General features: G+C 58.3%; 103 protein-coding genes (2 of these 103 only partly in view). 51 read left to right on the forward strand and 52 right to left on the reverse strand.

The annotated features are described in order from the left end of the window. From leuC to leuL, 4 genes are all read right to left on the reverse strand, one after another. Positions 1-939, reverse strand: the 5' portion of a protein-coding gene (gene leuC / locus N438_RS16950; protein ID WP_008807445.1) for a 3-isopropylmalate dehydratase large subunit. It extends 462 nt beyond the left edge of the window; 939 of the gene's 1,401 nt are visible here — the first part of the coding sequence; the start codon lies at positions 937-939; its stop codon lies off the left edge, out of view. A gap of 2 nt (positions 940-941) precedes the next feature. Further along, the gene (leuB, locus tag N438_RS16955) at positions 942-2,033 is read right to left on the reverse strand and encodes a 3-isopropylmalate dehydrogenase (RefSeq protein ID WP_008807444.1); all 1,092 of its coding nucleotides are present in this window, start codon (positions 2,031-2,033) and stop codon (positions 942-944) included. Beyond that, the gene (leuA, locus tag N438_RS16960; protein ID WP_008807443.1) at positions 2,033-3,604 is read right to left on the reverse strand and encodes a 2-isopropylmalate synthase; all 1,572 of its coding nucleotides are present in this window, start codon (positions 3,602-3,604) and stop codon (positions 2,033-2,035) included. The genes leuB and leuA overlap by 1 nt, the downstream gene beginning before the upstream one ends. Positions 3,605-3,699: 95 nt before the next feature. Further along, positions 3,700-3,786 (reverse strand): leu operon leader peptide, encoded by an 87-nt coding sequence (gene leuL, locus N438_RS16965; protein WP_004222662.1) that lies wholly within the window; start codon positions 3,784-3,786, stop codon positions 3,700-3,702. 612 nt (positions 3,787-4,398) lie between these two features. Here leuL and leuO point away from each other — a divergent pair. From leuO to mutT, 23 genes are all read left to right on the forward strand, one after another. Then, positions 4,399-5,367, forward strand: coding sequence for a transcriptional regulator LeuO (leuO, locus tag N438_RS16975; protein ID WP_072121929.1), 969 nt, complete (start codon positions 4,399-4,401; stop codon positions 5,365-5,367). 394 nt (positions 5,368-5,761) lie between these two features. Next, the gene (gene ilvI / locus N438_RS16985; RefSeq protein WP_023297065.1) at positions 5,762-7,486 is read left to right on the forward strand and encodes an acetolactate synthase 3 large subunit; all 1,725 of its coding nucleotides are present in this window, start codon (positions 5,762-5,764) and stop codon (positions 7,484-7,486) included. Positions 7,487-7,488: 2 nt separating this feature from the next. Further along, the gene (gene ilvN / locus N438_RS16990) at positions 7,489-7,980 is read left to right on the forward strand and encodes an acetolactate synthase small subunit (RefSeq protein WP_002888536.1); all 492 of its coding nucleotides are present in this window, start codon (positions 7,489-7,491) and stop codon (positions 7,978-7,980) included. Between the two features lie 180 nt (positions 7,981-8,160). Continuing rightward, positions 8,161-9,165, forward strand: a complete 1,005-nt coding sequence (gene cra, locus N438_RS16995; protein WP_004145952.1) for a catabolite repressor/activator — start codon at positions 8,161-8,163, stop codon at positions 9,163-9,165. Positions 9,166-9,805: 640 nt separating this feature from the next. Continuing rightward, positions 9,806-10,264 (forward strand): division/cell wall cluster transcriptional repressor MraZ, encoded by a 459-nt coding sequence (gene mraZ / locus N438_RS17005; RefSeq protein ID WP_012542858.1) that lies wholly within the window; start codon positions 9,806-9,808, stop codon positions 10,262-10,264. Positions 10,265-10,266: 2 nt separating this feature from the next. Continuing rightward, positions 10,267-11,208, forward strand: coding sequence for a 16S rRNA (cytosine(1402)-N(4))-methyltransferase RsmH (gene rsmH, locus N438_RS17010; RefSeq protein WP_008807438.1), 942 nt, complete (start codon positions 10,267-10,269; stop codon positions 11,206-11,208). Further along, complete coding sequence (gene ftsL, locus N438_RS17015) at positions 11,205-11,570, forward strand: cell division protein FtsL (RefSeq protein ID WP_002888550.1); 366 nt, start codon at positions 11,205-11,207, stop codon at positions 11,568-11,570. The genes rsmH and ftsL overlap by 4 nt, the downstream gene beginning before the upstream one ends. Before the next feature lie 15 nt (positions 11,571-11,585). Beyond that, entirely contained in the window at positions 11,586-13,352 is a 1,767-nt protein-coding gene (locus tag N438_RS17020; RefSeq protein WP_116696382.1) for a peptidoglycan glycosyltransferase FtsI, read from the forward strand. Then, positions 13,339-14,826, forward strand: coding sequence for a UDP-N-acetylmuramoyl-L-alanyl-D-glutamate--2,6-diaminopimelate ligase (gene murE, locus N438_RS17025; RefSeq protein ID WP_008807436.1), 1,488 nt, complete (start codon positions 13,339-13,341; stop codon positions 14,824-14,826). Before N438_RS17020 ends, murE begins: the two co-directional genes overlap by 14 nt. Beyond that, a complete protein-coding gene (murF, locus tag N438_RS17030) occupies positions 14,823-16,181 on the forward strand; it encodes a UDP-N-acetylmuramoyl-tripeptide--D-alanyl-D-alanine ligase (protein WP_012968939.1) in 1,359 nt (452 codons plus the stop codon). The genes murE and murF overlap by 4 nt, the downstream gene beginning before the upstream one ends. Next, complete coding sequence (gene mraY / locus N438_RS17035) at positions 16,175-17,257, forward strand: phospho-N-acetylmuramoyl-pentapeptide-transferase (protein ID WP_008807434.1); 1,083 nt, start codon at positions 16,175-16,177, stop codon at positions 17,255-17,257. The genes murF and mraY overlap by 7 nt, the downstream gene beginning before the upstream one ends. 2 nt (positions 17,258-17,259) lie before the next feature. Then, positions 17,260-18,576 (forward strand): UDP-N-acetylmuramoyl-L-alanine--D-glutamate ligase, encoded by a 1,317-nt coding sequence (murD, locus tag N438_RS17040; RefSeq protein ID WP_032756214.1) that lies wholly within the window; start codon positions 17,260-17,262, stop codon positions 18,574-18,576. Continuing rightward, on the forward strand, positions 18,576-19,850 hold the full coding sequence (gene ftsW, locus N438_RS17045) for a cell division protein FtsW (protein WP_004204337.1): 1,275 nt from the start codon (positions 18,576-18,578) through the stop codon (positions 19,848-19,850). The genes murD and ftsW overlap by 1 nt, the downstream gene beginning before the upstream one ends. After that, a complete protein-coding gene (gene murG / locus N438_RS17050; RefSeq protein WP_008807432.1) occupies positions 19,847-20,917 on the forward strand; it encodes an undecaprenyldiphospho-muramoylpentapeptide beta-N-acetylglucosaminyltransferase in 1,071 nt (356 codons plus the stop codon). Before ftsW ends, murG begins: the two co-directional genes overlap by 4 nt. 48 nt (positions 20,918-20,965) lie before the next feature. Further along, positions 20,966-22,441 (forward strand): UDP-N-acetylmuramate--L-alanine ligase, encoded by a 1,476-nt coding sequence (gene murC / locus N438_RS17055; protein WP_008807431.1) that lies wholly within the window; start codon positions 20,966-20,968, stop codon positions 22,439-22,441. Next, positions 22,434-23,354 (forward strand): D-alanine--D-alanine ligase, encoded by a 921-nt coding sequence (locus tag N438_RS17060; protein WP_048267453.1) that lies wholly within the window; start codon positions 22,434-22,436, stop codon positions 23,352-23,354. Before murC ends, N438_RS17060 begins: the two co-directional genes overlap by 8 nt. A gap of 1 nt (position 23,355) precedes the next feature. Further along, on the forward strand, positions 23,356-24,186 hold the full coding sequence (ftsQ, locus tag N438_RS17065; protein WP_008807429.1) for a cell division protein FtsQ: 831 nt from the start codon (positions 23,356-23,358) through the stop codon (positions 24,184-24,186). Beyond that, positions 24,183-25,445 carry a cell division protein FtsA gene (gene ftsA, locus N438_RS17070; protein WP_004204343.1) on the forward strand — a complete coding sequence of 421 codons (1,263 nt, stop codon included), beginning with the start codon at positions 24,183-24,185 and terminating at the stop codon, positions 25,443-25,445. Before ftsQ ends, ftsA begins: the two co-directional genes overlap by 4 nt. A gap of 62 nt (positions 25,446-25,507) precedes the next feature. Beyond that, a complete protein-coding gene (ftsZ, locus tag N438_RS17075) occupies positions 25,508-26,659 on the forward strand; it encodes a cell division protein FtsZ (protein WP_002888628.1) in 1,152 nt (383 codons plus the stop codon). Between the two features lie 100 nt (positions 26,660-26,759). Further along, a complete protein-coding gene (lpxC, locus tag N438_RS17080) occupies positions 26,760-27,677 on the forward strand; it encodes a UDP-3-O-acyl-N-acetylglucosamine deacetylase (RefSeq protein WP_002888632.1) in 918 nt (305 codons plus the stop codon). A gap of 323 nt (positions 27,678-28,000) precedes the next feature. Then, the gene (gene secM / locus N438_RS17085; RefSeq protein WP_049245540.1) at positions 28,001-28,498 is read left to right on the forward strand and encodes a secA translation cis-regulator SecM; all 498 of its coding nucleotides are present in this window, start codon (positions 28,001-28,003) and stop codon (positions 28,496-28,498) included. Between the two features lie 62 nt (positions 28,499-28,560). Then, positions 28,561-31,266: a preprotein translocase subunit SecA gene (gene secA / locus N438_RS17090; RefSeq protein ID WP_008807427.1), complete on the forward strand. Its 2,706-nt coding sequence runs from the start codon at positions 28,561-28,563 to the stop codon at positions 31,264-31,266. A 57-nt stretch (positions 31,267-31,323) separates the two neighbouring features. Next, complete coding sequence (gene mutT / locus N438_RS17095; RefSeq protein WP_012542850.1) at positions 31,324-31,716, forward strand: 8-oxo-dGTP diphosphatase MutT; 393 nt, start codon at positions 31,324-31,326, stop codon at positions 31,714-31,716. A gap of 52 nt (positions 31,717-31,768) precedes the next feature. Here mutT and yacG read toward each other — a convergent pair whose 3' ends face one another. From yacG to coaE, 3 genes are read right to left on the reverse strand one after another with little or no spacing between them, the layout of a single operon-like run. After that, complete coding sequence (gene yacG / locus N438_RS17100) at positions 31,769-31,963, reverse strand: DNA gyrase inhibitor YacG (protein WP_008807425.1); 195 nt, start codon at positions 31,961-31,963, stop codon at positions 31,769-31,771. A 9-nt stretch (positions 31,964-31,972) separates the two neighbouring features. Further along, on the reverse strand, positions 31,973-32,716 hold the full coding sequence (gene zapD, locus N438_RS17105; protein WP_008807424.1) for a cell division protein ZapD: 744 nt from the start codon (positions 32,714-32,716) through the stop codon (positions 31,973-31,975). After that, positions 32,716-33,336: a dephospho-CoA kinase gene (gene coaE / locus N438_RS17110; protein ID WP_116696383.1), complete on the reverse strand. Its 621-nt coding sequence runs from the start codon at positions 33,334-33,336 to the stop codon at positions 32,716-32,718. Before coaE ends, zapD begins: the two co-directional genes overlap by 1 nt. A 343-nt stretch (positions 33,337-33,679) precedes the next feature. On the opposite strand from coaE, the gene N438_RS17115 reads away from it, so the two are divergent. Further along, positions 33,680-34,723, forward strand: coding sequence for a GMP reductase (locus tag N438_RS17115; protein ID WP_023297067.1), 1,044 nt, complete (start codon positions 33,680-33,682; stop codon positions 34,721-34,723). A gap of 36 nt (positions 34,724-34,759) precedes the next feature. On the opposite strand, the gene hofC is transcribed toward N438_RS17115, so the two are convergent. The 4 genes from hofC to nadC all read right to left on the reverse strand — a co-directional run bounded on the left by hofC (position 34,760) and on the right by nadC (position 38,857). Next, positions 34,760-35,965 carry a protein transport protein HofC gene (hofC, locus tag N438_RS17120; protein ID WP_016160297.1) on the reverse strand — a complete coding sequence of 402 codons (1,206 nt, stop codon included), beginning with the start codon at positions 35,963-35,965 and terminating at the stop codon, positions 34,760-34,762. Further along, positions 35,955-37,340, reverse strand: a complete 1,386-nt coding sequence (gene gspE / locus N438_RS17125) for a type II secretion system protein GspE (protein ID WP_008807419.1) — start codon at positions 37,338-37,340, stop codon at positions 35,955-35,957. Before gspE (N438_RS17125) ends, hofC begins: the two co-directional genes overlap by 11 nt. A gap of 10 nt (positions 37,341-37,350) precedes the next feature. Next, positions 37,351-37,782: a prepilin peptidase-dependent pilin gene (gene ppdD / locus N438_RS17130; protein ID WP_008807418.1), complete on the reverse strand. Its 432-nt coding sequence runs from the start codon at positions 37,780-37,782 to the stop codon at positions 37,351-37,353. A gap of 181 nt (positions 37,783-37,963) precedes the next feature. Further along, on the reverse strand, positions 37,964-38,857 hold the full coding sequence (nadC, locus tag N438_RS17135) for a carboxylating nicotinate-nucleotide diphosphorylase (protein ID WP_116696384.1): 894 nt from the start codon (positions 38,855-38,857) through the stop codon (positions 37,964-37,966). 133 nt (positions 38,858-38,990) lie between these two features. Between nadC and ampD the strand changes: the two genes are divergently transcribed. Together ampD and ampE are read left to right on the forward strand one after the other, a co-directional pair. After that, positions 38,991-39,554, forward strand: coding sequence for a 1,6-anhydro-N-acetylmuramyl-L-alanine amidase AmpD (gene ampD, locus N438_RS17140; RefSeq protein WP_016160299.1), 564 nt, complete (start codon positions 38,991-38,993; stop codon positions 39,552-39,554). Continuing rightward, a complete protein-coding gene (gene ampE / locus N438_RS17145; protein ID WP_012542846.1) occupies positions 39,551-40,405 on the forward strand; it encodes a beta-lactamase regulator AmpE in 855 nt (284 codons plus the stop codon). Before ampD ends, ampE begins: the two co-directional genes overlap by 4 nt. A 120-nt stretch (positions 40,406-40,525) precedes the next feature. Here the strand turns inward: ampE and N438_RS17150 are convergent, their stop codons facing one another. From N438_RS17150 to aroP, 3 genes are all read right to left on the reverse strand, one after another. Then, a complete protein-coding gene (locus tag N438_RS17150; RefSeq protein WP_012968931.1) occupies positions 40,526-41,476 on the reverse strand; it encodes a family 43 glycosylhydrolase in 951 nt (316 codons plus the stop codon). After that, positions 41,476-42,882 (reverse strand): MFS transporter, encoded by a 1,407-nt coding sequence (locus tag N438_RS17155; protein WP_080782894.1) that lies wholly within the window; start codon positions 42,880-42,882, stop codon positions 41,476-41,478. The genes N438_RS17150 and N438_RS17155 overlap by 1 nt, the downstream gene beginning before the upstream one ends. A 184-nt stretch (positions 42,883-43,066) precedes the next feature. Continuing rightward, on the reverse strand, positions 43,067-44,437 hold the full coding sequence (gene aroP, locus N438_RS17160) for an aromatic amino acid transporter AroP (protein ID WP_110235830.1): 1,371 nt from the start codon (positions 44,435-44,437) through the stop codon (positions 43,067-43,069). A 644-nt stretch (positions 44,438-45,081) separates the two neighbouring features. On the opposite strand from aroP, the gene pdhR reads away from it, so the two are divergent. The 5 genes from pdhR (at position 45,082) to N438_RS17185 (ending at position 52,655) form a co-directional block, all read left to right on the forward strand. Next, complete coding sequence (gene pdhR / locus N438_RS17165) at positions 45,082-45,861, forward strand: pyruvate dehydrogenase complex transcriptional repressor PdhR (protein ID WP_002888699.1); 780 nt, start codon at positions 45,082-45,084, stop codon at positions 45,859-45,861. 137 nt (positions 45,862-45,998) lie between these two features. Continuing rightward, the gene (aceE, locus tag N438_RS17170; protein WP_008807412.1) at positions 45,999-48,662 is read left to right on the forward strand and encodes a pyruvate dehydrogenase (acetyl-transferring), homodimeric type; all 2,664 of its coding nucleotides are present in this window, start codon (positions 45,999-46,001) and stop codon (positions 48,660-48,662) included. Between the two features lie 14 nt (positions 48,663-48,676). Further along, positions 48,677-50,575 carry a pyruvate dehydrogenase complex dihydrolipoyllysine-residue acetyltransferase gene (gene aceF / locus N438_RS17175; RefSeq protein ID WP_032731619.1) on the forward strand — a complete coding sequence of 633 codons (1,899 nt, stop codon included), beginning with the start codon at positions 48,677-48,679 and terminating at the stop codon, positions 50,573-50,575. 206 nt (positions 50,576-50,781) lie between these two features. Further along, positions 50,782-52,206 (forward strand): dihydrolipoyl dehydrogenase, encoded by a 1,425-nt coding sequence (gene lpdA, locus N438_RS17180; RefSeq protein ID WP_002888731.1) that lies wholly within the window; start codon positions 50,782-50,784, stop codon positions 52,204-52,206. A 164-nt stretch (positions 52,207-52,370) separates the two neighbouring features. Further along, positions 52,371-52,655 (forward strand): hypothetical protein, encoded by a 285-nt coding sequence (locus N438_RS17185; protein WP_008807410.1) that lies wholly within the window; start codon positions 52,371-52,373, stop codon positions 52,653-52,655. Positions 52,656-52,699: 44 nt separating this feature from the next. Here the strand turns inward: N438_RS17185 and N438_RS17190 are convergent, their stop codons facing one another. Then, positions 52,700-53,506 (reverse strand): DUF2950 family protein, encoded by an 807-nt coding sequence (locus N438_RS17190; protein ID WP_012542842.1) that lies wholly within the window; start codon positions 53,504-53,506, stop codon positions 52,700-52,702. An 11-nt stretch (positions 53,507-53,517) separates the two neighbouring features. Next, positions 53,518-55,125 carry a DUF3300 domain-containing protein gene (locus tag N438_RS17195; protein ID WP_039102849.1) on the reverse strand — a complete coding sequence of 536 codons (1,608 nt, stop codon included), beginning with the start codon at positions 55,123-55,125 and terminating at the stop codon, positions 53,518-53,520. Positions 55,126-55,556: 431 nt separating this feature from the next. Between N438_RS17195 and acnB the strand changes: the two genes are divergently transcribed. Both acnB and yacL read left to right on the forward strand, forming a co-directional pair. After that, positions 55,557-58,154 (forward strand): bifunctional aconitate hydratase 2/2-methylisocitrate dehydratase, encoded by a 2,598-nt coding sequence (gene acnB / locus N438_RS17205; RefSeq protein ID WP_008807407.1) that lies wholly within the window; start codon positions 55,557-55,559, stop codon positions 58,152-58,154. A gap of 187 nt (positions 58,155-58,341) precedes the next feature. Beyond that, entirely contained in the window at positions 58,342-58,704 is a 363-nt protein-coding gene (yacL, locus tag N438_RS17210; RefSeq protein WP_004204373.1) for a protein YacL, read from the forward strand. A 157-nt stretch (positions 58,705-58,861) separates the two neighbouring features. Here the strand turns inward: yacL and speD are convergent, their stop codons facing one another. From speD to N438_RS17235, 5 genes are all read right to left on the reverse strand, one after another. Continuing rightward, positions 58,862-59,656, reverse strand: a complete 795-nt coding sequence (gene speD, locus N438_RS17215; RefSeq protein ID WP_008807406.1) for an adenosylmethionine decarboxylase — start codon at positions 59,654-59,656, stop codon at positions 58,862-58,864. Positions 59,657-59,680: 24 nt separating this feature from the next. Further along, a complete protein-coding gene (gene speE / locus N438_RS17220; protein WP_008807405.1) occupies positions 59,681-60,541 on the reverse strand; it encodes a polyamine aminopropyltransferase in 861 nt (286 codons plus the stop codon). 146 nt (positions 60,542-60,687) lie between these two features. Continuing rightward, positions 60,688-61,950 (reverse strand): FKBP-type peptidyl-prolyl cis-trans isomerase, encoded by a 1,263-nt coding sequence (locus N438_RS28260; protein WP_164729025.1) that lies wholly within the window; start codon positions 61,948-61,950, stop codon positions 60,688-60,690. A gap of 680 nt (positions 61,951-62,630) precedes the next feature. Beyond that, positions 62,631-63,041, reverse strand: coding sequence for a hypothetical protein (locus N438_RS17230; protein ID WP_008807403.1), 411 nt, complete (start codon positions 63,039-63,041; stop codon positions 62,631-62,633). 253 nt (positions 63,042-63,294) lie between these two features. Then, positions 63,295-63,642 carry a YacC family pilotin-like protein gene (locus N438_RS17235; protein ID WP_002888808.1) on the reverse strand — a complete coding sequence of 116 codons (348 nt, stop codon included), beginning with the start codon at positions 63,640-63,642 and terminating at the stop codon, positions 63,295-63,297. Positions 63,643-63,788: 146 nt separating this feature from the next. On the opposite strand from N438_RS17235, the gene cueO reads away from it, so the two are divergent. Beyond that, positions 63,789-65,375, forward strand: coding sequence for a multicopper oxidase CueO (gene cueO / locus N438_RS17240; RefSeq protein ID WP_047667443.1), 1,587 nt, complete (start codon positions 63,789-63,791; stop codon positions 65,373-65,375). A gap of 82 nt (positions 65,376-65,457) precedes the next feature. On the opposite strand, the gene N438_RS17245 is transcribed toward cueO, so the two are convergent. Further along, on the reverse strand, positions 65,458-67,848 hold the full coding sequence (locus N438_RS17245) for a glucose/quinate/shikimate family membrane-bound PQQ-dependent dehydrogenase (RefSeq protein ID WP_116696386.1): 2,391 nt from the start codon (positions 67,846-67,848) through the stop codon (positions 65,458-65,460). A 79-nt stretch (positions 67,849-67,927) separates the two neighbouring features. Here N438_RS17245 and N438_RS28265 point away from each other — a divergent pair, with 79 nt between their 5' ends. Next, on the forward strand, positions 67,928-68,047 hold the full coding sequence (locus N438_RS28265) for a hypothetical protein (RefSeq protein WP_012542835.1): 120 nt from the start codon (positions 67,928-67,930) through the stop codon (positions 68,045-68,047). A 4-nt stretch (positions 68,048-68,051) separates the two neighbouring features. Continuing rightward, the gene (hpt, locus tag N438_RS17250; protein ID WP_004204384.1) at positions 68,052-68,588 is read left to right on the forward strand and encodes a hypoxanthine phosphoribosyltransferase; all 537 of its coding nucleotides are present in this window, start codon (positions 68,052-68,054) and stop codon (positions 68,586-68,588) included. A gap of 57 nt (positions 68,589-68,645) precedes the next feature. Here hpt and can read toward each other — a convergent pair whose 3' ends face one another. Further along, a complete protein-coding gene (gene can / locus N438_RS17255) occupies positions 68,646-69,308 on the reverse strand; it encodes a carbonate dehydratase (RefSeq protein WP_004204385.1) in 663 nt (220 codons plus the stop codon). A 184-nt stretch (positions 69,309-69,492) separates the two neighbouring features. Here can and N438_RS17260 point away from each other — a divergent pair, with 184 nt between their 5' ends. From N438_RS17260 to N438_RS17275, 4 genes are all read left to right on the forward strand, one after another. Then, a complete protein-coding gene (locus N438_RS17260) occupies positions 69,493-70,419 on the forward strand; it encodes an ABC transporter ATP-binding protein (protein WP_008807399.1) in 927 nt (308 codons plus the stop codon). Further along, complete coding sequence (locus N438_RS17265) at positions 70,416-71,186, forward strand: ABC transporter permease (protein WP_008807398.1); 771 nt, start codon at positions 70,416-70,418, stop codon at positions 71,184-71,186. The genes N438_RS17260 and N438_RS17265 overlap by 4 nt, the downstream gene beginning before the upstream one ends. 122 nt (positions 71,187-71,308) lie before the next feature. Next, complete coding sequence (locus tag N438_RS17270; protein WP_008807397.1) at positions 71,309-71,749, forward strand: PTS sugar transporter subunit IIA; 441 nt, start codon at positions 71,309-71,311, stop codon at positions 71,747-71,749. A 58-nt stretch (positions 71,750-71,807) separates the two neighbouring features. Further along, positions 71,808-73,061, forward strand: coding sequence for a polysaccharide deacetylase family protein (locus N438_RS17275; RefSeq protein WP_008807396.1), 1,254 nt, complete (start codon positions 71,808-71,810; stop codon positions 73,059-73,061). 35 nt (positions 73,062-73,096) lie between these two features. On the opposite strand, the gene panD is transcribed toward N438_RS17275, so the two are convergent. The 9 genes from panD to thpR all read right to left on the reverse strand — a co-directional run bounded on the left by panD (position 73,097) and on the right by thpR (position 80,092). Beyond that, positions 73,097-73,477, reverse strand: a complete 381-nt coding sequence (panD, locus tag N438_RS17280; RefSeq protein ID WP_008807395.1) for an aspartate 1-decarboxylase — start codon at positions 73,475-73,477, stop codon at positions 73,097-73,099. 93 nt (positions 73,478-73,570) lie between these two features. Then, positions 73,571-74,425 carry a pantoate--beta-alanine ligase gene (gene panC, locus N438_RS17285; RefSeq protein WP_008807394.1) on the reverse strand — a complete coding sequence of 285 codons (855 nt, stop codon included), beginning with the start codon at positions 74,423-74,425 and terminating at the stop codon, positions 73,571-73,573. 11 nt (positions 74,426-74,436) lie between these two features. Then, entirely contained in the window at positions 74,437-75,228 is a 792-nt protein-coding gene (gene panB / locus N438_RS17290; RefSeq protein ID WP_012542832.1) for a 3-methyl-2-oxobutanoate hydroxymethyltransferase, read from the reverse strand. A 119-nt stretch (positions 75,229-75,347) separates the two neighbouring features. Next, positions 75,348-75,827 (reverse strand): 2-amino-4-hydroxy-6-hydroxymethyldihydropteridine diphosphokinase, encoded by a 480-nt coding sequence (folK, locus tag N438_RS17295; protein WP_012542831.1) that lies wholly within the window; start codon positions 75,825-75,827, stop codon positions 75,348-75,350. Further along, complete coding sequence (gene pcnB, locus N438_RS17300; RefSeq protein WP_071582539.1) at positions 75,824-77,218, reverse strand: polynucleotide adenylyltransferase PcnB; 1,395 nt, start codon at positions 77,216-77,218, stop codon at positions 75,824-75,826. Before pcnB ends, folK begins: the two co-directional genes overlap by 4 nt. A gap of 62 nt (positions 77,219-77,280) precedes the next feature. Then, positions 77,281-78,162, reverse strand: coding sequence for a tRNA glutamyl-Q(34) synthetase GluQRS (gluQRS, locus tag N438_RS17305; RefSeq protein WP_023322074.1), 882 nt, complete (start codon positions 78,160-78,162; stop codon positions 77,281-77,283). A 59-nt stretch (positions 78,163-78,221) separates the two neighbouring features. Further along, positions 78,222-78,677 carry an RNA polymerase-binding protein DksA gene (gene dksA / locus N438_RS17310; protein ID WP_007749299.1) on the reverse strand — a complete coding sequence of 152 codons (456 nt, stop codon included), beginning with the start codon at positions 78,675-78,677 and terminating at the stop codon, positions 78,222-78,224. Between the two features lie 162 nt (positions 78,678-78,839). Then, positions 78,840-79,556 (reverse strand): DNA/RNA nuclease SfsA, encoded by a 717-nt coding sequence (gene sfsA, locus N438_RS17315; RefSeq protein WP_008807388.1) that lies wholly within the window; start codon positions 79,554-79,556, stop codon positions 78,840-78,842. Beyond that, a complete protein-coding gene (gene thpR, locus N438_RS17320; RefSeq protein ID WP_008807387.1) occupies positions 79,556-80,092 on the reverse strand; it encodes an RNA 2',3'-cyclic phosphodiesterase in 537 nt (178 codons plus the stop codon). Before thpR ends, sfsA begins: the two co-directional genes overlap by 1 nt. Before the next feature lie 72 nt (positions 80,093-80,164). Here thpR and hrpB point away from each other — a divergent pair, with 72 nt between their 5' ends. Further along, a complete protein-coding gene (gene hrpB, locus N438_RS17325) occupies positions 80,165-82,594 on the forward strand; it encodes an ATP-dependent helicase HrpB (protein ID WP_116696387.1) in 2,430 nt (809 codons plus the stop codon). Between the two features lie 46 nt (positions 82,595-82,640). On the opposite strand, the gene N438_RS17330 is transcribed toward hrpB, so the two are convergent. From N438_RS17330 to N438_RS28270, 14 genes are read right to left on the reverse strand one after another with little or no spacing between them, the layout of a single operon-like run. Beyond that, the gene (locus tag N438_RS17330) at positions 82,641-83,441 is read right to left on the reverse strand and encodes an A24 family peptidase (protein WP_008807384.1); all 801 of its coding nucleotides are present in this window, start codon (positions 83,439-83,441) and stop codon (positions 82,641-82,643) included. Next, entirely contained in the window at positions 83,438-84,184 is a 747-nt protein-coding gene (locus tag N438_RS17335) for a type II secretion system protein N (RefSeq protein WP_110233515.1), read from the reverse strand. Before N438_RS17335 ends, N438_RS17330 begins: the two co-directional genes overlap by 4 nt. Next, positions 84,174-84,659, reverse strand: a complete 486-nt coding sequence (locus N438_RS17340; RefSeq protein ID WP_012968921.1) for a type II secretion system protein M — start codon at positions 84,657-84,659, stop codon at positions 84,174-84,176. The genes N438_RS17335 and N438_RS17340 overlap by 11 nt, the downstream gene beginning before the upstream one ends. Next, a complete protein-coding gene (gene gspL / locus N438_RS17345; RefSeq protein WP_087731211.1) occupies positions 84,652-85,848 on the reverse strand; it encodes a type II secretion system protein GspL in 1,197 nt (398 codons plus the stop codon). Before gspL ends, N438_RS17340 begins: the two co-directional genes overlap by 8 nt. Further along, positions 85,841-86,821, reverse strand: coding sequence for a type II secretion system minor pseudopilin GspK (gene gspK / locus N438_RS17350; RefSeq protein WP_077257732.1), 981 nt, complete (start codon positions 86,819-86,821; stop codon positions 85,841-85,843). The genes gspL and gspK overlap by 8 nt, the downstream gene beginning before the upstream one ends. Then, complete coding sequence (gspJ, locus tag N438_RS17355; protein ID WP_039102857.1) at positions 86,818-87,414, reverse strand: type II secretion system minor pseudopilin GspJ; 597 nt, start codon at positions 87,412-87,414, stop codon at positions 86,818-86,820. Before gspJ ends, gspK begins: the two co-directional genes overlap by 4 nt. After that, a complete protein-coding gene (gene gspI / locus N438_RS17360; RefSeq protein WP_004894160.1) occupies positions 87,411-87,776 on the reverse strand; it encodes a type II secretion system minor pseudopilin GspI in 366 nt (121 codons plus the stop codon). The genes gspJ and gspI overlap by 4 nt, the downstream gene beginning before the upstream one ends. Beyond that, positions 87,773-88,288: a type II secretion system minor pseudopilin GspH gene (gene gspH, locus N438_RS17365; protein WP_008807378.1), complete on the reverse strand. Its 516-nt coding sequence runs from the start codon at positions 88,286-88,288 to the stop codon at positions 87,773-87,775. The genes gspI and gspH overlap by 4 nt, the downstream gene beginning before the upstream one ends. Next, positions 88,288-88,710, reverse strand: a complete 423-nt coding sequence (gene gspG / locus N438_RS17370; protein WP_002889054.1) for a type II secretion system major pseudopilin GspG — start codon at positions 88,708-88,710, stop codon at positions 88,288-88,290. The genes gspH and gspG overlap by 1 nt, the downstream gene beginning before the upstream one ends. 20 nt (positions 88,711-88,730) lie before the next feature. Continuing rightward, the gene (gspF, locus tag N438_RS17375) at positions 88,731-89,945 is read right to left on the reverse strand and encodes a type II secretion system inner membrane protein GspF (RefSeq protein WP_116696388.1); all 1,215 of its coding nucleotides are present in this window, start codon (positions 89,943-89,945) and stop codon (positions 88,731-88,733) included. Position 89,946: 1 nt separating this feature from the next. Then, a complete protein-coding gene (gene gspE / locus N438_RS17380) occupies positions 89,947-91,440 on the reverse strand; it encodes a type II secretion system ATPase GspE (protein ID WP_110233517.1) in 1,494 nt (497 codons plus the stop codon). Next, positions 91,437-93,410 (reverse strand): GspD family T2SS secretin variant PulD, encoded by a 1,974-nt coding sequence (pulD, locus tag N438_RS17385; RefSeq protein WP_162493344.1) that lies wholly within the window; start codon positions 93,408-93,410, stop codon positions 91,437-91,439. Before pulD ends, gspE (N438_RS17380) begins: the two co-directional genes overlap by 4 nt. A 9-nt stretch (positions 93,411-93,419) precedes the next feature. Next, positions 93,420-94,262, reverse strand: a complete 843-nt coding sequence (gspC, locus tag N438_RS17390; protein ID WP_048267464.1) for a type II secretion system protein GspC — start codon at positions 94,260-94,262, stop codon at positions 93,420-93,422. Then, on the reverse strand, positions 94,247-94,384 hold the full coding sequence (locus N438_RS28270) for a hypothetical protein (protein ID WP_004219434.1): 138 nt from the start codon (positions 94,382-94,384) through the stop codon (positions 94,247-94,249). The genes gspC and N438_RS28270 overlap by 16 nt, the downstream gene beginning before the upstream one ends. Positions 94,385-94,568: 184 nt before the next feature. Here N438_RS28270 and pulA point away from each other — a divergent pair, with 184 nt between their 5' ends. Further along, on the forward strand, positions 94,569-97,877 hold the full coding sequence (pulA, locus tag N438_RS17395; RefSeq protein ID WP_016160315.1) for a pullulanase-type alpha-1,6-glucosidase: 3,309 nt from the start codon (positions 94,569-94,571) through the stop codon (positions 97,875-97,877). Positions 97,878-98,133: 256 nt separating this feature from the next. After that, positions 98,134-98,691: a type II secretion system assembly factor GspB gene (gspB, locus tag N438_RS17400; RefSeq protein ID WP_023339602.1), complete on the forward strand. Its 558-nt coding sequence runs from the start codon at positions 98,134-98,136 to the stop codon at positions 98,689-98,691. 39 nt (positions 98,692-98,730) lie between these two features. On the opposite strand, the gene gspS is transcribed toward gspB, so the two are convergent. Next, positions 98,731-99,105, reverse strand: coding sequence for a type II secretion system pilot lipoprotein GspS (gene gspS, locus N438_RS17405; protein ID WP_012968915.1), 375 nt, complete (start codon positions 99,103-99,105; stop codon positions 98,731-98,733). Between the two features lie 62 nt (positions 99,106-99,167). Then, the gene (locus N438_RS28275) at positions 99,168-99,314 is read right to left on the reverse strand and encodes a hypothetical protein (protein WP_046620880.1); all 147 of its coding nucleotides are present in this window, start codon (positions 99,312-99,314) and stop codon (positions 99,168-99,170) included. A 378-nt stretch (positions 99,315-99,692) separates the two neighbouring features. Here N438_RS28275 and mrcB point away from each other — a divergent pair, with 378 nt between their 5' ends. From mrcB to fhuB, 5 genes are all read left to right on the forward strand, one after another. Then, entirely contained in the window at positions 99,693-102,254 is a 2,562-nt protein-coding gene (gene mrcB, locus N438_RS17415; protein ID WP_116696389.1) for a bifunctional glycosyl transferase/transpeptidase, read from the forward strand. A 234-nt stretch (positions 102,255-102,488) separates the two neighbouring features. Continuing rightward, entirely contained in the window at positions 102,489-104,696 is a 2,208-nt protein-coding gene (gene fhuA, locus N438_RS17420) for a ferrichrome porin FhuA (protein ID WP_012542816.1), read from the forward strand. 45 nt (positions 104,697-104,741) lie between these two features. Then, positions 104,742-105,539, forward strand: a complete 798-nt coding sequence (gene fhuC, locus N438_RS17425; protein WP_012542815.1) for a Fe3+-hydroxamate ABC transporter ATP-binding protein FhuC — start codon at positions 104,742-104,744, stop codon at positions 105,537-105,539. After that, positions 105,539-106,432, forward strand: coding sequence for a Fe(3+)-hydroxamate ABC transporter substrate-binding protein FhuD (fhuD, locus tag N438_RS17430; protein ID WP_012968911.1), 894 nt, complete (start codon positions 105,539-105,541; stop codon positions 106,430-106,432). The genes fhuC and fhuD overlap by 1 nt, the downstream gene beginning before the upstream one ends. Then, positions 106,429-108,411, forward strand: coding sequence for a Fe(3+)-hydroxamate ABC transporter permease FhuB (gene fhuB, locus N438_RS17435; RefSeq protein ID WP_012542814.1), 1,983 nt, complete (start codon positions 106,429-106,431; stop codon positions 108,409-108,411). The genes fhuD and fhuB overlap by 4 nt, the downstream gene beginning before the upstream one ends. A gap of 222 nt (positions 108,412-108,633) precedes the next feature. Here fhuB and hemL read toward each other — a convergent pair whose 3' ends face one another. Beyond that, positions 108,634-109,914: a glutamate-1-semialdehyde 2,1-aminomutase gene (hemL, locus tag N438_RS17440; RefSeq protein ID WP_012542813.1), complete on the reverse strand. Its 1,281-nt coding sequence runs from the start codon at positions 109,912-109,914 to the stop codon at positions 108,634-108,636. A 180-nt stretch (positions 109,915-110,094) separates the two neighbouring features. On the opposite strand from hemL, the gene clcA reads away from it, so the two are divergent. Together clcA and erpA are read left to right on the forward strand one after the other, a co-directional pair. Continuing rightward, the gene (gene clcA / locus N438_RS17445; protein WP_008807364.1) at positions 110,095-111,513 is read left to right on the forward strand and encodes a H(+)/Cl(-) exchange transporter ClcA; all 1,419 of its coding nucleotides are present in this window, start codon (positions 110,095-110,097) and stop codon (positions 111,511-111,513) included. A gap of 81 nt (positions 111,514-111,594) precedes the next feature. After that, positions 111,595-111,939 (forward strand): iron-sulfur cluster insertion protein ErpA, encoded by a 345-nt coding sequence (erpA, locus tag N438_RS17450; RefSeq protein ID WP_008807363.1) that lies wholly within the window; start codon positions 111,595-111,597, stop codon positions 111,937-111,939. Between the two features lie 85 nt (positions 111,940-112,024). Here the strand turns inward: erpA and N438_RS17455 are convergent, their stop codons facing one another. The 3 genes from N438_RS17455 to mtnN are packed head-to-tail and all read right to left on the reverse strand — an operon-like array spanning position 112,025 to position 114,176. Beyond that, positions 112,025-112,648 carry a TRIC cation channel family protein gene (locus N438_RS17455; protein WP_002889277.1) on the reverse strand — a complete coding sequence of 208 codons (624 nt, stop codon included), beginning with the start codon at positions 112,646-112,648 and terminating at the stop codon, positions 112,025-112,027. Between the two features lie 36 nt (positions 112,649-112,684). Further along, positions 112,685-113,485: a vitamin B12 ABC transporter substrate-binding protein BtuF gene (btuF, locus tag N438_RS17460; protein WP_012542811.1), complete on the reverse strand. Its 801-nt coding sequence runs from the start codon at positions 113,483-113,485 to the stop codon at positions 112,685-112,687. Beyond that, positions 113,478-114,176, reverse strand: coding sequence for a 5'-methylthioadenosine/S-adenosylhomocysteine nucleosidase (gene mtnN / locus N438_RS17465; protein WP_008807361.1), 699 nt, complete (start codon positions 114,174-114,176; stop codon positions 113,478-113,480). Before mtnN ends, btuF begins: the two co-directional genes overlap by 8 nt. 83 nt (positions 114,177-114,259) lie before the next feature. On the opposite strand from mtnN, the gene dgt reads away from it, so the two are divergent. After that, positions 114,260-115,343, forward strand: the 5' portion of a protein-coding gene (gene dgt / locus N438_RS17470; protein ID WP_116696390.1) for a dGTPase. It continues 431 nt past the right edge of the window; only the first 1,084 of its 1,515 coding nucleotides appear in the window; its start codon is at positions 114,260-114,262; its stop codon lies beyond the right edge, outside the window.

A 115,343-nucleotide genomic window follows, 5' to 3' on the forward strand; every position in this document is an offset into this window, starting at 1 on the left:
TGGATCGCTGAATGACGCCGGATCGGGGATATTATCCGTCACTGAGATCACCTGGCCCGGGTTGGTGCCCCAGGTCACCTGCGGGGCAATCTCCGCCGCCTGCAGCGTCACCACGGTATCAAACGTCGCGCCATCGTCGGTTTTCAGGGTTTTCCAGTACGCGACGGCATCGTCAAAATCTTTGCCTTTCGGCGCATGCAGACGGCCGCGTACGTAATTGAAGGTGGTTTCGTCCGGCGCGACCAGGCCCGCTTTGGCGCCCATCTCGATCGCCATGTTGCACAGGGTCATACGCCCTTCCATGCTCAGATCGCGGATCGCTTCGCCGCAGAACTCAACCACATGGCCGGTGCCGCCGGCGCTACCGGTTTTACCAATGATGGCCAGCACGATATCTTTAGCGGTAATACCCGGCGCCGCTTTGCCTTGCACGTCGATTTTCATGGTCTTCGCGCGGCCCTGTTTCAGGGTCTGGGTCGCCAGCACATGCTCCACTTCGGAGGTGCCGATACCGAACGCCAGCGCCCCGAACGCGCCGTGGGTGGCGGTATGGGAGTCACCGCAAACAATGGTCATCCCCGGCAGGGTGACGCCCTGCTCCGGGCCCATGACGTGGACGATACCCTGGTATGGGTGATTTAAGTCATACAGCTCAACGCCAAACTCTTTACAGTTCTTAATCAGCTCCTGCATCTGGATACGGGCCATCTCGCCGGACGCGTTGATATCTTTGGTCTGCGTCGAGACGTTGTGATCCATGGTCGCGAAGGTTTTACCCGGCTGGCGCACCTGGCGGCCATGCGCGCGCAGGCCGTCAAACGCCTGCGGGGAGGTCACTTCGTGCACCAGATGGCGGTCGATGTACAGCAGCGGGGTTTCGTTCTGCGCCTCATACACTACGTGCGCATCAAATAATTTTTCGTATAACGTCTTCGCCATGATTACACCCCTTCTGCGACATAGCGGGCAATGATATCGCCCATTTCATCAGTACTGACCGCCGCCGTTCCGCGCGCCAGGTCGCCGGTACGAACCCCTTCCTCTAAAGCACGGTTGATGGCGCTTTCAATGGCGGTCGCCGCTTCGTCAGCGTCGAGGCTGTAGCGCAGCAGCAGGGCCAGAGAGAGGATCTGCGCGATCGGGTTAGCGATATTTTTGCCCGCGATGTCCGGCGCCGAGCCGCCCGCTGGTTCATACAGGCCAAAACCTTGCTCGTTGAGGCTGGCGGACGGCAACATGCCCATAGAGCCGGTGATCATCGCGCACTCGTCGGAGAGGATGTCGCCAAACAGGTTGGAGCACAGCAGCACGTCGAACTGGGACGGATCTTTAATCAGTTGCATGGTGGCGTTATCGATATACATATGCGCCAGCTCAACGTCCGGATACTCCTTGCCGATCTCGGTGACGATTTCGCGCCACAGAATGGACGACTGCAGGACGTTGGCCTTATCGATGGAGGTCACTTTGTGACGACGCTTACGAGCGGATTCAAAAGCGATGCGCGCGATACGTTCGATTTCAAAGCGGTGATACACCTCGGTATCAAAGGCTTTCTCATGCTGACCGCTGCCTTCGCGGCCTTTTGGCTGGCCGAAGTAGATGCCGCCGGTCAGTTCGCGAACGCAGAGAATGTCGAAGCCGTTGGCAGCGATGTCGGCGCGCAGCGGGCAGAACTCCTCCAGCCCCTGGTACAGTTTGGCCGGACGCAGATTGCTGAACAGTTTGAAGTGCTTACGCAGCGGCAGCAGCGCACCGCGCTCTGGCTGCTCGGCGGGCGGCAGGTGTTCCCATTTCGGACCACCGACGGAGCCGAACAGGATCGCATCCGCCTGTTCGCATCCGGCGACGGTCGCCTGCGGCAGGGGAGTCCCCTGACGGTCAATAGCCGCCCCACCGACGTCATACTGGCTGGTGGTAATGTGCATGGCAAAACGTTGGCGCACGGCTTCCAGTACTTTCATCGCCTGGTTCATCACTTCCGGGCCAATGCCATCACCCGGCAAAACGGCAATATGGTAATTCTTCGACATTACACGGTTTCCTTATTGTTCTCTTTATTCTGAGCTTTGCGTTGCAATTCTTTTTCGACTTCGGCGGCGCGCCAGATGTTGTTCAGCACGTGAACCATGGCTTTTGCTGACGACTCAACGATATCTGTGGCCAGGCCAACCCCGTGGAAACGGCGGCCGTTGTAGTCAACGACGATATCCACCTGGCCCAGGGCGTCTTTGCCGTGGCCTTTCGCACTTAAGCCATACTTCACTAAATCAATGTTGTAGTTTGTCACGCGGTTAATAGCCTGGTAGATGGCGTCGACCGGACCGTTGCCATTAGCGGCTTCGGTTTTGATTTCATCCCCGCAGACCAGCTTGATTGAAGCGGTGGCGATATCGCTGGAGCCAGACTGGACGCTGAAGTAGTCCAGGCGGAAATGCTCCGGCTCTTCCTGCTGCTTGTTGATAAACGCCAGCGCTTCCAGATCGTAATCGAAGACCTGGCCTTTTTTGTCCGCCAGCTTCAGGAACGCGTCGTACAGATGATCCAGGTTGTAATCGCTCTCCTGGTAACCCATCTCTTCCATCCGGTGTTTCACCGCCGCGCGACCGGAGCGGGAAGTCAGGTTCAGCTGTACCTGGTTCAGGCCGATGGATTCCGGAGTCATGATTTCGTAGTTTTCGCGGTTCTTCAGTACGCCGTCCTGGTGGATGCCGGAGGAGTGGGCGAAGGCGCCGGTGCCGACGATGGCTTTGTTGGCCGGGATCGGCATATTGCAGATCTGGCTGACGGTCTGGCTGGTGCGCCAGATTTCATGATGATTAATGTTGGTGTGCACGTTCATGATGTCTTTGCGTACTTTGATCGCCATGATCACTTCTTCCAGCGCACAGTTGCCAGCGCGTTCGCCGATACCGTTCATCGCGCCTTCTACCTGGCGCGCACCGGCGTGGACCGCGGCGAGGGCGTTACCGACGGCGATGCCCAGGTCATCATGGGTGTGGACGGAAATAATCGCTTTGTCGATATTCGGCACGCGATCATACAGGCCGCTGATAATGTTGGCGTATTCGAACGGCATGGTGTAGCCGACGGTGTCCGGGATATTAATGGTGGTGGCGCCAGCGTTGATCGCCGCTTCCACGACGCGAGCCAGATCGGCAATCGGCGTGCGGCCGGCGTCTTCACAGGAGAATTCGACATCGTCAGTGTAGTTGCGCGCCCGCTTCACCATATAGATCGCGCGCTCAATCACTTCATCCAGCGTGCTGCGCAGTTTGGTGGCGATATGCATCGGCGAGGTCGCAATAAAGGTATGGATGCGGAAAGCTTCAGCCACCTTTAAGGATTCTGCTGCCACATCGATATCTTTCTCAACGCAGCGCGCCAGAGCGCAAACACGGCTGTTTTTGATGGTGCGTGCGATGCTTTGCACCGATTCAAAATCGCCCGGGGAAGAGACCGGGAAACCGACTTCCATTACGTCGACCCCCATACGCTCAAGGGCCAGAGCGATCTGCAGCTTCTCTTTGACACTCAGGCTTGCCTGTAACGCTTGTTCGCCATCACGTAAGGTCGTATCGAAAATAATGACTTGCTGGCTCATGGTTTGGATCCTTAGTCTGTGTCCTGGCGCCTTGTTGACGAGCATAAAAAAACCCGCGCCAAGGCGCGGGTTTTATAGTCTTGCTGGAAGATGACTTAACGCTGAACGTCGCCCAACAGCCTACCGCGCAAATGGCATGCGTTTAGTAGTAGTAGGCTGGTGATACGAGCGGTGCGAATCATTGCGTCAAACTCCAGATGAAATCGTTATGCTTTTAGAGTTACTGGATAGCCGTTTTAAAGTCAACCCCTGGCACGGAAAAAGCGTTATTGGCTCACGATGTGAATTAGCAAATTGTGCTGATGTAAGCCCTGTTTTGCCGAAGATCCTATTTTGGACAAAGGGAGGCGCGTCCTCATTTGTTTCATTTGAAAAAGTGCTTTGCATTCAACGCATCGCTCACGATGAACCGTGAACGAGGCGGCAAAAAAAGCTATCTGAATGAAAATATTATATTTATTTTCCTTATGAATGTATTTGCTCATTAGCGGATTATTTTTCAATGATAAGCAGTTGTTAATTTTATGAGGTTAAAAATAAAATACTTTATTATTGCTTAAGTTACAGTTAACTAGTGGTGTTGTTTTTATTTTTACGGATTATGGGTACACTCATCATCATTAAGTAACCGGTATGGTTTGAGCGGTTCATTTTCCTGGTAGTCCCGCTTTTTCACTGCCACTCATAGCCTTGATATATTCCTAAAAATCTCCTTTGCTATTTTGCAAATGTCATTTGCATGATAAATGATATTTTCGACGCTAATTATAGCGGTTTAGTAAAGGGAATTCATCGTGACGGCGGAATTAGATATGTTAATTGACACTCCAGAATATAAATCAGCCCCCGGACAGGAAGTCGTTAAACCTCAACTACGGATGGTTGATCTCAATCTGCTCACCGTTTTTGATGCGGTTATGCAAGAGCAGAATATCACCCGTGCCGCCCATACGCTCGGCATGTCTCAACCCGCGGTGAGTAACGCGGTTTCACGTCTGAAAGTGATGTTTAATGATGAGCTGTTTGTGCGCTATGGCCGCGGTATTCAGCCGACGGCGCGGGCCTATCAGCTTTTTGGTTCTGTGCGCCAGGCGCTGCAGCTGGTCCAAAACGAATTGCCGGGCTCCGGTTTTGAACCGCTAAGCAGTGAGCGCGTTTTCCATCTGTGCGTCTGCAGCCCGCTGGATAACATCCTGACGTCGGTTATTTTTAATAAAGTTGCGGAGATCGCACCCAATATTCATTTGGTCTTTAAATCCGCGCTGAATCAAAATACGGAACATCAGTTACGTTATCAGGAAACGGAATTTGTGATCGGTTATGAAGAGTTCCGTCGCCCTGAGTTTGCCTGCGTCCCGTTATTCAAAGACGAAATGGTTTTGGTGGCCAGTCGCAACCATCCCCGTATTTCCGGGCCGGTGATGGAGGCGGATATTTATCGTGAGGAGCATGCTACGGTGGCTCTCGATCGGTATGCCTCATTCAGTTTACCGTGGTATGACACGGCCGATAAACAGGCGCGTATCGCCTATCAGGGTAATGCGATGGTCAGCGTATTAAACGTGGTATCGCAAACTCAGATGGTGGCGATTGCCCCGCGCTGGCTGGCCAATGAGTTTGCCGATAAATTAGCCCTGCAAATATTACCTTTGCCGTTGAAGGTTAACAGCCGGACCTGCTATCTCTCGTGGCATGAAGCGGCTGGCCGCGATAAAGGCCATCAGTGGATGGAAGAGCTGCTGGTGGATATTTGCAAGCGCTGAGCCGATGGCAACGAGGGTAAAAGGAGCTTCGGCTCCTTTTTTTATATGATGTAAATTCGATAATGCAGAATTTTGTTCTGTTTGACCTGTTCGAGGCATTCGTTGGGTTCGTGAAAAATGGATCAATTCCTGCTATCACGCCTTTTCTCCGAGTATTTACCATTCCCTTTTCTTATCTCTGAAGCAATCCACCATATTTTCACTTCTCCGCTTTCTTTTCTTCTTATTACGGGGATAACACATTCCCTGCGGCGAATTGCCTGCCTGCTGGCGAGCAGTTATGGTAGTGGCATGCAGTCCATTCACCTCAGTGCGGAGGGTCTCTCCTCCGCATCGTGCGAGCGCGCGGAAATTGAGTTCCGCTGTCGTAAAACAATAAGCCTGGAGGCAAACCATGGAGATGTTGTCAGGAGCCGAGATGGTCGTCCAATCGCTTGTCGATCAGGGCGTCAAGCAAGTATTCGGCTATCCCGGAGGCGCAGTCCTCGATATCTATGATGCGTTACATACCCTTGGCGGTATCGATCATGTGCTGGTTCGCCACGAGCAGGCGGCAGTGCATATGGCGGATGGCCTGGCGCGGGCGACCGGCGAGGTTGGCGTCGTGCTGGTCACCTCTGGACCAGGGGCGACGAACGCCATCACCGGTATCGCGACGGCCTATATGGATTCCATTCCGCTGGTGATCCTCTCCGGGCAGGTGGCGACATCGCTGATCGGCTACGATGCCTTCCAGGAGTGCGACATGGTGGGGATTTCCCGTCCGGTGGTGAAGCACAGTTTCCTGGTGAAGCAGACCGAAGATATTCCCGGTGTCCTGAAGAAAGCCTTCTGGCTGGCGGCCAGCGGTCGCCCCGGACCGGTGGTGGTCGATCTACCGAAAGATATTCTCAATCCGGCGAAAAAGCTGCCGTACGCCTGGCCGGAGGCGGTGAGTATGCGTTCGTATAACCCGACCACCAGCGGTCATAAGGGACAGATTAAACGCGCCCTGCAGACCCTGGTGGCGGCGAGTAAGCCGGTCGTTTACGTCGGCGGCGGGGCGATCAATGCGCATTGCGAACCCCAGCTGCGTGAACTGGTGGAAAAGCTGAAGCTGCCGGTTGCTTCCTCCCTGATGGGGCTTGGCGCTTTCCCGGCGACGCACCCGCAGGCGCTGGGGATGCTGGGTATGCACGGCACCTATGAAGCCAACATGACCATGCACCATTCGGACGTCATTTTCGCCGTCGGCGTCCGCTTTGACGATCGGACCACCAACAATCTGGCCAAGTACTGTCCGAACGCGACGGTGCTGCATATTGATATCGATCCGACCTCGATCTCGAAAACCGTGCCGGCGGATGTGCCGATCGTCGGCGATGCCCGGCTGGTACTGGAGCAGATGCTGGAGCTACTGGACCAGGAAGAGACGCAGCAGCCGCTGGACGACATTCGCGACTGGTGGCAACAGATCGAGCAGTGGCGTGCCCGCCATTGTCTGCGCTACGACGACCGGAGCGATAAAATCAAACCGCAGGCGGTGATTGAAACTATCTGGCGGTTGACCCAGGGCGATGCCTACGTCACTTCCGATGTGGGCCAGCACCAGATGTTCGCCGCCCTGTATTACCCCTTCGACAAACCACGGCGCTGGATTAACTCCGGTGGTCTCGGCACCATGGGCTTTGGCCTACCGGCTGCGCTGGGGGTCAAAATGGCTCTGCCGGACGAAATGGTGGTCTGCGTGACCGGTGACGGCAGTATCCAGATGAACATTCAGGAACTCTCTACTGCGCTGCAGTATGAGTTACCGGTTCTGGTGCTTAACCTCAACAACCGCTATCTCGGGATGGTGAAGCAGTGGCAGGATATGCTCTATTCCGGGCGCCACTCCCAGTCCTATATGGAATCGCTGCCGGACTTTGTGCGTCTGGCGGAAGCCTATGGTCACGTCGGGATCCGCATCAGCGAGCCGCAGGAGCTGGAGTCAAAGCTTGCTGAAGCGCTGGAGCAGGTGCGTCAGCGCCGGCTGGTGTTTGTCGATGTCACCGTCGACGGCAGTGAGCATGTGTACCCCATGCAGATCCGCGGCGGCGGCATGGATGAGATGTGGTTGAGCAAAACGGAGAGGACCTGATTATGCGCCGGATATTATCGGTATTACTGGAAAACGAATCGGGCGCATTGTCCCGCGTTATCGGCCTCTTTTCCCAGCGCGGCTATAATATAGAAAGCCTGACTGTGGCGCCGACGGACGACCCTACGCTCTCCAGAATGACCATCCAGACCGTGGGCGATGAAAAAGCGATCGAGCAGATTGAAAAGCAGCTGCACAAGCTGGTGGATGTGCTGCGAGTCAGCGAATTGGGGCAGGGGGCCCATGTCGAACGCGAAATCATGCTGGTGAAGGTTCAGGCCAGCGGCTATGGCCGTGAAGAAGTGAAACGCAACACCGAAATCTTTCGCGGACAGATTATCGATGTGACGCCTTCTATCTATACCGTTCAGCTCGCCGGAACCAGTGATAAGCTTGATGCTTTCCTGGCTTCGCTGCGCGATGTCGCTCGGATCGTAGAAGTGGCTCGCTCCGGTGTGGTCGGCCTGTCTCGCGGTGATAAAATCATGCGCTGAGGATCGGGAACTGATGCAAAAATAGCCCGGCAGCGACTGTCGGGCTTTTTTTTTGCGAAATCAGTAGGAACTGTAAGCGAAAGCGGTTGCTGCGCTAACTATTCTGCGCTTAGATGTTATAAAAAGGGTTCCATACCTGAATAATGGTTATGTTTGGCACTTCTTACCCAAGGGGCAATTGTGAAACTGGATGAAATCGCCCGGCTGGCCGGTGTTTCAAGAACCACCGCGAGCTATGTGATTAATGGCAAAGCGAAGCAGTACCGCGTAAGCGATAAAACGGTCGAAAAGGTGATGGCTGTGGTGCGAGAGCATAACTATCATCCGAATGCGGTCGCCGCTGGCCTGCGTGCAGGACGCACACGATCTATCGGTCTGGTGATCCCGGATCTCGAAAATACCAGCTATACCCGCATTGCAAATTATCTCGAACGTCAGGCGCGTCAGCGCGGCTATCAGCTGCTGATTGCCTGTTCGGAGGATCAACCCGATAACGAGATGCGCTGCATTGAGCATCTGCTGCAGCGCCAGGTGGACGCTATCATTGTCTCTACCTCGCTGCCGCCGGAGCACCCTTTCTATCAACGCTGGGCTAACGATCCGTTTCCGATTGTCGCGCTTGACCGCGCTCTTGACCGCGAGCATTTCACCAGTGTGGTCGGCGCTGATCAGGATGACGCTGAAATGCTCGCTGCCGAGCTGCGGACCTTCCCTGGCGAAACGGTACTTTATCTCGGCGCGCTGCCGGAACTGTCGGTGAGCTTCCTGCGCGAGCAGGGCTTCCGCAAAGCCTGGCAGGACGATCCGCGCGAGGTGCATTATCTCTATGCCAACAGCTATGAGCGCGAAGCGGCGGCTCAGCTGTTTGAGAAATGGCTTGAAACCCATCCGATGCCTCAGGCGCTGTTTACTACCTCTTTCCCGTTGCTGCAGGGCGTGATGGATGTGACGCTGCGCCGTGAGGGCAAACTGCCCTCCGAACTGGCGATCGCCACCTTCGGCGATAATGAGCTGCTCGATTTTCTGCAGTGCCCGGTGCTGGCGGTGGCTCAGCGCCATCGCGATGTCGCTGAGCGGGTGCTGGAGATCGTCCTCGCCAGCCTCGATGAACCGCGCAAGCCAAAGCCGGGCCTGAGCCGTATTCGCCGTAATCTCTATCGTCGCGGTAGCCTGAATCGCCGCTAAGCGCGCACTATCGCCAGAGCCCAGGAATATTCCTGGCGGGCCTGCCGGAAAGCAGGCCTTTGGCGATTAATCAGGCAATTGACGTCCAAAATGCAAAACTGAATATATTTCAGACAAATCCTTAAACTTCTTTACGTGTTATTTTGTTTAATTCGCTGGCAATCGTTTTGTTACTCAAAACGGGACACAAAAAATGATTGCGCAGGCTTTAATTGTATTATTTTGTTACATTCACCAGGTTAATTGCTGAATTAACACTCATTTTGTACGCCCCAGCCTTTCTCTTCTGCCCTATCCCGCGTCTGGTCCGCCCCTCAGCCAGCAACAGGTACTGTTAACGACCGGCATAATGGCCTAAAATGCCGCTCGCGTCGCAAACTGACACTTTATATTTTCCCGCCGAAGATATTTTGTTGTTTATAACTGTTACGAGTTTGTTGGTTATTTTCTTACACGTATTCATAACGTTAATTTGCCTCGCCTGTTGATGATTTTTTCATCAGGGCTAATGTCGGCTGTAAATAATGGGTTTTTGAGCTCTGTTGGCATCCGTGCTGGCTTGACAAGCTTTTCCTCCGCTCCGTAAACTCCTTCTGGTGGGAATTTGTGGGATAAAGTGGCGAAAAGGGGTGAGGCTGGCATGTTCCGTGGAGCAACGTTGGTCAATCTCGACAGCAAAGGCCGCCTGGCCGTGCCAACGCGCTATCGCGATGGGCTGATCGAGGACGCTGCCGGTCAATTGGTATGCACCATTGACATTCATCACCCGTGCCTGCTGCTTTATCCATTGCCTGAATGGGAAATCATCGAGCAGAAATTGTCGCGTTTATCGAGCATGAATCCCGTTGAGCGGCGCGTACAGCGTTTGCTTCTGGGTCATGCCAGCGAATGTCAGATGGATAATGCCGGACGATTGCTCATCGCGCCGGTGTTACGGCAGCATGCCGGGCTGACAAAAGAAGTGATGCTGGTCGGGCAGTTTAATAAGTTTGAACTGTGGGATGAAACGACCTGGTATCAACGGGTCAAGGAAGATATCGACGCTGAGCAGTCCGCGACCGGTGAACTGTCGGAGCGCCTGCAGGATTTGTCCTTATAAAAATGATGGAAAATTATAAACATACTACGGTACTTCTGGATGAAGCCGTCAACGGCCTCAATATTCGTCCAGACGGTATCTATATTGATGGTACTTTTGGCCGCGGTGGTCACTCGCGCCTGATCCTCTCCCGGCTGGGAGCGGAAGGACGCTTGCTGGCAATCGATCGCGATCCACAGGCGATTGCCGTCGCGAAAACCATCGATGATCCCCGCTTTTCCATCGTACATGGTCCTTTTTCACAGCTCGCTGACTACGTCGACGAGCGTAATCTTACCGGTAAGATCGACGGTATTCTGCTCGATCTCGGCGTCTCTTCCCCGCAGCTTGACGATGCGGAACGCGGCTTTTCCTTTATGCGCGACGGGCCGCTGGACATGCGCATGGATCCGACGCGCGGTCAGTCCGCGGCCGAGTGGCTGCAGACGGCAGAAGAAGCCGATATCGCCTGGGTGATTAAAACCTTCGGCGAAGAGCGTTTCGGTAAACGTATCGCCCGCGCGATCGTCGAACGTAACCGTATTGAACCGATGACCCGCACCAAAGAGCTGGCGGAGGTCATTGCTGCGGCGATGCCGGTAAAAGATAAGCATAAACATCCCGCGACCCGTACCTTCCAGGCGGTGCGCATATGGGTAAACAGTGAACTGGAGGAGATAGAGCAGGCGCTAAAAAGCTCGCTCAGCGTGCTGGCCCCGGGTGGGCGGCTATCGATCATTAGTTTTCATTCGCTGGAAGATCGCATTGTGAAGCGCTTTATGCGTGAACAAAGCCGCGGTCCGCAGGTTCCGGCGGGAATACCGATGACCGAAGCGCAGCTCAAAAAACTGGGCGGCCGTGAGTTACGAGCACTAGGCAAGTTGATGCCGGGCGAAGAAGAGGTGGCAGAGAATCCACGTGCCCGTAGTTCAGTGCTGCGTATTGCAGAGAGGACGAACGCATGATCGGCAGAGTGACAGAGGCCTTAAGCAAGGTTAAAGGGTCGATTGGAAGCAACGAGCGCCATGCTTTGCCTGGCGTGATCGGGGACGACCTTCTGCGGTTTGGGAAACTGCCACTCTGCCTGTTCATTTGCATCATTATTACGGCGATTACCGTGGTCACCACCGCGCACCATACGCGCCTGCTGACCGCGCAGCGTGAACAACTGGTTCTGGAACGCGACGCCCTGGATATCGAGTGGCGCAACCTGATCCTCGAAGAGAACGCGCTCGGCGATCACAGTCGGGTTGAGCGGATCGCGACCGAGAAGTTGCAGATGCAACACGTCGATCCATCACAAGAAAATATCGTTGTACAGAAATAAGGATTATTGCGACGGATGAAAGCAGCGCCAAAAACGCCAAAAGCAAAGCGTCAGGAAGAACAGGCCAACTTTATCAGTTGGCGTTTTGCGTTGCTGTGCGGCTGTATTCTGCTGGCGCTGACTTTCCTGCTGGGTCGTGTCGCCTGGCTCCAGGTGGTCAGCCCCGACATGCTGGTGCGTCAGGGCGATATGCGCTCGCTGCGCGTCCAGGAAGTGTCTACCGCGCGCGGGATGATTACCGACCGCTCCGGGCGGCCGCTGGCGGTCAGCGTACCGGTGAAGGCTATCTGGGCCGATCCGAAGGAGCTGCATGATGCTGGCGGGATCACCCTGGATACGCGCTGGAAGGCGCTGGCGGACGCCCTCAATATGCCGCTGGATCAGCTGGCAACGCGCATCAATACCAATCCGCGGATGCGTTTTATCTATCTGGCGCGTCAGGTAAACCCTGACATGGCCGACTACATCAAAAAGCTAAAGCTGCCGGGCATTCATCTGCGTGAAGAGTCCCGTCGTTATTACCCTTCCGGAGAAGTGACTGCTCACCTCATTGGCTTTACCAACGTCGACAGCCAGGGGATTGAAGGGGTCGAAAAAAGCTTTGATAAATGGCTTACCGGCCAGCCGGGCGAGCGTATCGTGCGTAAAGACCGCTATGGCCGGGTCATTGAAGATATCTCTTCTACCGACAGCCAGGCGGCGCACAACCTGGCGCTGAGCATCGACGAACGTCTGCAGGCGCTGGTCTATCGCGAGCTGAACAACGCCGTGGCCTTTAACAAAGCCGAGTCGGGCAGCGCCGTGTTAGTGGACGTTAACACCGGGGAAGTGCTGGCGATGGCCAACAGCCCCTCCTATAACCCGAACAACTTCGCCGGTACGGCGAAAGACACCATGCGTAACCGCGCTATCACCGACGTATTCGAACCGGGTTCGACGGTGAAACCGATGGTGGTGATGACGGCGCTGCAGCGCGGCATCGTCAACGAAAATACCGTGCTGAATACCATTCCCTATCGAATTAACGGCCACGAAATCAAAGACGTGGCGCGTTATAGCGAATTGACCCTGACCGGGGTGCTACAGAAGTCGAGTAACGTCGGTGTTTCTAAGCTGGCGTTAGCGATGCCGTCCTCAGCGTTAGTAGATACTTACTCACGTTTTGGGCTTGGAAAGGCGACCAATTTGGGGTTGGTCGGAGAACGCAGTGGCTTATATCCTCAAAAACAACGGTGGTCTGACATAGAGAGGGCCACCTTTTCTTTCGGCTACGGGCTAATGGTAACCCCGTTACAGTTAGCGCGAGTCTACGCAACGATTGGCAGCTATGGCATCTATCGCCCGCTGTCAATTACCAAGGTTGATCCACCGGTTCCGGGCGAGCGCGTCTTCCCGGAATCACTCGTTCGTACCGTCGTTCATATGATGGAAAGCGTGGCGCTGCCCGGCGGCGGCGGCGTGAAAGCGGCGATCAAAGGCTATCGCATCGCGATTAAAACCGGTACGGCGAAAAAAGTGGGGCCGGATGGCCGCTATATCAACAAATATATTGCTTACACCGCAGGCGTTGCGCCCGCCAGCCATCCGCGCTTCGCGCTGGTGGTGGTGATCAACGACCCGCAGGCAGGTAAATACTACGGTGGCGCCGTTTCCGCGCCGGTCTTCGGTGCCATCATGGGCGGCGTATTGCGCACCATGAACATTGAGCCGGATGCGCTGGCAACGGGCGAAAAAAGTGAATTTGTAATTAATCAAGGCGAGGGAACAGGTGGCAGATCGTAATTTGCGCGACCTACTCGCTCCGTGGGTGCCAAACGCACCGGAGCGCATTCTGCGAGAGATGACGCTGGACAGCCGGGTGGCTGCTTCCGGCGATCTCTTTATCGCGGTACAGGGTCATCAGGCGGACGGGCGTCGTTATATCCCGCAGGCGATAGCGCAAGGTGTGGCTGCCATTATTGCTGAAGCGCAGGGCGAGGCTGAAGACGGTGAGATCCGTGAAATGCACGGCGTGCCGGTTATTTACCTGAGCCAGCTTAACGAACGCTTATCGGCGCTGGCCGGGCGTTTTTATCATCAGCCGTCGCAGCAGCTGCGTCTGGTGGGCGTCACCGGTACTAACGGTAAAACGACCACCACTCAACTGCTGGCGCAGTGGGCGAAGCTGCTCGGCGAAACCAGCGCAGTGATGGGGACCGTTGGCAACGGCCTGCTGGATAAAGTCGTGCCGACCGAAAATACCACCGGTTCTGCGGTAGACGTTCAGCATGTGCTCTCCAGTCTGGTCGGGCAGGGGGCAACCTTCGGCGCGATGGAAGTCTCTTCCCACGGTCTGGTGCAACACCGCGTGGCGGCGCTGCAGTTTGCCGCCTCGGTGTTTACCAATCTGAGCCGCGACCACCTCGACTACCATGGCGACATGGAGCACTACGAAGCGGCGAAATGGCTGCTGTACTCGACCCACCATTGCGGCCAGGCCATCGTCAACGCTGACGATGAAGTGGGGCGTCGCTGGCTGGCGAAGCTGCCGGATGCGGTGGCGGTGTCGATGGAAGATCATATCAATCCGAACTGCCACGGCCGCTGGCTGAAGGCCACCGCGGTCAACTATCACGACAGCGGCGCGACCATTCAGTTTGACTCCAGCTGGGGCAACGGTGAAATCGAAAGCCGCCTGATGGGCGCCTTTAACGTCAGCAACCTGCTGCTGGCGCTGGCGACGCTGCTGGCGCTGGGCTATCCGCTGGCCGATCTGCTGAAAACCGCAGCGCGTTTACAGCCGGTATGCGGCCGTATGGAAGTGTTCAGCGCGCCCGGTAAACCGGCCGTGGTGGTGGATTACGCCCATACGCCTGACGCGCTGGAAAAAGCGCTGCAGGCCGCGCGCCTGCACTGCAGCGGCAAGCTGTGGTGCGTTTTCGGCTGCGGCGGCGACCGTGACAAAGGCAAGCGTCCGCTGATGGGCGCTATCGCTGAAGAATTTGCCGACATCGTGGTGGTCACTGATGACAACCCGCGCACCGAAGAGCCGCGGGCGATTATCAACGATATTCTGGCCGGCATGCTCGATGCGGGTCATGCGAAGGTGATGGAAGGCCGCGCGGAAGCGGTCACCAACGCCGTGATGCAGGCGAAAGAGAACGACGTGGTGCTGGTGGCGGGTAAAGGCCATGAAGATTACCAGATCGTCGGCAATCGCCGTCTGGATTATTCCGACCGCGTCACCGTCGCGCGTCTGCTGGGAGCGGTAGCATGATTCGCTTTACGTTAAGCCAGCTCGCCGCGATCGCCCATGGCGAACGGCAGGGTAGCGACATCGCTATCGACGAGGTGACCTCCGATACCCGTAAAGTGACGGCGGGCTGCCTGTTTGTGGCGCTGAAAGGCGAGCGTTTCGACGCTCATGATTTTGCCGAACAGGCGAAAGCAGCTGGCGCCGGCGCGCTGCTGGTGAGCCGTCCGCTGGCCTGCGATCTCCCGCAGGTGATCGTGAAAGATACCCGCCAGGCTTTCGGCGAGTTAGCCGCCTGGGTGCGTCAGCAGGTACCGACCCGCGTCGTCGCCTTGACCGGCTCGTCCGGTAAAACCTCGGTCAAAGAGATGACCGCGGCGATCCTTAGCCAGTGCGGCAACACACTGTATACCGCTGGCAACCTGAACAACGATATCGGTGTACCGATGACGCTGCTGCGCCTGACTAAAGAGCATCAGTACGCGGTGATCGAACTCGGCGCCAACCACCAGGGCGAAATCGCCTGGACCGTCAGCCTGACGCGTCCGGAAGCCGCGCTGGTCAACAACCTTGCTGCGGCGCACCTCGAAGGTTTCGGCTCGCTGGCGGGCGTGGCGAAGGCGAAGGGCGAAATCTATACCGGTCTGCCGGAAAACGGCATCGCCATTCTCAATGCTGATAACAACGACTGGCTGAACTGGCAGGCGGTGATTGGCGATCGCAAAGTGTGGCGCTTCTCACCGAATGCGGCCAACAGCGACTTCACGGCGACCAACGTGCAGATCACCAGCCACGGTACCGAATTTACGCTGCAGACCCCAACCGGCAACGTTGACGTCCTGCTGCCGCTGCCGGGACGCCATAACATCGCTAACGCGCTGGCGGCGACCTCGCTGGCGATGGCGGTAGGCGCCGATCTGGCGGCGGTAAAAGCCGGTCTGGCGCAGCTGAAGGCCGTTCCGGGGCGTCTGTTCCCGATCCGGCTGACGGAGAGCCAGCTGCTGCTGGATGACTCCTACAACGCCAACGTTGGTTCGATGACCGCGGCGGTGCAGGTACTGTCAGAGATGCCCGGCTTCCGGGCGATGGTGGTCGGCGATATGGCGGAGCTTGGCGCGGAAAGCGCGGCCTGCCATCGCGAAGTCGGCGAGGCAGCGAAAGCGGCGGGGCTGGATTGCGTCCTCAGCGTCGGCACCTTGAGCGCGGATATCAGCCGCGCCAGCGGCGTGGGCGAACATTTTAATGATAAAGCCGCAGTAGTGGCTCGCCTGCGCGAGCTGCTGGCGGAGCACAAGATAATGACCATTTTAGTGAAGGGTTCACGTAGTGCCGCCATGGAAGAGGTAGTACGCGCATTACAGGAGACTGGGACATGTTAGTATGGCTGGCCGAACATTTGGTCAAATATTATTCCGGCTTTAACGTCTTTTCTTATCTGACGTTTCGCGCCATCGTCAGCCTGCTGACCGCGCTGTTCATCTCGTTGTGGATGGGCCCGCGCATGATCGCCCGTCTGCAAAAACTCTCCTTCGGCCAGGTCGTACGTAACGACGGTCCGGAGTCCCACTTCAGCAAACGCGGCACGCCGACCATGGGGGGGATCATGATCCTCACTGCGATCACCGTCTCCGTTCTGCTGTGGGCTTACCCCTCCAACCCGTACGTCTGGTGCGTACTGACGGTATTAATCGGCTACGGGATCATCGGCTTTGTTGATGATTACCGTAAAGTCGTGCGCAAAGATACCAAAGGCCTGATCGCCCGCTGGAAGTATTTCTGGATGTCGGTGATCGCGCTGGGCGTGGCGTTCGCGCTCTATCTGGCCGGGAAAGACACCCCGGCGACCGAGCTGGTGGTGCCATTCTTTAAAGACGTGATGCCGCAGCTGGGCCTGCTCTATATCCTGCTGGCTTACTTCGTTATCGTCGGTACCGGCAATGCGGTCAACCTGACCGATGGCCTCGACGGCCTGGCGATTATGCCGACCGTCTTCGTCGCTGCCGGCTTTGCGCTGGTGGCATGGGCCACCGGCAACATGAACTTCGCCAACTACCTGCACATTCCCTATCTGCGCCATGCTGGCGAGCTGGTGATCGTCTGTACGGCGATTGTCGGCGCGGGTCTGGGCTTCCTGTGGTTTAACACCTATCCGGCGCAGGTCTTTATGGGCGACGTCGGTTCGCTGGCGCTCGGCGGCGCGCTGGGCATTATCGCCGTGCTGCTGCGTCAGGAATTCCTGCTGGTGATTATGGGCGGTGTTTTCGTCGTGGAGACTCTGTCGGTGATCCTGCAGGTTGGCTCCTTTAAGCTGCGCGGTCAGCGCATCTTCCGTATGGCGCCGATTCACCATCACTATGAACTGAAGGGCTGGCCGGAGCCGCGCGTTATCGTGCGCTTCTGGATTATTTCGCTGATGCTGGTGCTGATTGGCCTGGCGACGCTGAAGGTACGTTAATCATGGCAGATTATCAGGGTAAAAAAGTCGTCATTATTGGGCTGGGTATGACCGGCCTGTCATGCGTGGACTTTTTCATGGCGCGCGGCGTGACGCCGCGTGTAATGGACACCCGCGTCGCGCCTCCGGGGCTGGATAAATTACCCGAATCGGTCGAATGCCATGTCGGCGGACTCAATGATACCTGGCTGCTGGCGGCGGATCTGATTGTCGCCAGTCCCGGCATCGCGCTGGCCCATCCTTCACTGAGCGCGGCAGCCGATGCAGGCGTAGAGATCGTTGGTGATATCGAGCTGTTCTGCCGCGAGGCGCAGGCGCCGATTATCGCCATTACCGGCTCTAACGGCAAAAGCACTGTCACTACTCTGGTGGGCGAGATGGCGAAAGCGGCCGGGGTTAACGTCGGCGTGGGCGGTAATATCGGCCTGCCGGCGCTGATGCTGCTGGACACCGATCGTGAGCTATATGTGCTGGAGCTCTCCAGCTTCCAGCTGGAAACGACCTCCAGTCTGCAGGCTGTGGCGGCAACCATCCTCAACGTGACTGAGGACCATATGGACCGCTACCCGCTGGGGCTGCAGCAGTATCGCGCGGCGAAGCTGCGGATTTACGAGAATGCAAAAACCTGCGTGGTGAACGCGGACGATGCGCTCACGATGCCGGTACGCGGGGCGGACGATCGCTGCATCAGCTTTGGTGTCGATGTCGGTGACTACCACCTTAACCGTCAGCAGGGCGAAACCTGGCTGCGCGTTAAAGGTGAGAAAGTCCTCAATGTGAAAGAGATGCCTCTCACCGGTCAGCATAACTACAGCAACGCCCTGGCGGCACTGGCGCTGGCCGATGCCGCGGGCCTGCCGCGGGCCAGTAGCCTCAAGGCATTAACCACCTTCACTGGTCTGGCCCATCGCTTTCAGCTGGTGCTGGATCACAACGGCGTACGCTGGATTAACGACTCGAAGGCAACCAACGTCGGCAGCACCGAGGCGGCGCTGAACGGCCTGCAGCTGGATGGCACGCTGTATCTGCTGCTGGGCGGCGACGGCAAGTCCGCTGATTTTACCCCGCTGAAGCGCTACCTCGGCGGCGATCGTATTCGCTTGTACTGTTTTGGTCGCGATGGCGCCGAGCTCGCTGAGCTGCGTCCTGACGTGGCGGTACAAACTGAGACCATGGAACAGGCGATGCGTCAAATTGCATCTCTGGTGAAAGCGGGCGACATGGTGCTCCTGTCGCCGGCGTGCGCCAGCCTGGATCAGTTTAAGAATTTTGAACAACGGGGCGATATGTTTGCCCGTCTGGCGAAGGAGTTAGGTTGATGCGTTTCTCTCTCCCACGCCTGAGAATGCCGCAGCTGAGCTTGCCTCGGTTGAGACTGCCGCGACTGCCGGGGATGTTTATCTTCGCCTGGCTGTTCGCCGCGCTAAAAGGCTGGGTGATGGGCTCGCGCCCGAAAGATAACGACAGTCTGGTGATGTATGACCGGATGCTGCTATGGCTGACCTTCGGCCTGGCGGCGATCGGCTTTATCATGGTGACCTCGGCGTCGATGCCGGTGGGGCAGCGCCTGGCGAACGATCCTTTCCTCTTTGCCAAGCGTGACGGCCTGTACATTGTGCTGGCCTTTGTCCTCGCGCTGGTGACGCTGCGCCTGCCGATGGATTTCTGGCAGCGCCACAGTACCGCGATGCTGATCGCTTCGATCGTTATGCTGCTGATCGTGCTGGTGGTGGGCAGCTCGGTAAACGGGGCATCGCGCTGGATCGCCCTTGGCCCGCTGCGTATTCAGCCGGCGGAGTTCACCAAGCTGTCGCTGTTCTGCTATATCGCCAATTATCTTGTGCGTAAAGCGGATGAAGTGCGTAACAACCTGCGCGGGTTCTTAAAACCGATGGGCGTGATTTTCGTGCTGGCGATCCTGCTGCTGGCGCAGCCTGACCTCGGTACCGTGGTAGTGCTGTTCGTCACCACGCTGGCGATGCTCTTCCTTGCTGGCGCGAAACTGTGGCAGTTCATCGCCATTATCGGCATGGGTATCTCGGCGGTGGTCCTGCTGATCCTCGCCGAACCGTACCGTATTCGCCGCGTGACCTCCTTCTGGAACCCATGGGAAGACCCGTTCGGCAGTGGTTACCAGCTGACCCAGTCGCTTATGGCCTTTGGCCGCGGCGAGATGTGGGGGCAGGGCCTCGGCAACTCAGTGCAAAAACTGGAGTATTTGCCGGAAGCGCACACTGACTTTATCTTCGCCATTATCGGCGAAGAACTCGGTTATATCGGTGTGGTACTGGCGCTTTTAATGGTATTCTTCGTCGCTTTCCGCGCCATGTCGATTGGCCGTAAAGCGCTGGAGATCGATCATCGCTTCTCCGGCTTCCTCGCCTGTGCGATTGGTATCTGGTTTAGCTTCCAGGCGTTAGTTAACGTCGGGGCGGCGGCGGGGATGCTGCCGACGAAAGGTCTGACGCTGCCGCTGATCAGTTATGGTGGTTCCAGTCTGCTGATTATGTCGACGGCCATCATGTTGTTGTTGCGAATAGATTATGAAACGCGTCTGGAAAAAGCCCAGGCGTTTACACGGGGTGTTCGATGAGCGGTCAGGAAAAGCGGTTGATGGTGATGGCGGGCGGTACCGGCGGGCATGTGTTCCCGGGGCTGGCGGTCGCGCACCATTTAATGGACCAGGGCTGGCAGGTTCGCTGGCTGGGTACCGCCGATCGTATGGAAGCGGATTTAGTGCCGAAAAACGGCATCGAGATTGATTTTATCCGTATCTCCGGCCTGCGTGGCAAAGGGATAAAAGCGCAACTGTTAGCGCCGGTGCGTATCTTCAACGCCTGGCGTCAGGCGCGAGCGATCATGAAGCGTTTCCAGCCGGATGTGGTGCTGGGCATGGGCGGCTATGTCTCCGGGCCTGGCGGTCTGGCGGCGTGGTCGTTGGGGATCCCGGTGGTCCTCCACGAACAAAACGGTATTGCCGGTCTGACCAACAAATGGCTGGCAAAGATTGCGAAGAAAGTGATGCAGGCGTTTCCCGGCGCGTTCCCGCATGCGGACGTGGTCGGAAACCCGGTGCGTACCGATGTACTGGCGCTGCCGCTGCCGGGTCAGAGACTGGTGGGGCGTCATGGACCGATTCGCGTGCTGGTGGTCGGTGGCTCTCAGGGCGCGCGCGTCCTGAACCAGACTATGCCGCAGGTGGCGGCGAAGCTCGGTGATGCGGTGACCATCTGGCATCAGAGCGGCAAAGGCGGTCAGCAAACCGTGCAACAGGCCTATGCCGCTGCGGGGCAGCCGCAGCATAAAGTGACGGAATTTATTGATGACATGGCCGCGGCCTATGCCTGGGCTGATGTCGTGGTTTGCCGTTCCGGCGCGCTGACGGTCAGCGAAATCGCGGCTGCAGGTTTACCGGCGCTGTTTGTACCCTTCCAGCACAAAGATCGTCAGCAGTACTGGAATGCGCTGCCGCTGGAGAAAGCCGGCGCGGCGAAAATTCTTGAACAGCCTGAGTTCACGGTAGAGGCGGTTGCCTCTACCCTGGCGAGCTGGGATCGGGAAACGTTGCTGGATATGGCGGAACGAGCGCGTGGCGCTTCGATTCCGGACGCTACTGAGCGAGTAGCAGAAGAGGTCAGCGCCGTAGCTTTGGCGCGCTAATTGCGGTGATTTTCACCGCCCGAATGACAGAAGTTGATGGCGTAAAGAATGAATACACAAGATTTGGCAAAACTGCGTTCCATAGTGCCCGAGATGCGTCGCGTCCGGCACATTCACTTTGTCGGCATCGGCGGTGCCGGTATGGGCGGTATTGCCGAAGTGTTGGCTAATGAAGGTTACCAGATCAGCGGCTCCGACCTGGCGCCGAATCCGGTGACCCAGCAGCTGTCGCAGCTTGGCGCCACTATTTATTTCAACCATCGCCCGGAAAACGTGCGCGATGCCAGCGTTGTGGTCGTTTCCAGCGCGATTTCCGCAGATAACCCGGAAATCGTTGCCGCACACGAAGCGCGCATTCCGGTGATCCGCCGTGCGGAAATGCTGGCGGAGCTGATGCGCTTCCGCCACGGGATTGCGATTGCCGGAACTCACGGCAAAACCACTACCACCGCGATGGTGTCCAGTATTTACGCCGAAGCCGGGCTCGACCCGACCTTCGTCAACGGCGGGCTGGTGAAAGCGGCGGGCGTGCATGCCCGTCTCGGCCATAGCCGTTATCTGATTGCGGAAGCGGATGAGAGCGATGCGTCGTTCCTGCATCTGCAGCCGATGGTCGCGATTGTGACCAACATCGAAGCCGACCATATGGATACCTACCATGGCGACTTCGAAAATCTGAAGCAGACCTTTATTAACTTCCTGCACAACCTGCCGTTCTACGGACGCGCGGTGATGTGCGTGGACGATCCGGTTATTCGTGAACTGCTGCCGCGCGTAGGCCGGCAGATCACCACCTACGGTTTTAGCGACGACGCCGACGTTCGCGTCGAGGACTACCGTCAGCTTGGGGCTCAAGGCCATTTTCGCCTGGTGCGTCAGGATAAAGAGATCCTGCAGGTCACGCTCAATGCCCCGGGTCGCCATAACGCGCTGAACGCGGCGGCGGCGGTGGCCGTGGCGACGGAAGAGGGAATTGACGACCAGGCGATCCTGCGCGCGCTGGAAAGTTTCCAGGGAACCGGACGCCGCTTTGATTTTCTTGGCGAGTTTCCGCTGGCGGAAGTCAACGGCAAGCCGGGCAGCGCGATGCTGATCGATGACTACGGCCACCACCCGACGGAAGTGGACGCCACCATCAAAGCCGCGCGCGCTGGCTGGCCGGATAAAAATCTGGTGATGCTGTTCCAGCCGCACCGTTATACCCGTACCCGCGATCTGTATGACGATTTCGCCAACGTGCTGACCCAGGTCGATGCGCTGCTGATGCTGGATGTCTATCCGGCGGGCGAAGCGCCGATCCCGGGCGCCGATAGCCGCTCACTGTGCCGTACGATCCGCGGTCGCGGTAAAGTTGACCCAATCCTGGTCTCTGACCCGGCCCAGGCCGCGGAGATGCTGGCGTCGGTGCTGACCGGTAACGATTTAGTGCTGGTGCAGGGCGCGGGCAATATCGGAAAAATTGCCCGTCACCTGGCTGAAATCAAACTGGCTCCGCAAAAAACGGAGGAAGAGCGCCATGGCTGATAAAATCGCGGTGCTTTTCGGTGGAACCTCCGCTGAACGTGAAGTGTCGCTGAATTCAGGCGCCGCGGTGCTGGCCGGGCTGCGTGAAGGCGGGGTGGATGCCCATCCGGTCGACCCGCGCGACGTCGATGTTACCCAGTTAAAAAATCTGGGCTTTAAGAAAGCGTTTATTGCCCTTCATGGCCGCGGTGGGGAAGATGGCACGCTGCAGGGGCTGCTGGATCTGATCCAGGTGCCTTATACCGGCAGCGGGGTGATGGCCTCCGCGCTGTCGATGGATAAACTGCGCAGCAAATGGCTGTGGCAGGGGGCGGGATTGCCGGTCGCGCCGTGGGTCGCGCTGACCCGCGCCCAGTTTACTGCAGGACTTTCTGCTGCCGTTGAACAACAGATTGCGGCGCTGGGCCTGCCGGTCATCATCAAGCCGAGCCGTGAAGGCTCCAGCGTTGGGATGTCGAAAGTCAGCGAAAGCTGTGATTTACCGAGTGCATTGGCGCTGGCTTTTCAGCATGATGATGAAGTTTTGGTCGAAAAATGGCTTAGTGGGCCGGAATTTACCGTCGCCATCGTCGGTGAAGAAATTTTACCGTCAATACGTATCCAGGCCGCGGGAACCTTCTATGATTATGAGGCGAAGTATCTGTCTGATGAGACGCAATATTTCTGCCCTGGATTTGAAGATCCCGCGCGTGAGTCAGACATCCAGAGCCTGGTGCTTAAAGCCTGGAATGTTCTGGGTTGTAAAGGCTGGGGCCGTATTGACGTGATGCTGGACAGCGATGGCCAGTTTTATCTGCTGGAAGCAAATACTTCCCCGGGCATGACCAGCCATAGCCTTGTACCGATGGCGGCGCGTCAGGCAGGAATGAGCTTCTCCCAGCTTGTTGTACGAATTCTGGACCTGGCGGGGTGATATGTCGCAGGCTGCGCTGAATACGCGGAACCATGAAGAGGACGTTTCTTCTTCGCGTCGGAGTAATGGAACGCGGCTGGCAGGGATCGTTTTCCTGCTGGCGGTGCTGTTTACCGTGCTGGTCAGCGGGTGGATGGTTCTTGGCTGGATGGAAGATGCGCAGCGCTTGCCGCTGTCGAAGATGGTGGTGACCGGCGAGCGTCACTATACGCGCAATGATGACATCCGCCAGGCGATTCTGGCGTTGGGTTCACCGGGTACTTTCATGACTCAGGATGTGAACATTATTCAGAGTCAAATTGAACGCTTGCCGTGGATTAAGCAGGCGAGCGTCCGTAAGCAGTGGCCCGATGAATTGAAGATTCATCTGGTTGAATATGTGCCGATTGCGCGCTGGAATGATCAACATATGGTGGATGCAGAAGGAAATGCCTTCAGCGTACCGGCGGATCGCACCAGCAAACAGAATTTACCGATGTTATACGGCCCGGAAGGCAGCGAGAACGAAGTGCTGCAAGGGTATCGTGACATGGGGCAGGTGCTGGCAAAGGATAAATTCACGTTGAAAGTGGCGGCGATGACCGCCCGTCGCTCCTGGCAGTTGACGCTTAATAATGACATTAAGCTCAACCTTGGCCGTGGCGATACCATGAAACGGCTTCAGCGCTTTATGGAACTCTACCCGGTTCTCCAGCAGCAGGCGCAGACCGACGGCAAACGGATTAGCTACGTTGATTTGCGTTATGACTCGGGTGCGGCAGTGGGCTGGGTACCTGCTCCCGTAGAGGAAACTAATCAACAACAGAATCAGGCACAGGCAGAACAACAATGATCAAGGCGACGGACAGAAAACTGGTAGTTGGACTGGAGATTGGCACCGCTAAGGTGGCCGCTTTAGTAGGGGAAGTTCTGCCCGACGGCATGATTAATATCATCGGCGTGGGCAGTTGCCCATCACGTGGTATGGATAAAGGCGGTGTGAACGACCTCGAGTCGGTGGTGAAATGCGTACAGCGCGCCATCGACCAGGCCGAACTGATGGCGGATTGCCAGATTTCATCAGTTTATTTGGCACTTTCGGGTAAACATATAAGCTGTCAGAATGAAATCGGGATGGTACCGATTTCGGAAGAAGAAGTGACGCTGGATGACGTTGAGAACGTGGTCCACACCGCGAAGTCGGTTCGCGTCCGCGATGAACATCGCGTCCTGCACGTGATTCCGCAGGAATATGCCATCGACTACCAGGAAGGGATTAAAAATCCGGTAGGGCTGTCTGGTGTGCGTATGCAGGCGAAGGTGCATCTGATTACCTGCCATAACGATATGGCGAAAAACATTGTTAAAGCGGTGGAACGTTGCGGTCTGAAAGTTGACCAACTTATTTTCGCCGGGTTAGCGGCCAGTTATTCGGTATTAACAGAAGACGAACGTGAGCTGGGCGTCTGCGTCGTGGACATCGGCGGTGGTACAATGGATATCGCCGTCTACACCGGCGGCGCATTGCGTCACACCAAAGTGATCCCGTACGCCGGGAACGTGGTGACCAGCGATATCGCCTATGCCTTTGGTACGCCGCCGAGCGATGCCGAAGCGATTAAGGTTCGTCACGGTTGCGCATTAGGTTCCATCGTCGGTAAAGACGAAAACGTCGAAGTCCCGAGCGTAGGCGGACGTCCGCCGCGCAGCCTGCAGCGTCAGACGCTGGCAGAGGTGATTGAACCGCGCTATACCGAGCTGCTTAATCTGGTCAACGAAGAGATCCTGCAGCTGCAGGAACAGCTTCGCCAGCAGGGTGTCAAACATCATCTGGCGGCAGGGATTGTGTTAACCGGCGGCGCGGCGCAAATTGAAGGCCTGGCGGCCTGCGCGCAGCGGGTATTCCATACCCAGGTGCGTATTGGCGCGCCGCTGAACATTACTGGTTTAACGGATTACGCCCAGGAGCCGTATTATTCGACGGCGGTTGGGCTGCTGCACTACGGCAAAGAGTCACATTTGAGTGGTGAAGCGGAAGTCGAAAAACGCGTGACGGCGTCAGTGGGCTCGTGGATTAAACGACTCAACAGCTGGCTGCGAAAAGAGTTTTAATTTTTTAAGAGAACGCAGACAATTAGCGTTCTCAGGCGACAGGCACAAGACGGAGAGAAACTATGTTTGAACCTATGGAACTGACCAACGACGCGGTGATTAAAGTCATCGGCGTCGGTGGCGGCGGCGGTAACGCCGTTGAACACATGGTGCGCGAGCGCATTGAGGGTGTTGAATTCTTCGCGGTGAACACCGATGCGCAGGCGCTGCGTAAAACGGCTGTTGGCCAGACTATCCAGATCGGTAGCGGTATTACCAAAGGTCTGGGTGCGGGCGCGAACCCGGAAGTCGGCCGCAATGCGGCGGACGAAGACCGTGAAGCGCTGCGTGCGGCCCTTGATGGCGCAGACATGGTGTTCATCGCGGCAGGTATGGGCGGCGGTACCGGTACCGGTGCGGCGCCAGTGGTTGCGGAAGTGGCGAAGGATCTGGGTATCCTCACCGTTGCGGTGGTCACGAAGCCGTTTAATTTCGAAGGCAAGAAGCGCATGGCGTTTGCTGAGCAGGGGATCACCGAGCTGTCCAAGCACGTTGACTCACTGATCACCATCCCGAACGACAAGCTGCTGAAAGTACTCGGCCGTGGTATTTCTCTGCTCGACGCGTTCGGCGCGGCAAACGATGTACTGAAAGGCGCGGTGCAGGGTATCGCCGAACTGATTACGCGTCCGGGCCTGATGAACGTCGACTTCGCGGACGTCCGTACCGTGATGTCAGAAATGGGCTACGCGATGATGGGCTCCGGCGTGGCGAGTGGTGAAGACCGTGCGGAAGAAGCGGCTGAAATGGCTATCTCTTCTCCGCTGCTGGAAGATATCGACCTGTCCGGCGCGCGCGGCGTACTGGTTAACATTACTGCGGGCTTCGACCTGCGTCTGGATGAGTTCGAAACCGTGGGTAACACCATCCGTGCCTTTGCGTCGGATAACGCGACCGTGGTTATCGGTACTTCTCTGGACCCGGATATGAACGACGAGCTGCGCGTGACCGTGGTGGCGACTGGTATCGGCATGGACAAGCGTCCGGAAATTACCCTGGTGACCAACAAACAGGTTCAGCAGCCGGTGATGGATCGCTACCAGCAGCACGGTATGTCGCCGCTGACGCAAGAGCAGAAGCCGGCAGCAAAAGTGGTGAACGACAATACGCCGCAAACCGCGAAAGAGCCGGATTATCTGGATATCCCAGCCTTCCTGCGTAAGCAAGCCGATTAAGAATCGACTGGAAGTTGGGCATCTGCGCTCTTTGTGCTAAACTGGCCTCCCGATAGTGGTGTACACTTCGGTTGGATAGGTAAATTGGCGAGATTATACGATGATCAAACAAAGGACTCTTAAACGTATCGTTCAGGCGACTGGTGTCGGTTTGCATACCGGCAAGAAAGTCACACTGACGTTACGCCCTGCGCCGGCAAATACCGGGGTCATCTATCGTCGCACCGACTTGAATCCACCGGTAGATTTTCCGGCTGATGCCAAATCTGTGCGTGATACCATGCTCTGTACTTGCCTGGTTAATGAGCATGACGTGCGGATTTCTACGGTTGAACACCTGAACGCCGCATTGGCTGGCCTGGGTATCGACAACATTATTGTTGAAGTCGATGCGCCGGAAATCCCGATTATGGACGGCAGTGCGGCTCCGTTCGTTTATCTGTTGCTGGACGCCGGCATCGATGAACTGAACTGCGCCAAGAAATTTGTTCGTATCAAAGAGACGGTTCGCGTCGAAGATGGCGACAAATGGGCTGAATTCAAACCGTACAATGGTTTTTCGCTGGATTTCACCATCGATTTTAACCATCCGGCGATTGATGCCAGCACCCAGCGCTATACGCTGAACTTCTCGGCCGATGCGTTCATGCGTCAGATTAGCCGTGCGCGTACCTTCGGTTTTATGCGCGATATCGAATATCTGCAGTCCCGCGGCCTGTGCCTGGGCGGCAGCTTCGATTGTGCCATCGTTGTTGACGATTATCGCGTACTGAACGAAGACGGTCTGCGCTTTGAAGACGAATTTGTTCGCCACAAAATGCTGGATGCGATCGGTGACCTGTTTATGTGTGGTCACAACATTATCGGCGCATTCACGGCGTACAAATCGGGTCACGCGTTGAATAACAAACTGCTGCAGGCGGTCCTGGCAAAACAGGAAGCCTGGGAGTATGTGACCTTCGAAGACGACGCAAAACTGCCTATGGCGTTCCGCGCACCGTCGATGGTTCTGGCGTAAGCCTGACCATTCAGTAAATTCGACTGGTAACCTGGTACTCTCTCCGACCAGGGAACCAGTCGTTTTTCTTTTATAACCCCTTCCAGTTATTTTTCGCAGTGATTGTCGGGCAATAATTAGCGCGCGTTCGCTGTTTTATTAAGCGTTTTCCCCGGGCAATCGCCTTCATTCATGCTGCCTCAGCGCGGTAATAATGTTAGTATTTGAGCGCAAAATTATTTCTCCGGGTTGCTTTACCCCGTGGATGTCAGGGTGTCCTGCAAAAAACGCTAATTAAGAGGCGGCCTGAACGACGACGGGTATACCAACGAAAGGTAATGAAAGTGAGTGGATTGCTGACGCGCTGGCGACAGTTTGGCAGACGGTATTTTTGGCCGCATCTCCTGTTGGGGATGGTCGCGGCCAGCTTCGGCCTGCCCGCGCTTAGCAACAGCCACGAAACTGCGACGCCGGCGAAGGCAACGTCCAGCAACCACAATCCGAGCAAAGTTAATTTCTCTCAGCTGGCGCTGCTGGAGAGTAATCGTCGGCCGAACTTTACCGTCGACTACTGGCATCAGCACGCCATTCGCACCGTTATTCGTCATCTCTCCTTCGCGATGGCGCCACAGGCATTGCCGGTGGCGGAAGAAACTTCCCCGCTGCAGGCCCAACATCTGGCGCTGCTTGATACGCTCAGCGCGCTGCTGACCCAGGACAGCACGCCGCCGGTGGTGATCCGCCAGGTGGCTTACATCTCTTCCTCATATTCTGCCTTCCGCGTGAGCGCCTGGATTAGCCAGGTGGCGGGGATCCGCGCAGGACCTCAACGTCTCAGCTGAAAATAACCCCGGACCATCCTATTTTTTGTGACTCCGCACCGCGGGGCGTTTGAGATTTTATTATGCTTATTAAAATGTTAACTAAGGTTTTCGGCAGCCGTAATGACCGTACGCTGCGTCGTATGCGCAAAGTTGTCAATATCATCAACGGTATGGAACCGGCGATGGAAAAACTCTCTGATGACGAGCTGAAAGCGAAAACTGCTGAATTCCGCGCGCGCCTGGAAAAAGGCGAAGTGCTGGAAAACCTGATCCCGGAAGCCTTTGCCGTCGTTCGCGAAGCCAGTAAGCGTGTGTTCGGCATGCGCCACTTCGACGTCCAGCTGCTGGGCGGTATGGTGCTTAACGATCGCTGCATCGCCGAGATGCGTACTGGTGAAGGTAAAACGCTGACCGCGACCCTGCCGGCGTACCTCAACGCACTGACCGGTAAAGGCGTCCACGTGGTGACCGTCAACGACTATCTGGCGCAGCGTGACGCCGAAAACAACCGTCCGCTGTTCGAATTCCTTGGTATGAGCGTGGGCATCAATATGTCCGGTCTGCCGGCGCCGGCGAAGCGTGAAGCCTACGCTGCCGATATTACCTACGGTACCAACAACGAATACGGCTTCGACTATCTGCGCGACAACATGGCCTTCAGCCCGGAAGAGCGCGTTCAACGTAAACTGCACTATGCGCTGGTGGATGAGGTGGACTCCATCCTGATCGACGAAGCGCGTACCCCGCTGATCATTTCCGGTCCGGCGGAAGACAGCTCTGAAATGTACCGTAAGGTAAACAAAATCATCCCGCATCTGATCCGTCAGGAAAAAGAGGATTCGGATACCTTTACCGGTGAAGGCCACTTCTCTGTTGATGAGAAAGCCCGCCAGGTTAACCTGACCGAACGCGGTCTGGTGCTCATCGAAGAGCTGCTGGTGCAGGAAGGCATTATGGAAGAAGGTGAGTCGCTGTACTCCCCGACCAACATCATGCTGATGCACCACGTGACCGCCGCGCTGCGCGCCCATGCGTTGTTCACCCGCGACGTTGACTACATCGTTAAAGATGGCGAAGTTATCATCGTCGATGAGCACACTGGCCGTACGATGCAAGGCCGCCGTTGGTCCGATGGTCTGCACCAGGCGGTGGAAGCCAAAGAAGGCGTGGAGATCCAGAACGAGAACCAGACTCTGGCCTCTATCACCTTCCAGAACTACTTCCGCCTGTACGAGAAACTGGCGGGGATGACCGGTACAGCGGATACCGAAGCCTTCGAATTCAGCTCTATCTATAAGCTGGATACCGTTGTCGTGCCGACCAACCGTCCGATGATCCGTAAGGACATGGCGGATCTGGTCTATATGACCGAAGCGGAAAAAATTCAGGCGATTATCGAAGATATTAAAACCCGCACCGCTGCCGGCCAGCCGGTGCTGGTGGGGACTATCTCGATCGAAAAATCCGAAGTAGTTTCGCGCGAGCTGACCAAAGCCGGCATCAAGCACAACGTACTGAACGCCAAGTTCCACGCCAGCGAAGCGGATATCGTCGCCCAGGCGGGTTATCCGGCAGCGGTGACCATTGCCACCAACATGGCGGGTCGTGGTACCGATATTATGCTCGGCGGTAGCTGGCAGGCGGAAGTCGCCGCGCTGGAAAATCCGACGCCGGAACAGATTGAAAAAATCAAAGCGGACTGGCAGGTGCGCCATGATGCGGTTCTGGCCGCAGGCGGTCTACACATTATCGGTACTGAGCGTCATGAATCACGCCGTATCGATAACCAGCTGCGTGGCCGTGCGGGTCGTCAGGGTGATGCCGGTTCGTCTCGCTTCTACCTGTCGATGGAAGATGCTCTGATGCGTATCTTCGCCTCCGATCGTGTGTCCGGCATGATGCGCAAACTGGGGATGAAGCCGGGTGAAGCCATCGAGCACCCGTGGGTAACTAAGGCTATCGCCAACGCTCAGCGTAAAGTGGAAAGCCGTAACTTCGATATTCGTAAGCAGCTGCTGGAATATGATGATGTGGCTAACGACCAGCGCCGCGCGATCTACACTCAGCGTAACGAACTGCTGGACGTGTCTGATGTCAGCGAAACCATCAACAGCATCCGCGAAGACGTCTTTAAAGCGACTATCGATGCGCATATTCCGCCGCAGTCGCTGGAAGAGATGTGGGATATTGAAGGCCTGCAGGAGCGTCTGAAAAACGACTTCGACCTCGAGCTGCCGATCAAAGAGTGGCTGGATAAAGAGCCGGAGCTGCATGAAGAGACCCTGCGTGAACGTATTCTGCAGAGCGCGGTAGAAACTTACCAGCGTAAAGAAGAAGTGGTCGGTGCCGAGATGATGCGTCACTTTGAGAAAGGTGTGATGCTGCAGACCCTGGACTCCCTGTGGAAAGAGCACCTGGCAGCGATGGACTATCTGCGTCAGGGTATCCATCTGCGTGGCTATGCGCAGAAAGATCCAAAGCAGGAGTACAAGCGCGAATCGTTCTCTATGTTTGCTGCGATGCTGGAGTCACTGAAGTATGAAGTGATTAGCACCCTGAGCAAAGTCCAGGTGCGTATGCCGGAAGAAGTCGAAGCGATGGAGCAACAGCGTCGTGAAGAAGCCGAGCGCCTGGCGCAGATGCAGCAGCTCAGCCATCAGAGCGATGATGAGGCCGCTGCCGAGGATCTGGCGGCACAAACCGGCGAGCGTAAAGTGGGGCGTAACGATCCCTGTCCGTGCGGTTCCGGTAAAAAATATAAACAGTGCCACGGCCGTCTGAGCTAAGGCCTGATAAAAAAACAAAGGCGCAGAGTTCTGCGCCTTTTTTATGGAGCTGATCCAATGAAAAAACTGCAAATCGCCGTCGGGATAATTCGCAATCCACAAGGCGAAATCTTTATTACCCAGCGCGCCGCTGATGCCCATATGGCGAATAAGCTGGAGTTCCCGGGCGGGAAGATTGAATCTGATGAGACGCCGGAGCAGGCGCTAATTCGCGAGCTGCAGGAAGAGGTTGGAATTACGGTAAGGTCTGCAACGCTATTTGATAAGCTGGAGTATCAGTTCCCTGACCGCCATATAACGCTGTGGTTTTTCCTTGTGGAAAATTGGCAAGGCGAGCCATGGGGTAAAGAAGGGCAACCGGGACGGTGGATGGCGGGTCAGACACTGGATCCAGAGGCGTTCCCCCCGGCGAATGAACCGGTTATCAACAAACTTATCGGCCTGTGCTGAGCCTCAGGCTACAACGCTAACCCGATAATTATCGGGTTAGCGTGCCGGTAAATCAGGGCTGCTGCTCGCTCCAGTCATCGCTGTCGGAGAGATCGCCCGCACTGGGGATGCGTTTCTCTTCTGCGGCCCATTCTCCCAGATCGATCAGCTGACAGCGCTTGCTGCAGAATGGACGAAAGGGACTCTGCTCACCCCACACCACGTTTTTGCCGCAGGTCGGGCAGTTGACGATGGTCTCTTCAGACATGTTATCTCCTTAGCAGCAGGCCAGTTCAAAATCAAAGCGCTCCGGCACGATCCCATACTCACTGTCCAGCGGCAGGAAACGGATAGCGAAACGGCTCTTATGGCCGGAGATCTGCGGATACAGCTGGTGAGCCAGATCGAGACGCAGACGTAGCAGATCGGCATCTTCGCCATTATCCTGGTAAAAGCCGTTGAGGCTGGTCTGTTTGCGAAACAGCGCAGAGTTACGGATCAGGTCGAGGATCAGGTTCAGGGACTGGATCAGCGGATCGAGGCTGGCGAGCCAGCTGGCCACCTGCTCGTCCCGATGCGCCTGTGGCATATGGAGCCAGATATGCAGGGTCGGTAAATCGAAGCTGCAGCAGCCGCCAGGAATACTCAGGCGCTGACGCACCAGCGCAATCAGGCGATCTTCACGCAGAAACTGGCCAATACGCGGCGCGGCCATCAGGGTGCTGGAGGATTGCTTCAGCTGCTGGCGCAGTTCGTTAATGCGCTCCTGATCGACGCCCGGTACTTCAGCCCAGGACTGGAGCTTGCGCTGCTGGCGCTCCAGTTCTTTAACCAGGTCGGTACGCACCTCGCCACGCTCCAGCACATCCAACAGATCGCCGGCGTTACGGAAAAAATGGAGCGCATCGGCATGAGTGGCAATCATCGGATGGAAAGCCATTTGCTGGATCAGAAATTCGATGCGCAGCCAGGTACGCATTTTCTCATTAAGAGGATGTTCAAACAGAACGGGGGTATGCATTACGAGTTTTCCTGTGAGGCGGCCTGCGATGCCAGCATTAAATACTTTTCGTGCAGGCGGGCAACATCCGATGCCACTGCATCCGGCGTGCCAGTGTTTTCAATAACATCGTCCGCGGCGGCCAAGCGCTGCTCGCGCGTGGCCTGAGCGGCAAGAATATGTTCAGCATGTTCGCGGCTGACCTTGTCACGCAGCATGGTGCGTTCGATCTGCGTTTCTTTTGGCACATCGACGACCAGTACGCGATCGGCCTGACCGGACAGGCGGTTTTCGACCAGCAAAGGTACGACCCAGAGGAGATAAGGGGAGGTAGCAGCCTGCATCTGGCGGCGCGTTTCCTGCTGGATCAGCGGATGCAACAGCGCGTTAAGCCAGGCTTTATCCTCCACGTGAGCAAAAATTTTTTCCCGCAGCAGGCGGCGGTTCAGCGTGCCGTCGGGGGCAATCATCTGCGACCCAAAGTGGTCGGCGATGGCCTGGAGCGCTGGGGTGCCAGGTTCGACCACCTGGCGGGCGATAACATCGGCATCAACAACGTTAACCCCGAGCTGCGCGAAGGCGTCGGCGACCGTGCTTTTACCGCTGCCGATCCCACCTGTTAACGCGACTGTGTACCCCATATCTTCTGACCCTGAAACGGATTGCTCGTATTTTTTGCATTCAGACAGCGATGACTGGCCGCACGTCGGAGAGGTGATAGTGATCATGTCGTGATAGTCACGTGCCAACCGGGATCGCCGCCCGCTATTCTGTTTCTTTTAATCAAGCAAATCAAATGGTTAAAAATAATACGCTGGCGAGGAAAGGCATAAGCGCTTTTTTCTCCATTCACCAGGTAAATTTATACGATTGTAGCGTAAAAAAAGTGAAAATCGCAGTCTTGCGCAGGCCTGATTCGTGCGTATGATAACGTCACTGGAGTTGTGCTCTCACAATAATGCAATTAACCCCAGGAATTCGCACATGCGTATTGAAGAAGATCTGAAGCTTGGTTTCAAAGACGTTCTTATCCGCCCGAAACGCTCTACTCTCAAAAGCCGTTCTGATGTTGAGCTGGAACGTGAATTCACTTTCAAACATTCAGGCCAGACCTGGTCCGGTGTGCCAATTATTGCGGCCAACATGGATACCGTCGGCACCTTCAGTATGGCGCAAGCGCTGGCCACTTTTGGTATTCTGACCGCGGTACACAAGCACTACACCGTTGAGGAATGGCAGGCGTTTGTACAGGGCGCGTCCGCAGACGTCCTCAAGCATGTGATGGTTTCCACCGGCACTTCCGATGCGGATTTCGAAAAGACGCAACAGATCCTCTCTCAGAATCCGCAACTGAACTTTGTGTGCATCGACGTGGCTAACGGCTACTCTGAGCACTTCGTGCAGTTTGTGGCGAAAGCCCGTGAAGCCTGGCCGCAGAAAACCATTATCGCCGGAAACGTGGTCACTGGTGAAATGTGCGAAGAGCTGATCCTCTCCGGCGCCGATATTGTGAAAGTCGGGATTGGCCCGGGTTCCGTCTGCACTACCCGCGTCAAAACGGGCGTCGGCTATCCGCAGCTCTCCGCCGTGATCGAGTGCGCTGATGCGGCGCACGGCCTGGGCGGCCAGATCATCAGCGACGGGGGATGCACCATGCCGGGTGATGTGGCGAAAGCTTTCGGCGGCGGCGCCGATTTCGTGATGCTCGGCGGCATGCTGGCGGGCCATGAAGAGAGCGGCGGAACCATCGTTGAAGAGAACGGGGAAAAATTCATGCTGTTCTATGGCATGAGCTCCGAGTCGGCGATGACGCGCCATGTGGGCGGTGTCGCGAAATACCGCGCGGCGGAAGGTAAAACCGTTAAGCTACCGCTGCGTGGCCCGGTGGATAATACTGCTCGCGATATCCTTGGCGGCCTGCGTTCAGCCTGCACCTATGTTGGCGCGTCGCGTCTGAAAGAGCTGACCAAACGGACGACCTTTATCCGCGTTCAGGAACAAGAGAACCGGATATTTAATAGCCTGTAAGTGGCTTCGCTGGCGCCTGTGCTGCGCCAGCGTTTCTCATCCTCCCGCCCCGCCAATGGCATCGCCCAGATGAAAAACGGGCAAATACATCGCCACCACCAGAATGCCGACCAGTGAACCGGTTATCACCAGCATGATGGGTTCGAGATGCGCAGCCAGACTGTCGGCTCGCTGATGCGTTTGCTCCCGATGATGGTGCGCCAGATTTTCCAGCATTTGATCCAGCGCCCCCGCGCTTTCACCCGTACGGATGAGCTGCAGGCACAGCGGAGTAAAACCGCCGCACCGGCTTAACGCCTGCCAAATCGGTTCCCCCTGGGCTATCAGCGTACGGGCTTGCGCCAGGCGCTGGCGCCAGAGTGGGCACGACAGAGTTGCTTCAACACTTTGCAAACCCTGCAGAAAGCTAATACCGGCGCTTTGGGTTAACGCCAGGATGGTAAAGATCAGGCTCAGCTGTTGGCCGCCGATCAGGGGGCCGATGAGAGGGAGCGCGTTCAGCAATCGCTGGCGACGCAGCAACCAGTCGCTACGCCGCCGGACCAGCTGGTTGAGCAGCAGCGGGCTCAGGAAAAGGGCCAGCAGTAGAGGCCAGCCGCGACTTAGCATGTCGCCTGCCGCAACGACCATCCGCGTCAACAGCGGCAGCGGCGTACTGAACGTCTGGTAGATGGCGGTGAACTCGGGCAGGACAAAATAGAGCATCCCCAGCACCACCAGCAGCGCCAGGGCGAGCACAATCAGCGGGTAACGCAGCGCTTTTTTGACCTTGCCGGCGAGCCGCTGCTGCTCCTGCTGTTGGTTGGCCAGCTGCAGGCAGCAGATATCAAGCTTGCCTGTCAGTTCGCCGGTGCTAATCATCGCCAGATAAAGCGGCGGAAAGGCTTGCGGCCACTGCGCCAGCGCGGTAGAGAAAGCTACGCCCTGAGCCAGCTCGCGGCCCAGGGACTCAAGCAGCGCTTGCCATTGCGGGTGTGGTTGCTGCTGCGCCAGCAGAGATAAACCGTCCGCCAGCGGCAGGCCGGCCTGCAGCAGGGTGGCGAGCTGACGGATCGTTTCGCTACTGTAGCGTGGGTGCCAGAGATTCAGCTTCACTGCACAGCGGCGCACGGCCAGCGGCATGACGCGCTGCTGCTGAAGGTCGTGCAGCACCTCCAGACGACTGGCTTGCCATAGCATCCCCTGGCAAGGGGCGCCGTGCGCATCGATACCGCGCCAGCGCCAGAGACGCTTAGTCGCCATGGGGGATCCCCAGCACCCGCACCACCTCTTCAAGGCTGGTCAGCCCCTGTTCGATAGCCTGACAACCGCTTTCAAAAAGCGTCATCATCCCCGCGGCTCGCGCCAGAGATTCAATCTCAATGGCATTCAGCCCCTGGACTATTCCCTGGCGTAACCCGGGGGTGACAGGCATGACCTCAAACAGCGCCAGCCTGCCGTGATAACCGTGATAACAGTGATCGCAGCCAGCCGCCTGCCAGCGCGGCAGCGGGCGTGGCCACAGGCTGTGCGGCAGGTCGGCGGCGCTACCGACATTGCGCCGACAGTGGGGGCACAGCTTGCGGACCAGGCGCTGGGCGATAACCAGCGAGAGCGCTGAAGATATCATCCAGCGGGCGATGCCCATCTGCTGCAGGCGGGTGAGGGTTTCGCTGGTGGAGTTGGTGTGCAGGGTGGAAAGCACCAGATGGCCGGTCTGGGCGGCTTTCAGGGCTATTTCAGCGGTCTCGGCGTCACGAATCTCGCCTACCATGACAATATCCGGATCCTGGCGTAACAGGGCGCGGAGTACGCTGTGAAAGGTGAGCCCGGAACGCGGATTAATTTGCGTCTGATTCATCCCGGCGATGGGGATCTCCAGCGGATCCTCGACGCTACAGATGTTCACTTGCTCCCGGTTTCTGGCCTGCAGGGCGCTGTAGAGGGTCACCGTTTTACCGCTTCCGGTCGGGCCGGTGACCAGCAGTAGACCCTGCGGCTGATTAAGCGCCTGGCGAAAAGCCGCCAGCTGGGAAGAGGAGAGTCCGAGGGCCTCCAGATCCAGGGCCTGGTCAACCTGATGCAGAAGACGCAGGACAATTTTTTCGCCATAGCGGCAGGGTAGAGTGGCGATGCGAAAGGAGAGCGGTCGTCCGCCGAGGTTCAGCGCGAACTGACCATCCTGTGGTAAACGATGCTCGGCGATATCGAGACTGGCCATGACCTTGAGTCGCGCGATAATCGGTGCCGCCAGCTCGGGGGCCAGCAACGGCAGGGCATGGAGGACGCCATCGACCCGCAGGCGGATGCGTAAATGCGTTTCCGTGGGTTCGATATGAATATCGGACGCCCGCTGACGCAGAGCCTGTTCGAGGATCTGGTTGACCCGTTCGGCGATATTTTCCGGCCCCGCGTTTTGCGCCAGTTGCGCCTGCTTTTCCTGGGCCTGCAGACGCTTGTCCATCTGTTCCTGGCTCCAGCATTCAATATCGATTCGCTTTTGCGTCGCGAAGCGCAGCGCCTCCATCAGCTCTGTTGGTGGGGTATCGACCACCGCAATGGATATCGTCTGCTCGTCGCTATGCAGCAACATGGCGTGATAGCGGCGACAGAGAGGGATCAGCTGTTCTGTTTTCATGTGTTTGCCCTTACTTCACCCGGAAGACGTCTTCGCAGGCCTGCTGAAGGGCGCTGTTGCCGGTGATAGTGCAGACGCGCTGCCAGCCAGTGACGCCCTCGGCGTTATCCCAGGTCGGCGTCAGGGTGACGCCCAGTCCGTTCAGGCTTTCCTGGCCGGTGAGGGTGACGACCCCTTTGGCCACGCTCATGGCGGAGAGATAGCGAGTGGTTGTCGGCGAGGGAATGCCGTTGCTGCCGCCGTCGCATACCGTCAGGCCGCCATGATCGAGCGCGCAAAGTTCGATGGCCGTCCGATAGGGGACAAAGGTCTGCAGCAGGTCGGTGAGGGCGGCTTTACGCAGGTAGTTCTGGTAGGCCGGGATGCCGATGGCGCTGAGAATAGCGATGATCCCAATGACCACCATCAGTTCAATCAGGGTGAAACCACGTTGTTTATCCATAAGTCGCTCCTTGTTGTGACTGGAGCACTGTGACGGGATTTGGGATACCAGGCGAGGAGGCGAAAACGATCCGGGAAACCAGATTCCAGGGTTTTTACTTTGCTTACATGGTGGGCATGAACGGCTGCGAGTCGGCTCGCAAATTCAGGCCCTCACGCCTGGAAGCGTGAAGGCCAATTGCTTAGCGAAAACGCATCGACAGGTCGAGCGCCTGCACATGTTTGGTCAGGGCGCCGACGGAGATATAGTCGACGCCGGTGTCGGCAAATTCGCGGATGGTGTCGAAGGTGACGTTACCGGAGACCTCCAGAGCCGCCTGGCCTGCGGTGATTTTCACCGCCTCGCGCATCAGGTCGGTGGTGAAGTTATCGAGCATAATGATGTCCGCCCCGGCTTTTAACGCCTGCTCCAGCTCATCCAGGGTTTCCACTTCCACTTCCACCGGCACATCAGGATGTAGCCAGAACGCCTTTTCCACCGCCTGACGGATCGAGCCGGAGGCGATGATATGGTTTTCTTTAATCAGGAAAGCGTCGAACAGGCCCAGGCGGTGGTTGGCGCCGCCGCCGCAGAGTACCGCGTATTTCAGCGCGGTACGCAGCCCTGGTAGCGTTTTACGGGTATCCAGGAGTTGGGTTTTGGTGCCGGCCAGCAGGTCGACGTAGCGACGGACGACGCTGGCGACGCCGGAGAGAGTTTGCACAAAGTTCAGCGCCGTGCGTTCGCCGGTGAGCAGAATACGCGACGGGCCTTCCAGCTCGAACAGCGGCTGGTCGGCTTTGACCGCATCGCCGTCGGCCACGTGCCAGGTGATATTCACGTCGTCACCGGCGAGCTGAATAAAGACCTCTTCCACCCAGCGTTTGCCACAGAAGACGCCATCTTCGCGGGTAATGACCACCGCATGGGAGCGTGCATCCTGCGGCAATAATTGCGCGCTAATATCGTTGTTGGCGTCGACTTCGCCGCCCAAATCTTCCCGCAGGGAGTGTGCGACAACATCGGTAATATCGAGGTTAATACGTTCCAGCAGCACGTCACGGCGGCGGTCGGGGTTGTAACGACGAGGCGACATGATAAAGCTCCAGATAGATAAGATTCAGAAGTGGGAAACATGCTAACCTGAACGACGTTTCAGTACCATACACACTTCATCCTTTGGGCCGGCGTGTGGCCCGGAAGCATGAGTTCGCGAAAGGAGATCCCGCATGCAGTTGAACGAGGGATGGCTGGTCGGCGCGCGTCGGGTTCCCTCGCCGCACCATGACTGCCGTCCGGATGAAGAAGCCCCTTCCTTACTGGTGGTGCATAACATTAGCCTGCCACCGGGTGAATTTGGTGGTCCGTGGATTGATGCGCTGTTCACTGGCACCCTGGATCCCCATGCGCATCCTTTCTTTGCCGAGATTGCTCATCTGCGCGTTTCGGCACATTGTCTGATTCGCCGTGATGGCGAAATCGTGCAGTATGTGCCTTTCGATAAGCGTGCGTGGCATGCGGGGGTCTCCTGCTATCAGGGGCGAGAACGCTGCAATGACTTTTCCATTGGCATTGAGCTGGAAGGCACGGATACCCTGACGTATACCGATGCGCAGTACCAGCAGCTGGCGGCGGTGACGGAACTACTGATCACGATTTACCCGGCTATCGCCGAAAACATCGCGGGCCACAGCGATATCGCGCCCGTGCGGAAAACCGATCCAGGACCGGCCTTTGACTGGATAAAATTCCGGGCGCTACTCAGTGCGCCGTCAGATAAGGAGACATCATGACGCTGTTTACGACGCTGCTGGTGCTTATCGCCGAACGGCTGTTTAAGCTGGGCGAACACTGGCAGCTTGATCATCGGCTGGAGGTGGTGTTCCGCCGGATAAAACATTTTTCGCTGCTGGGCACGCTGCTGATGACGGTGGTGGCTGTCGCGGTGGTGTATCTCATTCAGCGCCTGCTGCAGGGGCAGCTATTTAACGTACCTCTGCTGGTGTTCTGGATCTTGCTGGGCCTGTTGTGCATCGGGGCAGGCAAGGTTCGGCTGCATTATCATGCCTATCTGAAAGCGGCGTCGCGCAATGACAGTCGCGCCTGCGATGCCATGGCCAGCGAGCTGACGCTGATCCACGGCGTACCGCCGGGCTGCGATGAGCGTGAATATCTGAGTGAGCTGCAAAATGCGCTGCTGTGGATTAACTATCGATATTACCTGGCGCCGCTTTTCTGGTTTGTGGTGGGGGGCGCGTGGGGGCCGCTGACGCTTATCGCTTATAGCGTCCTGCGTGCCTGGCAGACGTGGCTGGCGCGCTACCAGACGCCGCATCATCGTTTGCAGTCTGGAATCGATGGTCTCTTGCATATCGTGGACTGGCTGCCGGTGCGTCTGGTGGGGGTTGTCTATGCTCTGGTGGGGCATGGAGAGAAAGCGCTCCCGGCGTGGTTTGCATCGTTAGGCGACCGCCATTCATCGCAGTATCAGGTATTGACCCGCCTGGCGCAGTATTCCCTGGCTCGTGAACCGCACGTGGATAAAGTGGCGACCCCGAAGGCCGCGGTGTCGATGGCCAAGAAAACCTCGCTGGTGGTGGTGGTGATCATGGCGCTGCTGACGATTTACGGCACTCTGGTTTAACGGCCTGAGCCCGCGCTCAGCCTGCCACGATACATGCACCTGCGGGACTCTTGTTGCCGGGTGGCGGCTTCGCCTGACCCGGCCTGCAGAACCCGCGTCAGCGGGCTTCATTCCGAACCGCTACAGCGTATCCGCCGGCGGGATGCCGAAGTCGGGCATCCCGTCCTCCCTCCAGCTGACGAGTTTTAACCGCGTATGGCGATTGGGGTCATACAGTGGATCGCCTTCTATCTCGGTGTAATTCCGCGCGTGATACACCAGCACATCTTCCCCTGCCGGCGTTTGGGTAAAACTATTATGGCCCGGGCCATACTGGCGGTTTTCATAGCTGGTACGAAAGACCGGCTGCGGGGCTTTATGCCAGTTCGTCGGCTGCAGCGGATCGGCCTGCCGGTCGATCCATAACAACCCCATGCAGTAGTTTTCATCGGTGGCGCTGGCGGAATAGCTGATGAACAGCTTATCGCCATGCACCAGCACCGCAGGACCTTCGTTGACCTTAAATCCCCGGCACTCCCAGTCGAACTCCGGCTTGCTCAGCATGACCGGCTCGCCTTTTAGCGTCCACGGGTTGGCCATTTCAGCAAGATATAAGTTTGAGTTGCCTTCGATATGCGGGGATTTTTGCGCCCACAGATACCAGCGTTTGCCCTGATGGATAAAAGTAGTGGCATCGAGGGCGAAGGTATCGAAAGGCGTGACCACCTGGCCTTTTTCCTGCCAGCGACCGGTCAGCGGATCGTTGTCGGCGCACTCGAGAACGAACATGCGATGCTGGAACATCCCCAGCGCATCCAGATCGTGAGTATGGGTGGCGGCAAAATAGATATACCACTTACCGTCTATTTCATGCAGCTCCGGCGCCCAAATCAGCTGGCTCATCGGCCCGCTTTGCGGCGCGCGCCAGACCACTACCGGCTCAGCATCGCGCAATCCTTCAAGGGTGGCCGCGCGCCGGATCTCCAGCCGGTCATATTCCGGTACCGAGGCAATAAAGTAGTAGTGATTAAGGTGGCGCAGAATAAAGGGGTCTGCGCGCTGTTCAATAAAGGGGTTTGGCCAGTTGTTCATCAGGCTTTCCTTACGTGTTCACTGGTTTTCAGTTCCTGGTATTCGTTCAGCTCGCTGTAGTTGCTGCGGCGCTTCTCTAAATCGCTTTGAATCTGGCGCATCAGGGTGCGGTCAACCTTCAGCAGGCGCACCACGCCGGCGGTGATCAGATAGCCGACGCCGGGGATGACCGAGAATAGGAGCACGATGCCGTTGAGGGCGGAGGCGCTTTGCGCTTTCGCGCCGGCGTCGTAGCCGTACCATGACAGCAGGAAACCTACCATTGCTCCGGCGACCGCCAGGCCGACCTTGAGGAAGAACAGATTGCCGGAGAAGCTAATGCCGGTGATGCGCTTACCGGTTTTCCACTCGCCATAGTCGTCAACGTCGGACATCAGCGACCAGTGCAGCGGAGAGGGGATCTGATGCAGGATGTTGAGCAGGAAGTAGAGCACCATAATCAGCGTGGTGGCGTGCGGATTAAAGAAATAGAAGGCGCAGGAGAAAATCGCCAGCACGATGTTGGTCCAGAAGAAAACCTGCAGTTTGCACCAGCGGTCGGTGAGGACTTTCGCCAGCATGCTGCCAATCATCATCCCGACCACGCCGAGGCTGATAAACAGGGTGGCAAAATGGGTGCTTTGTCCCATCACCCAGGTGACGTAATACATGGTGGCGGCCATGCGAATAAAGCCCGGGCAGACGTTGCACAGCGTGAGCAGCAGGATGCGCACCCACTGGTCATTTTTCCACACGTCTTTGAGGTCTTTTTTCAGTTCATCATTCGTCTGCACCGCCGGGTGTATGCGTTCACGCACGGTAGCGAAGCAGAACAGGAACATACACATGCCGATAAAGGCCAGCACGGTCATCGCCATCTGGTAGCCCTTCGCTTTATCGGCGCCGCCGAACCAGTCGGCCATTGGCAGCAGCGTCAATGACAGCAGCAGCGTGGCGATACCCACCATCACAAAACGATAGGACTGGCAGGCAACGCGTTCTTTCGGATCAGCGGTCATCACCGTTCCCAGCGAGCAGTAGGGGATGTTAATCGCGGTATAGGTCACCGACAGCAGAAAGTAGGTCACGAACGCATAGATAACTTTGCTGTTATAGCTCCACTCAGGAGTAGTGAACATCAGCACGCTGAACAGGGCGTAGGGGAAGGCAATCCACAGTAGCCATGGACGAAAGCGGCCATATTTACTGCGGGTACGGTCGGCAAGGGCGCCCATAATCGGATCGGTCACCGCATCGATGACGCGCACCGACAACAGCAGTACGCCGACCAGCGCCGGCGCCAGGCCGAAGATATCGGTATAAAAATAGTTAACAAACAGCATGATGGCGCCAAATATGATATTGCATCCGGCATCACCCATCCCGTAACCAATCTTTTCCTTTATTGATAGTCTATTGTCTGCCATGTGCGGTCTCTCCGTTGCAGTATGGAGAGAATTATTGGCTGCTATCGAGGGAAATACGTTGCAGGAACTCGTTAACGATATGGATATATCAGCTATGGAGGGGAAAGTGTGAAGCAGATAACAATGCTCTGCGCCCGTTATTCAGGGAGGGGCGCAGAGCAAAGAGAAATATTTATGAGATGTATTATTGTGCTTTTATGGTGGCGGCGGCTTTCTGTTTAAACAGATAGCCCACGCCCAGCACCGCAATCCATACCGGGATCAGCCAAACGGAAATCGCCATCCCCGGGGTCATCAGCATAATCACCAGCACTGCCGCCATAAACAGCAGGCACACCCAGTTACCCAGCGGGTAGAAGAGGGCAGGGAAGCGAGTGGTGACCCCCTGCTGCTGTTTGGCGCGACGGAATTTCATATGCGCCAGGCTGATCATCGCCCAGTTGATAACCAGGGCCGAGACCACCAGCGCCATCAACAGGCCGAAGGCGGATTCCGGCGCCAGGTAGTTGATCAGTACGCACAGCGCGGTCACCAGGGCCGAGACGAGGATGGTATTCACCGGCACGCCGCGTTTGTCGACGCTGAGCAGCGCTTTCGGCGCGTTACCCTGCTGGGCAAGGCCGAACAGCATACGGCTGTTGCAGTAGACGCAGCTGTTATAAACCGACAGAGCCGCCGTCAGCACCACGACGTTAAGGGCATTTGCCACCAGCGTATCGCCAAGCTCATGGAAAATCAGGACGAATGGGCTGGTGTCCGCGGTCACGCGGGTCCACGGCAGCAGGGAGAGCAGCACCGCCAGCGAGCCAACATAGAAGATCAGGATACGGTAGATAACCTGGTTGGTGGCTTTCGGAATGCTTTGCTCCGGATTATCCGCTTCCGCCGCGGTGATCCCCACCAGCTCCAGACCGCCGAAGGAGAACATGATGATCGCCATCATCATTACCAGTCCGGTAAAGCCGTGCGGCAGGAAGCCACCCTGATCCCACAGGTTACTTACCGTCGCCTGCGGGCCGCCGTTGCCGCTGAACAGCAGCCAGCCGCCGAACAGAATCATCGCCACCACGGCGACCACTTTGATAATCGCGAACCAGAACTCCATTTCCCCGAACACTTTCACGTTGGTCAGGTTAATGGCGTTGATAGCGATGAAGAAGACCGCCGCCGAGGCCCAGGTCGGGATTTCCGGCCACCAGAACTGGATATATTTGCCGACGGCGGTGAGTTCCGCCATGGCCACCAGGACATACAACACCCAGTAGTTCCAGCCGGAAGCGAAGCCGGCAAAGCCGCCCCAGTATTTATATGCGAAGTGGCTAAACGAACCTGCTACCGGCTCTTCCACCACCATCTCACCCAACTGACGCATGATCAGAAAGGCGATAAAGCCGGCAATCGCGTAACCAAGAATGATACCCGGGCCGGCGGACTGAATGACGGACGCGCTTCCCAGAAACAGGCCGGTGCCGATAGCCCCGCCCAGCGCGATAAGCTGAATGTGGCGGTTTTTCAGGCCGCGCTTCAGCCGATCGCCGTGCTGTTGACCTTCCATATGAAACCTCGTGTGTGGTTATTTTTTGTGTACGTCATCCGTCAGGTTGCTGCTGCTCTGCTGTCCCTGCCAGAAAGCATAGCCAGCGAAAATTTGGGCGAAGTGGCCCACTTTTTACCTGAGTGATGGCGCGCACATATTGTTGTGTTTGTGTATTTAGCGACTTCCGTTTCTGTATTGTTTTGTTTACGGAAGGCGGTGTGGTAATTCAAAAAAAGGCCTTTCGTCTGAGGGAGAATAGTGTTAAGCGCGACCGAATGCACCTGCTTTATGAAGGGATGATGACGATGTGTCTAAAAAGACATCAATAGACACATTCAGTATTATTCCATCGCATTACCCATGAGTGGTTATTTATTCTGTTAATTTGATTTTTTATTCATCTATGGCGCAGTTGAATCGGTTCAGATAGCGTAATTTTTCGTTTCCATAAAGTTAACGCTACCCCTTTGTGAGTAAACGTAACATTTGTGCAAGGTTACATTTCTGAAATGTTATTTCTGTAAGGTTGTTAAAATGTCCGCGGTTTACTGATTTCAATCAAAACCTGTATGGACAGAAGGTGAATACTTTGTTACTTTAGCGCTACGAACTTTAAATTGGTAAGACCAATTGACTCCGGGCTAATGGCAGAGACAGGGAATATGGCCTACAGCAAAATCCGCCAACCAAAATTATCCGATGTGATAGAGCAGCAGCTGGAGTTTCTGATCCTTGAGGGGACCTTGCGCCCCGGTGAAAAACTTCCGCCCGAACGCGAACTGGCTAAGCAGTTCGACGTTTCCCGCCCCTCGCTGCGTGAGGCGATTCAACGCCTCGAAGCCAAGGGCTTGTTGCTTCGTCGTCAGGGAGGTGGAACGTTTGTTCAGAGCCGCCTGTGGCAGAGCTTCAGCGATCCGCTGGTCGAGCTGCTGTCCGATCACCCTGAATCCCAATTCGATCTGCTTGAGACCCGTCACGCGCTGGAAGGCATCGCGGCTTATTACGCGGCGCTGCGCAGCAATGATGAAGATCGCGATCGTATCCGCGAGCTGCATCAGGCCATTGAACGGGCGCAGCAGTCGGGCGATCTGGACGCTGAGTCCGGCGCCGTCGTCCAGTATCAAATCGCCGTCACCGAGGCGGCACACAATGTGGTTTTGCTCCATCTGCTAAGGTGTATGGAGCCGATGCTGGCACAAAACGTTCGTCAGAACTTTGAATTGCTGTATGCCCGCCGGGAAATGCTCCCGTTGGTCAGCAACCATCGTACTCGCATTTTCGAGGCGATAATGGCCGGGGAGCCGGAGCAGGCGCGTGAGGCGTCGCACCGTCACCTGGCGTTCATTGAGGAAATTTTGCTGGACCGTAGCCGTGAGCAGAGTCGTAGAGAGCGCTCACTGCGTCGTTTACAGCAACGAAAGGACGAGAACTCCGGTTCTTAAGCGCCATTTTTAGAGCGCGGCAACTAAACGCAGAACCTGTCTTATTGAATTTTTGGTTGTTCAAAGGTGAAGAACGAAGAGTTCAATGGGACAGGTTCCAGATTAATCAACGATTAGATAGATAAGGAATACCCCCCATGTCAGAACGTTTACCAAATGACGTGGATCCGATCGAAACTCGCGACTGGCTACAGGCGATCGAATCGGTCATCCGTGAAGAAGGTGTTGAGCGTGCTCAGTATCTTATTGACCAACTCCTTTCTGAAGCCCGCAAAGGCGGGGTGAAAGTGGCTGCTGGCGCATCGACCGGCGGTTACGTCAACACTATTGCCGTTGAAGATGAACCGGAATACCCGGGTAATCTGGATCTGGAACGTCGTATCCGTTCTGCGATCCGCTGGAACGCGATCATGACCGTTCTGCGCGCATCGAAAAAAGATCTCGAACTGGGCGGCCACATGGCTTCCTTCCAGTCTTCCGCAACCTTCTACGAAGTGTGCTTCAACCACTTCTTCCGCGCACGCAACGAGCAGGATGGCGGCGATCTGGTGTACTTCCAGGGCCACATCTCTCCGGGCGTGTATGCGCGTGCTTTCCTGGAAGGTCGTCTGACTGAAGAGCAGATGAACAATTTCCGTCAGGAAGTTCACGGTAAAGGTCTGTCCTCTTATCCGCACCCGAAACTGATGCCGGAATTCTGGCAGTTCCCGACCGTTTCTATGGGTCTGGGCCCAATCGGGGCAATTTATCAGGCTAAATTCCTGAAATATCTGGAACACCGTGGTCTGAAAGACACCTCCAAACAAACCGTTTATGCTTTCCTGGGCGACGGTGAGATGGACGAGCCGGAATCTAAAGGTGCGATCACCATCGCCACCCGCGAGAAGCTGGACAACCTGGTCTTCGTTATCAACTGTAACCTGCAGCGTCTTGATGGCCCGGTAACGGGTAACGGCAAAATCATCAACGAACTGGAAGGCATCTTCGCGGGCGCAGGCTGGAACGTTATCAAGGTTATCTGGGGCGGTCGTTGGGATGAGCTGCTGCGTAAAGACACCAGCGGTAAGCTGATCCAGCTGATGGAAGAAACCGTTGACGGCGATTACCAGACCTTCAAATCCAAAGACGGCGCATATGTGCGCGAGCACTTCTTCGGTAAATATCCGGAGACTGCGGCGCTGGTTGCCGACTGGACTGACGAGCAGATTTGGGCCCTGAACCGCGGCGGCCACGATCCGAAGAAAGTTTACGCTGCACTGAAAAAAGCGCAGGAAACCAAAGGCAAAGCGACCGTAATCCTCGCCCATACCATTAAAGGTTACGGCATGGGTGACACCGCTGAAGGTAAGAACATCGCCCACCAGGTTAAGAAAATGAACATGGACGGCGTTCGTTACGTCCGCGATCGTTTCAACGTGCCGGTTGCCGATGCCGATCTCGAAAAACTGCCGTACGTCACCTTCCCGGAAGGTTCCGAAGAGCACACCTATCTGCACGCTCAGCGCCAGAAACTGCACGGCTATCTGCCGAGCCGTCAGCCGAACTTCTCTGAGAAGCTGGAGCTGCCGACGCTGGAAGATTTCGCTCCGCTGCTGGAAGAGCAGAATAAAGAGATCTCTACCACTATCGCATTCGTTCGTGCCCTGAACGTGATGCTGAAGAACAAATCCATCAAAGACCGCCTCGTGCCGATTATCGCCGACGAAGCGCGTACTTTCGGTATGGAAGGTCTGTTCCGTCAGATCGGTATTTACAGCCCGAACGGCCAGCAGTACACCCCGCAGGACCGTGAGCAGGTTGCCTACTACAAAGAAGACGAGAAAGGCCAGATCCTGCAGGAAGGGATCAACGAGCTGGGCGCAGGCGCATCCTGGCTGGCTGCGGCGACCTCTTACAGCACCAACAACCTGCCGATGATCCCGTTCTACATCTACTACTCGATGTTCGGGTTCCAGCGTATCGGCGACCTGTGCTGGCAGGCAGGCGACCAGCAGGCTCGCGGCTTCCTGATCGGTGGTACTTCCGGTCGTACAACGCTGAACGGCGAAGGTCTGCAGCACGAAGATGGCCACAGCCATATTCAGTCGCTGACTATCCCGAACTGTATCTCTTACGATCCGTCCTATGCATACGAAGTGGCGGTCATCATGCATGATGGCCTGGAGCGTATGTACGGTGAGAAACAAGAGAACGTTTACTACTACATCACTACGCTGAACGAAAACTACCACATGCCGGCCATGCCGGAAGGCGCCGAGGAAGGTATCCGTAAAGGTATCTACAAACTCGAAACCATCGAAGGTAGCAAAGGTAAAGTTCAGCTGCTGGGCTCCGGTTCTATCCTGCGTCACGTTCGTGAAGCAGCGCAGATCCTGGCGAAAGACTACGGCGTGGGCTCTGACGTGTATAGCGTCACCTCCTTCACCGAACTGGCGCGTGATGGCCAGGATTGCGAACGCTGGAACATGCTGCACCCGCTGGAAACCCCGCGCGTGCCGTATATCGCTCAGGTAATGAACGACGCTCCGGCCGTGGCATCCACTGACTATATGAAACTGTTCGCTGAGCAGGTTCGTACTTACGTACCGGCTGATGATTACCGCGTACTGGGTACCGATGGCTTCGGTCGTTCCGACAGCCGTGAAAACCTGCGTCACCACTTCGAAGTCGATGCTTCCTATGTGGTCGTTGCAGCGCTGGGCGAACTGGCTAAACGTGGTGAAATCGATAAGAAAGTGGTGGCTGATGCTATCGCGAAATTCGACATCGATGCAGAAAAAGTTAACCCGCGTCTGGCGTAAGAGGTAAAAGAATAATGGCTATCGAAATCAAAGTACCGGACATCGGGGCTGATGAAGTTGAAATCACCGAGATCCTGGTCAAAGTGGGCGACAAAGTAGAAGCTGAACAGTCGCTGATCACCGTAGAAGGCGATAAAGCCTCTATGGAAGTCCCGTCTCCGCAGGCTGGCGTCGTGAAAGAGATTAAAGTCTCCGTCGGCGACAAAACCGAGACTGGCAAACTGATTATGATTTTCGATTCCGCCGAGGGTGCAGCAGCCGCTGCACCTGCGCAGGAAGAGAAGAAAGAAGCCGCGCCGGCTGCGGCTGCGCCAGCAGCTGCAGCGGCAGCGAAAGAAGTTCACGTCCCGGATATCGGCGGCGATGAAGTTGAAGTCACCGAGATCATGGTTAAAGTGGGCGACACCATCGCCGCTGAGCAATCCCTGATCACCGTAGAAGGCGATAAAGCCTCTATGGAAGTGCCGGCGCCGTTCGCGGGTACCGTGAAAGAGATCAAAATCAACACCGGTGACAAAGTGTCCACCGGCTCCCTGATCATGATCTTCGAAGTGGCGGGCGCTGCGCCTGCCGCCGCACCTGCTCAGGCTGCTGCTCCGGCGGCGGCTGCTCCAGCTGCGGCTGGCGGTGCGAAAGACGTTAACGTACCGGACATCGGCGGCGACGAAGTTGAAGTCACCGAAGTGATGGTCAAAGTCGGCGATAAAGTGGCTGCTGAGCAGTCCCTGATCACCGTCGAAGGCGACAAAGCGTCTATGGAAGTGCCGGCGCCATTCGCAGGTACCGTCAAAGAGATCAAAATCAGCACCGGCGATAAAGTCAAAACCGGTTCCCTGATCATGGTCTTCGAAGTGGAAGGCGCTGCGCCTGCCGCCGCGCCGGCTCAGGCTGCTGCTCCGGCACCGGCTGCTGCACCGGCTCAGGCCGCTAAGCCTGCCGCTGCACCGGCTGCGAAAGCAGAAGGCAAAACTGAATTCGCTGAAAACGATGCTTACGTTCACGCGACGCCGCTGATTCGCCGCCTGGCGCGCGAGTTCGGCGTTAACCTGGCAAAAGTGAAAGGCACCGGCCGTAAAGGTCGTATCCTGCGCGAAGACGTTCAGGCTTATGTGAAAGACGCGGTTAAACGCGCTGAATCCGCACCGGCGGCTGCCGCTGGCGGCGGTATCCCGGGCATGCTGCCATGGCCGAAGGTTGACTTCAGCAAGTTTGGTGAAATCGAAGAAGTGGAACTGGGTCGTATCCAGAAAATCTCTGGGGCTAACCTGAGCCGTAACTGGGTGATGATCCCGCACGTTACCCACTTCGACAAAACCGATATCACCGATCTGGAAGCGTTCCGTAAGCAGCAGAACGCCGAAGCTGAGAAGCGTAAACTGGACGTGAAATTCACCCCAGTGGTCTTCATCATGAAAGCCGTTGCCGCTGCGCTTGAGCAGATGCCGCGCTTCAACAGCTCGCTGTCCGAAGATGGTCAGCGCCTGACGCTGAAGAAATACATCAACATCGGTGTGGCGGTTGATACCCCGAACGGTCTGGTGGTTCCGGTCTTCAAAGACGTGAATAAGAAGAGCATCACCGAGCTGTCTCGTGAACTGACCACCATCTCGAAGAAAGCGCGCGATGGCAAGCTGACGGCTGGCGAAATGCAGGGCGGTTGCTTCACCATCTCCAGCATCGGCGGCCTGGGCACTACCCACTTCGCGCCGATTGTTAACGCGCCGGAAGTGGCCATCCTGGGCGTGTCTAAGTCCGCGATGGAGCCGGTATGGAATGGTAAAGAGTTCGTTCCGCGTCTGATGATGCCGATCTCTCTGTCCTTCGACCACCGCGTCATCGACGGTGCTGATGGTGCCCGCTTCATTACCATCATTAACAACACCTTGAGCGACATTCGCCGTCTGGTGATGTAATCGAAAAAGCCGGCCTGACGGCCGGCTTTTTTCTGATAACCTCAGGCTGTTGGGGATTATCAGCAACAAAGGACAAAATCGTTTGCCGTTTGTTGTTTAAAAATTGTTAACAATTTTGTAAAATACACGCGGATAGAACGTCCCGGTGGACTTGGGCGTAAGAATAATAGCGTCAGACCCGCCGGATATAAATTACAGAGGTCATGATGAGTACTGAAATCAAAACTCAGGTCGTGGTACTTGGGGCAGGCCCCGCAGGTTACTCTGCAGCCTTCCGTTGCGCTGATTTAGGTCTGGAAACCGTCATCGTAGAACGTTACAGCACCCTCGGTGGCGTTTGCCTGAACGTGGGTTGTATCCCGTCTAAAGCGCTGCTGCACGTGGCAAAAGTTATCGAAGAAGCGAAAGCGCTGGCCGAACACGGCATCGTTTTCGGCGAACCGAAAACCGACATTGACAAGATCCGCACCTGGAAAGAAAAAGTTATCACTCAGCTGACCGGCGGCCTGGCTGGCATGGCTAAAGGCCGTAAAGTGAAAGTGGTTAACGGTCTGGGTAAATTTACCGGCGCCAACACCCTGGAAGTGGAAGGCGAAAACGGTAAAACCGTGATCAACTTCGACAACGCCATCATCGCGGCGGGCTCCCGTCCGATTCAGCTGCCGTTTATCCCGCATGAAGATCCGCGCGTATGGGACTCCACCGACGCCCTGGAACTGAAATCCGTACCGAAACGTATGCTGGTCATGGGTGGCGGTATCATCGGTCTGGAAATGGGTACCGTATACCATGCGCTGGGTTCAGAGATTGACGTGGTTGAAATGTTCGACCAGGTTATCCCGGCGGCCGATAAAGACGTGGTGAAAGTCTTCACTAAACGCATCAGCAAGAAATTCAACCTGATGCTGGAAACCAAAGTGACTGCCGTTGAAGCGAAAGAAGACGGTATTTACGTTTCCATGGAAGGCAAAAAAGCGCCGGCTGAAGCGCAGCGTTACGACGCCGTGCTGGTCGCTATCGGTCGCGTACCGAACGGCAAAAACCTCGACGCAGGTAAAGCGGGCGTGGAAGTGGACGATCGTGGCTTCATCCGCGTTGACAAACAAATGCGCACCAACGTGCCGCACATCTTTGCTATCGGCGATATCGTCGGTCAGCCGATGCTGGCGCACAAAGGCGTACACGAAGGTCACGTTGCCGCAGAAGTTATCTCCGGCCTGAAACACTACTTCGATCCGAAAGTGATCCCGTCCATCGCCTACACTGAGCCAGAAGTGGCATGGGTTGGTCTGACTGAGAAAGAAGCGAAAGAGAAAGGCATCAGCTACGAAACCGCCACCTTCCCGTGGGCTGCTTCCGGCCGTGCTATCGCTTCCGACTGCGCAGACGGTATGACCAAACTGATCTTCGACAAAGAGACCCACCGTGTTATCGGCGGCGCGATTGTCGGCACCAACGGCGGCGAGCTGCTGGGTGAGATCGGCCTGGCTATCGAAATGGGCTGCGACGCTGAAGACATCGCGCTGACCATCCATGCTCACCCGACTCTGCACGAGTCTGTTGGCCTGGCGGCAGAAGTCTTCGAAGGCAGCATCACCGATCTGCCAAACGCCAAAGCGAAGAAAAAGTAACTTTTTCTTTCAGGCTAAAAGCATAAGCGGCTCCCGGAGCCGCTTTTTTTATGCCTGATGTTTAGAACTATGTCTCCGTTCATAAACCGCTACACCTCATACATACTTTGAAAATAATCACGCCATAAACTTATAGGCAGTTAACGATATAGTTGAGGTGTGAGATGAAACGCTTTTTAACCGCAGCGCTGGTCGCTGCAACGTGCCTATCCGGTGTGGCCTGCGCGGCTGACGCCACCATCCCCTGGGCGGACAACAGCGGTGGCACGGAAACGACCCATATCGCGGCGATGGGGCAGGATCTGAATGCCCAGCATCAGCAGGTGACGAAGACGAATGAAGGGGTATGGGCGGCGAACTCCGGAAGCATCAGCGCTGATGAAGCGGCATTATCCAGCACAAAGCCGACTTTTGCTGGCGATCCGTCTCTGATGCCCCATCAGGGCTAAGCGAATAGAAACGCCAGGTTGCTTGAGGGCAACCTGGCGTTTTTTTATGGTTTGACAACCTGCCAGCCGGCGTCAGCATCGGGGGCAAAGCGCGTGATGGCCTGCGCTTTTGCGGCGCTCTCTTCGCCGAGATTAGCCTGATAAACGGTATCGTGCAGATCGATCATAAAGCTCATCACTCCGGTTTCACCCCATTCCACAGGCCAGGCGAGCAAGGCCGCATCCTGGTCATCGCGGCCTGCGATAATGCGGAAACGATAGCCATGATAACCGGCGCCGGGCTCCGTCGGGCTGAATGCCGGCCCCAGCGGGCTGGGCGTCTCACCCGGCGACGTCGGCCAGTACAACCCATCTTTTTTGCCTTCACTGCTGATGATTTTCTGCGCCCAGCGGTGATTAAGCTGGTAGTAATCCTGCTGGGCGTCAACGTAAGCGTGCATGGCGGCTATCGCTGACAGTTCATTGCGACCGATGGCGCGGGTGAGGATCTCCTCTTCGCCTGCGGCCATATCAAAGCGCCAGCCCTGAGACGTTTTTACGATAGGCACCGGCAACCGCCATGCCTCGCTGCCGACGTCGAGCCAGGCGTTATCACCCTGCTGCACGATGACATGTTTTACCTGCCAGTCGCGCTGAAAACGGTCGACGGCGCTGGGGTCGATCCCATCGGTAGGTAAAAATTGCTGCCAGTTATCGCCGAGCACCTTGCTCAGCGCCGCTTCATTTTGCTGGCTGAGCGCCTCAGCCAGCGCGCTCGCGGCCTGTTCCGGGGTAGAAAACTGCTGCTGGGCGAAGGCGGCTAACGGTGACAGTATCAATGTGAACAGGGCAATAGGTAATAGGTTTCTCATTCTGCTCATCCTCAGCGGCGGCGCAGTTCATGGTGTTCGGAAAGACGTTCTCTGGCGCCGCCACGCTCCTCGCGGTTTACAGCGGAAAACTGCCGACTTTGCAGTCCCCGTTCCTGCTGCGCTTGCCAGGAGGGGGCGCGGCTTTCGTTGCCGCTAAGAGCGCTGGCGCGTAAATGACTAACCTGCTGCTGACGCTGCGCGGGCGTGGCGGACTGGATCTGCTGCCGATGCTGTTGCTGCTGAGGTGTCAGGTTCTGCTCGCGGCTCTTAACGGTTTCCCGACGCTGCTGTTGTTGCGGCGTGGGATTTTTCAACTGCGTTTTCGCCGCCTCGCGACGCTGCTGCTGGGTCGAGGTTGGTGTGCTGTCGTAACCGCGATAGTTGCTGCGCTGGGTGGCTTGTTTCAATTGCGCCGAAGCTGCCTGACGCTGGGCATCGCGTGAGGCGTTGTTTGCCGCCAGGTTGCCCGCTGTCGCCGCCGGTACGTTATGCTGCAGCTGGGTCATCGCTGCCTGGCGCTGCGCTTCGCGATCGACTGGCGCATGTTGGGTAGCGCTCAGCCCGCCAGCAACGTTGGTCTGATGGAAGCGTTGAGCAACCGTATTATCGGGATACGGTGTGTGACCGCGATAGGCAGGATTATGCTGCCAGTTAACGTGGTTGCCCGGCAGGTTTTCTCCCGTTATATGATTGAAATTATTTATATTAATATTGATGTTATCGCCATTATGCGAGTAATCGCCGTGGTGATAGTCGTCATCGTGATGGTGGTGGTCATCATCATCATCCCAGTCGATACTGCTAAACAGCGCCCAGGTAGTGGCCACGCCCAGGCTGTAACCGAAGCCTTTGACGAAGCTATCGGTAAACTGCTCCCCGGGAGGCGGCGGCAGGTAGACCGGCGGATAGGCGCTGTTTGGCCAGGTACCATAGACGGTAGAGGGGTTATAGCTGGGAACATAGACCACCTGCGGATTGGTCGGTTCTATTTTAATGACCTGCGTGGGTGCAGGCGCCGCCGAGTGGGTGGTGGACGTTGCTGCCGTGCTGCTGGCGGAAACCGGTGCGGCAGGGGTGACAATCACTTTCTGCTGTGGCGTGGATTTCAGGGTCCCGGTCTGCTGGGCAATAGTGCGCAGGCGCTGCACTGAATCCATCACATCATGCGGCTGGGCCAAAAACGCATTGCCGAGGTTCTCCACCCAGGGCGGATTTTCGCCCATCATCGCCAGCAGGGCAGGGAAAGCGACAAGGGATTTGACGCTGGGATCCCACGGCTGACTGGCAACCGCCTGAACCGCCGCATCCCCTTTCATCGCGGGGTTATCCTGGGACCACTGTACCGCCTGCATGACGTTGTCGGGATAAGTGGAGGCCATCAACACCTGCGACAGCAGACTGTCCGGGTAGAGCGCGATGGGCGCGACCCACTGATCAATTTGCGCCTGGGTGTAGGTGGTGGTCACCGGCTGTGTCGTAGACGCTGCGGGCGCTGGCTGGGCTGGCGGTTCAGCGATCGTCGTCGGGGTTCGGCTTTGTACATAGAGTGTTCCCGCCGCCGCGAGTAAGCCAGCGCTACAGAGCAGGGCGATGATATGGGGTTTGAACGGCAGTGACATAGAAGCTCCTGACCCAAAAAGTAACCCATCTCGCTAAAGTATCGGCGAAAACGGCGCGTTTGCTGAGTATAAGTAAGCGGTATGGCTTTTTATTGATTATTGTTGGGATCGGCCCGGGGAGTTGTACGCGGAAAGGAATTTTTGTCGCGGGATTTGAACAGAAAGCCTGCAATATCCTGCCCTTAACGATTCAGCTAAATTTTAATGTTGCTTTTTTGTAAACAGATTAACACCTTTCAAAAATCCTGCTATGCTGCCGACGCGGTATCGGGCATTTACCCTACAAACTGCTGTCTCACAGGAGCGTGAAGAAAATCGCCCAGCCACTAAATCCTTCAAGATGCGTCAAGGCGGCAAACTGCCAATACCGAAGCAGATTGATTGAAGACGTGTAGGCCGCATTATGACAATGAGAAGCGAGGAGAACCGTCGTGCTAGAAGAATACCGTAAGCACGTAGCTGAGCGTGCCGCCATGGGGATTGTTGCCAAACCCTTAGATGCAACCCAAATGGCCGCGCTGGTAGAACTGCTGAAAAACCCGCCTGCGGGCGAAGAAGAATTCCTGTTAGACCTGCTGATTAACCGTGTACCGCCGGGCGTCGACGAAGCCGCCTATGTTAAAGCTGGATTCCTTGCCGCGATCGCCAAAGGCGAAGCGACCTCCCCTCTTGTAACCCCTGAAAAAGCCGTTGAACTGCTGGGCACCATGCAGGGTGGTTACAACATTCATCCGCTGATCGATGCGCTGGACGACGCGAAACTGGCGCCGATTGCCGCGAAAGCGCTGTCTCATACTCTGCTGATGTTCGATAACTTCTACGACGTAGAAGAGAAAGCGAAAGCAGGTAACGAGCACGCTAAACGGGTCATGCAATCCTGGGCTGACGCTGAGTGGTTCCTGAACCGCCCGCAGCTGGCAGAGAAAATCACCGTTACCGTCTTCAAGGTCACCGGCGAAACCAATACCGATGACCTGTCTCCGGCGCCGGATGCCTGGTCGCGCCCGGATATCCCACTGCATGCGCTGGCGATGCTGAAAAACGCCCGCGAAGGTATTGATCCGGACCAGCCGGGCGTCGTCGGCCCGATTAAACAAATCGAAGCCCTGCAGCAGAAAGGCTATCCGCTGGCCTACGTCGGCGACGTGGTCGGTACGGGTTCCTCGCGTAAATCCGCGACCAACTCGGTGCTGTGGTTTATGGGCGACGATATCCCGAACGTGCCGAACAAGCGCGGCGGCGGTCTGTGCCTGGGCGGCAAAATCGCGCCAATCTTCTTCAACACCATGGAAGATGCGGGTGCGCTGCCTATCGAAGTTGATGTGTCAAACCTGAACATGGGCGACGTGATTGACGTTTACCCGTTCAAAGGCGAAGTGCGTAATCACGAAACCAACGAACTGCTGGCCAGCTTCGAGCTGAAAACCGATGTGCTGATCGACGAAGTGCGCGCCGGTGGCCGTATTCCGCTGATCATCGGCCGCGGCTTGACCACCAAAGCGCGCGAAGCGCTGGGGCTGCCGCACAGCGACGTCTTCCGTCAGGCGAAAGACGTGGCGGAAAGCACCCGCGGCTTCTCTCTGGCGCAGAAAATGGTTGGCCGCGCCTGCGGCGTTGCCGGTATCCGTCCGGGCGCCTACTGCGAGCCGAAAATGACCTCTGTCGGTTCTCAGGACACCACCGGTCCAATGACCCGTGATGAACTGAAAGACCTGGCGTGCCTGGGCTTCTCCGCTGACCTGGTGATGCAGTCCTTCTGCCACACCGCAGCCTATCCGAAGCCGGTTGACGTGACCACGCACCATACCCTGCCGGACTTCATCATGAACCGCGGCGGTGTTTCTCTACGTCCGGGCGATGGCGTTATCCACTCCTGGCTGAACCGCATGCTGCTGCCGGATACCGTGGGTACCGGCGGCGACTCCCATACCCGTTTCCCAATCGGTATTTCCTTCCCGGCGGGCTCTGGTCTGGTGGCCTTCGCCGCTGCGACCGGCGTGATGCCGTTGGATATGCCGGAATCGGTGCTGGTGCGCTTCAAAGGGAAAATGCAGCCGGGTATCACCCTGCGCGACCTGGTTCATGCCATCCCACTGTATGCCATCAAGCAGGGCCTGCTGACCGTTGAGAAGAAAGGTAAGAAAAACATCTTCTCTGGTCGCATCCTCGAGATCGAAGGTCTGCCGGATCTGAAAGTCGAGCAGGCATTTGAACTGACCGATGCGTCCGCTGAGCGTTCTGCTGCCGGTTGCACCATCAAGCTGAACAAAGAGCCGATCGTTGAGTACCTGAACTCCAACATCGTCCTGCTGAAGTGGATGATCGCCGAAGGCTACGGCGACCGCCGTACGCTGGAACGCCGTATCCAGGGCATGGAAAAATGGCTGGCGGATCCGCAGCTGCTGGAAGCCGACGCTGACGCGGAATACGCGGCAGTGATCGACATCGATCTGGCGGATATCAAAGAGCCAATCCTGTGCGCGCCGAACGATCCGGACGATGCCCGTCTGCTGTCTGACGTGCAGGGCGAGAAGATCGACGAAGTGTTCATCGGTTCCTGCATGACCAACATCGGCCACTTCCGTGCCGCCGGTAAGCTGCTGGACAGCCACAAAGGCCAGCTGCCGACTCGCCTGTGGGTGGCGCCGCCAACCCGTATGGACGCCGCGCAGCTGACCGAAGAAGGCTACTACAGCGTGTTTGGTAAGAGCGGGGCGCGTATCGAAATCCCTGGCTGTTCCCTGTGTATGGGTAACCAGGCTCGCGTGGCCGACGGTGCGACGGTGGTCTCCACCTCCACCCGTAACTTCCCGAACCGTTTAGGTACCGGCGCTAACGTCTATCTGGCCTCTGCCGAGCTGGCAGCGGTGGCTTCTCTGCTCGGCAAATTGCCGACGCCGGAAGAGTACCAGACCTTCGTGGCGCAGGTGGATAAGACAGCGGAAGATACCTACCGTTATCTGAACTTTAACCAGCTGGATCAGTACACTGAAAAAGCTGACGGCGTGATCTTCCAGACCGCGGTGTAAAACCATTCGGTCAGCCCGGCTGACCGTTTGGCGATAAACTCCCCAATGCCCGGTGAACATTGCATCACCGGGCATTTTTATTTCCAAACCTCCTGCCCGTTACGCTTTTTTTCTTTCTGTCTGCTGCGATAATTACTGCATGGGTACAGTGCAGCGGTGACGCATTGCCCTTGCAGAGGAAAAGACTATGGACTACGAATTTCTGCGCGATATTACCGGAGTGGTAAAGGTGCGAATGTCGATGGATCACGAGGCGATTGGCCACTGGTTCAACGAAGAGGTGAAAGACAATCTTGCCCTGCTTGATGAAGTGGAGCAGGCTGCACGCACCGTGAAGGGCAGTGAACGTTCCTGGCAGCGGGCTGGCCATGAATATACGTTGTGGCTGGATGGCGAAGAGGTGATGATCCGCGCCAATCAGCTGGAGTTTTCCGGCGACGAAATCGAGGAGGGGATGAGCTACTACGACGAAGAAAGTCTCTCTCTCTGCGGCGTGGAGGATTTCCTGCAGGTCGTTGCCGCTTATCGTGAATTTATGCAGCAGCGTTAATGACGCCTTTTATGTCGGGTAGCGCAAGAGCGTAGCCCTGCTAAGCGTAGCGTGAGCAGGGGAAATCCCCGGGTAGCGGCTGGTGCCTTACCCGGGCGACCAGGCGGCGCAGAATCCCAGGCCCGGCAAGCGCAAGCGCCGCCGGGCATTTCCAATATTACACGGCAGGAATATTGCGGCCGTAGTAAATCTCGCGCATCTCTTTCCACAGCAGGTCGGTAATGACCTTGCGCTCTTCGGCGGTCAATTCTTCCGGTCGGGTATGGAACATGTAGTGCTTAAGGTCGAACTCCTTGAGCAACATTTTGGTATGGAAGATATTTTCCTGATAAACGTTCACATCGACCATGTCATACAACGACTTAATGTCATCGGACATAAAGTTCTGAATCGAATTGATTTCATGATCGATAAAATGCTTCATCCCATTGATATCGCGGGTAAAGCCGCGCACGCGGTAGTCAATGGTCACAATGTCCGATTCCAGCTGGTGGATCAGATAGTTCAGCGCTTTAAGCGGAGAAATGACCCCGCAGGTAGAGACTTCGATATCGGCGCGGAAGGTGCACAGTCCACCTTCCGGATGGCTCTCCGGGTAGGTATGCACGCAGATATGGCTCTTATCGAGATGGGCGACCACGGTTTCCGGTAACGGACCTGGATGTTCGGTCTGGTCGATAAGCTTGGGATCGACAGGCTCTTCGCTGACCAGAATGGTCACGCTGGCGCCCTGGGGTTCATAATCCTGGCGGGCGATATTCAGGATATTGGCGCCAATAATAGAACAGGTTTCTGTCAGGATCTCCGTCAGGCGATTGGCATTATAGAGTTCGTCGATATAAGCGATGTAGCCGTCACGCTCCTCTGCCGTTTTGGCGTAACAGATATCGTAGATACAAAAACTCAGGCTTTTGGTCAGGTTGTTAAAGCCATGCAGCTTCAATTTTTTCAATTTAGTTCACCCCCTTACTTCGCGTCACGGTGCGGACAGAGCATCATGCAGATATTGTGGTAAGGCGAAGGCCGCCGTATGGATTGCCGGATTGTAGTAACGGCAGGTCAGGTTGGCTTTGTGAAAGCGCGCCTGAATGATTTCGCTGGAGAGATGGCGCAACGCCTCGTTGTCGCTCGCCCAGGCAAAAGTCATGATCCCGCCGTAATAGGTTGGGATGGCCGCCTGGTAGAAGCTGACGTCGCGAAAATAGTGGCTCAGTTTGCGGTGGCTACCGACCGCTTCGTCCTGCTGCAGGAAACAAACGCCGTTTTGCGCAACGAACACGCCCCCCGGGTTCAGGCAGCGTTTGCAGCCTTCATAAAAAGCCGAGGTGAACAGGCTTTCGCCCGGACCGATAGGGTCGGTACAGTCCGAAATGATCACGTCAAACGTTTGCGTCGTCTGGTTAACAAAATTGACGCCATCATCAATCACCAGCGTGAAGCGCGGATCGTCGTAGGCCCCGGCGCTATGGTTGGGCAGGTACTGACGGCAGAATGAGACCACCCCGGCATCGATTTCCACCATGGTGATGGTTTCGATGCTACGGTGACGAGAGACTTCGCGCAGCATCGCGCCGTCGCCGCCGCCGATGATCAGGACATGCTTCGCGTTGCCGTGGGCCAGCAGCGGCACGTGGGTCATCATTTCGTGATAGATAAACTCATCGCGTTCGGTGGTTTGCACGACGCCATCCAGCGCCATCACCCGGCCAAAGGCGCGGTTGTCGAAGATGATCAAATCCTGATGATCGGTTTTTTCGTGGTACAGCACGTTATCAACGCTAAAGTACTGACCAAAATGGTCATGCAGCGTTTCATGCCACAGTGGATTATCGGCCACGGTGAGGCTCCTCCTTCGTTAACATCTGTTACACCCGTAAAACGAGTGCAACATCATAGACAACTATAGATGAGGATGCACGGCGGTTATTGCAGCAATGCGGCAGGAATAACCGCCACCGCCCGGGGAGAGCGGTGGGGGGAGGGTTATTTCGCCGGTGCGGGTTGGCTATCTACTATCCGCACGGAATAAACCATGGTGGCGCCTGGCGGGATTTTCGGCGGTAATCCTTTACTGCCATAGGCTTTTTCGGGCGGGACGACCAGCGTCAAGGAGCCATGGTTCTGCAGGCGTTGCAGCGGGCCGCGAAACACCGGGGGATAGGCATCCAGCTTCTGGGTGAGCGCCTGATCTTTCGCTTCCATATCGTTGATCACTGTCCCGTCCGTCAGCATCTCTTTGATTACTACGGTGACCAGATCGTTACCGCTTATTGTTCCTTTGCCCGGATAATCGACGCGACTGTAGACGCCATCTTTGAAGACAACATCTTTTTTGCGCGCAAACGCCTGCTGATATTTCTTACCGGCACTGATGTTTTTCTGCTCGATTTTATTCAGGTTCTGGAAAACCTGCTGCGAGACGTCAAACAGCGCCTTGTTACGCTCCTGTTCTCCGAGACGAAGCTGGCCGCTAAAAGCATCTTCGATACCCCGCAGCACCAGCCCGGCGTCGACGGTAATTCCCTGAGTGCGACGGGTGGTGAGAACGTTAAGGGCTTCTGCTCCCATCGAGGCGCCGATCGCATAAGCCTGCTGTTCTCCCGATGCGCTGAGTTTGGCGGCGGCGCTCTCGCCGCTGCGCGTTTTGGACTGTACAGAAAGCTGTGTTCTTAGCAGTTGGATTTCATCTTCTTTCATCCGTAGCTGGGCGTTGTCTTTATCCGCCTGCAGGCGGTAGGCTGCAACAACCGCCGCCATTTCCGGCGGCTCATTTTTTGGCGCTGCAGCGGTGTCAGGGCGGGTTGTTGGCGCTTTTTCCGCGGCGGCCAACCGGGCGGTTAACGACTGCTTGTCGGCGTTTAGCGCCTTGACCTGGTCGAGAGCGGCCTGCTGTGTTTTCTCCGCGGCGTCGAGCCGGATAGTCAGCGACTGCTTATCGGTGGTCAGCGCTTTGACCTGGTCGAGGGCGGACAGCTTCTCTTTTTCCGCCGCGGCCAGTCGGCTGGCCAGCGGCTGTTTATCAGCGTTCAGTGTTTTGGCCTGGTCGAGGGCGGCCTGCTGTGCCTTCTCCGCAGCGGCGAGCCGGATAGTCAGCGACTGCTTATCGGTGGTCAGCGCTTTAACCTGCTCGAGGGCAGCCAGCTTCTCTTTTTCCACCACGGCCAGTCGGGTGGCCAGCGGCTGTTTGTCGGCGTTAAGGGCTTTGGCCTGGTCGAGGGCGGCCTGTTTCTCTTTTTCCGCAGCCATCAGCCGGGCGGTGAGTGTCTGCTTGTCTGTGTCGAGGGCGGTGAGCTGGCCGAGTGCGGTCTGTTGTGCTTTTTCCGCGGCGGCCAGCCGGGAGGTCAGCGTTTGTTTATCTGTATTCAGCGTGGTGAGGCTGGTGCTGAGCCGTTTATTTTCCGCTTCGACGCTCTGAAGCTGCGACGTTAATTGTTGGATCTGCTTAAGTGCGGCAGCCTGGCTCTGTTGCAGAGTATTATTCCGGGCAACGACTTCCTTTTTAATTAACGTCTCATTTTCCGCCGTGGCGGCGGTTAAAGCGAGCTGTAATTGCTTTATTTTATTATTTAACGCCGCTTGCTCATTCGCAATGGATGTTTCCGTGGCTGGTGTGGCGGTAAGCTGTTTTTTTAATTGTTGGATAATTTTATCTTTTTGCGCAATCGTTGCCTGTTGGCTGGCGATTCTTTTTTGCAACTGTGCGTTATTGGCCGTCGTTTTTTTATTGTCCGCGTTCTGGCGAGCGTCTGACGCTTGCTTTGCTGTGGCCGCAGAGCTTTTCTCTTCTTGCGCTTGAGCTTGCTGAGTTTGCTGCTGGGCGTAATCGAGAAAAGCCGGCGTAGCACCGGCGTAGAATGAGGTTGAAAGCGCCAGCGCCGCGACGAGCATCAGCAGTGGTGCTTTAGGGGTCAGCGTGGCGGGTTTGTTCATGGCAGTTTGTTTTCACCACGCTGTACCAGGGTATCGATCAGCGTTTTCTGGATATCGGAACACAGTTTGATGGATTTAAACTGATACATGGAGTCAATGCCCAGTCGGGTGGGATCGGCCACTTTATCGCGCACATTGTTGTATTGCGATGCCGAACGCACCAGGGCATTGAACTCATTGCTGAGTTTAGTTGCCTGCTGTGGGTTCACCTCTTTAAGTGAATCCAGCGCCTTTCGGCAGGACTCAATACGCTCCTGTTCGCTGGCCGCTCGCTCCTGCTCAGCCTGCTGCTGTGATGTGAGCGGCGTGGTGATCGGTTTTACCTGCTGGCGAGAAGAGGTATTGCTACAGCCCACTAATAAAAGTGCGGCGAGCGGGATAATACGGAGAGTCGGCGAGATATTCACAATTTCAGTCCATGAAGTAGGGATATTTTCACCGGATTCTAGAAGGGTGCTTTTTATTTTGCAATATATGACTAATGATATTTTATTAGTTTTTTAGTCATTCATCATTATTAGGGGTTTAATTTATTTGGCGAATTGATAGGTTTGCAATTAAATAATGTTTGTTTATATACAATAATAAATATAGATATAAATATTTAAATGTGACAAATGAAACGGCAAAGGCGCGGAGCGTGACCGTCCGCGCCGGTCATTATTTGACGTAAGCCAACAGGCTGAGCGAATCGCGGGCCAGCGCTTTGCATTTTTTCGCCGTCGGGATGTTAATACCGCTGAGATCGCGGTAGCTATCCTCGCCAAGCGCTTTCATGTTGTAGCTGTCGTAGTTGCTCAGGTCCCACTGGTTCTGTTGGGCAAAGAACACCAGCGCGCGTCGGATCTGTGTATTGGGCAGGTTCTGGTAGCCACAGTCGTTTTTCAGAAACACAAAAACCGCGGTTAAATCAGCCATATCTTCTGCTTCTGATTCGCTGAGCGCGTAGCTGTTGGCGGAGAGAGCAAGCAGGCTGCCGAGTACCATTGTTCTGAAAAGCGTCTTCATTTTTTCTACCATTAGATCACCGACGCTTCAAATTAGCATACTTCTTTACACAGCGCCGATCTTTATTCTTACTCTTCTGCTTGACCTTCCCGTTACGGTAGGGTTTAAGCTCAAATATTCGCCCGCAGAATAAAAAGGATGTGAATATGCAACGTCGAGACTTCCTCAAACTGACCGCCGCGGTTAGCGTGGCCAGCGCATTACCGCTGTGGAGCCGTGCGGTTTTTGCGGCCAGTCGCCCGGCTCTGCCGATACCGACGCTGTTAACGGCCGATGCGCGCAACCGTATCGCCCTGACGATCCAGGCGGGCAAAACACAGTTTGGCGCTCTGCACGCCACCACCTGGGGCTATAACGGTTCACTGCTGGGTCCTGCGCTACAGTTGACGCAGGGGAAGACCATTACGGTTGACATTACCAACCAGCTGGCGGAAGAGACCACGCTGCACTGGCATGGCCTGGAGGTCCCGGGCGAGGTCGACGGCGGACCGCAGGGGGTTATCGCCCCGGGCGCCACCCGTACGGTGAGCTTCACGCCGACGCAGCGGGCGGCCACCTGCTGGTTTCATCCGCATCAACATGGGACCACCGGCCGGCAGGTGGCGATGGGGCTGGCCGGCCTGGTGCTGATCGAGGATGAAGAGAGCGGACGCCTGCTGCTGCCTAAGCAATGGGGAATCGATGATGTGCCGGTGATTGTCCAGGACAAGAAGTTCACCGCCGCCGGCGAGATCGACTACCAGCTGGATGTGATGAGCGCCGCTGTCGGCTGGTTTGGCGATACGCTGCTGACCAATGGCGCTCTCTATCCCGAACATGCCGCCCCGCGCGGCTGGCTCCGTCTGCGCTTGCTAAACGGCTGTAATGCCCGTTCCCTCAATTTTGCCACCAGCGATAAGCGTCCGCTGTACGTGGTGGCCAGTGACGGCGGTCTGTTGGCCGAGCCGGTGAAGGTCGATGAATTGCCGGTGTTGATGGGGGAACGCTTTGAGGTGCTGGTGGACACCAGCGACGGTAAACCTTTCGATCTGGTGACCCTGCCGGTGAGCCAGATGGGCATGGCCATTGCGCCTTTTGATAAACCACAGCCGGTGCTGCGCGTTCAGCCGCTGGTCATTCCCGCCTCCGGCAAACTGCTGGATACGCTGGCCACGCTGCCGGCGCTACCGTCCCTGACGGGGCTGACGCAGCGTCAGCTCCAGCTGTCGATGGATCCGATGCTCGACAGGATGGGCATGCAGGCGCTGATGGAGAAGTATGGCGACCAGGCGATGGCGGGAATGGACCACGGCATGATGGGGCATGGCGACATGAGCAATATGAGCAATATGAGCAATATGAACCACGAGGCTGGTCGGGATCATGGCATGTCGTCAGGCAAGGGGTTTGATTTCCATAACGCCAACCGCATCAACGGCAAAGCCTTCGACATGAATGTGCCGATGTTTGCTGCGGCCAGAGGCCAGTATGAGCGCTGGGTGATATCGGGTAAGGGCGACATGATGCTGCATCCGTTCCATATCCACGGCACCCAGTTCCGTATCCTCAGCGAGAACGGCAAGCCGCCAGCCGCGCACCGCAGCGGCTGGAAAGATACCGTCCGCGTGGAAGGTGACGTCAGTGAAGTGTTGGTGAAGTTTGATCATCCGGCGCCGAAGGAGTTTGCCTATATGGCCCACTGCCACCTGCTGGAGCATGAAGACACCGGGATGATGTTGGGATTCACGGTTTAGGGCTCTGCGGCCTGCTGCCATCTTCCATGGGGAGAAGGGATAAACACAAAAAAAACGGCAACTTTCGTTGCCGTTTTGCGTTTTATTTGGCGTCATCCGGGAGCGCATAGGCGACGATGTAATCGCCCATTTTGGTACCGAACGAGCCGTGACCGCCGGCAGAGATGACAACATACTGTTTGCCATTCACTTCGTAGGTCATTGGGGTGGCCTGACCGCCGGCTGGCAGACGGGCTTCCCACAGCTTCTCGCCGTTGCTCATATTGTACGCGCGCAGGTAGTTATCTGCGGTCGCGCCGATGAACAGGACGTTACCGGCCGTGGAGATCGGGCCGCCAAGCATCGGCATCCCCATGGTGAACGGCAGCTTAACCGGCATCGGGAACGGCAGGCTGTCCTGCGGAGTACCGATACGTTTTTTCCATACCACTTCGTTGGTTTTCAGATCCAGCGCGGAGATATAGCCCCAGGCCGGTTGTTTGCACGGCAGACCGAACGGCGACAGGAACGGATTCAGGGTGACGCCGTACGGGACACCGTACTGTGGCTGCACGCCGGACTCGGTGCCAGAGCCTTTCGCATCTTTCGGCGGCTCCATCGGGTTGCCCGGGCCGCGTGGGATCAGTTTAGAGACGAACGGCAGCGCCATCGGGTTGGCAATAGCCACCTGACGGTTCGGATCGACGGAGATACCGCCCCATTCAAACATCCCCAGGTTACCCGGGAAGACGAGAGTGCCCTGCTCAGATGGCGGGGTGAAGATACCTTCATAGCGCATCTGGTGGAAGATCACGCGACACACCAGCTGGTCGAACATAGTGGCGCCCCACATGTCCGCCCCGGTCAGATCTTTCTTCGGACGGAAGCTCAGATCGGAGAACGGCTGGGTTTTGGCGACGTAATCCCCTTTGGCAGCGCCCTGCGGAACCGGTTTTTCCGGGGCCGGGACCACCAGCTCGCCATTACGGCGATCCAGTACGAAGATGTTGCCGGTTTTCGCCGGGGCATAGACGACCGGTACGGTTTTACCATTAACCTCAATGTCAGCCAGCGTCGGCTGGGAGGGCATATCCATATCCCACAGATCGTGGTGGACGGTCTGGTAGCTCCAGGCCAGCTTACCGGTGGTGGCGTTCAGCGCCACAATCGAGCTGGCGTAACGCTCTTGCTCCGGCGTGCGGTTGCCGCCCCAGATATCCGGGGTGGTCACGCCCATCGGCAGATAGACCAGATCCAGCTTAGCGTCGTAGGCGGCAGGCGCCCAGGAGTTCGGTGAGTTGAGCGTGAAGTGATGTTCATCGCTCGGGATGGCGTTCGGATCTTTCGCACCCGGATCGAAGGCCCACAAGAGTTTACCGGTATTCACATCAAAGCCGCGGATGACGCCAGACGGCTCGCGGGTTGAGAAGTTATCGGTGACCGCGCCGGCAATCACGATGGTTTTATCGGTGATAATCGGCGGAGAAGTGGGTTCATACATACCCGGCGTGGTGACCGGCATGTTGGTCTGCAGGTTGAGAATACCTTTATTGGCAAAGGTTTCGCACAGCTTACCGTTGTCGGCGTTCACCGCGAACAGGCGGCCATCGTTCACCGGCAGGATAATACGGCGCGGACAGTCGGCGACGACGTCGGCAGGCGCGTTATCCGCTTTGGCTTCGTGATAAGAGACGCCGCGGCAGGTGACGTGCTGGAACGACGGATCGGCGTTCAGCTGCGGGTCAAAATGCCACTTCTCTTTACCGGTGGCCGCGTCCAGCGCGAACAGACGCTGGTGGGCGGTACACAGGAAGAGCGTGTCGCCGACTTTAATCGGCGTCACTTCGTTGGTGATTTCACCCGGGTCGTTCGGTTGCTTCAGGTCGCCGGTGCGGAATACCCAGGCTTCCTTCAGGTTCTTCACGTTGTCGGCGTTAATCTGCTTCAGCGGAGAGAAGCGCTGGCCTTCCTGGTTGCGGCCATAGGCCGGCCAGTCGCCGTCGGCAACGTTGGAGATCGGCGCGGCCGGGGTGGCGTCGGCGCTCAGGGTGCCGTTGACTTCCTGCGGGTCGTTAAAACCAGCCCAGGTCAGCATGCCGCCGCTGATCAGCAGGGCGACGACCAGCGCGCCTACGGCGCCAGCGGAAGGCACGGACAGACGACGCCAGACAAAGGGCAGGATCAGCCAGATACCAAAGAAGACGAGGATGTCGCTACGCGGCGTCAGCGCCCAGAAGTCGAAGCCGACTTCCCAGACGCCCCAGATCATCGTCGCCAGCAGCAGCGCAGCGTACAGCCACAGCGCAGCGCGTTTGCCGCGCAGCAGCATCACGGTCACGCCCAGCATCACCAGACCGGCGATAGCGTAGTACCAGGAGCCGCCAAGCACGACCAGCCATGCTCCGCCGATTAAAAGATAGAGGCCGCAGAACGCTGCAAATAGCGCAGTCAGCGTCACCAGGAGCCTTGATTGTTGAGACTTTGTTTCAGCCATAGAAAGTTACTCATGTGTTTGTTAATTTTTTAACTGCAATTAATTATAGGTTTTAACAAGTGTGATCGGAATCACAAATATGGCTTTATTAATCCCTGCACCGAAGATTTCTTTTTGCTGGTATACTGGATGGCTTGCCGGTCATCGTCGGGGCGAAAGCAGCGGCTTTGATGATTTATATTTAGAATCAAATGGTTAGTCTTATGAAACATACTGTAGAAGTGATGATCCCGGAATCCGAGATCAAAGCGCGCATCGCGGAACTGGGTCGTCAAATCAACGAACATTATCAGGACAGCGGCAGCGAAATGGTGCTGGTGGGGCTGCTTCGCGGCTCATTTATGTTCATGGCCGACCTGTGCCGTGAAGTGCAGGTGCCGCATGAAGTCGATTTTATGACCGCCTCCAGCTACGGCAGCGGCATGTCCACCACCCGTGATGTGAAAATACTCAAAGATCTGGATGAAGACATCCGTGGTAAAGATGTACTGATCGTGGAAGACATCATCGATTCCGGCAATACCCTGTCTAAAGTGCGTGAGATCCTCAGCCTGCGCGAGCCGAAATCGCTGGCCATTTGTACGCTGCTGGATAAACCAAGCCGTCGTGAAGTGAATGTCCCGGTTGAGTTCGTCGGTTTCGCCATTCCGGACGAGTTCGTGGTGGGCTACGGTATCGACTACGCCCAGCGCTACCGTCATCTGCCGTATATTGGCAAAGTTACCCTGCTGGACGAGTAAGAGATATCCCCCCAGGACAGCGCGCGCCGCGCTCTCCAGGGGGGCTAAGCCTGAAGGCTATTTGTGGTTGATGTGCTTGATCTTGAGGTTGGAGATGCCGTGGCGATAGCGCTGTTCGAGGGTTTCCCGGCTCACGGCGGTGACATCCAGATCGCGCAGCAGCCCGTCGTGAATGCCATATGCCCAGCCGTGGATGGTGACCTTCTGTCCGCGCTTCCACGCCGATTGCATAATCGTCGAATGTCCCAGGTTGTACACCTGCTCCATCACGTTGAGTTCGCAAAGGGTATCCAGACGGCGCTCCTCCGGCATTTCACCTAGCAGTGAGCTGTGCTTGAACCAAATATCGCGGATATGCAGGAGCCAGTTGTCGATAAGCCCCAGCTCCGGGTTTTCCACCGCCGCCTGCACGCCGCCGCAGCCGTAGTGGCCGCAAATAATAATGTGCTCGACTTCGAGGACATCGACGGCATACTGCACCACCGACAGGCAGTTCAGGTCGGTGTGGATCACCAGGTTAGCGACGTTACGATGGACAAACAGTTCGCCAGGTTCCAGGCCGGTAAGTCGCTCAGCGGGAACGCGGCTGTCAGAGCAGCCAATCCAAAGGAAGCGCGGTTTCTGCGTCTGCGACAGTTTCTCAAAAAAGCCGGGGTCCTCTTCCACCAGCATTTTTGACCATAGTGCATTATTGCTGATGAGTGTATCTATATCATTCATGGACGTTATCGGCCTGTAACCAAGTAAGTGCGTTGCGCTAATATAGGGTAAGCTCACCTTTTTTAAAACCATCTTAACCCGTGATACGTCAGGCTACCGATGCGTTGGCGGCGCCAGCGCCAGTAGAACGCAAACGTGAGTCAGGCGGGTTAATGACGTGTCACGACACGAGAAGAGATATTTAATGACCATTGCTCTGGAATTAAAACAGCTCAAAAAAACCTACCCCGGCGGGGTTCAGGCGCTGCGGGGAATCGACCTGCAGGTCGAGGCGGGGGATTTCTATGCCCTGCTGGGGCCGAACGGGGCCGGAAAATCCACGACTATCGGCATCATCAGTTCGCTGGTGAATAAAACCTCCGGTCAGGTCAATGTCTTTGGCTACGATCTGGAAAAAGACGTCGTCAATGCCAAGCGTCAGCTTGGCCTGGTGCCGCAGGAATTTAACTTCAACCCGTTCGAGACCGTGCAGCAGATTGTCGTTAACCAGGCGGGCTACTACGGCGTGGAACGCAAAGAAGCTGTCGCCCGCAGCGAAAAATACCTAAAACAGCTCGATCTGTGGGAAAAACGCAACGAACGCGCGCGGATGCTCTCCGGCGGGATGAAGCGTCGCCTGATGATCGCCCGCGCGCTAATGCATGAGCCGAAGCTGCTGATCCTCGACGAACCGACCGCTGGCGTCGATATTGAACTGCGTCGCTCAATGTGGGGCTTTCTTAAGGATCTGAACGATCGCGGAACCACCATTATCCTGACCACCCACTATCTCGAAGAGGCCGAAATGCTATGCCGCAACATCGGCATCATCCAGCACGGCGCGCTGGTGGAAAACACCTCGATGAAAGCATTGCTGTCGAAGCTGAAGTCAGAGACCTTTATTCTCGACCTCGCGCCAAAAAGCCCGGTACCGAAGCTCGAAGGCTACCAGTATCAACTGGTCGATACCTCGACGCTGGAAGTCGAGGTTCTGCGCGAGCAGGGGATTAACAGCGTCTTTGCCCAACTGAGCGCCCAGGGGGTGCAGGTATTGAGTATGCGTAACAAAGCTAACCGTCTGGAAGAGCTGTTTGTCACGCTGGTGCATGAGCGAAAAGGAGAGTCAGCATGATGCAGCTTTATTGGGTCGCGCTGAAAAGCATCTGGACCAAAGAGATCCACCGTTTTATGCGCATCTGGATCCAGACGCTGGTGCCGCCGGTGATCACCATGACCCTGTACTTCGTGATTTTCGGCAACCTGATCGGGTCGCGCATCGGCGAGATGCACGGCTTTACCTATATGCAGTTTATCGTGCCGGGCCTGATCATGATGGCGGTGATCACCAACGCTTATGCCAATGTCGCCTCGTCGTTCTTCAGCGCCAAGTTTCAGCGCAATATTGAAGAGCTGCTGGTGGCGCCGGTGCCGACGCATGTGATCATCGCTGGCTACGTTGGCGGCGGCGTGGCGCGCGGACTGTGCGTGGGGATCCTGGTGACGGCGGTGTCGCTGTTCTTTGTGCCGTTCCAGGTTCACTCCTGGCTGTTTGTCGCCCTGACGCTGATCCTCACCGCGGTGCTGTTCTCGCTGGCGGGTCTGTTGAACGCGGTGTTTGCCAAGACCTTTGACGACATTAGCCTGATCCCGACCTTTGTGCTGACGCCGCTGACCTACCTCGGCGGGGTGTTCTACTCGTTGACCTTGCTGCCGCCGTTCTGGCAGGGGCTGTCGCATCTGAATCCCATCGTCTACATGATCAGCGGTTTCCGCTTCGGCTTCCTGGGTATCAACGATGTGCCGCTGGTGACCACCTTTGCGGTGCTGGTGGTCTTCATCGTCGCCTTCTATCTGCTTTGCTGGTCGTTAATCCAGCGCGGCCGCGGCCTGCGCAGCTGATGCTCATCACGGTTAGCGCTTCCTGATGCCAATACGCGAAGCGCTAACCGCTTATCTTTGACCGCCATCACCGATACGCCATCCTCCCCTTGCTACATTGTTGGCTGGCTAAGGAGGGAAGCATGCTTGGTTGGGTCATTACCTGCCACGATGAGCTGGCGCAGGAGATGCTGGATCGTCTTGAACGAAAATTTGGTCCGCTGGCCCAGTGCCGGGCGGTCAATTACTGGCGCAATCTCAGCAGTAATATGTTGAGCCGGATGATGTGCGATGCGCTGCATGCCACCGACTCCGGGGACGGAGTCATTTTCCTGACCGACAGAACCGGCGCGGCGCCTTATCGGGCCGCGGCGTTGATGAGCCACAAACATACCCACTGCGAAGTGATCTCCGGCGTCAGCTATTCATTACTTGAGCGAATGTATCTGCTGCGGAACACGTTAAGCAGCGAGGCGTTTCGCCAGGCCATCGTCAGCGCGGGCGGGCCGATGGTGAGCAGCCTGTGGCATCAGCAGCAGAAGAATCCCCCGTTCCGCTTGCGCCATGATACCTTCGGAAATTAAACAGCGTGACAGATGCTGCTTTTGTTACAATAACTGCCGTTGATGGTTTACCGGTTCGATGCGCATGCTTGCCCGATTTTTTACGCTGCTTCTTTTACTGACCTCGCTCAGCGCTTCCGCCAGTCTGCTTAGCCAGCAGGGCAAGCCTGTACACTATATGCAGACCACCGAAGATGCGGTCATCTGGGCGCAGGTGGGGAATCATGTGGTCAGCGTCGGCAATGTGCGTGCCGGGCAGATCCTCGCGGTCGTCCCGACGGCGGCTGACTATTATGAATTTCGCTTCGGCTTCGGCACCGGGTTTATTGATAAAGGCCACCTCGAGCCGGTACAGGGTAAGCAGCGAGTGGAGGACCGACTGGGGGATCTCAATAAACCGTTGAGTAACCAGAATTTGCTCACCTGGAAAGATACGCCGCTCTACAACACACCCGCCGTGAGCAGCGTGCCGTTTGGTACGCTGGCCACTAACCTGCGCTATCCGATCCTCAGCAAGCTAAAAGACCGGCTCAATCAGACCTGGTTTCAGATCCGCATTGGCGACCGGCTGGCGTGGGTCAGCAGTCTGGATGCACAGGAAGATAATGGTATTCCCGTACTGACCTATCATCACATTCTGCGCGACGAAGAGAACACCCGTTTCCGCCATACCTCGACCACGACCTCGGTACGCGCCTTCAACAACCAGATGACCTGGCTGCGCGATCAGGGCTATACCACGCTGACCCTGTATCAGCTGGAAGGCTATGTGCGTAATAAAATCAACCTTCCGGCGCGGGCAGTGGTCATCACCTTCGATGACGGCCTGAAATCGGTAAACCGTTACGCCTATCCGGTACTAAAGCAGTACGGTTTTCATGCCACCGCGTTTATTATCTCCTCGCGTATTAAGCGCCATCCGCAGAAATGGGATCCGAAATCGCTGCAGTTCATGAGTATTTCTGAGCTCCGGCAGATCCAGGATGTTTTTGATATTCAGTCGCATACCCACTTCCTGCATCGGGTTGACGCCGGCCGCCGGCCGATTTTATTCAGCCGCAATTACCATAATATTCTGTTTGATTTCGCCCGCTCGCGCCGGGCGCTCAGCCAGTTTAATCCACATGTTCTCTACCTTTCCTATCCCTTCGGCGGCTATAACGCCACGGCGGTGCAGGCGGCGAATGACGCCGGGTTTCATATGGCGGTGACAACGGTGCGTGGGAAGGTGAAGCCGGGTGACAATCCGTTTCTGTTAAAGCGGTTATATATCTTACGCACGGATTCGCTGGAGACGATGTCGCGGCTGATCAGTAACCAGCCGCAGGGGTAATACCGGCGCTGCGCCTGAGCGCAGCGCCGCGGTCATCAGGCGACCTGCACCGGAATGGCTTTCGCCTGGCGCTTCATTTCATTGTCGCCTTCGAAGTAGGCGATGTTGGGCTGCCAGGTGCGCGCCTCTTCGTCCGACATGGTGACGAAGCTGGCGATGATCAGGATATCGCCGACGCTGGCGCAGTGCGCGGCGGCGCCGTTGACGGAGATGATTCTGGAACCCCGTTCGGCGGCAATCGCATAGGTGGAGAAACGATTGCCGTTGGTGACGTTCCAGAGGTGAATGGTTTCATTCTCCAGAATACCGGCCGCATCCAGGAAATCCTGGTCAATGGCGCATGAACCTTCATAGTGCAGGTCAGCCTGCGTGACTTTTACGCGGTGGAGCTTGCCCTGCAGCATATTACGCATCATAACTTCTACCCTTCAACCTTAATGTAGCAGAGCGGACAGGTCGTCCGCCCTGAGAAAAGCCCGGGCAAGTATTGCCCGATTTTTACCCGCTGTCTACTGACCGAGCGTGACGATCTGGTTGTCGATCAGGCGGGCCTGACCCAGCCAGGCGGCCATCAGGATCACCGCGCGCTGGCTGGCATCCGTCAGCTCAAGCAGGGTGTCGGCATCGCGGATCTGAATGTCGTCGGCGCGGAAGCCTTTTTCATTTAGCTCCTGTTCAGCGATAGCGATGATCTCATCGAGCTGGCGATCGCCGGCGGCCAGTTTTTCCGCCACCGCGCTCAGCACTTTGTAGAGGCCGGGAGCGATTTTGCGCTGGTCGGCGGTCAGGTAGCCGTTACGCGAGCTCAGCGCCAGGCCATCTTTCGCGCGGACGATCGGCACGCCGATAATCTCGATATCGTAGCCCATGTCGGCGACCATCTTGCGGATCAGCGCCAGCTGCTGAAAGTCTTTCTCGCCGAAGCAGGCGACGTCCGGCTGAACCAGATTGAACAGCTTACTGACGATGGTCGACACGCCGCGGAAGTGGCCCGGGCGGCTGGCGCCTTCCAGCATAGTGGACAGGCCGGGGACGTCGACGTAGGTCTGGCCTTCGGTGCCCTGGGGATAAACTTCCGCCGGCGTCGGCGCGAAGACAAAGTCGACATGGCGCTTGTTCAGCTTTTCGCAATCATCCTGCAGGGTACGCGGATAGCGCGCCAGGTCGTCGGCGCGGTCAAACTGCATCGGATTGACGAAAATACTGACCACCACCACGTCCGCGCTGGCTTTAGCCTCATCAACCAGCTTCATATGACCATCATGCAGGTTGCCCATCGTCGGAACCAGCGCGATACGCTTACCTTCCTGACGCAGACGGCGGATATGCTGACGCAGCAGCAGCACGGATTCAATAATCAGCACAACAAGACTCCTTAATGGAAACTGTGTTCTTCGCCCGGATAGACCCCGGATTCAACTTCGGCAATATACTGCCGTACCGCGGCGCGGATGTCGCCCGCTTCGGCAAGGAAATTCTTGGCGAATTTAGGGATGTGGCCGCCGGTGATCCCGAATGCGTCATGCATCACCAGGATCTGCCCGTCGGTGACGTTGCCCGCGCCGATGCCGATCACTGGAATGGTCAGGGCGTCGGTAATGCGTTTCGCCAGTTCTACCGGGACGCACTCCAGCACCAGCAGCTGCGCGCCAGCCGCTTCCAGCGCTAATGCGTCGTCAAACAGGGTCTGCGCTGCATCGCCGCGCCCCTGCACTTTATACCCGCCGAATACGTTTACCGACTGCGGCGTGAGGCCGAGGTGGCCGCAAACCGGCACCGCGCGTTCCGCCAGCATCTTCACGGTATCGGCCAGCCAGGCGCCGCCTTCGAGTTTGACCATATTGGCGCCAGCGCGCATCACGATGGCCGCATTTTCGAAGGTCTGTTCGGGGGTGGCGTAGGCCATGAACGGCAGGTCGGCAAGCAGCAGGCTGTTCGGCGCACCGCGGCGGACGGCGCGGGTGTGATAGGCGATATCTTCCACGGTGACCGGCAGGGTGGAGTCGTGACCCTGTACCGTCATTCCCAGGGAATCGCCCACCAGCAGCACATTAATGCCTTCATCGGCGAACAGCTTCGCGAAGCTATGGTCGTAGGCGGTAATGGTGGCAAAGCGCTTCTTTTCCTGTTTGCATTTCTGCAGCAGGGCAATGGTGGTCGGTTTCATAACATTTCCTGATGATGAAAGTCATATTAACCGGCATTCTAACAGCAGCATTCAGAGGGGCAATGATTTTGGGCAACCGATTACGACGATCGCCGCAAATGCTAAAAAAGGAGAGGGGATTACCAGCTCGCGGGTTTTTCCGCGCCCAGATCATCCAGCACGGCGCGCAGCGCAGGGCCGTCAGGAAAATGGAGATCCGGAGCGATCTCGAACAGCGGCCAGAGCATAAAGCCGCGGTTTTTCATATCATAGTGCGGAACGGTCAGGCGCGGGCTATTGATGACCTCATCGCCAAACAGCATGATGTCGAGGTCGAGCGTGCGCGGTCCCCAGCGTTCAGCTTTGCGCACCCGACCCTGCTGCAGCTCGATGCGCTGAGTGTGATCGAGCAGCGCATCGGGCGCCAGGGTGGTTTCCAGCGCGACGGCGGCGTTGAGATAGTCCGGCTGATCCTGCGGGCCCAGCGGCGGCGTGCGGTAGAACGAAGAGACGTTCACCACGCGGCTGTGCGGAATATCGCCCAGCGCGCGGATGGCTGCCTGCACCTGCTCCAGCGGAGAAGCAAGGTTACTGCCAAGCGCGATATAGACCAGGGTCATGCGTTACCCTGACGCGGCGCGCGTTTGCGCGGACGACGGTGGCGACGGCGTGGCGCCGGATCGTCCCCGAGGTCGTTGAGCATGTCTTTTTGTTCCGGCGGCGCGGCGACCTGGAATTCGCCCCACCATTTGGTCAGACGCTGCAGTTCGCTGTTGTTTTCCGCCCCGGCGCGCAGCTCCAGCAGATCGTAGGCGGCACGGAATTTCGGATGCTCCATCAGTTTCCAGGCGCGTTTGCCCTGGCGACGGGACATGCGCAGCTGCAGCTGCCAGATATCACGAATAAGGGTAGTGATGCGTTTAGGGATCGCCAGCGTACGGCAGGCTTCGTCCAGGACATCGTTCATCGCCAGAGCGAAGGCGTCGTAGTACGCCAGGCCGCTCTCCTGGGCGATTTTTTGCGCCGTCTCCAGCAGCGGATACCAGAACATCACCGCGAAGAGGAAGGCCGGATTGACGCGCATGTCGTTATGAATGCGGTTATCGGTGTTCTTCAGCACCTGGCTGATGATCCGCTCCATCGGGCTGTCGCCGCGCTCGGTAAAGTAGCGGGTGATGGTCGGGAACAGCGGCTGGAACAGGTTGTATTCGCGCAGCAGCATGTAGGTCTGGTAGCCATACCCGGCCTGCAGCAGCTTAAGCACCTCTTCGAACAGGCGTGCCGGCGGCACGTCGTGGAGCAGGGTGGCCAGGCGCGGCAGTGGTTCAGCCGTTTCCGGGCTGATACGCATATCCAGCTTGGCGGCAAAGCGCACCGCGCGCAGCATGCGTACCGGATCTTCGCGATAGCGGGTTTCCGGATTGCCGATCAGGCGGATCACGCCGTCCTGCAGATCCTTCATGCCGCCGACGTAGTCGCGAACGGTAAAGTCAGCCACGCTGTAATAAAGGCTATTGATGGTGAAGTCGCGACGCTGGGCATCCTCTTCGATCGAGCCGAAGATGTTATCCCGCAGCAGCATGCCATTCTGGCCCTGCTGGGAGGTCACGCGATCGGTGGTGTGCCCTTCGTGGTGGCCGCGGAAGGTGGCCACTTCAATGATTTCCGGCCCGAACATGACGTGCGCCAGGCGGAAACGTCGCCCGACCAGACGGCAGTTGCGGAACAGCTTGCGCACCTGATCCGGTGTGGCGTTGGTGGTGACGTCAAAATCTTTCGGCTTTTTGCCAAGCAGCAGGTCGCGGACACCGCCGCCGACCAGCCAGGATTCGTAGCCTGCCTTGTTGAGGCGGTACATGACCTTGAGGGCGTTTTCACTGATATCTTTGCGGGAAATAGCATGCTGCTCACGCGGGATCACCGTCATAGGCATGGGTTCGACGGCGGCTTCTGCCTCGCGCTCCTCACGGCTTAGCACCTTACGGCAAAAATTAGCGACTCGGGTAAAAATGGTGCACCTCGTAGTGTCAGACGGACTTCAGATCAACTGTACAGTATAAAAATAGCGGCTAATCATAGCTCAGCGGGAGCCATTTGAGAATGCTCGATTTTTGCGGGCTGCCAGTTGGCGACGGCCTGACTGAGTAAATCGTCCATGCTCAGGGCTTGCCAGTCCTGGGCGATGTCCTGATTAAGAAACCGGAGCGCCCGGACAATTTCGGGGCGCGGATCGCCTTCCGGCAGCGCCGGTGCGTGGTTTTGTTTAGAGAGTTTATTCCCGTCAGCATTGAGGGCCAGCGGCAGATGGAGGTAGTCCGGCGCCTGCCAGCCAAAATGCTGATACAGTGAAATCTGCCGGACCGTCGGCTCAATCAGGTCAGCGCCGCGGACGATCTCGGTGATCCCCTGAAAGTGGTCATCAACCACCACCGCCAGATTGTAGGCAAACAGGCCGTCGCGACGGTGGATAATAAAATCCTCGCGCGCCAGCGGCTCGTTGGCGACCAGCGTGCCGCGCAGGCGATCGGTGAACTGCAGCACCGGACGGGTCTGGCGCAGGCGCAGCGCGGCGTTTTCCGCCCCCAGCCCGAGGTCGCGGCAGTGACCATCGTAGATCCCGCCTACGGCATGGATCCGCGCGCGGGTGCAGGTGCAGTAATAGCTCAGCCCTTGTTCACCCAGCCAGGCCAGCGCCTCGCGGTAAGCTTCATGTCGTTGCGACTGCCAGAGCACCTCGCCGTCCCAGTGCAGACCGTAGTGGTCAAGCTGGCGCAGAATGGTGTCGGCGGCCCCGGGGACTTCGCGCGGCGGGTCGATATCTTCAATACGAACGCGCCAGATACCCTGGTTCGCGCGGGCTTGCAGGTAGCTGCCGAGCGCGGCAATCAAAGAGCCGAAGTGGAGTTCACCGGAGGGGGAGGGAGCAAAGCGCCCAATATAGCGTGAGTCAGTCATGTTACGGACAACAGAACCAGGCGGGAGAGACTCCCGCCAGAGAGTGAGGCAGCAGGGGATTAGCCCGCCATCTGTTTTTCGCGAATTTCCGCCAGGGTTTTGCAGTCAATGCACAGATCCGCAGTCGGACGCGCTTCCAGACGGCGAATGCCGATCTCCACGCCGCAGGATTCGCAGTAGCCGAAGTCTTCATCTTCAACTTTTTTCAGCGTTTTCTCGATCTTTTTGATCAGTTTACGTTCGCGGTCGCGGTTACGCAGTTCCAGGCTGAACTCTTCTTCCTGGGCGGCACGGTCTACCGGATCCGGGAAGTTGGCAGCTTCATCCTGCATGTGCGTTACGGTGCGATCCACTTCATCCCTGAGTTGATTACGCCATGCTTCAAGAATACGCTTGAAGTGCGCCAGCTGGGCTTCGTTCATATACTCTTCGCCCGGTTTCTCTTGGTACGGCTCCACCCCAGCGATGGCGAGAATACTCAGGGACGATGTTTTACGGTTTTGCCCTTCTTGCATGTTGCTTCTCCTTAACACGCACTATCGATCCCCATGTGGGGGAAAATCAGGCCGCTATAAATAGCAGATGCTTTTCCGGATAGCAATTATCTAAACGTTACACTTGACAACCCTGTGAAGAAAAGCGTATTCGCGCTTGCGACCCGAACACTATTTAGCCACTTATTTCCCGGGGTTTAACACCACGGCAATCGGCTTATTCAGAGTCATCTTCGTCGTAGAAAGTTCCGCCTTCCAGGCGAGAATTTCCACCCCCTTGTCGCGGGCTTCTGTTAACAGCTGTGCGTATCTGGCATCAATATGATGCGCGGGAGAGAAACGGTCAATTGCCGAATGCAAAACGGCAAATAAAATCACCGCACGGTCGCCATTTGCCGCGACGGCCATCAGCTCCCGCAGGTGCTTCTGACCGCGCGTGGTTACCGCATCGGGAAAATAACCGTATTCTTTCTCCGCCAACGTAACCGATTTCACTTCAATATAGCAGTTTTGTCGGTCATCTGCCTGTAACATAATATCGATACGGCTATTCTCTTCGCCATATTTCACTTCGCTTTTCAGCTGGTTATAGCCGGAAAGCTCAGGGATTATTCCGGCGGAAATCGCCTCTTTTGCCAGCGAATTCGCGCGCAGCGTATTGACGCAAATAACCGCGCCCTGTTGCGTTTCAGTTAATTCCCAGGTGTGGGCATATTTGCGCTTCGCATTGTCAGAAGTGGAATACCAGACGGTGTCGCCCGGGGCGGCGCAACCGGTCATTGCGCCGGTATTGGGGCAGTGAAGCGTCAGCTCACGGCCATCGGGGGTAACCACGTCAGCAAGAAATCGTTTGTAACGTTTAAGCAAAATAGCGGGCTGTAACGGCGGATCAAACTGCATCAACTTTCCTTATGAAACGGATAACGTTCCAGCGCCGTGTAGCGCGTGCGCCCCCGGCCGAAGCTGGACTCATAAAGCACGAACTCGTTCACCGGAAACGACCAGTGAAAGCCGGGAGCCGGGATCGGCACCGCCTGGCGGGCATCGCGCCACAGGGTAATATGCGGATGAAACGGCTGCGGGCTCTGATAGCAGCCGCTGCGCGCCGCCTGAGCGCGCAGCATACTGGCGAGCTGCAGCAGGCCGCGCGGCGGCTGACGGGTCCCGAGCCAGACCACCCGCGAGCGCAGCCACTGTCCGGCATCGTCCAGTGTCAGGGTAAAGCCCGGCTGGCGCAGCCGGCCAGCGAGGGCGGCCAGCGCCCGCTGTTTTTCCGCGCTCACCTCGCCGAGAAACGCCAGCGTCAGATGGAGGTTATCCGCCGCGACGGGCCTGCCGGCATCCTCGGGGAAGTGGCTTGCCCGCCACTGGACGATCTGTTTCTGGACGGCAGACGGCAGTTCAAGCGCAAAAAACAGCCTTTTCGGCTCAGACATGATAGAGACTCGGTAATGAATTAGGGGGATGCTACAATGCGAGCCCCTGAATGTTAACCCCCGGAGCCTTTTGTGTCCTCATTGCCGGTTGCCGCCGTCCTCCCAGAACTGTTATCCGCCCTGCAGCACGCGCCGCAGGTTTTGCTCAACGCGCCGACCGGCGCCGGGAAATCGACCTGGCTGCCGCTGCAGATCCTCGCCGAGGGCAACATCGCGGGACGCATTATCCTGCTGGAGCCGAGGCGCCTGGCGGCGCGTAATGTCGCGCAGCGGCTGGCTGAACTGCTTGGCGAAAAGCCGGGGGAGACCGTGGGTTACCGCATGCGCGCCGAAACCTGCGTCGGGCCGCAGACCCGCCTGGAGGTGGTTACGGAGGGGATCCTGACGCGCATGATCCAGCGCGATCCGGAGCTGGCGGGCGTGGGGCTGGTGATCCTCGATGAGTTTCACGAGCGTAGCCTGCAGGCGGATCTGGCGCTGGCCTTGCTGCTCGACGTCCAGCAGGGATTGCGTGACGATCTCAAGCTGCTGATCATGTCGGCGACCCTCGATAACGATCGCCTGCAGCGTCTGCTGCCTGAGGCGCCAGTGGTGGTCTCGGAGGGACGCGCTTATCCGGTGGAGCGCCGTTTCAACCCGCTTCCCACGCACCAGCGCTTTGATGAGGCGGTGGCGGTGGCGGCAGCGGAGCTGTTGCGACACGAGCAGGGATCGATGCTGCTGTTTCTGCCCGGCGTCGGTGAGATCCAGCGCGTTCAGGAACAGCTGACGGAGCGCGTGGCGGAGGATGTCATCCTCTGCCCGCTGTACGGCGCGCTGCCCCTAAGCGAGCAGCGCAAAGCGATCCTCCCGGCGCCGGCCGGGAAGCGCAAAGTGGTGCTGGCCACCAATATTGCCGAGACCAGTCTGACCATCGAGGGGATCCGCCTGGTGGTCGACAGCGCCCAGGAGCGGGTCGCCCGCTTTGACCCGCGCACCGGCCTGACCCGGCTGGTGACGCAGCGCATCAGCCAGGCATCGATGACGCAGCGTGCCGGACGCGCCGGTCGTCTCTCTCCGGGGATCTGCCTGCATTTGCTCGGCAAAGAACAGGCGGAACGGGCGGCGGCGCAGAGCGAGCCGGAGATCCTGCACAGCGATCTGTCGGCGCTACTGCTGGAGCTGCTGCAGTGGGGCTGCCACGATCCGGCCGCGCTGGCCTGGCTGGATCAGCCGCCCGCGGTGAACCTGGCCGCCGCGCGCCGCCTGCTGGAGGCGCTCTCGGCGCTGGACGGCGAGCGGCTGTCGGCGTTTGGCCGCAAAATGGCGACCCTCGGCAACGAGCCCCGGCTGGCGGCGATGCTGGCCGCCGCGCAGACCGATGACGAGGCGGCGACGGCGGCCAGGCTGGCGGCGATCCTTGAGGAGCCTCCGCGCGGCGGGCTGGTGGATTTGGGCGCCGTCTTTTCCCGTCAGCAGACCAACTGGCAGCAGCGGGCGCAGCAGCTGATGAAGCGTCTGGCCCGCCGCGGCGGCCAGCCCGATGCCGAAGGAATGGCGGAGTTGCTGGCGTCGGCCTTCGCCGATCGCATCGCCCGCCGCCGCGGTCAGGAGGGGCGCTACCAGCTGGCGAACGGCATGGGCGCGATGCTGGACGCCGACGACGCGCTGGGCCGCCATGAGTGGCTGATCGCTCCGCTGCTGCTGCAGGGCAGCGCCTCGCCGGATGCCCGCATGCTGTTGGCTCTGCCAGTGGATATCGGCGAGCTGATCGCCGCCCGTCCCGAGCTGGCGCAGCGTTCCGACACGGTGGAGTGGGATGAAGCGCAGGGGACGCTGAAAGCCTGGCGGCGGACGGTGATAGGCCAGTTGGTGATCAAGACCCAGCCGCTGGCGAAGCCCTCTGAGGCGGAGCTGCATCAGGCGATGCTCAACGGTATTCGTGAGAAAGGCCTCGGTGTGCTCAACTGGACGCCAGAGGCTGAGCAGCTGCGACTGCGGCTGCAGTGTGCGGCGCAGTGGTTGCCGGAAGAGGCGTGGCCCGCGGTGGATGACGCTTCGCTGTTGGCCTCGCTGGAGGCATGGCTGCTGCCGCAGATGAACGGCGTTCACTCGCTGCGGGCGCTGAAGGCACTGGAGCTGCGTCAGGCGCTACAGGACTGGCTGCCGTGGCCGCTGCGCCAGAAGCTGGATCGCGAGCTGCCGACGCACTATACCGTGCCGACCGGCAGCCGTCTGGCGATCCGTTACCATGCGGAGAACCCGCCAGCGCTGGCGGTACGTATGCAGGAGATGTTCGGCGAGGCCACGACGCCGGTTATCGCCGAGGGGCGGGTGCCGCTGGTGCTGGAGCTGCTGTCGCCCGCCCAGCGTCCGCTGCAGATCACCCGCGATCTGAGCGCCTTCTGGCAGGGAAGCTACCGCGAGGTGCAAAAAGAGATGAAGGGACGCTACCCGAAACACGTCTGGCCGGACGATCCGGCCAACACCGCCCCGACCCGGCGCAGCAAAAAATATTCGTAGCCGTCTGGCCGGGCGGTATCCTGCCCGGCCAGGCGGGCAGTAACCGCTAGACCATCTGCTGCCAGAGAAAAATGCCCCCTCCGGCCAGCGCCAGCCAGGGGCCGAAGGCCAGCGGCTGCTGCAGCGACTGCCGGGTCCACAGGCGCTGCAGCAGGGTCCACACCAGCCCGCAGGCCGAGGCGAGCAACAGCACCTGCGGCAGAACCTGCCAGCCGCACCAGGCGCCCAGCGCCGCCAGCAGCTTAAAATCGCCATAGCCCAGCGCCTCTTTCCCGGTCAGCAGGCGGAACAGCCAGTAGACCGACCACAGCGCCAGATAACCGGCCATCGCCCCGGCGACCGCGTCCGGCAGGGCAATGTACACCTCGTTAAGATTGAACAGCAGCCCGGCCCACAGCAGGGGCAGCGTCAGACGGTCGGGCAACAGCTGGGTCCGGGCGTCAATCCGCGCCAGCATCAGCAGGAACGAGAGCAGCAGCAGGCCGCCCGCCAGCGGCAGGCCCGGCGCGAGCAGCGCCCCGGCGAGGATAAACAGCAGGCCGGTGGCCAGCTCGGTCAGCGGATAGCTCCACGCGATGGGCGCCTGACAGCAGCGGGCGCGACGGCCCAGCCAGAGGAAACTGAGCAGCGGGATATTGTCCCGCCAGGCGATCGGCTGGCGGCACTGCGGGCAGGAGGAGCCCGGGGTGCTGAGGGTTATCCGCTCGTCGTCCGCGGTCTGGGTCAACATGCGCGGCAGACGATAGATCACCACGTTGTAAAAGCTGCCCAGCGCCAGGCCGAACAGCAGCAGGAAGCCATACCAGACAAGGGGAAAGTGCAGCGATAATGCCGTTAATGTCGTCATTTTTGCTCCTGGGGTAACCATTTTCCCTGAATCTGCCACGGTGTGCGACCCGGCTCGTTTTTAGAGGCGGGGCGCGTCACCAGCAGCGCCAACAGCGGCGGCATTCCCTGCCGGGGCTGTAGCGTACCGCGAAACAGATAGCGGCCATCGGGCGACAGGGTCCCCTGGCCGCTGAGGCTCAGCTGATGAGAATCCTGGCGGAGGGTCAGCGCCACGGCGCCGTCCGCCGTACAGCGGAAGGTGCCATTAACCTGGGCCAGCTCCAGGCTGCCGACCGGGGAGTGCAGTCGGGCCTGACGCCACTGCGCGCCTCCGGCGGTGATTTGTCGGCAGCGCCCCTCGCTGAAGTGCGCTTCGGCCAGGCTGAAAGTGACCTCTCCCTCGGCGCTGACGGGCATGGTCGACATCAGCCAGCGGCTGAGCAGGCTGGCGGGGGCGGTGAGCCGCCCCTCCTGCAGGCGCAGATCGCGCAGGCCCCACAGCCGGGCCTGACCCTCCACGCCGCGAGGATCGCTGAGAGAGATCTGCCAGCCCGCGAGGGTCAGCGACCACGCCAGTCGTTCAAGCCGTTCGCCATGCCAGTAGACCGGCTGCGCCGCGCCGCGCCAGACGCTGCCGCTGAGGCTGCCCACCTGTACGCCGGGCGGCAGCATCGGGACCAGCAGGCGCGCCGGGGCGGTAGCGGTGAGCCACAACAGATAGAGGACCAGCAGCAGTCCGCCCGCGATCCCTTTAGCTTTCATCGTCGCGCTCCAGCAGCAGATGGTTGACCATAACCCAGCCGGGCCGCGACGGCTGCCCGGTCACGGACAGGGAGACCGCGTTGACGCCACGCATCGCCGGGGCGTCGAGCCACGCCATCAGCGCCTGGAAGGTGCAGGGCTGTAGGGTGACCTGCAGACGTTTTCCCTGCGGCTGCAGGCGGGCGACGGCCAGCCCGTGGCTCGCCGCCTCGCGCATCACCAGGGCGGTGAGCGCCTCTTTTGCCGTCGGCGTGGGCTGCTGGCTGAGCTGCTGCAGGCGCGGGCTCTGCTGCGTCATCCAGCGCAGGCTGGCCTGCTCTTTCATCAGGGTTTGTCGCCACTGCGCCTCCCGGGCTCGCCAGGGCTGCCACAATCCGTACCAGAGGGCGCATACCACCAGCAGCCCCGCGAGTCCGAGCAGCAGGCGTTGCTCGGACGGCGTGCGCTGCCGCCACCAGATAAGCAGATTAGCCATTGTTTTCCTCCAGCGTCAGTTGTCCCTCAATGCCATCCGGTTTCGTGGTCATGTCGCCTGGCCGGACGCGAAACCGCGGCTGCGCCCGCTGGGTGAACTGCTCCAGCGCCCGGGAAGAGACCGCGGCGATATCCAGCTGCAGACGGTTGCCCGCGGCATCCCAGCTCAGCGTCCGCAGGCGGATCCCCGGCGTGTCGCTGAGGATGTTTTGCAGCGCGCTGAGGCGATCGACGAGGGGGGCATGCTGCGCCTGACGGGCGAGGGTTTGCAGGTGTTGCTGCATCTGCAGTCGCGGATTAATCACCTTTTTCTCCGTCGGAAACCAGCGGTGATAGAAAGCCCGGCTGGCCTGCTGCGCCGCCTCGGCCTGACGCGCCAGATCGAGATGGTCCAGCACGCTGTTTGTCCCCACCAGTAACGCCAGAGCCAGTGCGGCATATTGCGCCGAACGCCAGGTCGCCTGTACAGTCCGCCGCCGACGGACGGCAAACTCCCCCTGCAGCAGACTGAGCTTCTGCGCTGCCGGATAGCGTGCGGCAAGGGTCAGCAATGTCTGCGCAGGTTGCGCCCGCCAGACGCCCGGCGCCGCGGGCGGCGGTGAATAGCTGTCGATGACTGGTTCTTCCGCCTCGCTCTGCAGCAGCTCCGTCAGCCAGACGTTTTCCGCCGCCATGCCGCCCCACGGCTGGTGGCGGATCAGCCACTGCTCGTCCACCTGCACCGCGCTCCACGCTGGCGGATGCCAGGGCAGGGCCAGCACGTCGGGCGTCAACGCCAGGGGCCGAAGGGAGAGCGACTCGCAGCGGGCCAGCCAGTCGCGCATTTTCTGCCGCTGTACGGCGACGATCTCGCACTGCGCCTGCTGGCGGTGTAGCAGGGCAAAATGGGTGGCTTCGACATCGTCGGCCAGCTGCTCTTCCAGCAGGAATGGGGCGACCTGCAGCGGCGGTTTACGCAAGCCCGCCGGCAGGGTGAGCGAGTGAAACGCGCAGTCGCTGGCCGGGATCAGCACCCAGGCGGGGTAGTGCGCCGCCAGCGCCGGGAAAGGGCTGGCGTCGTCGGCCGGCCACCGGCCGCTGGCCTCGTGGTGTGGCTCGCCGGGGGCGAAGAGTTGCCAGTGCAGCGGCGCCAGCCCGGGGGCGAAGCGCACGATCAGCATGGCCTGGGGAGAAGCGTTAAACTTATTCATCGACCACCATAGAAAGTCCATATCGCCGCTGGACGACGGTAAACGTGCGCCCCTCCTGTTGCAGGACGCTGTGCAGCTGAAAGCGAAGATTGCCGGTCACCACGCTAAAGGCGGCGATAAAGCGCGTGCTGTGCACCGTCAGCCAGGGGCGGGCAAGCGTGGTATCGGTTTTCTGCAGCGTCGGCTGCGCGAGAAACGCAGCGACGCTGCTCCATCCGGTTCGCGGGCGGTTGTGCAGCAGTTGTTGCGCCTCCTGCAGCGTCAGCTCGCCGGGAAAGAGGGCCACCAGCAGAGCGGCCTGGGAGGGCCGCAGGGTGTTGACATTGACCTGCAGCGCGTCATCCGGCTGGACGCAGACGAAGGGGAGCAAGCGCTGATAGAGGGCGGCGTCCATACCCGCCAGCAGGCGCAGCTCGCTGACATCCTGCATCGGCTGGTTGGCGGCGAGATAGCCCGGGGTTTGCGCCATGTAGACCTCATCCTCTGCTCCGTTCAGCCGCGGCTGGCCGTCGCTGTCCGTCCAGTCGCCAAGGGCGGCGGCGATCTGGCTGGCGCGCAGCGGCGATTCGCCGAGCAGCGCCAACAGCCGGACGAAGACGTCGGTCGGGTAGGGCGTTCCGCCGCTGGTTTCATCCGCGCGATTGTTGATGGCATTGAGGTTAAAGCAGGCGCGCCCGTCGCGGATCGTGGCGCGGATTTCACCATCGTCGAGGGTAAAGCGGCGCCCCTCCTGCGCCCAGCTTTGCGCCAGGTTCGTTTGACTGGGCGAGTCCAGCGCGTCGCGTTGCAGCAGCGCGGCGGCCATGTTTTCCGCCGCCAGGGCGTACCATCTGGCCTGCAGATTATCGAGGGTCACGGCGGTATGCTGATACATGACCGCGGTGCGTTCGGTCATGGCGCTGGCGAGGATCATCATCAGGGCGAGGATGAACAGCACCATCAGGAGCGCGACGCCGCGTTGCCGATTTTTCACTGGCTGCCTCCCGGGGTGAGTAAAAACAGGCGGGTTATCTCCCCGCTGTTCGCCAGCGTCAGGGTGATCTCCAGCCCCTGCGGCAGCGTCTGCGAGCGATCCCAGGTCTCCTGCCAGCGTCCGTCGGCGTAGAAGCGCAGACGAAACGCCGTCACCTCGCGCAATACCACCCGAACCGTCGGCTGGCTGCCGGTCAGCGGATCCTGCTGATCGAAGCTCAGTCGCTCAAGCTGTTGCTGGCGCAGACGGTAGCTGACGTTCTGGATCTCCGAACGTGGGAGGATCCCCAGTGGGTTCGGCCAGCTGCTGCGGCTGAAGGCCAGCCCCCAGTCGTCGCTCTGCAACTGGAAACGTCCGGCGAAGAAAAGCGTGTCGCTGTTTCTGGCGCGACGGGGAATGATGTGCGTGACATCGTCGGCGATCTGGCGAAAGGCGCGCTGGAGGGCGGCGATCTGCTGGCTCTTCTCGCGGGTCAGGCCATCGGCGCGGATGACGTTCTGCAGTACCATCACGGCGGCGGCGCTAAGGACGGCGAGGATAGCCAGCGCCAGCAACGTTTCAATCAGGGTGAAACCGCGCATTTTCGTTATCATGGCGGCGTCACCCAGGTGCGCAGGGTCGCCAGCGGCGCGGGATCGCTTTTTTGCCGCCGGACCTCCACGTCCAGCGCCCGCAGCTGCGGCAGCGCGGTTTCCACTCCCTGCCAGCGGACAAACCAGCGCGTTCCGGCGGCTTCCACGGTGGTTTCGGACCAGCTGAGGGCGGGCCAGCGTTTCTCCAGCCGCAGCTGCACCAGCTGATTATCCGCCAGCCAGCTGGCGAGGATTTTCTCTTCCATACGCCCAAGCTGGCGGGTCTGCTGCAGGGTGGACTGCATCACCGCCAGACCGGCGAGGGCGAAAATCACCAGCGCGACCATCACTTCGATAAGCGTCATCCCGGCCTGGCGTTTCATGGCTGCTCCCGCGCCGCCAGCGGCTGGCTGTCACCCTGGGCGTCGATGGTGATGCCCGTCGCGGCGTCAATCCGCAGCTGAAACGGTGTGACTTCGCCGCCTGGGAAGATCAGCACGTCGGGCTGCTCGCCTGGCGTCCACGCCTGGCCGTCGGGAAAGCGCAGCGTCAGCCTGGTCCGGGGGAGGGTTTCCGCCGTGGTGACGCGTCCGGCCTGCAGCGGCAGCCACTGCGCGTTGCCCCAGCGGTCATCAGCCGCCGCCGGAGCGTCTTCGTCGGCAGGCTGCAGGCGCATAAACTGCCAGCGGTCAGGGTGGATGACGATCCCGAAGAGCTGACCGGTTTGCTGCCCGCGCTCGCGGACAAAATCCAGCTGCGCCTGAAAGCGCGCCAGGATCTGCGTAGCCTCCTGGGTGCGGGCGGAGGGAAACGCCAGCAGCACCATGCTGGCGCTGACGCCAATCAGCAGCAGGACCAGCATCATCTCAAGGAGCGTGAAACCGCGCTGAGACACTATTTCTTCCCGAGGGTCCAGTTGCCGATGTCGTCATTGGTGTCGGGCATCCCGTCCGGGCCGACGCTGAAGACGTCGATGGCGCCATGCTGACCCGGGCTTAACAGCTGATACTCATTTCCCCACGGGTCCTGCGGCAGGCGGCGGATATAGCCGCCTTCCGGGTAGTTGCGGGCGTGCGGCTCGGCGGCCGGGGCGGTCACCAGCGCCTGCAGTCCCTGCTCGGTGTTGGGGTAGCGGCTGTTGTCCAGTTTATACATATCCAGCGCCCCCTCGAGCGCCACCAGATCGCTGACGACTTTCTGGCGGTCCGCTTTCTCCTTGTTGCCCATCAGGTTGGGCACCACCAGGCTGGCGAGAATGCCGAGAATGACGATCACCACCATAATTTCCAGTAACGTGAAACCGCGTTGCCGTTGCATAGTTTTCTCCATTAATACAGTTACATACTCATAAGGGTGTTCAGTTGCAGGATCGGCTGCAGGATAGCCAGCACGATAAACAGCACCATGCCGGCCATGGTGACCACCAGCAGGGGTTCAAACAGACTGAGGGCCATCTGGATCTGCGCGCTCAGCTCCCGGTCCTGGTTCTCCGCCGCGCGCTCCAGCATCGCGGTCAACTCGCCGCTCTGCTCGCCGCTGGCGATCATGTAGCGCATCATCGGCGGGAACAGGGCGGTGGATTCCAGCGCCCGATGCAGACTGACGCCTTCGCGTACCGATTCGCTGGCCGCCGCCAGCTGGCTGCGCGCCCAGGCGTTGCTGAGGACGCCGGCGCTGATGCGCATCGACAGCAGCAGCGGCACCGCGCTGGCATTGAGAATGCTTAAGGTGCGGGCGTAGCGTGCGCTGTTCACGCTGCGGGCCACGCGGCCGATGACCGGCAGGCGCAGCAGCATCCGGTCCCAGGCGAGCCGCCGGGCGGGCTGGCGCAGCAGATAACGCAGCGTCAGCAGCGCCAGTAGCGACAGCAGCACCAGCCAGGGCCCCGCGCTGCGCACGATATCGCTCAGGCTCATCAGCAGCCGGGTGGAGAACGGCAGGGCCTGTTTCAGATGAACAAACTGCTCAACGACTTTTGGGACCACAGTGGAGAGCAGAATGGCGATCACGCTGATGGCGACCAGCGTCAGCACGATGGGATAGATCATCGCCTGCAGCAGGCGGGCGCGAAGCTGCTGGCGCTGCTCGGTATAGTCCGCCAGCCGGTTCAGCACGCCGTCGAGATGGCCGGAGGTTTCGCCGGCCGCCACCATGGCGCAGAACAGCCCGTCGAAGCAGGCGGGATAGCCGCGCATCGCCTCCGCCAGCGAATGGCCTTCGAGTACTTTGCTGCGCACCCCGGCCATTAACGTTCTTAGCGGCGCCTTTTCGCACTGCTGGGCGACGGCATCGAGCGCTTTTTCCAGCGGGATCCCGGCGGCAACCAGGGTGGCCAGCTGGCGGGTGAGCAGGGCTAAATCACCGGCGCTGGTGCGCCGGGTGAGGGATCCGCCGCGCCACAGCCGGCGCGCCGGGTCGGCGGCGGTCACTTCCAGCGCCAGCCAGCCGTTGTCCCGCAGCAGCTGGCGGGCGTGGCTGGCGGAGTCGGCCTGCTGAACGCCGCGGCGGGTTTTGCCCTGCGGGTCCAGTGCCTGATAGCGAAACAGGGCCATCTCAGACGCTTTCCGTCGTTTGCTGTTCGGTGACTCGCATCACCTCTTCCCAGCTGGTGATCCCCGCCAGCGCTTTGTCGCGTCCGGCATGGCGCAGGGTTTGCCAGGCTGGCCCCAGCTGCTGGATCAGGGTGATCTCATTCTCGCCGCGGTGGATGGCGGCGCGGATGCGGTCGTCAACCAGCAGCAGTTCATGAATACCGGTGCGTCCGCGATAGCCGATGAAATTACACTCCGGACAGCCTTTGGGCTGCCACAGCCGCGCGCCGACCGGGACCGCCATCTGCCGGGCGGTGTCGGCATCCGCCTGCGTGGGCTGACGGCAGTGCGGGCAAAGTTGGCGCACCAGCCGCTGCGACATCACCGCCAGCAGCGACGTGGAGAGTAAAAAAGGCTCCACGCCCATATCCTGCAGACGGGAAATGGCGCCCAGCGCGCTGTTGGTGTGCAGGGTCGACAGCACCAGGTGTCCGGTCAGCGAGGCCTGGACGGCGATCTGGGCGGTTTCGCCATCGCGGATTTCCCCCACCAGTACCACATCCGGATCCTGGCGCAGTATGGCGCGCAGGCCGCGGGCGAAAGTCATATCGACTTTGGCGTTGACCTGAGTCTGGCCGATGCCCTCCAGCTCATACTCCACCGGATCTTCAATGGTCATGATATTGCGTTCGTGGGCGTCGAGGCGGCTGAGGGCGGCATACAGGGTAGTGCTTTTCCCCGACCCGGTCGGCCCGGTGACCAGAATAATGCCGTGTGGCCGGGCGATCAGCGCGTCGACCCGATCGAGCAGAGCGGGGGGCATGCCCAGCGTCAGCAGATCCAGGTTGACGCTGTTTTTGTCCAGCAGGCGCAGGACGACGCGTTCGCCGTGGCTGGAGGGCAGGGTGGAGACGCGCACGTCGATCGCCCGCCCGCCGATGCGCAGCGCCATCCGCCCATCCTGAGGGATCCGTTTTTCAGCAATATCCAGGCTGGCCATCACCTTGATACGCGAAATTAACAGCGCGGCCAGCCGCCGCTGCGGGCGCAGAATTTCGCGCAGCACGCCGTCGACGCGAAAGCGAATCTGCAGATGGCGCTCATAGGTTTCGATATGAATATCCGAGGCTTTCTCTTTGATGGCCTCGGTGAGCATGGCGTTGATCAGGCGGATGATCGGCGCGTCGTCCTCGCTGTCGAGCAGATCGTCGCTGTCCGGTAGCTCTTCGGCGAGGGTATAGAGGTCGAGCTCATTGCCGATATCGGCCATCATGCGGTGCGCTTCCGCCGAGTCGCGCTGATAGCTGAGCACCAGCACTTTCTCGAACGCGTCCGGCGCCAGACGGCTGACGCTCATCGGTCCGTCCGCCAGGCGACGCGCTTCCAGCAGCGCCCGGGCGGCGGTATCGGAGCGGCACAGCGCCTCGCAGCGTTCGCCGTCGCTGAGCAGCACAAGATGATGCGCGCGGGCCCAGGCAAAGGGCAGCAGCGGACGGCGTTCGGCGGCTGGCATCATGGGCGGCCTCCGAGGTTAAAGGCGTCAATGGCGGCGCTGACCTGGCGGAAGGCCTGGGTCTCCTGCTTTGGATAGATGTGCAGCAGGTCATTACTGAGTGTCGCTTCGCTGCTGTCTTTGCCCCGCTGTTTGGTTTGCGCATTGTCGAATGCGGTGTACTGGCCGGAAGAGGCCTGACGGTACTCATCACGATCGCGAATGATGGTCGGACGGATAAACAGCATCAGGTTGCGTTTCGACACTTTCTTGCTCTCGGAGCGGAACAGGGCGCCGATCACCGGGATGTCGCCGAGCAGCGGCACTTTGTCGGCGGTATCGGTGACGCTTTTATCCAGCAGCCCGCCAACCACCACCGTTTCACCGCTGCCGACCAGCACGGCGTTATTCACCGTCCTGGTATTGAAGGTCGCGCCGAGATCGCTACTGGTGCTGGAGGCCGAGTCGGCGACGCTCGATACCTCCTGCTCAATCTCCAGCAGCACGGCATCGCCTTCGTTAATCTGCGGTTTCACCTTCAGCTTAATGCCGACGGTTTTGCGCTCGACGGTATTAAAGATGTTGTCGCCGGAGGTGGTTTGCGAGCCGGTTAATACCGGAACTTCCTGGCCGACGTTAAAGGTGGCTTGCATGTTGTCGAGGGTGACGATGCTGGGGGTGGCCAGAATATCGTTCTTGGTACTGCTGGAGAGGGCGGTGAGCAGCATCGCCCAGTTCCCCTGATAGAAGCCGGCGGCGATACCGTTAAACGAGCCCAGAGCGCTGGCCAGCGAGCTGCTGACGGTACCGTCTTTGTTGTATTGGTTGGCGCCAGCGATAACCGTGGAGATCGGCAGCCCGCTGTTGGTGAACTGGGTCATGCCGGCATTTTTATTGGCCCACTGGATACCGAGGTTGAGGCCGTCGGCATCCTGCACTTCGGCGATAATCGCCTCCACCAGCACCTGCGGGCGGCGGATATCGAGCTGGGCGATCACTCGCTCAAGATCGTTCATCACGTCCGGCGCCGCGGTGACGATCAGGGCGTTGGTCTGGCCGTGGGCTTTGATAATGATATTTTTGTCGATCGCGGCCACCGGTTTGGCGCTTTGCTTATCGTTCTGCAGTGAGCTGCTGATCCCGGTGAGGACCTCCACCAGATCGGCGGCTTTGGCGTACTTCAGGTAGATCACTTTGGTGTTGCCCTGCACCGCCTGCTGGCGGTCGAGCTGTTTGATCATGGCGATAATGCGCTGGCGCGAGTTCGGCTCGCCGCTGACCAATACCGCGTTGGTGCGCTCATCGGCCACCACGTTCGCCACCATCGAGCCCGGCAGCGCCGACTTGCTGCTGTCTTTATTGAGCTCGGTAACCAGTTTGACCACCTCCGCGGCGGAGGCCCAGGAGAGGGGAACGGTCACCACGCTGCGATCCCCGGCGTTGTCGACGCGCTCGACAATGGTCAGCAGGCGTTTGATGACCGCTGCGCGGCCGGTCATCAGCAATACGTTGGAGGGCTCATAATGGACCACGCTGCCGGCGCCGGCGTTATCGTTCAGCTGGCGAAGCAGCGGGGCGAGATCGCGGGCGGCGACGTTGGTCAGGGGCACCACCCGGGTGACCACTTCATCGCCTTCGCCCGGTGCAGCCTCGCTGGCGACCGGGACGGCCGAGGTTTTTGCATCTTTAGCCCGCACCACCTTCAGTACGCCGTTATTCATATTGATCACGGCGAAGCCATACACATCCAGCACGCTAAGAAAGAATTGATAATATTGCTCTTCATTGAGCATATCGTAACTGCGTACGGTAATGGTGCCGCGCACGCTGGGATCGATAATCACCGTTTTATTCAGGTTTTTGCTGACGGTATTGATAAATTCCTGGATATCGGTGCCTTTAAAGCTGGCGGAAAATTCTTCTGCGATGGCCGGACGAAATAGCAGCGGCGTTAATATCAGCAGCACAGTCAGCATTTTCCGCAGTCGTTTTATGGTTGGCAATTATTCATCCCCCAGCGCGAAAGCGATATCGTGTCGTTGACCTTCTCGCTCAACGGTCAGCGTTATTTCGGTCTGTTCATTCAGGTGTTGCAGCGCCTGCTGTGCTTGCGCCTGATCGCGTAAATCAATGCCATTTAGGGCAATGGCTAAATCATTTTCCTGCAGGCCGGACTGACGAAATAGCGAGGCGTCTTTGCCTGGATTAAGGCGATAGCCCTGCAGTTTGTCGCCACTGAGCACCGGCGAAATAGATAAATAAGTGAGGATATTTTGCGGCTGTTCGCGGAGTTGCTTCACAAGAGGCGGAGTGGCCGCTGTAGCGGGCGATGACGACGGCGCGCGGGTATCGTTAAATAACAAAATAGCCTCTTTGCGTCCCTGATAGTTAACGATGATCCGGTCGGGAAGAATGGCGACGATCCGCGCATCATACCCCGGGATAGTATCGCCGGCGCTAAGGCTAACCTGCTGATTTCCTTTTTCTATAATGGCGATGGATCGTGCCGGGTTACTGCTGGCGAGCAGACCCGTAAGGCGTAGTTTCAGGCTGGAAACCGGCACCTGATTGAGGTGGGTTGCATCCGTTGGCGCGGGGTTGTTTTTTGCCGCCAGACCAAACAGGGTAAATACAGGCCGTTCGGTTTTTAATTCCGACTCCGCCATTGGAGAAGCGGTTAATGGCAGGGCGGAAATATCCTCATGACTCACAGGGAATACCACGCGCCAGGTTAATTTCGCCAGCTGGGGGATAGCGGTTATTAATATGATGAGCGTCACAATTTGTGGTAATAATTTAATTATCCCTTTATTTATATTTGTTAACCCCATCACAGAAACTGGCATTTTAATTCCTTTGCTAATTTATTTTTCTGCACGTTGGCGTAATACCCTACCGAAACAGGTAGGTGATTATTGGCTTTTGAATTATTTATTGCCGGAGAGTGGCGATAAGCGTGGCGAATCATAATCAGTTTGCGGTTTCGGGTCGTCATTCCCTTTATTGATTTACTCCCCCGGCTTCCTACGCCCCCCTCTCATTTGTGGGGGATGATTGCGCCCCGGAAAGCAAAAATATCTAATTAGCGCGCTGTAAAGATATTCATCCTTTCTTACCTTTTATAATTTAATAAGCATATTAGGGACTATCGAATGCTCAGATATACCTGTCATGCCCTATTTCTTGGATCGTTAGTATTATTGAGTGGCTGTGATAACAGCTCTTCCTCTTCACCCTCTGGCTCACCGGGTTCACCAGGCAATCCTGGCAACCCAGGCACGCCCGGTACGCCCGACCCGCAGGATGTGGTCGTCCGCTTACCGGACGTTGCCGTCCCTGGCGAAGCGGCGCAGGCTTCCGCCAACCAGGCTGTCATTCACCTTGTCGATATCGCCGGCATCACCAGCAGCACGCCGGCCGACTATGCGACTAAAAACCTCTATCTATGGAATAACGAAACCTGTGATGCGCTGAGCGCGCCGGTGGCGGACTGGAATGATGTCAGCACTACGCCGACCGGCAGCGACAAATATGGCCCTTACTGGGTGATCCCGCTGACTAAAGAGAGCGGATGTATCAACGTTATCGTCCGCGATGGCACCAATAAGCTTATCGACAGCGACCTGCGCGTCTCTTTTGGCGATTTCACCGATCGCACGGTATCGGTCATCGCTGGCAACAGCGCGGTCTATGACTCCCGCGCCGACGCCTTCCGCGCCGCCTTTGGCGTGGCGCTGGCCGATGCGCACTGGGTCGATAAAACCACCCTGCTGTGGCCGGGCGGGGAAAATAAACCCATTGTGCGCCTCTATTACAGCCACAGCAGTAAGGTGGCCGCCGACAGTAACGGCGAATTTACCGATAAATATGTCAAGCTGACCCCCACTACTGTCAGCCAGCAGGTGAGCATGCGCTTCCCGCATCTCGCCAGCTATCCTGCCTTTAAGCTGCCGGATGATGTCAACGTCGATGAATTGCTGCAGGGCGAGACGGTGGCGATATCCGCCGAAAGCGACGGGATCCTTAGCTCCGCCACCCAGGTGCAGACCGCCGGCGTGCTGGACGATACCTATGCCGCTGCCGCCGAGGCGCTGAGCTATGGCGCCCAGCTAACTGATAGCGGCGTGACCTTCCGCGTCTGGGCGCCCACGGCGCAGCAGGTTGAGCTGGTGGTCTACAGCGCCGACAAGAAGGTGGTGGCCAGCCATCCGATGACCCGCGACAGCGCCTCCGGCGCCTGGTCCTGGCAGGGTGGGAGCGACCTGAAGGGCGCGTTCTACCGCTACGCGATGACCGTCTACCACCCGCAGTCGCGTAAAGTCGAGCAGTACGAAGTGACCGATCCCTACGCCCATAGTTTGTCGACCAACTCGGAGTACAGCCAGGTGGTCGATCTCAACGACAGCGCGCTGAAGCCGGAAGGCTGGGACGGGCTGACGATGCCGCACGCGCAGAAAACCAAAGCCGACCTGGCGAAAATGACGATCCACGAGTCGCATATTCGCGATCTCTCCGCCTGGGATCAAACCGTTCCCGCCGAACTGCGCGGTAAGTATCTGGCGCTCACCGCCCAGGAGAGCAATATGGTCCAGCATCTGAAACAGCTGTCGGCCTCGGGCGTGACCCATATTGAACTGCTGCCGGTCTTCGATCTGGCGACGGTCAATGAGTTCAGCGACAAAGTCGCCGATATTCAGCAGCCGTTCAGTCGCCTGTGCGAGATCAACAGCGCGGTGAAGAGCAGCGAGTTCGCGGGCTATTGCGACAGCGGTTCGACGGTCGAAGAGGTGCTGACCCAGCTGAAGCAGAACGACAGCAAGGATAACCCGCAGGTGCAGGCGTTGAATACGCTGGTGGCGCAGACCGACTCCTATAACTGGGGCTACGATCCGTTCCACTACACGGTGCCGGAAGGATCCTACGCCACCGATCCGGAAGGCACGGCGCGCATTAAAGAGTTCCGCACCATGATTCAGGCGATCAAGCAGGATCTGGGAATGAACGTCATTATGGACGTGGTGTACAACCACACCAACGCCGCCGGCCCGACCGACCGCACCTCGGTGCTGGATAAGATCGTCCCCTGGTACTATCAGCGCCTGAATGAAACCACCGGCAGCGTGGAATCGGCCACCTGTTGCTCCGACTCGGCGCCAGAGCACCGGATGTTCGCCAAGCTTATCGCCGATTCACTGGCGGTATGGACCACCGATTATAAGATCGATGGCTTCCGCTTCGACCTGATGGGCTATCATCCGAAAGCGCAGATCCTCTCGGCCTGGGAGCGCATTAAAGCGCTGAACCCGGACATTTATTTCTTTGGTGAAGGCTGGGATTCCAACCAGAGCGATCGCTTTGAAATTGCCTCGCAAATCAATCTGAAAGGCACCGGGATCGGCACGTTCTCCGATCGTCTGCGCGACGCCGTGCGCGGTGGCGGGCCGTTCGATTCCGGCGATGCATTGCGCCAGAATCAGGGGGTGGGCAGCGGCGCCGGCGTTCAGCCAAATGAGCTGACCAGCATGACCGACGATCAGGCGCGCCACCTCGCCGATCTGACCCGTCTGGGCATGGCCGGTAACCTCGCGGACTTCGTGCTGATCGACAAAGACGGCGCGGTGAAGAAAGGCAGCGAGATTGACTATAACGGCGCGCCTGGCGGCTATGCGGCTGACCCGACGGAAGTCGTGAATTATGTGTCAAAACACGACAACCAAACGCTGTGGGACATGATCAGCTATAAAGCTGCTCAGGAGGCGGATCTCGATACCCGCGTCCGGATGCAGGCGGTGTCGCTGGCGACGGTGATGCTCGGCCAGGGGATCGCCTTTGACCAGCAGGGCTCGGAGCTGCTGCGCTCTAAATCCTTTACCCGCGATTCGTATGATTCCGGTGACTGGTTTAACCGCGTGGATTACTCCCTGCAGGACAACAACTACAACGTGGGTATGCCGCGCAGCAGCGATGATGGCAGCAACTATGACATTATCGCCCGGGTAAAAGACGCGGTGGCGACCCCGGGTGAAACGGAGCTCAAGCAGATGACCGCGTTTTATCAGGAGCTGACCGCGCTGCGTAAATCGTCTCCGCTGTTTACCCTCGGTGACGGCGCGACGGTGATGAAGCGCGTGGACTTCCGCAACACCGGCGCCGATCAGCAGACGGGTCTGCTGGTGATGACCATCGATGATGGGATGCAGGCTGGCGCCAGTCTGGACAGCCGTGTCGACGGCATCGTGGTGGCGATCAACGCCGCACCGGAAAGCCGGACGCTGCAGGACTTCGCCGGCACATCGCTGCAGCTGAGCGCCATCCAGCAGGCGGCAGGCGACCGTTCGCTGGCGAGCGGCGTGCAGGTTGCCGCTGACGGCTCGGTCACGCTGCCGGCCTGGTCGGTAGCGGTTCTCGAGCTGCCACAGGGGGAATCGCAGGGCGCTGGCCTGCCGGTGAGCAGTAAATAACATAACGTGGGGCGCCCGTAAGGGCGCCTCTGGCTGATGACAAACCTGTTTCGTTATTGTGCTCGCCTTTCTGCCGGGTGGCGGCTTACGCCTTACCCGGCCTACGAAAGACTGCAATATCAAACAGTTATGCGGTTATCTGTCGGCCCGCACTAGCGTAGCGCCGCCGGGCAATCTCTGAAGAATGCACTTTGTCAGCAGTCTGGGGCGCCCGTAAGGGCGCCTTCTCTGCACCGTGAGGGAACAGGAGACGGTTGTGATTGTTCGTGATGATAGTGAAAGAGGCATCCCGCCTCTGGTGGCGCATCAGCCGCCGTCCGCGCAGGCAGACGCGCCGGTAAGTCGCGGCCGGATGGTGCAGATCCCCGGCTGGATTATCCCGCTGTACGCCGGATTATTTATCGCGCTCGGCTGGTTTGGCGGCGAGCAGTGGCGCCATCCGTCACCGCCGCAAACGCTGCCTCTGCCGGTGGCTCATGCGGCGCTTTTGCCGTTAACCGCCGCCGGGGAGACCGCGCCAAAAAACCCGCCGTCGGCGGTAAAACCCAGCGCGCCTGCGGCGCCGGTAATGGACAGCGATACGCTGCCGCCCCTGCGCTATAGCGCCCATGTCTATGCCTCGCTACCGGAAAAGCGCAGCATTGTGTTAAACGGCAAAGCGTGGTCGGAGGGTGATTCCCCGCTGCCCAATCTGGTGGTGGAGCAGATCCAGCAGGATGTGACGATCTTTAGCTTCAACGGCACAACATTTACCCTGGCGGCGCTGGATGACTGGCCAGGCGGGAAAATTGACGAGGAGCCGAAAGGGGAATAAGGGCTACGCGCAATAAAATGCGCGTTGAGAATATTTTGTTTAGTCGCTGCGCAAGCTGGCAATAAAGGGAGCGAGCTGGCGATTAAATTGACTACACTGTGTGGCTTCCGGAGTGCTGTCCTGCAAAAGTTGTTGATAAAGCCGGTCGCTATTTTGGCTTAACGTCGCCACGTCAATATTTCCCCACCCGCGCGCTTTGCCGACATTCACCGCTGCCCGATATATCGTTTCATCGGCGGGGAGATCGCTACGATTACATTTATTCTTGAGATAGCGCGTCCCGGCTGCTACCGACGAGAGCTGCTCCAGCTGCGCCTGGCTGCTGATGGCCGGGCTGAGCGTTGAGGCGGGTTTCTGTTGGCAGCCAGAGAGCACGGCGACCACGCAAAGCGAAAATATAAGCGGAATGCGCATAGTAAAGTAATCAAAATAATGAATCACTGGCCGCTAGTTTAACAAAGATTTTCCTGGTGTCATCATAAAATATTATTCTGCATAAATGTTAACAGGCTCTCATTTTTATTGGCAGAAACTCGATTAATTCCCTTTACTTCTCTCAATAATAAATGTTGTCGTCCGGGAAATATATTTTCGGTGTGAGGCGATGCCGCCGCATTTGGCATCAGGGCGAGCGTCATTTTTTATGTTATTAAAAAACATACTCTTTCCCATCTTGTTACGTGCGCAGGAGGTAAAATGCTGGTTAAGAATGTCGCATTTTAGTGCTATCCTGTATGCCCTGAACATTACGTGCTATGTTCTGACCATTTCTGCTGATGATGCGTTTAACATAATGATTTTATGGTGAATTCTTATTGTTAATATCATGTAAAACGAAGCAAACCAACCTCATGAAAGGCTGGCGGCATGTCCTGCCTGCCAGCAGGTTGTCGTCCGAAGGATAAGCAGCCTGGACGTTAATTTGAGAGATTTCTTCTTCCTCTGTGCAGGGGAAGTATTGAGAATCAGGCCCTTGCGCCTGAACGTTGCGGAGAAAAAGCATGGCGGGAGATGACCGCGAGCCTATCGGACGTAAGGGGAGACCCTCACGTCCGACAAAACAAAAAGTTACCCGTCGCCGGGTCCGGGAAGAGGACTACGACGATGAGTATGATGACGATGATTATGAGGATGAGAAACCGGTGCCGAGAAAAGGAAAAGGCAACGGTGGCAAACCTCGTCGTAAGCGCCGCTGGCTGTGGCTGCTGGTCAAGCTGGGGATTGTCTTCGCGGTGCTGATTGCCGCCTATGGCGTCTACCTCGATCAGAAAATCCGCAGCCGCATTGACGGTAAAGTCTGGGAGCTGCCGGCCGCGGTTTATGGCCGGATGGTGAACCTTGAGCCGGACATGCAGATCAGCAAAAACGAGATGGTGCATCTGCTGAACGCCACCCAGTATCGTCAGGTCAGCGCGATGACGCGCCCGGGCGAATACACCGTGCAGGCCAACAGCATCGAGATGATCCGTCGTCCGTTCGATTTCCCGGACAGTAAAGAAGGGCAGGTGCGCGCGCGTCTGACCTTCGATGGCGACCATCTGGAGACCATCGAGAATATGGATAATAACCGCCAGTTCGGTTTCTTCCGTCTCGATCCGCGTCTTATTACCATGCTGCAGTCGCCGAACGGTGAGCAGCGCCTGTTCGTGAAGCGCAGTGGCTTCCCGGATCTGCTGGTGGATACGCTGCTGGCGACCGAAGACCGCCACTTCTACGAGCACGATGGTATCAGCCTGTATTCCATCGGCCGCGCGGTGCTGGCGAACCTGACGGCAGGTCGTACGGTGCAGGGGGCGAGTACCCTGACCCAGCAGCTGGTGAAAAACCTGTTCCTCTCCAGCGAGCGCTCCTACTGGCGTAAAGCCAACGAAGCGTATATGGCGCTGATCGTCGATGCCCGTTACAGCAAGGATCGCATCCTTGAGCTGTATATGAACGAGGTGTACCTCGGCCAGAGCGGCGATAATGAAATTCGCGGCTTCCCGCTGGCCAGCCTGTACTACTTTGGCCGTCCGGTGGAAGAGCTGAGCCTCGATCAGCAGGCGCTGCTGGTGGGGATGGTGAAAGGGGCGTCGGTGTATAACCCGTGGCGCAACCCGAAACTGGCCCTTGAGCGACGCAATCTGGTGCTGCGTCTGCTGCAGCAGCAGCAGGTTATCGACCAGGAGCTGTACGATATGCTGAGCGCGCGTCCGCTGGGCGTGCAGCCGCGCGGCGGGGTGATTTCACCGCAGCCGGCCTTTATGCAGATGGTTCGTCAGGAGCTGCAGGCGAAGCTGGGCGATAAAGTGAAAGATCTCTCCGGCGTGAAGATCTTCACCACCTTCGACTCGGTGGCGCAGGATGCGGCGGAAAAAGCGGCTACTGAAGGGATCCCGGTACTGAAGAAACAGCGCAAGCTGGCAGATCTGGAAACCGCCATGGTGGTGGTGGACCGCTTTACCGGTGAAGTGCGGGCGATGGTCGGCGGCGCGGAGCCGCAGTTCGCCGGCTACAACCGCGCGATGCAGGCCCGCCGGTCGATTGGTTCTCTGGCCAAGCCGGCGACCTATCTGACCGCGCTGAGCCAGCCGAACCAGTATCGCCTGAACACCTGGATCGCCGATGCGCCGGTGACCATTCGCCTGTCCAACGGCCAGACGTGGTCCCCGCAGAACGACGATCGTCGCTTCAGCGGCCAGGTGATGCTGGTGGATGCCTTGACCCGCTCGATGAACGTCCCGACGGTTAACCTCGGGATGGCGCTGGGCTTGCCGGCGGTCGTCGATACCTGGACTAAACTGGGGGCGCCGAAGAATCAGCTCAACGCGGTGCCGGCGATGCTGCTGGGTGCGCTGAACCTGACGCCGATTGAAGTGGCGCAGGCCTTCCAGACGATTGCCAGCGGCGGCAACCGTGCGCCGCTGTCCGCCCTGCGGTCAGTGATTGCGGAAGATGGCACGGTGCTTTACCAGAGCTACCCGCAGGCGGAACGCGCCGTGCCTGCCCAGGCGGCCTACATGACGCTGTGGACCATGCAGCAGGTGGTGCAGCGCGGCACGGGGCGTCAGCTGGGCGCGAAGTATCCGGGCCTGCATCTGGCGGGGAAAACCGGGACCACCAACAATAACGTCGATACCTGGTTCGCCGGCATCGACGGTAGCCAGGTGACCATCACCTGGGTGGGCCGCGACAACAACCAGCCGACCAAACTGTACGGCGCCAGCGGCGCGATGTCGATTTACCAGCGCTATCTGGCGAACCAGACGCCAACGCCGCTGGCGTTGACGGCGCCGGAAGACGTGGTCGACATGGGCGTGGACAGCAACGGCAACCTCGTCTGCAGCGGTGGCGTCCGTTCGCTGCCGGTCTGGACGACGCAGCCGGATGCGCTGTGCCGCCAGGGCGAGATGATGCAGCAGCAGCAGTTGCAGCAGCAGGAAGCGAACAACCCGTTTAATCAGTCCGGGCAACAGCAGCCGCAGCAGCAACAGCAACAGCAACAGCAGCAGCAACAGCCGAAGCAGCAGGAAAAGAGCGACGGCGTCGCGGGCTGGATCAAGGATATGTTCGGCAGTAACTGATTTTGGTCGCACAACCCGACCCCTTAATACGAAAGTATTAAGGGGTTTTTTTATACCTGTAAAAAAGTTAACGCCTCTTTAACTCCATAATAACTATCTGGTTATTAATTCGGCCTTCGGTCTCGCCAGGCTGGCATATCGCTTGCCTTGCCTTCGGCGTTTCGCCTATTATATCGCCCGTCATAATAATAATTATCGTTTACGTTATCATTCACTTTCATCAGAGATATACCCATGGCGCGTCCAAAAACTGCTCAGCCAAATCACTCGCTGCGTAAAATCGCAGTCGTAGTAGCCACGGCGGTTAGCGGCATGTCTGTCTATGCACAGGCTGCGGAACAACCGAAACAAGAAGAGACTATCACCGTCGTTGCGGCACCGGCCGCCCAGGAAAGCGCCTGGGGACCGGCGCCGACCATCGCGGCAAAACGCTCTGCCACGGCGACGAAAACCGATACCCCGATCGAAAAAACGCCGCAGTCTGTCTCGGTGGTCACGCGCCAGGAGATGGAGATGCGCCAGCCGACCACGGTAAAAGAGGCGCTCTCCTATACGCCGAGCGTCTTCTCCACCCGCGGTAGCTCGACCACCTATGATGTGGTCACCATCCGCGGTTTCACTACCTCGACGACCGTCAATACCAACCAGTATCTGGACGGCATGAAGCTGCAGGGAAATAACTACTCTGAAGTCTCCATGGACCCGTATTTCCTCGAGCGCGTGGAAGTGATGCGCGGGCCAACCTCGGTGCTGTACGGCAACAGCAACCCTGGCGGTATCGTCAGCATGGTCAGCAAACGCCCGACCACTGAGCCGCTGAAAGAAGTGCAGTTCAAGATGGGCACCGACAACCTGTGGCAGACCGGGTTTGACTTCAGCGACGCCATTGATGATGCCGGCGTCTGGTCCTATCGCCTGACCGGCCTGGGCCGCAGCCAGGATACCCAGCAGCAGATGGCGAAGTCTACCCGCTATGCGGTGGCGCCGTCCTTTAGCTGGCGCCCGGACGATAAAACCGACTTCACCTTCCTGAGCAACTTCCAGAATGACCCGGATGCGGGTTACTACGGCTGGCTACCGCGCGAAGGCACCGTGGTGCCGTATTACGACGCCAACGGGAAGGCGCACAAGCTGCCGACTGATTTCAACGAAGGCGAGGCGGATAATAAGATCTCGCGCCGCCAGAAGATGGTGGGTTATAGCTTCTCCCATCAGTTTGATGACACCTTTACCGTGCGGCAGAACCTGCGCTATGCCGAGGTTGATACCTTGTATCGCTCGGTGTACGGGAATGGCTATGTCGCCCCGGGCTACATGAATCGCGCCTATGTGCGTTCTGATGAGCACCTGAACACCTTTACCGTCGATACCCAGCTGCAGTCTGCTTTCGCCACCGGCGCGGTCAGCCATACGCTGCTGACCGGCGTGGATTACTCGCGGATGCGCAACGATGTGGATGCCGACTACGGGACGGCGGATCCTATCAGCATGAGCAACCCGCAATACGGCAACCCGAATATTCAGGTCACTTTCCCGTACGCGGTCCTCAACCGAATGGAGCAGACGGGCCTGTACGCGCAGGATCAGATGGAGTGGGATAAGTGGGTCATGACCCTGGGCGGCCGTTACGATTACGCCACCACCTCAACGTTAACTCGCTCCAGTAACAGCCTGGCGGAGAATCACGACCAGCAGTTCACCTGGCGCGGCGGTGTCAATTACCTGTTTGATAACGGCATCTCTCCGTACTTCAGCTACAGCGAATCCTTCGAGCCGGTATCGGGCTCCGGGCTTAACGGCCAGCCGTTCGATCCGTCGCGTGGCAAGCAGTATGAAGCTGGCGTGAAATATGTGCCGAAAGACATGCCGGTGGTGGTCACCGCGGCGGTCTATCAGCTGACCAAAGATAAGAACCTGACGGCGGATCCGGCTAACCAGGCGTTCAGCATCCAGACCGGCGAGATCCGCTCCCGCGGCCTTGAACTGGAGGCGAAAGCGGCGGTGAACGCCAATATCAACGTCACCGCGGCCTACAGCTACACCGATGCGGAATACACTCACGATACGGTGTTCAACGGCAAGCGTCCGGCGGAAGTGCCGCGTAACATGGCGTCGCTGTGGGCGGATTACACCTTCCACGAAACCGCGCTCAGCGGTTTGACGGTCGGCGCCGGGGCGCGCTATATCGGTTCTACGGTCAGCTATTACAAAACTGACACCAGCACCGGTAACAAAAATGATGCCTTCAATGTGGCCGGTTATGCGCTGATGGATGCGACGGTCAAATACGATCTGGCGCGCTTTGGCCTGCCGGGCTCTTCGGTCGGCGTCAACGTCAACAACCTGTTTGACCGCGAATATGTCTCCAGCTGCTATAGCGAATACGCCTGCTACTGGGGTGCGGGACGTCAGGTTGTCGCGACCGCAACCTTCCGCTTCTAACTACTCACGGGCGCGGTTCGCCGCGCCCAACATCAGGTTGTTGCTATGCAGGAACAGACTCCTCACTCTGAGACCACCTTTGCGTTAAATGGCGTGACCTTTCGCGTACCAGGTCGCACGCTGCTTCACCCCCTTTCGTTAACCTTCCCGGCAGGAAAAGTGACTGGTCTGATAGGCCATAACGGTTCCGGCAAATCCACATTACTGAAAATGCTCGGCCGCCATCAGCCGCCTTCCGCGGGCGAGGTGCTGCTGGACGGCCAGCCGCTGGAGAGCTGGAGCAGCAAGGCGTTTGCCCGCAAAGTGGCCTATCTGCCGCAGCAGCTGCCGGCGGCGGAAGGGATGACAGTTCGCGAGCTGGTGGCGATAGGTCGCTACCCGTGGCATGGCGCGCTGGGGCGCTTCGGCGCGGCGGATCGGGAAAAGGTGGAAGAGGCGATCGCGCTGGTGGGGCTGAAGCCTTTGGCGCAGCGGCTGGTGGACAGTCTCTCCGGCGGCGAGCGTCAGCGGGCGTGGATCGCCATGCTGGTGGCGCAGGATAGCCGCTGTCTGCTGCTTGATGAACCGACCTCGGCGCTGGATATCGCCCATCAGGTCGATGTGCTCGCGCTGGTGCATCGTCTCAGCCAGCAGCGTGGCCTGACGGTGATCGCAGTCCTGCATGATATCAATATGGCTGCCCGCTACTGCGATTATCTGGTCGCGCTGCGCGGTGGGGAAATGATCGCCCAGGGGACGCCAGCAGAACTGATGCGCAGCGACACGCTGGAACAAATCTACGGCATCCCGATGGGGATCCTGCCGCACCCGGCGGGCGCGGCGCCGGTAAGTTTTGTCTATTGATGATGAACCCAACTCTGATAACCCGACGCCGCCTGCTGACCGCGATGGCGCTCTCGCCGCTGCTGTGGCAGATGCGCGGCGCGCAGGCGGCGAACATTGATCCGCAGCGCGTCGTCGCGCTGGAGTGGCTGCCGGCCGAACTGCTGCTGGCGCTTGGCGTCACGCCCTACGGCGTGGCCGACATTCCCAACTATCGCCTGTGGGTGAACGAACCCGCGCTGCCCGCGTCGGTAATCGATGTCGGCCTGCGCACCGAACCCAATCTTGAGCTGCTGACGCAGATGAAACCGTCGTTTATCGTCTGGTCGGCAGGCTATGGCCCGTCGCCAGAAAAGCTGGCGCGTATCGCGCCTGGCCGTGGTTTCACCTTCAGCGACGGCAAACGGCCGCTGGCGATGGCCCAGCGTTCGCTACTGGAAATGGCCGACCTGCTGGGTAAACAACAGCAGGCGAAGCGCCATCTGGCGGAGTTCGACGCGCTGATGGAGAACCTGCGTCCGCGATTTGCCCGGCGTGGCGATCGCCCACTGCTGATGATTTCGCTGCTCGATGCCCGCCACGTGCTGGTATTTGGTGAGAACTGCCTGTTCCAGGAGGTGCTTGACCGCTTTGGCATTCAAAACGCCTGGCGCGGCGAAGCGGCATTCTGGGGCAGCGTCACCGTCGGTATTGACCGGCTGGCGGCATTTAACGAGGCCGATGTGATCTGTTTCGATCATGGCAACGATCGGGAGATGGCCCAGCTGTTGGCGACCCCGCTGTGGCAGGCGATGCCGTTCGTGCGCGCGGGGCGTTTCCAGCGGGTTCCGGCGGTGTGGTTCTATGGCGCGACGCTGTCGGCGATGCATTTCGCCCGCGTGCTGGCCGATGCGCAGGGGAGGGCGGCGGTATGAACGCGCGTCTCTCGCCGTTAGCCATTCTCCTGCTGACCGGGCTGCTGGTTGCCGCTTTCGCGCTGAGCATCGTCAACCTCAATGTCGCTTTACCTTACGCGCAATGGCGTCAGGCGCTGTGGCAGCCGGATATCGATAATATCGCCCAGATGCTGTTCCATTACAGCCTGCTGCCGAGGCTGGCGATATCGCTGCTGGTCGGCGCCGGGCTGGGGCTGGTCGGCGTGCTGTTCCAGCAGGTGCTGCGTAACCCGCTGGCGGAGCCAACCACGCTCGGCGTCGCCACCGGCGCACAGCTGGGAATGACGGTGACGACGCTATGGGCCATCCCTGGCGTGCTGGCCTCGCAGTTTGCGGCGCTGGCTGGGGCTTGTCTGGTGGGGGCGCTGGTGTTTGGCGTCTCGTGGGGCAAACGTCTGTCGCCGGTGACGCTGATCCTGGCCGGCCTGGTAGTGAGTCTCTATTGCGGCGCGGTCAATCAGCTGATGGTGATTTTCCATCACGATCAGCTGCAAAGCATGTTCCTGTGGAGTACCGGCACCCTGACGCAGACCGACTGGAGCGTGGTGCAACGCCTGTGGCCGCAGCTGCTCGGCGGCGCGATGTTGACGCTGTTATTGCTACGCCCGTTAACCCTGATGGGACTCGATGATGGCGTGGCGCGCAACCTTGGGCTGGCGCTGTCTCTGGCGCGGCTTGGCGTGCTGACGCTGGCGATTGTCATCAGCGCGCTGCTGGTTAACGCGGTCGGCATTATCGGCTTTATCGGTCTGTTCGCGCCGCTGCTGGCGAAAATGCTCGGCGCCCGCCGCCTGCTGCCGCGATTGCTGCTGGCGGCGCTAATTGGCGCGTTGATCCTGTGGCTTTCCGATCAAATTATTCTCTGGCTCAGCCGGGTCTGGCGGGAAGTCTCGACCGGGTCAGTCACCGCGCTGATTGGCGCGCCTTTATTGCTGTGGCTGCTGCCGCGGCTGCGCAGCATCAGCGCCCCGGTGATGAATGGCGGCGATAAAGCGTTGATCGAGCGCCGCCACGTGCCGTGGTTCGCGCTGGGCGGCTTAGCGCTGCTGCTGTTGGCGATAACCGCCGCGCTGACCTTTGGTCGCGATGCCCATGGCTGGCAGTGGGCCAGCGGCGATCTGCTGGCGCAACTGATGCCCTGGCGCTGGCCACGTGTGCTCTCGGCGCTGTTCGCCGGGGTGATGCTGGCGGTCGCGGGCTGCATCATTCAACGCCTGACCGGCAACCCGATGGCCAGCCCGGAAGTACTGGGCATCAGCTCTGGCGCGGCGTTCGGTGTGGTATTGATGCTGTTCTTCGTGCCGGGCAACGCCTTTGTCTGGCTGCTGCCTGCCGGTAGCCTTGGCGCGGCGGCAACGCTGCTGGTTATTCTGATCGCCGCCGGGCGCGGCGGTTTCTCGCCGCACCGGATGCTGCTGGCGGGGATGGCGCTGAGTACCGCCTTCACCATGCTGTTGATGATGCTGCAGGCCAGCGGCGATCCGCGCATGGCGCAGATCCTGACGTGGATGTCCGGTTCGACCTATAGCGCGACGCCGGAGATGGCGCTGCGTAGTGGCGTGGTGATGCTGGCGCTGCTGGCGCTGGCGCCGCTCTGCCGCCGCTGGCTGACCATTTTGCCGCTGGGCGGCGAGGCGGCGCGGGCGGTGGGGATGGCGCTGACGCCATCGCGTATCGGGTTGCTGCTGCTGGCGGCGAGCCTGACGGCGACGGCGACGCTCACCATTGGGCCGTTAAGTTTCGTTGGCCTGATGGCGCCGCATATTGCGAGGATGCTGGGATTCCGCCGGACGATGCCGCATATGGTGATTTCCGGGTTGACGGGCGGGATGCTGCTGGTCTTTGCCGACTGGTGCGGGCGAATGATCATGTTCCCCTACCAGATCCCGGCGGGGCTGTTGTCGACCTTTATCGGCGCGCCGTACTTTATCTATTTGCTGAGAAAGCAGAGCCGCTAACGATCCCGATGGCCTCAATATCCCCGGTGGCGCTAGCGCTTACCGGGGCTACAGCGCTGTGCAATTTGGTAGCCAGGACAAGGCGCAGCGCGCCGCCTCCGGGAAAATCCCCGGTGGCGCTAGTGCTTACCGGGGCTACAGCGCTGTGCGATTTGGTAGCCCGGACAAGGTGCAATGCGCCGCCTCCGGGAAAATCCCTGCGCCACCATGCCTTCAAGTACCTTACAGTTTGGCAAACACCCGACGGGCGGCGTCGATGGTGTTGTTAATGTCCTCTTCGCTGTGAGCGATGGACATAAAGCCGGCTTCAAATGCCGACGGCGCCAGGTACACGCCTTCCTCCAGCATCAGGTGGAAGAAGCGCTTGAAGCGTTCGACATCGCACTTCACCACGTCCTGATAGCAGGTGACGGTTTCGGCATCGGTAAAGAAGATGCCGAACATGCCGCCGACGTTATTGACCACCAGCGGGATCCCGGTTTCGCGCGCCGCGTTCAGCAGGCCATCCGCCAGCTGGTTGGTCAGCTCGGTCAGGGTTTCATGCACGCCCGGCTGCGCCACTTCGCTTAAGCAGGCGAAGCCAGCGGCCATGGCGATCGGGTTACCGGAGAGCGTACCAGCCTGGTACACCGGGCCGGTCGGCGCCAGCGCGTCCATCACTTCGCGGCGGCCGCCGAAGGCGCCCACCGGCATCCCGCCGCCGATGATTTTCCCGAGACAGGTCAGATCCGGCTCCACGCCGTAATAAGCCTGGGCGCCCGCCAGCGCCACGCGGAAGCCGGTCATCACTTCGTCGATGATCAGCAGGGCGCCAAATTCGTCGCACAACGCGCGCAGGCCCGGCAGGAACTCCGGCTGCGGCGGAATGCAGTTCATATTCCCGGCGACCGGCTCGACGATGATGCAGGCGATATCCTGTGGATATTGCTCGAACGCCGCGCGTACCGAGGCGAGGTCGTTATAGGTGCAGGTCAGGGTATGTTTCGCGAAATCGGCTGGCACGCCCGGCGAGTTTGGCTGGCCGAGGGTCAGCGCGCCGGAACCGGCTTTCACCAGCAGACAGTCGGCATGGCCGTGATAGCAGCCTTCGAACTTAATGATCTTATCGCGGCCGGTGAAGCCGCGGGCCAGGCGAATGGCGCTCATGGTCGCTTCGGTGCCGGAGTTCACCATCCGCACCATATCCATGGTCGGGACCAGCTCGGTCACCAGCTCCGCCATTTTCACTTCCATTTCGGTCGGCGCGCCAAAGCTCAGGCCGCGGGACGCCGCTTCGATCACCGCATTGCGGATAGCCGGGTGGTTGTGGCCCAGCACCATCGGACCCCAGGAGCCGACATAATCGATATAGGCCTTCCCGTCCACGTCATAAAGATAGGCGCCATCCGCGCGTTCGATAAACAGCGGCGTGCCGCCGACGCCGGTGAAGGCGCGCACCGGCGAGTTAACGCCGCCGGGGATCAGTTCGCGCGCAGCATGGTATAGATTTTCAGATTTGCTCATGGCCAGGGTCCTGGTTCGTGAAAAATGTTTTATCGGCTATTCTAAGTTATTCCAGGATGGTTATGAAAGTTTTGCCCAATTGAAACAATGTGCCGCAAGGGCATTTTTTTGACGACGCAGCGCGCCGGGACGGCTAAAATGCCTCTCTCTTCATTTGTGTTACCAATAATTGATAATGGCATGAAAGCAGAAACTCCCTCTTTTGAAGCACATCAGTTCGTGCGGGTACGTCGCGGCGATGCGGTGCGCCGTTTGATTCAGCGCGATAAAACGCCGCTGGCGGTCCTGTTGATGGCGGCGGTGGTTGGCACGCTGGCCGGTCTGGTGGGCGTGGCGTTTGAAAAGAGCGTGAACTGGGTGCAGAACCAGCGGATCGGCGCGCTGGCGCAGGTGGCCGATCATTGGTATCTGGTCTGGCCGCTGGCGTTTATCTTGTCGGCGCTGCTGGCAATGGTCGGTTATTTTCTCGTGCGCCGCTTTGCGCCGGAGGCGGGCGGCTCCGGGATCCCGGAAATCGAAGGGGCGCTGGAGGAGCTGCGGCCGGTGCGCTGGTGGCGCGTGCTGCCGGTGAAATTCATCGGCGGCATGGGGACCCTGGGCGCCGGAATGGTGCTGGGACGCGAAGGGCCGATGGTGCAGCTTGGCGGCAACATTGGACGCATGGTGCTGGATATCTTCCGCATGCGCAGTCCGGAGGCGCGGCACACGCTGCTGGCGACCGGTGCGGCGTCGGGGCTCTCGGCGGCCTTTAATGCGCCGCTGGCCGGTATTCTGTTTATCATCGAAGAGATGCGCCCGCAGTTTCGCTACAACCTGATCTCCATTAAAGCGGTATTTACCGGCGTGATCATGTCGAGCATTGTGTTTCGTATTTTCAATGGCGAAGCGGCGATCATTGAGGTAGGCAAGCTGAGCAACGCCCCGGTGAATACCCTGTGGCTGTATCTGGTGCTGGGCATGCTCTTTGGTTGCTTTGGTCCGCTGTTTAACTTCCTGGTGCTACGCACCCAGGATATCTTCCAGCGCATCCACGGTGGCAATATCAAAAAATGGGTATTGATGGGCGGGGTCATCGGCGGGATCTGCGGCCTGCTGGGGCTGATGCAGCCCTCCGCGGTGGGCGGTGGCTTTAACCTGATCCCCATCGCCGCCGCCGGTAATTTCTCCGTCGGTTTGCTGCTGTTTATCTTTATTGCCCGCGTGGTGACCACGCTGATCTGCTTCTCTTCCGGCGCGCCGGGGGGGATCTTCGCGCCGATGCTGGCGCTGGGCACCTTGCTGGGCACGGCGTTCGGCATGGCGGCTATTCCGCTGTTTCCGGCCTACCATCTCGATGCCGGCACCTTCGCCATCGCCGGGATGGGGGCGCTGCTGGCCGCCTCGGTGCGCGCGCCGCTCACCGGGATTGTGCTGGTGCTGGAGATGACGGATAACTATCAGCTCATTTTGCCAATGATTATTACCTGCCTTGGCGCAACACTACTGGCGCAATTCCTCGGCGGTAAGCCTTTGTATTCGACCATTCTGCAACGTACTCTGGCGAAGCAGGAGGCCGAGCAGGCGGCAAAAGCGCAGCAGGCACCGCGGGAGAATACTTGAACGATTTACCAGGGTATTAGATAATGGCTCAAAAGGTCCGGTTATTCTTTAACCGGCCGGAAGTATCAATGGGAGCAAAAAATGAGTGATGACGTAGCGTTGCCGCTGGAGTTTACCGAAGCCGCAGCCAACAAAGTAAAACACCTGATTGCGGATGAAGATAATCCGAACCTGAAACTGCGCGTGTATATCACCGGCGGCGGTTGCAGCGGTTTCCAGTATGGCTTCACCTTTGACGATCAGGTGAACGAAGGCGATATGACCATCGAGAAACAGGGCGTCGGCCTGGTGGTTGACCCAATGAGCCTGCAGTATCTGGTCGGCGGCGCCGTCGACTATACCGAGGGTCTGGAAGGTTCGCGTTTCATCGTGACCAACCCGAACGCGAAAAGCACCTGCGGCTGCGGTTCCTCATTCAGCGTTTAAAGCGAGTGCGATCGGGCGCCTTCTCCTCCAGTGAGAGGGAGCCAACGCGAAAAACGGTAACCTTCAGGTTACCGTTTTGCTTTTACTAGCGTCCGTTATCGTCCAGGGCAAACGTCGGCAGCTTCAGGTGCCAGCGGATCGCCGCCAGACGGATCACCAGCGTCACCACCATGCCCATCATCGCCGAATTCTCCAGCGGGAGATGAAAGGTGTCGTGCGCTGTAGCGTGGACAATGCCGCCGACAATACAGGCGGTGGCGTAGATCTCGGTGCGCAGAATCATGGGAATTTCGCGCGCCAGCACGTCACGGATAATCCCGCCGCCGACGCCGGTGACCACCCCCATGCAGACCGCCACCAGCGGACCACTGCCGGCGAGAAAGGCTTTATTGACGCCGATGCCGACAAACACCGCCAGACCGACGGCATCAAGAACGGGCAGTATCCATTTCGGCAGCCGACGCGGCTGGCGGACCAGCAGGATGGTCAGCATGCTGGTGACCATCGCCACCACCAGATCGGTGGGATCTTTGACCCAGAATACCGGGCCATTCGCCAGCGCCATGTCGCGGATGGTTCCGCCGCCCACCGCCGTCACCACGCCTAACACCAGCACGCCGAATGGGTCCATGCGTAATTTTCCCGCCAGCAGAACGCCGGAGATCGCGAAGACAGCCGTGCCAATAATATCCAGCCAATAGACAAGCATCGTTGATTCCCACTGAACATCCGGTGTGCCGGATGATTATTTTACCTGGTCAAGCGCCGCACAAAGTTGTTTGGCGGCGAGGATAATACGTGGGCTTGCGCGTTCAAACCAGTCGCTGTGTAACGCAATCAACGAAATGGTGAGCTGATGTTGCCAAAAGCGCTGCGCTTCGGCAATGCGGCTGGCGTCGCCGGTCACCACGATCGCCTGCGGCTGGCGGGCCAGCACCTGTTCGCGGCTCACCTGCGGCCAGGGAACACGGCTGGTGGCAAAGATATTCTCGCCGCCGCACAGCCCCAGCACCTGATCCTGAATCGAACCGGGACCACTGGTGAATAGCGGCGCGGATCCGAACTGCAGGAAGACGCGTTTCTTCGGCGCATTGGCATAGCGCGCTTTCAGCGTATCGTATTCCTGCTGCATCGCCTGCGCCGCCTGCTGCGCTTTTTCCGGCTGCGGGCTCCACTGCGCCAGCTGACGCAAGGTGGCGATGATCTCTTCTATCGTCGAGGTCTGCACCCAGAGGACATGAATACCCAGCGACTGCAGCTGGTTAACCTGGCGTTCGGCATTGCCCCCGCGCCAGGCCAGCACCACGTCTGGCTTTAGCGCCACGATGCGCTCCAGGTTCATCCCCTGCCAGCTGGCAACCTGTTCTATGGTTTTGGCCTGCGGAGGATAATCGGAATAGCTGCTGACGCCGACCGGCGTGATCCCGGCGGCAAAGGCCAGTTCGGTATTGGCGGGGGAGAGGGTGACCACCCGCGGCGCGGCCAGTAGCCACGCCGGGGCGAGTAACAGCAGCGCGGCAAGCGCGAAGGATAGCGACTTAGCCACGTGCCAGGTTCTGTACCAGATTCTCCACCATCAGGGTGGACTGTCTGGCGGCGACCGCAAGGAACTCCTCAAAACTGAGGTGGGACTGCTGATCGGCCACGTCGGAGATGGCGCGAACCACCACGAAGGGAACCTTGAAGTTATGGCAGACGTGAGCGATGGCGGTCGCTTCCATTTCCACGGCGATTGCCTGCGGGAAATTATGGCGGATCTTCGCCAGCGCGACGGAGCCGTTAATGAAGGCATCGCCGCTGACGATCAGGCCGCGAACGGCATTGAGATCTAACGCTTTAATGCAGTCTTCGGCGGCGGCCACCAGCTTATCGTCCGCTTTAAAGCCCGCCGGGCAGCCAGGCAGCTGGCCATACTCATAACCGAAGGCGGTGACGTCGGCATCGTGGTAGCGCGCTTCATCGGAGACGACGATATCGCCGACCTTCAGCGTCGGCGCGAGGCCGCCGGCAGAACCGGTATTAATGATCACGTCAGGCTGGCAGCGCTCCAGCAGCAGGGTCGCGCCCGTCGCCGCCGCCACTTTCCCGATACCAGACTTCAGCAGAGCGACGTCAACGCCGTGAAGTTGGCCGGTATAGATTTCGCTCCCGCCAATAGTGATAGTCTGGCGGTTTTCGATTTTGTCGCGCAGGAGGGTAACTTCCTCTTCCATAGCGCCAATAATGCCAATTTTCATAGATTTACTCGCGATGTGTCAGGTTTAGTTGCATAGTCTATCATGCGCTTAAGGGGAAGCGTATTGCTCGCGCGGGAGAGGCTATGGCAAAGATTGATTTTCGCAACAAGATAAACTGGCGTCGACGCTTCCGTTCGCCGCCGCGGGTGGAGACGGAGCGCGACATCCTGCGGATCTTCGAAAGCGATCGCGGGCGGATCGTCAACTCGCCGGCCATCCGCCGCCTACAGCAAAAAACCCAGGTCTTCCCGCTGGAGCGCAACGCGGCGGTCCGTACTCGCCTGACCCACTCGCTGGAGGTGCAGCAGGTGGGGCGCTATATCGCCAAAGAAGTGCTGAGCAGGCTGAAAGAGCAGAAGCTACTGGAAGAGTATGGCCTGGAAGAGCTGACCGGGCCATTCGAGAGCGTGGTTGAAATGGCCTGCCTGATGCACGACATTGGCAACCCGCCGTTTGGCCACTTTGGCGAGGCGGCGATTAACGACTGGTTTCGCCAGCGCCTGGCCCCCGGCGATGCGCTCGGCCAGCCGTTGACCGACGATCGCTGCGAGGTGCAGGCGTTACGCCTGCACGAAGGGGAAACGGCGCTGAATGCGCTGCGGCGTAAAGTGCGCCAGGATCTCTGCAGCTTTGAGGGCAACGCGCAGGGGATTCGTCTGGTCCACACGCTGATGCGGATGAATCTGACCTGGGCGCAGGTGGGCTGTATCCTGAAATATACCCGACCGGCGTGGTGGTTCGAGGCGACGCCAGCCAGTCACAGTTATTTAATGAAGAAGCCTGGCTATTATTTAGCCGAAGAAGAGTATGTCGCGCGCCTGCGTAAAGAACTGGATCTGGCACCTTACAATCGATTCCCATTAATCTGGATTATGGAGGCCGCGGATGACATCTCATATTGCGTCGCGGATCTCGAGGACGCGGTTGAAAAACGTATTTTCAGCGCCGAGCAGCTTTATCAGCATCTTTACGACGCCTGGGGCAACCATGAAAAAGGATCGTTATTCTCTCAGGTAGTGGAAAATGCCTGGGAAAAATCGCGAGCTAATTACCTGCGACAGAGCGCGGAAGATCAGTTTTTTATGTATTTGCGGGTAAACACGCTGAATAAGCTGGTGCCCTACGCGGCGCGCCGATTTATTGATAACCTGCCGGCCATCTTCACTG

The organism is Klebsiella sp. GL120222-02 (assembly GCF_003097195.1).
GTDB classification, from domain to species: domain Bacteria; phylum Pseudomonadota; class Gammaproteobacteria; order Enterobacterales; family Enterobacteriaceae; genus Klebsiella; species Klebsiella variicola.

Coding starts and splice junctions, on each gene's coding strand:
- fhuC (WP_012542815.1), top strand. CDS start 104,742: ATGCAGGAACAGACTCCTCACTCTGAGACCACCTTTGCGTTAAATGGC.
- murC (WP_008807431.1), top strand. CDS start 20,966: ATGAATACACAAGATTTGGCAAAACTGCGTTCCATAGTGCCCGAGATG.
- clcA (WP_008807364.1), top strand. CDS start 110,095: ATGAAAGCAGAAACTCCCTCTTTTGAAGCACATCAGTTCGTGCGGGTA.
- lpxC (WP_002888632.1), top strand. CDS start 26,760: ATGATCAAACAAAGGACTCTTAAACGTATCGTTCAGGCGACTGGTGTC.
- sfsA (WP_008807388.1), bottom strand. CDS start 79,556: ATGCAGTTTGATCCGCCGTTACAGCCCGCTATTTTGCTTAAACGTTAC.
- leuL (WP_004222662.1), bottom strand. CDS start 3,786: ATGATTCGCACCGCTCGTATCACCAGCCTACTACTACTAAACGCATGC.
- yacG (WP_008807425.1), bottom strand. CDS start 31,963: ATGTCTGAAGAGACCATCGTCAACTGCCCGACCTGCGGCAAAAACGTG.
- gspI (WP_004894160.1), bottom strand. CDS start 87,776: ATGAAACGCCAGGCCGGGATGACGCTTATCGAAGTGATGGTCGCGCTG.
- N438_RS17150 (WP_012968931.1), bottom strand. CDS start 41,476: ATGAACAACTGGCCAAACCCCTTTATTGAACAGCGCGCAGACCCCTTT.
- gspC (WP_048267464.1), bottom strand. CDS start 94,262: ATGCCAGTTTCTGTGATGGGGTTAACAAATATAAATAAAGGGATAATT.
- coaE (WP_116696383.1), bottom strand. CDS start 33,336: ATGGGGTACACAGTCGCGTTAACAGGTGGGATCGGCAGCGGTAAAAGC.
- gspJ (WP_039102857.1), bottom strand. CDS start 87,414: ATGATAACGAAAATGCGCGGTTTCACCCTGATTGAAACGTTGCTGGCG.
- hemL (WP_012542813.1), bottom strand. CDS start 109,914: ATGAGCAAATCTGAAAATCTATACCATGCTGCGCGCGAACTGATCCCC.
- leuA (WP_008807443.1), bottom strand. CDS start 3,604: ATGAGCCAGCAAGTCATTATTTTCGATACGACCTTACGTGATGGCGAA.
- panD (WP_008807395.1), bottom strand. CDS start 73,477: ATGATGCGTAATATGCTGCAGGGCAAGCTCCACCGCGTAAAAGTCACG.
- N438_RS17195 (WP_039102849.1), bottom strand. CDS start 55,125: ATGTCACTGCCGTTCAAACCCCATATCATCGCCCTGCTCTGTAGCGCT.
- ftsQ (WP_008807429.1), top strand. CDS start 23,356: ATGTCGCAGGCTGCGCTGAATACGCGGAACCATGAAGAGGACGTTTCT.
- N438_RS17235 (WP_002888808.1), bottom strand. CDS start 63,642: ATGAAGACGCTTTTCAGAACAATGGTACTCGGCAGCCTGCTTGCTCTC.
- N438_RS28275 (WP_046620880.1), bottom strand. CDS start 99,314: ATGCCAAATGCGGCGGCATCGCCTCACACCGAAAATATATTTCCCGGA.
- N438_RS17020 (WP_116696382.1), top strand. CDS start 11,586: ATGAAAGCAGCGCCAAAAACGCCAAAAGCAAAGCGTCAGGAAGAACAG.
- can (WP_004204385.1), bottom strand. CDS start 69,308: ATGAATGATATAGATACACTCATCAGCAATAATGCACTATGGTCAAAA.
- murF (WP_012968939.1), top strand. CDS start 14,823: ATGATTCGCTTTACGTTAAGCCAGCTCGCCGCGATCGCCCATGGCGAA.
- fhuB (WP_012542814.1), top strand. CDS start 106,429: ATGAACGCGCGTCTCTCGCCGTTAGCCATTCTCCTGCTGACCGGGCTG.
- zapD (WP_008807424.1), bottom strand. CDS start 32,716: ATGCATACCCCCGTTCTGTTTGAACATCCTCTTAATGAGAAAATGCGT.
- N438_RS17155 (WP_080782894.1), bottom strand. CDS start 42,882: ATGGCAGACAATAGACTATCAATAAAGGAAAAGATTGGTTACGGGATG.
- aceF (WP_032731619.1), top strand. CDS start 48,677: ATGGCTATCGAAATCAAAGTACCGGACATCGGGGCTGATGAAGTTGAA.
- N438_RS28270 (WP_004219434.1), bottom strand. CDS start 94,384: ATGATTCGCCACGCTTATCGCCACTCTCCGGCAATAAATAATTCAAAA.
- aceE (WP_008807412.1), top strand. CDS start 45,999: ATGTCAGAACGTTTACCAAATGACGTGGATCCGATCGAAACTCGCGAC.
- mraZ (WP_012542858.1), top strand. CDS start 9,806: ATGTTCCGTGGAGCAACGTTGGTCAATCTCGACAGCAAAGGCCGCCTG.
- ftsL (WP_002888550.1), top strand. CDS start 11,205: ATGATCGGCAGAGTGACAGAGGCCTTAAGCAAGGTTAAAGGGTCGATT.
- N438_RS17185 (WP_008807410.1), top strand. CDS start 52,371: ATGAAACGCTTTTTAACCGCAGCGCTGGTCGCTGCAACGTGCCTATCC.
- mutT (WP_012542850.1), top strand. CDS start 31,324: ATGAAAAAACTGCAAATCGCCGTCGGGATAATTCGCAATCCACAAGGC.
- ampE (WP_012542846.1), top strand. CDS start 39,551: ATGACGCTGTTTACGACGCTGCTGGTGCTTATCGCCGAACGGCTGTTT.
- fhuD (WP_012968911.1), top strand. CDS start 105,539: ATGATGAACCCAACTCTGATAACCCGACGCCGCCTGCTGACCGCGATG.
- N438_RS17190 (WP_012542842.1), bottom strand. CDS start 53,506: ATGAGAAACCTATTACCTATTGCCCTGTTCACATTGATACTGTCACCG.
- N438_RS17265 (WP_008807398.1), top strand. CDS start 70,416: ATGATGCAGCTTTATTGGGTCGCGCTGAAAAGCATCTGGACCAAAGAG.
- N438_RS28260 (WP_164729025.1), bottom strand. CDS start 61,950: ATGGCTGCGGAAAAAGAGAAACAGGCCGCCCTCGACCAGGCCAAAGCC.
- rsmH (WP_008807438.1), top strand. CDS start 10,267: ATGATGGAAAATTATAAACATACTACGGTACTTCTGGATGAAGCCGTC.
- gluQRS (WP_023322074.1), bottom strand. CDS start 78,162: ATGACTGACTCACGCTATATTGGGCGCTTTGCTCCCTCCCCCTCCGGT.
- hofC (WP_016160297.1), bottom strand. CDS start 35,965: ATGGCGACTAAGCGTCTCTGGCGCTGGCGCGGTATCGATGCGCACGGC.
- N438_RS17245 (WP_116696386.1), bottom strand. CDS start 67,848: ATGGCTGAAACAAAGTCTCAACAATCAAGGCTCCTGGTGACGCTGACT.
- murD (WP_032756214.1), top strand. CDS start 17,260: ATGGCAGATTATCAGGGTAAAAAAGTCGTCATTATTGGGCTGGGTATG.
- N438_RS17115 (WP_023297067.1), top strand. CDS start 33,680: ATGCGTATTGAAGAAGATCTGAAGCTTGGTTTCAAAGACGTTCTTATC.
- yacL (WP_004204373.1), top strand. CDS start 58,342: ATGGACTACGAATTTCTGCGCGATATTACCGGAGTGGTAAAGGTGCGA.
- cueO (WP_047667443.1), top strand. CDS start 63,789: ATGCAACGTCGAGACTTCCTCAAACTGACCGCCGCGGTTAGCGTGGCC.
- lpdA (WP_002888731.1), top strand. CDS start 50,782: ATGAGTACTGAAATCAAAACTCAGGTCGTGGTACTTGGGGCAGGCCCC.
- pdhR (WP_002888699.1), top strand. CDS start 45,082: ATGGCCTACAGCAAAATCCGCCAACCAAAATTATCCGATGTGATAGAG.
- thpR (WP_008807387.1), bottom strand. CDS start 80,092: ATGTCTGAGCCGAAAAGGCTGTTTTTTGCGCTTGAACTGCCGTCTGCC.
- N438_RS17275 (WP_008807396.1), top strand. CDS start 71,808: ATGCGCATGCTTGCCCGATTTTTTACGCTGCTTCTTTTACTGACCTCG.
- ftsW (WP_004204337.1), top strand. CDS start 18,576: ATGCGTTTCTCTCTCCCACGCCTGAGAATGCCGCAGCTGAGCTTGCCT.
- gspG (WP_002889054.1), bottom strand. CDS start 88,710: ATGCAACGGCAACGCGGTTTCACGTTACTGGAAATTATGGTGGTGATC.
- mraY (WP_008807434.1), top strand. CDS start 16,175: ATGTTAGTATGGCTGGCCGAACATTTGGTCAAATATTATTCCGGCTTT.
- fhuA (WP_012542816.1), top strand. CDS start 102,489: ATGGCGCGTCCAAAAACTGCTCAGCCAAATCACTCGCTGCGTAAAATC.
- N438_RS17260 (WP_008807399.1), top strand. CDS start 69,493: ATGACCATTGCTCTGGAATTAAAACAGCTCAAAAAAACCTACCCCGGC.
- ilvN (WP_002888536.1), top strand. CDS start 7,489: ATGCGCCGGATATTATCGGTATTACTGGAAAACGAATCGGGCGCATTG.
- N438_RS17330 (WP_008807384.1), bottom strand. CDS start 83,441: ATGACGACATTAACGGCATTATCGCTGCACTTTCCCCTTGTCTGGTAT.
- ftsA (WP_004204343.1), top strand. CDS start 24,183: ATGATCAAGGCGACGGACAGAAAACTGGTAGTTGGACTGGAGATTGGC.
- N438_RS17060 (WP_048267453.1), top strand. CDS start 22,434: ATGGCTGATAAAATCGCGGTGCTTTTCGGTGGAACCTCCGCTGAACGT.
- ampD (WP_016160299.1), top strand. CDS start 38,991: ATGCAGTTGAACGAGGGATGGCTGGTCGGCGCGCGTCGGGTTCCCTCG.
- gspS (WP_012968915.1), bottom strand. CDS start 99,105: ATGCGCATTCCGCTTATATTTTCGCTTTGCGTGGTCGCCGTGCTCTCT.
- secA (WP_008807427.1), top strand. CDS start 28,561: ATGCTTATTAAAATGTTAACTAAGGTTTTCGGCAGCCGTAATGACCGT.
- hpt (WP_004204384.1), top strand. CDS start 68,052: ATGAAACATACTGTAGAAGTGATGATCCCGGAATCCGAGATCAAAGCG.
- leuB (WP_008807444.1), bottom strand. CDS start 2,033: ATGTCGAAGAATTACCATATTGCCGTTTTGCCGGGTGATGGCATTGGC.
- nadC (WP_116696384.1), bottom strand. CDS start 38,857: ATGTCGCCTCGTCGTTACAACCCCGACCGCCGCCGTGACGTGCTGCTG.
- ppdD (WP_008807418.1), bottom strand. CDS start 37,782: ATGGATAAACAACGTGGTTTCACCCTGATTGAACTGATGGTGGTCATT.
- ftsZ (WP_002888628.1), top strand. CDS start 25,508: ATGTTTGAACCTATGGAACTGACCAACGACGCGGTGATTAAAGTCATC.
- N438_RS28265 (WP_012542835.1), top strand. CDS start 67,928: ATGGCTTTATTAATCCCTGCACCGAAGATTTCTTTTTGCTGGTATACT.
- mrcB (WP_116696389.1), top strand. CDS start 99,693: ATGGCGGGAGATGACCGCGAGCCTATCGGACGTAAGGGGAGACCCTCA.
- dksA (WP_007749299.1), bottom strand. CDS start 78,677: ATGCAAGAAGGGCAAAACCGTAAAACATCGTCCCTGAGTATTCTCGCC.
- gspF (WP_116696388.1), bottom strand. CDS start 89,945: ATGGCCCTGTTTCGCTATCAGGCACTGGACCCGCAGGGCAAAACCCGC.
- N438_RS17335 (WP_110233515.1), bottom strand. CDS start 84,184: ATGAAAGCTAAAGGGATCGCGGGCGGACTGCTGCTGGTCCTCTATCTG.
- pulA (WP_016160315.1), top strand. CDS start 94,569: ATGCTCAGATATACCTGTCATGCCCTATTTCTTGGATCGTTAGTATTA.
- murG (WP_008807432.1), top strand. CDS start 19,847: ATGAGCGGTCAGGAAAAGCGGTTGATGGTGATGGCGGGCGGTACCGGC.
- N438_RS17455 (WP_002889277.1), bottom strand. CDS start 112,648: ATGCTTGTCTATTGGCTGGATATTATTGGCACGGCTGTCTTCGCGATC.
- aroP (WP_110235830.1), bottom strand. CDS start 44,437: ATGGAAGGTCAACAGCACGGCGATCGGCTGAAGCGCGGCCTGAAAAAC.
- ilvI (WP_023297065.1), top strand. CDS start 5,762: ATGGAGATGTTGTCAGGAGCCGAGATGGTCGTCCAATCGCTTGTCGAT.
- gspE (WP_110233517.1), bottom strand. CDS start 91,440: ATGATGCCAGCCGCCGAACGCCGTCCGCTGCTGCCCTTTGCCTGGGCC.
- folK (WP_012542831.1), bottom strand. CDS start 75,827: ATGACCCTGGTCTATATCGCGCTTGGCAGTAACCTTGCTTCTCCGCTG.
- N438_RS17340 (WP_012968921.1), bottom strand. CDS start 84,659: ATGGCTAATCTGCTTATCTGGTGGCGGCAGCGCACGCCGTCCGAGCAA.
- gspE (WP_008807419.1), bottom strand. CDS start 37,340: ATGAAAACAGAACAGCTGATCCCTCTCTGTCGCCGCTATCACGCCATG.
- gspL (WP_087731211.1), bottom strand. CDS start 85,848: ATGAATAAGTTTAACGCTTCTCCCCAGGCCATGCTGATCGTGCGCTTC.
- N438_RS17270 (WP_008807397.1), top strand. CDS start 71,309: ATGCTTGGTTGGGTCATTACCTGCCACGATGAGCTGGCGCAGGAGATG.
- panB (WP_012542832.1), bottom strand. CDS start 75,228: ATGAAACCGACCACCATTGCCCTGCTGCAGAAATGCAAACAGGAAAAG.
- erpA (WP_008807363.1), top strand. CDS start 111,595: ATGAGTGATGACGTAGCGTTGCCGCTGGAGTTTACCGAAGCCGCAGCC.
- mtnN (WP_008807361.1), bottom strand. CDS start 114,176: ATGAAAATTGGCATTATTGGCGCTATGGAAGAGGAAGTTACCCTCCTG.